This is a genomic window from Dorea phocaeensis (genome assembly GCF_900240315.1).
GTDB lineage: Bacteria > Bacillota > Clostridia > Lachnospirales > Lachnospiraceae > Dorea_B > Dorea_B phocaeensis.
Map to the genome: position 1 here is coordinate 1 of NZ_OEPZ01000002.1, position 115,343 is coordinate 115,343.

Annotated in this window: 97 protein-coding genes, 3 tRNA genes, 1 pseudogene and 1 riboswitch (1 of these 102 running past the window's edge); of the genes and pseudogenes, 18 read left to right on the forward strand and 83 right to left on the reverse strand. The window is 43.8% G+C overall.

The window, feature by feature from the left end:
- Positions 1–719: 719 nt before the first annotated feature.
- The 4 genes from ppdK to tdh form a co-directional block, all read right to left on the reverse strand.
- Positions 720–3,344, reverse strand: a complete 2,625-nt coding sequence (gene ppdK, locus C0979_RS03935; protein WP_101694795.1) for a pyruvate, phosphate dikinase — start codon at positions 3,342–3,344, stop codon at positions 720–722.
- A 141-nt stretch (positions 3,345–3,485) separates the two neighbouring features.
- On the reverse strand, positions 3,486–4,883 hold the full coding sequence (locus C0979_RS03940; protein WP_101694796.1) for an aminopeptidase: 1,398 nt from the start codon (positions 4,881–4,883) through the stop codon (positions 3,486–3,488).
- 117 nt (positions 4,884–5,000) lie between these two features.
- Positions 5,001–6,194: a glycine C-acetyltransferase gene (locus tag C0979_RS03945; protein ID WP_101694797.1), complete on the reverse strand. Its 1,194-nt coding sequence runs from the start codon at positions 6,192–6,194 to the stop codon at positions 5,001–5,003.
- A 59-nt stretch (positions 6,195–6,253) separates the two neighbouring features.
- Positions 6,254–7,294: an L-threonine 3-dehydrogenase gene (tdh, locus tag C0979_RS03950; RefSeq protein ID WP_173814661.1), complete on the reverse strand. Its 1,041-nt coding sequence runs from the start codon at positions 7,292–7,294 to the stop codon at positions 6,254–6,256.
- 370 nt (positions 7,295–7,664) lie between these two features.
- Here tdh and sstT point away from each other — a divergent pair, with 370 nt between their 5' ends.
- Positions 7,665–8,909: a serine/threonine transporter SstT gene (gene sstT, locus C0979_RS03955; RefSeq protein ID WP_101694799.1), complete on the forward strand. Its 1,245-nt coding sequence runs from the start codon at positions 7,665–7,667 to the stop codon at positions 8,907–8,909.
- A 99-nt stretch (positions 8,910–9,008) separates the two neighbouring features.
- Here sstT and C0979_RS03960 read toward each other — a convergent pair whose 3' ends face one another.
- The 10 genes from C0979_RS03960 to nifJ form a co-directional block, all read right to left on the reverse strand.
- A complete protein-coding gene (locus C0979_RS03960; RefSeq protein ID WP_101694800.1) occupies positions 9,009–10,400 on the reverse strand; it encodes a glycine--tRNA ligase in 1,392 nt (463 codons plus the stop codon).
- An 85-nt stretch (positions 10,401–10,485) separates the two neighbouring features.
- Positions 10,486–11,235, reverse strand: a complete 750-nt coding sequence (gene recO / locus C0979_RS03965) for a DNA repair protein RecO (RefSeq protein WP_101695302.1) — start codon at positions 11,233–11,235, stop codon at positions 10,486–10,488.
- Positions 11,177–11,350, reverse strand: a complete 174-nt coding sequence (locus C0979_RS11840) for a hypothetical protein (RefSeq protein ID WP_159459850.1) — start codon at positions 11,348–11,350, stop codon at positions 11,177–11,179. Before C0979_RS11840 ends, recO begins: the two co-directional genes overlap by 59 nt.
- 52 nt (positions 11,351–11,402) lie before the next feature.
- Positions 11,403–12,299 carry a GTPase Era gene (gene era / locus C0979_RS03970; RefSeq protein ID WP_101695303.1) on the reverse strand — a complete coding sequence of 299 codons (897 nt, stop codon included), beginning with the start codon at positions 12,297–12,299 and terminating at the stop codon, positions 11,403–11,405.
- Between the two features lie 69 nt (positions 12,300–12,368).
- A complete protein-coding gene (locus C0979_RS03975) occupies positions 12,369–15,290 on the reverse strand; it encodes an insulinase family protein (protein ID WP_101694801.1) in 2,922 nt (973 codons plus the stop codon).
- 102 nt (positions 15,291–15,392) lie between these two features.
- Positions 15,393–15,938, reverse strand: a complete 546-nt coding sequence (locus C0979_RS03980; RefSeq protein ID WP_242962642.1) for a GNAT family N-acetyltransferase — start codon at positions 15,936–15,938, stop codon at positions 15,393–15,395.
- Positions 15,939–16,137: 199 nt separating this feature from the next.
- Positions 16,138–17,751: a Na+/H+ antiporter NhaC family protein gene (locus C0979_RS03985; RefSeq protein ID WP_101694802.1), complete on the reverse strand. Its 1,614-nt coding sequence runs from the start codon at positions 17,749–17,751 to the stop codon at positions 16,138–16,140.
- Between the two features lie 175 nt (positions 17,752–17,926).
- Positions 17,927–18,097, reverse strand: a riboswitch (Lysine riboswitch).
- 70 nt (positions 18,098–18,167) lie between these two features.
- Complete coding sequence (locus tag C0979_RS03990) at positions 18,168–18,698, reverse strand: uridine kinase family protein (RefSeq protein WP_101694803.1); 531 nt, start codon at positions 18,696–18,698, stop codon at positions 18,168–18,170.
- On the reverse strand, positions 18,695–19,246 hold the full coding sequence (locus tag C0979_RS03995) for an ECF transporter S component (RefSeq protein WP_101695305.1): 552 nt from the start codon (positions 19,244–19,246) through the stop codon (positions 18,695–18,697). Before C0979_RS03995 ends, C0979_RS03990 begins: the two co-directional genes overlap by 4 nt.
- A 163-nt stretch (positions 19,247–19,409) precedes the next feature.
- Positions 19,410–22,946 (reverse strand): pyruvate:ferredoxin (flavodoxin) oxidoreductase, encoded by a 3,537-nt coding sequence (gene nifJ, locus C0979_RS04000; RefSeq protein WP_101694804.1) that lies wholly within the window; start codon positions 22,944–22,946, stop codon positions 19,410–19,412.
- Between the two features lie 307 nt (positions 22,947–23,253).
- On the opposite strand from nifJ, the gene C0979_RS04005 reads away from it, so the two are divergent.
- Complete coding sequence (locus C0979_RS04005; protein WP_101694805.1) at positions 23,254–24,552, forward strand: sodium-dependent transporter; 1,299 nt, start codon at positions 23,254–23,256, stop codon at positions 24,550–24,552.
- Between the two features lie 33 nt (positions 24,553–24,585).
- On the opposite strand, the gene C0979_RS04010 is transcribed toward C0979_RS04005, so the two are convergent.
- The 17 genes from C0979_RS04010 to C0979_RS04090 all read right to left on the reverse strand — a co-directional run bounded on the left by C0979_RS04010 (position 24,586) and on the right by C0979_RS04090 (position 44,306).
- Entirely contained in the window at positions 24,586–25,527 is a 942-nt protein-coding gene (locus C0979_RS04010) for a TIGR03943 family putative permease subunit (protein WP_101694806.1), read from the reverse strand.
- Positions 25,528–25,566: 39 nt separating this feature from the next.
- The gene (locus tag C0979_RS04015) at positions 25,567–26,682 is read right to left on the reverse strand and encodes a CobW family GTP-binding protein (protein WP_101694807.1); all 1,116 of its coding nucleotides are present in this window, start codon (positions 26,680–26,682) and stop codon (positions 25,567–25,569) included.
- A gap of 132 nt (positions 26,683–26,814) precedes the next feature.
- Entirely contained in the window at positions 26,815–28,797 is a 1,983-nt protein-coding gene (locus tag C0979_RS04020; RefSeq protein ID WP_101694808.1) for a sodium-translocating pyrophosphatase, read from the reverse strand.
- Between the two features lie 243 nt (positions 28,798–29,040).
- Positions 29,041–29,802, reverse strand: coding sequence for an acyl-CoA dehydratase activase (locus C0979_RS04025; protein WP_101694809.1), 762 nt, complete (start codon positions 29,800–29,802; stop codon positions 29,041–29,043).
- 16 nt (positions 29,803–29,818) lie between these two features.
- Entirely contained in the window at positions 29,819–30,079 is a 261-nt protein-coding gene (locus tag C0979_RS04030) for a putative Se/S carrier protein (protein ID WP_101694810.1), read from the reverse strand.
- 61 nt (positions 30,080–30,140) lie between these two features.
- Positions 30,141–31,415, reverse strand: coding sequence for a double-cubane-cluster-containing anaerobic reductase (locus C0979_RS04035; protein WP_101694811.1), 1,275 nt, complete (start codon positions 31,413–31,415; stop codon positions 30,141–30,143).
- A gap of 155 nt (positions 31,416–31,570) precedes the next feature.
- Complete coding sequence (locus C0979_RS04040) at positions 31,571–32,725, reverse strand: aminotransferase class V-fold PLP-dependent enzyme (RefSeq protein ID WP_101694812.1); 1,155 nt, start codon at positions 32,723–32,725, stop codon at positions 31,571–31,573.
- Positions 32,715–33,458, reverse strand: coding sequence for a tRNA pseudouridine(38-40) synthase TruA (truA, locus tag C0979_RS04045; protein WP_101694813.1), 744 nt, complete (start codon positions 33,456–33,458; stop codon positions 32,715–32,717). Before truA (C0979_RS04045) ends, C0979_RS04040 begins: the two co-directional genes overlap by 11 nt.
- Positions 33,459–33,533: 75 nt before the next feature.
- Positions 33,534–34,358 (reverse strand): energy-coupling factor transporter transmembrane component T family protein, encoded by an 825-nt coding sequence (locus C0979_RS04050; RefSeq protein WP_101694814.1) that lies wholly within the window; start codon positions 34,356–34,358, stop codon positions 33,534–33,536.
- The gene (locus C0979_RS04055; protein WP_101694815.1) at positions 34,355–35,209 is read right to left on the reverse strand and encodes an energy-coupling factor transporter ATPase; all 855 of its coding nucleotides are present in this window, start codon (positions 35,207–35,209) and stop codon (positions 34,355–34,357) included. Before C0979_RS04055 ends, C0979_RS04050 begins: the two co-directional genes overlap by 4 nt.
- A complete protein-coding gene (locus C0979_RS04060; RefSeq protein ID WP_101695306.1) occupies positions 35,194–36,045 on the reverse strand; it encodes an energy-coupling factor transporter ATPase in 852 nt (283 codons plus the stop codon). Before C0979_RS04060 ends, C0979_RS04055 begins: the two co-directional genes overlap by 16 nt.
- A gap of 203 nt (positions 36,046–36,248) precedes the next feature.
- Positions 36,249–36,767 (reverse strand): peptidylprolyl isomerase, encoded by a 519-nt coding sequence (locus C0979_RS04065; RefSeq protein ID WP_101694816.1) that lies wholly within the window; start codon positions 36,765–36,767, stop codon positions 36,249–36,251.
- Positions 36,768–36,820: 53 nt separating this feature from the next.
- On the reverse strand, positions 36,821–38,422 hold the full coding sequence (locus C0979_RS04070; RefSeq protein ID WP_101694817.1) for an aryl-sulfate sulfotransferase: 1,602 nt from the start codon (positions 38,420–38,422) through the stop codon (positions 36,821–36,823).
- Positions 38,423–38,508: 86 nt separating this feature from the next.
- Positions 38,509–38,778 carry an acylphosphatase gene (locus tag C0979_RS04075; RefSeq protein WP_101694818.1) on the reverse strand — a complete coding sequence of 90 codons (270 nt, stop codon included), beginning with the start codon at positions 38,776–38,778 and terminating at the stop codon, positions 38,509–38,511.
- 106 nt (positions 38,779–38,884) lie between these two features.
- The gene (locus C0979_RS04080) at positions 38,885–39,826 is read right to left on the reverse strand and encodes a DUF1848 domain-containing protein (protein WP_101694819.1); all 942 of its coding nucleotides are present in this window, start codon (positions 39,824–39,826) and stop codon (positions 38,885–38,887) included.
- Positions 39,827–39,957: 131 nt separating this feature from the next.
- Entirely contained in the window at positions 39,958–40,497 is a 540-nt protein-coding gene (locus tag C0979_RS04085) for an HD domain-containing protein (RefSeq protein WP_101694820.1), read from the reverse strand.
- The gene (locus C0979_RS04090; protein ID WP_101694821.1) at positions 40,494–44,306 is read right to left on the reverse strand and encodes an efflux RND transporter permease subunit; all 3,813 of its coding nucleotides are present in this window, start codon (positions 44,304–44,306) and stop codon (positions 40,494–40,496) included. The genes C0979_RS04085 and C0979_RS04090 overlap by 4 nt, the downstream gene beginning before the upstream one ends.
- Positions 44,307–44,410: 104 nt before the next feature.
- Between C0979_RS04090 and fabG the strand changes: the two genes are divergently transcribed.
- The gene (gene fabG / locus C0979_RS04095) at positions 44,411–45,145 is read left to right on the forward strand and encodes a 3-oxoacyl-ACP reductase FabG (RefSeq protein WP_101694822.1); all 735 of its coding nucleotides are present in this window, start codon (positions 44,411–44,413) and stop codon (positions 45,143–45,145) included.
- A gap of 97 nt (positions 45,146–45,242) precedes the next feature.
- On the opposite strand, the gene xth is transcribed toward fabG, so the two are convergent.
- The 9 genes from xth to dapB form a co-directional block, all read right to left on the reverse strand.
- Complete coding sequence (xth, locus tag C0979_RS04100; RefSeq protein WP_101694823.1) at positions 45,243–45,995, reverse strand: exodeoxyribonuclease III; 753 nt, start codon at positions 45,993–45,995, stop codon at positions 45,243–45,245.
- Between the two features lie 60 nt (positions 45,996–46,055).
- Positions 46,056–46,790 (reverse strand): tRNA pseudouridine(38-40) synthase TruA, encoded by a 735-nt coding sequence (truA, locus tag C0979_RS04105; RefSeq protein ID WP_101695307.1) that lies wholly within the window; start codon positions 46,788–46,790, stop codon positions 46,056–46,058.
- Positions 46,791–46,987: 197 nt separating this feature from the next.
- Complete coding sequence (nrdR, locus tag C0979_RS04110; protein WP_101694824.1) at positions 46,988–47,437, reverse strand: transcriptional regulator NrdR; 450 nt, start codon at positions 47,435–47,437, stop codon at positions 46,988–46,990.
- A gap of 58 nt (positions 47,438–47,495) precedes the next feature.
- A complete protein-coding gene (locus C0979_RS04115; RefSeq protein ID WP_101695308.1) occupies positions 47,496–47,747 on the reverse strand; it encodes a YlmC/YmxH family sporulation protein in 252 nt (83 codons plus the stop codon).
- 90 nt (positions 47,748–47,837) lie between these two features.
- Positions 47,838–49,046: an ABC transporter permease gene (locus C0979_RS04120; protein ID WP_101694825.1), complete on the reverse strand. Its 1,209-nt coding sequence runs from the start codon at positions 49,044–49,046 to the stop codon at positions 47,838–47,840.
- Between the two features lie 3 nt (positions 49,047–49,049).
- The gene (locus C0979_RS04125; protein WP_101694826.1) at positions 49,050–49,820 is read right to left on the reverse strand and encodes an ABC transporter ATP-binding protein; all 771 of its coding nucleotides are present in this window, start codon (positions 49,818–49,820) and stop codon (positions 49,050–49,052) included.
- Positions 49,821–49,993: 173 nt separating this feature from the next.
- The gene (locus tag C0979_RS04130; protein WP_101694827.1) at positions 49,994–50,179 is read right to left on the reverse strand and encodes a ferredoxin; all 186 of its coding nucleotides are present in this window, start codon (positions 50,177–50,179) and stop codon (positions 49,994–49,996) included.
- 68 nt (positions 50,180–50,247) lie between these two features.
- A complete protein-coding gene (locus C0979_RS04135; protein WP_101694828.1) occupies positions 50,248–50,589 on the reverse strand; it encodes a YbjQ family protein in 342 nt (113 codons plus the stop codon).
- A gap of 34 nt (positions 50,590–50,623) precedes the next feature.
- Positions 50,624–51,424 carry a 4-hydroxy-tetrahydrodipicolinate reductase gene (gene dapB / locus C0979_RS04140; protein WP_101694829.1) on the reverse strand — a complete coding sequence of 267 codons (801 nt, stop codon included), beginning with the start codon at positions 51,422–51,424 and terminating at the stop codon, positions 50,624–50,626.
- Positions 51,425–51,557: 133 nt separating this feature from the next.
- On the opposite strand from dapB, the gene C0979_RS04145 reads away from it, so the two are divergent.
- Positions 51,558–51,632: transfer RNA gene (locus tag C0979_RS04145), tRNA-Pro, on the forward strand.
- An 8-nt stretch (positions 51,633–51,640) separates the two neighbouring features.
- Here the strand turns inward: C0979_RS04145 and C0979_RS04150 are convergent.
- Together C0979_RS04150 and C0979_RS04155 are read right to left on the reverse strand one after the other, a co-directional pair.
- Positions 51,641–52,234, reverse strand: a complete 594-nt coding sequence (locus C0979_RS04150; protein WP_101694830.1) for a nucleotidyl transferase family protein — start codon at positions 52,232–52,234, stop codon at positions 51,641–51,643.
- 15 nt (positions 52,235–52,249) lie between these two features.
- A complete protein-coding gene (locus C0979_RS04155) occupies positions 52,250–53,830 on the reverse strand; it encodes a DEAD/DEAH box helicase (protein WP_101694831.1) in 1,581 nt (526 codons plus the stop codon).
- Between the two features lie 184 nt (positions 53,831–54,014).
- Between C0979_RS04155 and C0979_RS04160 the strand changes: the two genes are divergently transcribed.
- On the forward strand, positions 54,015–54,689 hold the full coding sequence (locus C0979_RS04160; protein WP_101694832.1) for a Crp/Fnr family transcriptional regulator: 675 nt from the start codon (positions 54,015–54,017) through the stop codon (positions 54,687–54,689).
- Positions 54,690–54,718: 29 nt separating this feature from the next.
- Here the strand turns inward: C0979_RS04160 and trxA are convergent, their stop codons facing one another.
- Positions 54,719–55,027 carry a thioredoxin gene (trxA, locus tag C0979_RS04165; protein ID WP_101695309.1) on the reverse strand — a complete coding sequence of 103 codons (309 nt, stop codon included), beginning with the start codon at positions 55,025–55,027 and terminating at the stop codon, positions 54,719–54,721.
- A 225-nt stretch (positions 55,028–55,252) separates the two neighbouring features.
- Here trxA and C0979_RS04170 point away from each other — a divergent pair, with 225 nt between their 5' ends.
- From C0979_RS04170 to C0979_RS04190, 5 genes are all read left to right on the forward strand, one after another.
- A complete protein-coding gene (locus tag C0979_RS04170; protein WP_101694833.1) occupies positions 55,253–56,986 on the forward strand; it encodes an ABC transporter ATP-binding protein in 1,734 nt (577 codons plus the stop codon).
- Between the two features lie 152 nt (positions 56,987–57,138).
- Positions 57,139–58,011 carry a C39 family peptidase gene (locus C0979_RS04175; protein WP_101694834.1) on the forward strand — a complete coding sequence of 291 codons (873 nt, stop codon included), beginning with the start codon at positions 57,139–57,141 and terminating at the stop codon, positions 58,009–58,011.
- Positions 58,012–58,128: 117 nt separating this feature from the next.
- Positions 58,129–58,203: transfer RNA gene (locus tag C0979_RS04180), tRNA-Pro, on the forward strand.
- Between the two features lie 7 nt (positions 58,204–58,210).
- Positions 58,211–58,281: transfer RNA gene (locus C0979_RS04185), tRNA-Gly, on the forward strand.
- A gap of 35 nt (positions 58,282–58,316) precedes the next feature.
- Complete coding sequence (locus tag C0979_RS04190) at positions 58,317–59,258, forward strand: D-2-hydroxyacid dehydrogenase (RefSeq protein WP_101694835.1); 942 nt, start codon at positions 58,317–58,319, stop codon at positions 59,256–59,258.
- Here C0979_RS04190 and C0979_RS04195 read toward each other — a convergent pair.
- From C0979_RS04195 to C0979_RS04245, 11 genes are all read right to left on the reverse strand, one after another.
- On the reverse strand, positions 59,206–59,751 hold the full coding sequence (locus C0979_RS04195) for a signal peptidase II (protein WP_101694836.1): 546 nt from the start codon (positions 59,749–59,751) through the stop codon (positions 59,206–59,208). The two genes, C0979_RS04190 and C0979_RS04195, sit on opposite strands and share 53 nt — an antisense overlap.
- A 41-nt stretch (positions 59,752–59,792) precedes the next feature.
- A complete protein-coding gene (locus C0979_RS04200) occupies positions 59,793–60,083 on the reverse strand; it encodes a hypothetical protein (RefSeq protein ID WP_101694837.1) in 291 nt (96 codons plus the stop codon).
- A gap of 13 nt (positions 60,084–60,096) precedes the next feature.
- Entirely contained in the window at positions 60,097–61,800 is a 1,704-nt protein-coding gene (locus tag C0979_RS04205; protein ID WP_101695310.1) for a S8 family peptidase, read from the reverse strand.
- 102 nt (positions 61,801–61,902) lie between these two features.
- Positions 61,903–63,153: a cation:proton antiporter gene (locus tag C0979_RS04210; protein WP_101694838.1), complete on the reverse strand. Its 1,251-nt coding sequence runs from the start codon at positions 63,151–63,153 to the stop codon at positions 61,903–61,905.
- Positions 63,154–63,256: 103 nt separating this feature from the next.
- Complete coding sequence (clpX, locus tag C0979_RS04215; RefSeq protein ID WP_242962643.1) at positions 63,257–64,798, reverse strand: ATP-dependent Clp protease ATP-binding subunit ClpX; 1,542 nt, start codon at positions 64,796–64,798, stop codon at positions 63,257–63,259.
- A gap of 15 nt (positions 64,799–64,813) precedes the next feature.
- Positions 64,814–66,787, reverse strand: coding sequence for an NAD-dependent DNA ligase LigA (gene ligA, locus C0979_RS04220; RefSeq protein WP_101694839.1), 1,974 nt, complete (start codon positions 66,785–66,787; stop codon positions 64,814–64,816).
- Positions 66,735–67,481, reverse strand: coding sequence for a pseudouridine synthase (locus C0979_RS04225; protein WP_101694840.1), 747 nt, complete (start codon positions 67,479–67,481; stop codon positions 66,735–66,737). The genes ligA and C0979_RS04225 overlap by 53 nt, the downstream gene beginning before the upstream one ends.
- Complete coding sequence (locus C0979_RS04230; protein ID WP_173814542.1) at positions 67,465–68,646, reverse strand: DHHW family protein; 1,182 nt, start codon at positions 68,644–68,646, stop codon at positions 67,465–67,467. Before C0979_RS04230 ends, C0979_RS04225 begins: the two co-directional genes overlap by 17 nt.
- Before the next feature lie 8 nt (positions 68,647–68,654).
- Positions 68,655–70,055, reverse strand: coding sequence for an MBOAT family O-acyltransferase (locus tag C0979_RS04235; RefSeq protein WP_101694841.1), 1,401 nt, complete (start codon positions 70,053–70,055; stop codon positions 68,655–68,657).
- Between the two features lie 16 nt (positions 70,056–70,071).
- Positions 70,072–70,557 carry a DUF4358 domain-containing protein gene (locus C0979_RS04240; RefSeq protein ID WP_101694842.1) on the reverse strand — a complete coding sequence of 162 codons (486 nt, stop codon included), beginning with the start codon at positions 70,555–70,557 and terminating at the stop codon, positions 70,072–70,074.
- Complete coding sequence (locus C0979_RS04245; protein WP_101694843.1) at positions 70,557–71,354, reverse strand: GDSL-type esterase/lipase family protein; 798 nt, start codon at positions 71,352–71,354, stop codon at positions 70,557–70,559. The genes C0979_RS04240 and C0979_RS04245 overlap by 1 nt, the downstream gene beginning before the upstream one ends.
- Before the next feature lie 121 nt (positions 71,355–71,475).
- Here C0979_RS04245 and C0979_RS04250 point away from each other — a divergent pair, with 121 nt between their 5' ends.
- Positions 71,476–71,949, forward strand: a complete 474-nt coding sequence (locus C0979_RS04250; protein ID WP_101694844.1) for a DUF5721 family protein — start codon at positions 71,476–71,478, stop codon at positions 71,947–71,949.
- Here the strand turns inward: C0979_RS04250 and C0979_RS04255 are convergent.
- The 8 genes from C0979_RS04255 to C0979_RS04290 all read right to left on the reverse strand — a co-directional run bounded on the left by C0979_RS04255 (position 71,942) and on the right by C0979_RS04290 (position 84,965).
- Positions 71,942–73,450 (reverse strand): WD40/YVTN/BNR-like repeat-containing protein, encoded by a 1,509-nt coding sequence (locus C0979_RS04255; protein WP_101694845.1) that lies wholly within the window; start codon positions 73,448–73,450, stop codon positions 71,942–71,944. The genes C0979_RS04250 and C0979_RS04255 overlap by 8 nt on opposite strands.
- Positions 73,451–73,699: 249 nt before the next feature.
- On the reverse strand, positions 73,700–76,192 hold the full coding sequence (locus C0979_RS04260; protein WP_101694846.1) for an ABC transporter permease: 2,493 nt from the start codon (positions 76,190–76,192) through the stop codon (positions 73,700–73,702).
- The gene (locus tag C0979_RS04265; protein ID WP_101694847.1) at positions 76,185–76,874 is read right to left on the reverse strand and encodes an ABC transporter ATP-binding protein; all 690 of its coding nucleotides are present in this window, start codon (positions 76,872–76,874) and stop codon (positions 76,185–76,187) included. Before C0979_RS04265 ends, C0979_RS04260 begins: the two co-directional genes overlap by 8 nt.
- A gap of 117 nt (positions 76,875–76,991) precedes the next feature.
- Entirely contained in the window at positions 76,992–77,915 is a 924-nt protein-coding gene (locus C0979_RS04270; RefSeq protein WP_101694848.1) for a sensor histidine kinase, read from the reverse strand.
- Positions 77,897–78,571 carry a response regulator transcription factor gene (locus tag C0979_RS04275; RefSeq protein WP_101694849.1) on the reverse strand — a complete coding sequence of 225 codons (675 nt, stop codon included), beginning with the start codon at positions 78,569–78,571 and terminating at the stop codon, positions 77,897–77,899. The genes C0979_RS04270 and C0979_RS04275 overlap by 19 nt, the downstream gene beginning before the upstream one ends.
- A 162-nt stretch (positions 78,572–78,733) precedes the next feature.
- Complete coding sequence (htpG, locus tag C0979_RS04280) at positions 78,734–80,791, reverse strand: molecular chaperone HtpG (protein WP_101694850.1); 2,058 nt, start codon at positions 80,789–80,791, stop codon at positions 78,734–78,736.
- A gap of 155 nt (positions 80,792–80,946) precedes the next feature.
- A complete protein-coding gene (locus C0979_RS04285) occupies positions 80,947–84,255 on the reverse strand; it encodes an ABC transporter permease (RefSeq protein WP_101695313.1) in 3,309 nt (1,102 codons plus the stop codon).
- A gap of 5 nt (positions 84,256–84,260) precedes the next feature.
- Positions 84,261–84,965: an ABC transporter ATP-binding protein gene (locus C0979_RS04290; protein ID WP_101694851.1), complete on the reverse strand. Its 705-nt coding sequence runs from the start codon at positions 84,963–84,965 to the stop codon at positions 84,261–84,263.
- 125 nt (positions 84,966–85,090) lie between these two features.
- Between C0979_RS04290 and C0979_RS04295 the strand changes: the two genes are divergently transcribed.
- Entirely contained in the window at positions 85,091–85,591 is a 501-nt protein-coding gene (locus C0979_RS04295; RefSeq protein WP_101694852.1) for a GNAT family N-acetyltransferase, read from the forward strand.
- 97 nt (positions 85,592–85,688) lie between these two features.
- On the opposite strand, the gene C0979_RS04300 is transcribed toward C0979_RS04295, so the two are convergent.
- The 4 genes from C0979_RS04300 to C0979_RS04315 all read right to left on the reverse strand — a co-directional run bounded on the left by C0979_RS04300 (position 85,689) and on the right by C0979_RS04315 (position 91,549).
- Positions 85,689–87,101, reverse strand: a complete 1,413-nt coding sequence (locus tag C0979_RS04300; protein ID WP_101694853.1) for an amidophosphoribosyltransferase — start codon at positions 87,099–87,101, stop codon at positions 85,689–85,691.
- Positions 87,102–87,280: 179 nt separating this feature from the next.
- The gene (locus C0979_RS04305) at positions 87,281–88,843 is read right to left on the reverse strand and encodes a chloride channel protein (protein ID WP_101695314.1); all 1,563 of its coding nucleotides are present in this window, start codon (positions 88,841–88,843) and stop codon (positions 87,281–87,283) included.
- Between the two features lie 19 nt (positions 88,844–88,862).
- Positions 88,863–90,353 carry a UDP-glucose--hexose-1-phosphate uridylyltransferase gene (gene galT, locus C0979_RS04310; RefSeq protein WP_101694854.1) on the reverse strand — a complete coding sequence of 497 codons (1,491 nt, stop codon included), beginning with the start codon at positions 90,351–90,353 and terminating at the stop codon, positions 88,863–88,865.
- 26 nt (positions 90,354–90,379) lie between these two features.
- A complete protein-coding gene (locus tag C0979_RS04315; RefSeq protein WP_101694855.1) occupies positions 90,380–91,549 on the reverse strand; it encodes a galactokinase in 1,170 nt (389 codons plus the stop codon).
- A gap of 129 nt (positions 91,550–91,678) precedes the next feature.
- On the opposite strand from C0979_RS04315, the gene C0979_RS04320 reads away from it, so the two are divergent.
- Complete coding sequence (locus tag C0979_RS04320) at positions 91,679–92,563, forward strand: AraC family transcriptional regulator (protein WP_101694856.1); 885 nt, start codon at positions 91,679–91,681, stop codon at positions 92,561–92,563.
- Here the strand turns inward: C0979_RS04320 and C0979_RS04325 are convergent.
- The 5 genes from C0979_RS04325 to C0979_RS04345 form a co-directional block, all read right to left on the reverse strand.
- Complete coding sequence (locus tag C0979_RS04325) at positions 92,532–92,777, reverse strand: TM1266 family iron-only hydrogenase system putative regulator (RefSeq protein WP_101694857.1); 246 nt, start codon at positions 92,775–92,777, stop codon at positions 92,532–92,534. The two genes, C0979_RS04320 and C0979_RS04325, sit on opposite strands and share 32 nt — an antisense overlap.
- Before the next feature lie 44 nt (positions 92,778–92,821).
- Complete coding sequence (locus C0979_RS04330) at positions 92,822–94,021, reverse strand: FprA family A-type flavoprotein (RefSeq protein ID WP_101694858.1); 1,200 nt, start codon at positions 94,019–94,021, stop codon at positions 92,822–92,824.
- A 110-nt stretch (positions 94,022–94,131) separates the two neighbouring features.
- Positions 94,132–95,034, reverse strand: coding sequence for a DMT family transporter (locus C0979_RS04335; protein WP_101694859.1), 903 nt, complete (start codon positions 95,032–95,034; stop codon positions 94,132–94,134).
- A 21-nt stretch (positions 95,035–95,055) separates the two neighbouring features.
- The gene (locus tag C0979_RS04340; RefSeq protein WP_101694860.1) at positions 95,056–95,928 is read right to left on the reverse strand and encodes a YitT family protein; all 873 of its coding nucleotides are present in this window, start codon (positions 95,926–95,928) and stop codon (positions 95,056–95,058) included.
- A 37-nt stretch (positions 95,929–95,965) separates the two neighbouring features.
- Positions 95,966–98,122 carry a Tex family protein gene (locus tag C0979_RS04345; RefSeq protein ID WP_101694861.1) on the reverse strand — a complete coding sequence of 719 codons (2,157 nt, stop codon included), beginning with the start codon at positions 98,120–98,122 and terminating at the stop codon, positions 95,966–95,968.
- Positions 98,123–98,338: 216 nt separating this feature from the next.
- Between C0979_RS04345 and C0979_RS04350 the strand changes: the two genes are divergently transcribed.
- The 4 genes from C0979_RS04350 to C0979_RS04365 all read left to right on the forward strand — a co-directional run bounded on the left by C0979_RS04350 (position 98,339) and on the right by C0979_RS04365 (position 101,302).
- On the forward strand, positions 98,339–98,941 hold the full coding sequence (locus C0979_RS04350) for a TetR/AcrR family transcriptional regulator (protein WP_101694862.1): 603 nt from the start codon (positions 98,339–98,341) through the stop codon (positions 98,939–98,941).
- Between the two features lie 196 nt (positions 98,942–99,137).
- Entirely contained in the window at positions 99,138–100,070 is a 933-nt protein-coding gene (locus tag C0979_RS04355) for a diacylglycerol/lipid kinase family protein (RefSeq protein ID WP_101694863.1), read from the forward strand.
- Positions 100,071–100,179: 109 nt separating this feature from the next.
- Positions 100,180–100,848 (forward strand): phosphatase PAP2 family protein, encoded by a 669-nt coding sequence (locus C0979_RS04360; protein ID WP_242962644.1) that lies wholly within the window; start codon positions 100,180–100,182, stop codon positions 100,846–100,848.
- Between the two features lie 31 nt (positions 100,849–100,879).
- The gene (locus C0979_RS04365) at positions 100,880–101,302 is read left to right on the forward strand and encodes a bacteriohemerythrin (protein WP_101694865.1); all 423 of its coding nucleotides are present in this window, start codon (positions 100,880–100,882) and stop codon (positions 101,300–101,302) included.
- A 106-nt stretch (positions 101,303–101,408) separates the two neighbouring features.
- On the opposite strand, the gene C0979_RS04370 is transcribed toward C0979_RS04365, so the two are convergent.
- The 5 genes from C0979_RS04370 to pdxA form a co-directional block, all read right to left on the reverse strand.
- A complete protein-coding gene (locus tag C0979_RS04370) occupies positions 101,409–102,173 on the reverse strand; it encodes a DeoR/GlpR family DNA-binding transcription regulator (RefSeq protein WP_101694866.1) in 765 nt (254 codons plus the stop codon).
- A gap of 18 nt (positions 102,174–102,191) precedes the next feature.
- Positions 102,192–102,692, reverse strand: coding sequence for a YcxB family protein (locus C0979_RS04375; RefSeq protein ID WP_101694867.1), 501 nt, complete (start codon positions 102,690–102,692; stop codon positions 102,192–102,194).
- Between the two features lie 111 nt (positions 102,693–102,803).
- Positions 102,804–103,835 carry a 2-keto-3-deoxygluconate permease gene (locus C0979_RS04380; RefSeq protein ID WP_101694868.1) on the reverse strand — a complete coding sequence of 344 codons (1,032 nt, stop codon included), beginning with the start codon at positions 103,833–103,835 and terminating at the stop codon, positions 102,804–102,806.
- Positions 103,836–103,850: 15 nt separating this feature from the next.
- Positions 103,851–105,194 carry a four-carbon acid sugar kinase family protein gene (locus C0979_RS04385; protein WP_101694869.1) on the reverse strand — a complete coding sequence of 448 codons (1,344 nt, stop codon included), beginning with the start codon at positions 105,192–105,194 and terminating at the stop codon, positions 103,851–103,853.
- Positions 105,195–105,229: 35 nt separating this feature from the next.
- Positions 105,230–106,252, reverse strand: a complete 1,023-nt coding sequence (gene pdxA / locus C0979_RS04390) for a 4-hydroxythreonine-4-phosphate dehydrogenase PdxA (RefSeq protein WP_101694870.1) — start codon at positions 106,250–106,252, stop codon at positions 105,230–105,232.
- Between the two features lie 314 nt (positions 106,253–106,566).
- Here pdxA and C0979_RS04395 point away from each other — a divergent pair, with 314 nt between their 5' ends.
- Positions 106,567–107,349, forward strand: coding sequence for a triose-phosphate isomerase (locus tag C0979_RS04395; RefSeq protein ID WP_101694871.1), 783 nt, complete (start codon positions 106,567–106,569; stop codon positions 107,347–107,349).
- A 76-nt stretch (positions 107,350–107,425) separates the two neighbouring features.
- Here the strand turns inward: C0979_RS04395 and C0979_RS04400 are convergent, their stop codons facing one another.
- From C0979_RS04400 to C0979_RS04430, 7 genes and pseudogenes are all read right to left on the reverse strand, one after another.
- On the reverse strand, positions 107,426–108,577 hold the full coding sequence (locus C0979_RS04400; RefSeq protein WP_101694872.1) for a double-cubane-cluster-containing anaerobic reductase: 1,152 nt from the start codon (positions 108,575–108,577) through the stop codon (positions 107,426–107,428).
- A 108-nt stretch (positions 108,578–108,685) separates the two neighbouring features.
- On the reverse strand, positions 108,686–110,431 hold the full coding sequence (gene mutY, locus C0979_RS04405; RefSeq protein WP_101694873.1) for an A/G-specific adenine glycosylase: 1,746 nt from the start codon (positions 110,429–110,431) through the stop codon (positions 108,686–108,688).
- A gap of 120 nt (positions 110,432–110,551) precedes the next feature.
- Positions 110,552–111,670 (reverse strand): annotated as a pseudogene (locus tag C0979_RS04410) (uroporphyrinogen decarboxylase family protein).
- A 19-nt stretch (positions 111,671–111,689) separates the two neighbouring features.
- Positions 111,690–113,225, reverse strand: a complete 1,536-nt coding sequence (locus C0979_RS04415) for an ASKHA domain-containing protein (RefSeq protein WP_101694874.1) — start codon at positions 113,223–113,225, stop codon at positions 111,690–111,692.
- A gap of 3 nt (positions 113,226–113,228) precedes the next feature.
- Positions 113,229–114,245 carry a methylcobamide:CoM methyltransferase MtbA gene (locus tag C0979_RS04420; RefSeq protein WP_101694875.1) on the reverse strand — a complete coding sequence of 339 codons (1,017 nt, stop codon included), beginning with the start codon at positions 114,243–114,245 and terminating at the stop codon, positions 113,229–113,231.
- A gap of 9 nt (positions 114,246–114,254) precedes the next feature.
- Complete coding sequence (locus C0979_RS04425; protein WP_101694876.1) at positions 114,255–114,908, reverse strand: cobalamin B12-binding domain-containing protein; 654 nt, start codon at positions 114,906–114,908, stop codon at positions 114,255–114,257.
- 44 nt (positions 114,909–114,952) lie between these two features.
- Positions 114,953–115,343, reverse strand: the end of a protein-coding gene (locus C0979_RS04430) for a uroporphyrinogen decarboxylase family protein (RefSeq protein ID WP_101694877.1). The gene runs 680 nt beyond the window's last position; the window shows 391 of its 1,071 coding nt (coding positions 681–1,071); the start codon falls outside the window, past its right edge; it ends in the stop codon at positions 114,953–114,955.

A 115,343-nucleotide genomic window follows, 5' to 3' on the forward strand; every position in this document is an offset into this window, starting at 1 on the left:
TCCAAGAAAACTACTAGCTTTCTTATCCCTTTTACTGTTTTAAGGTTGACATTTTAAAATGTCTGTTCTGAATAATTCTCTGAAAGAATTTTCAGGGTTGTTGTCTATTGTTTAATTATCAAGGTTCGTTTTTGTTGTTTGCTCTCTTGCGACAGCCATATTAGATTATCACATTTCATCGAGCTTGTCAACAACTTTTTTAACTTTTTTTGTCGCTCTTGCGTTTCTCAGAAGCGCTCTCTCGCGACAGCTATATTAGATTACCACGGATGTTTTGAATTGTCAATGTTATTTTTATTTTTTCTTCATTTTAGACAATTGATACAATTCAACTCTTCTGAATACTTATTCATTGTATATTTTTTTCCAACTAAAATTCCCTTATCTTTCATTTTAAAGCAATCCCTCAAGCTATTTCGACATATTCTTTTCCACTTTCCTTTTAAAGTTTTTTACGAATATCGCTTATATGCATCTTTAGTGAACTATCTGTACAGTCTAGTATATCTTCACTAATACGGTCAAAAATTTATGATTTGGAACAACTTGCGACGGATTTTGTATTAAAAATTTCAGAATTGTATACACTGTTCACTTCACCTTGATACACAAGAAGCGATCAGCTACTCAACGTATAATATGAGTAAAAAAAATAAGCGTATCACTATTTTTAATGATACGCTTATCGTATTTTTCAAACAAAGTCTCTATGAGAACTCTTACTTGCTTGCGATAGCTGCCTGTGCTGCTGCAAGACGAGCGATCGGTACACGGAATGGTGAGCAAGATACGTAGTCTAAGCCAATCTTATGGCAGAATTCTACGGAGCTTGGATCTCCACCGTGCTCTCCACAGATACCAATGTGAAGGTTTGGATTAACTGGTTTGCCTAATGCGATAGACATTTCCATTAACTTACCAACACCTGTCTGGTCAAGCTTAGCAAATGGATCATTCTCGAAGATCTTAGCATCATAGTAAGCATCTAAGAACTTACCAGCATCGTCACGAGAGAATCCGAATGCCATCTGTGTTAAGTCGTTTGTACCGAAGCAGAAGAAATCAGCTTCTTTAGCGATCTCGTCAGCTGTCAGAGCTGCTCTTGGGATCTCGATCATTGTACCAACTTCGTACTTCAGATCAGAACCTGCTGCAGCGATTTCAGCGTCAGCTGTCTCTACAACGATCTTCTTAACATATTTTAACTCTTTCACATCTCCAACAAGTGGAATCATGATCTCTGGGCATACATTCCAGTCAGCGTGTGCTTTCTGTACATTGATAGCTGCACGGATAACAGCTCTTGTCTGCATCTTAGCAATCTCTGGATAAGTAACTGCAAGACGGCATCCACGGTGTCCCATCATTGGGTTGAACTCATGTAAGCTGTCGATGATTGCTTTGATCTGCTCAACAGTCTTGCCCTGAGAATCAGCCAGTTTCTTAATGTCTTCTTCCTCTGTAGGAACGAACTCATGAAGCGGTGGATCAAGGAAACGGATTGTAACCGGGTTACCTTCCAGTGCCTCGTATAATGCTTCAAAGTCTCCCTGCTGCTCTGGAAGGATCTTCTCAAGTGCAGCTTCTCTTTCTTCTACAGTCTCAGAACAGATCATCTCACGGAATGCATCAATTCTGTTTCCTTCGAAGAACATGTGCTCTGTACGGCAAAGTCCGATACCTTCTGCACCAAGCTCACGAGCTTTTTTAGCGTCTGCAGGTGTATCTGCATTTGTACGAACTTTCATTGTTCTGTATTTGTCAGCCCATCCCATGATTCTTCCGAACTCACCAGCGATTGTAGCATCAACTGTTGGGATGATTCCGTCATAGATAGCTCCTGTAGATCCGTCAAGAGAAATAGAATCTCCTTCGTGGAACTCTTTACCAGCTAATGTAAATTTCTTGTTTTCTTCGTCCATAACGATGTCGCCACATCCAGATACACAGCATGTACCCATTCCACGTGCAACTACGGCAGCGTGAGATGTCATACCACCACGAACTGTCAGGATACCCTGAGCAGACTTCATACCTGTGATATCTTCTGGAGATGTCTCAAGACGAACAAGGATAACCTTCTCTCCTCTTGCAGCCCAAGCTACAGCGTCATCTGCTGTAAATACAACTTTACCACAAGCTGCTCCTGGAGATGCTCCAAGTGCTTTGCCCATTGGTGTTGCAGCCTTTAATGCAGCAGCATCGAACTGTGGGTGAAGCAGAGTATCAAGGTTTCTTGGATCGATCATAGCTACAGCTTCTTCTTCTGTTCTCATTCCCTCGTCAACAAGGTCACAAGCGATCTTCAGAGCAGCCTGTGCTGTTCTCTTACCATTACGTGTCTGAAGCATATACAGTTTACCATGCTCTACAGTAAACTCCATATCCTGCATATCTCTGTAGTGTTTTTCAAGTGTATTACATACTTCTTTGAACTGAGCAAATGCCTCTGGGAATTTCTGCTCCATCTCGGAAATGTGCATTGGTGTACGAACACCAGCAACTACGTCCTCACCCTGTGCATTTGTAAGGAACTCTCCGAACAGACCATTTTCTCCTGTAGCTGGGTCACGTGTAAACGCAACACCTGTACCACAGTCATCACCCATGTTACCAAATGCCATCATCTGTACGTTAACAGCTGTTCCCCAAGAATATGGGATATCATTATCACGACGATATACATTTGCACGAGGGTTGTCCCAAGAACGGAATACTGCTTTTACAGCTCCCATTAACTGCTCTTTAGCATCAGATGGGAAGTCTTCACCAATTTTAGCTTTGTACTCAGCTTTGAACTGTCCAGCAAGTGTCTTAAGGTCTTCTGCTGTAAGGTCAACGTCCTGAGTTACACCTTTTTCTTCTTTCATCTTGTCGATAAGCTCTTCAAAATATTTCTTACCAACTTCCATAACTACGTCAGAGTACATCTGGATAAATCTTCTGTAGCAATCCCATGCCCAACGTGGATTACCAGAAGCTTCTGCCAATGCCTCTACTACATCTTCATTCAAACCAAGGTTCAGGATTGTATCCATCATACCTGGCATAGAAGCTCTTGCTCCAGAACGAACGGATACAAGAAGCGGATTCTCTTTATCGCCAAATTTCTTTCCTGCAACTGCTTCAAGTTTTACGATAGCATCCATAATCTGATCCATGATCTCATCATTGATCTTTCTGCCATCTTCATAGTACTGTGTACAAGCCTCTGTTGTTACAGTGAATCCCTGTGGTACCGGGAGTCCAAGGCTTGTCATCTCAGCAAGGTTAGCGCCTTTTCCACCAAGAAGGTTTCTCATTGTAGCGTTACCTTCGGTAAACATATAAACCCATTTTGCCATGTTACATGACCTCCTACACTATTTTTTTCTAAGTCGCACATCTATTTTACTGGTTTTGCCAGTTTTCGTCAAGAGGTTTCAGCATAAGAATCACAGGGGATGCAGGCTTTTTCCAAAGTCCTGCATCCCCTGCCGTCATTTCTACATATTTTTCAGAAATGCCTTATATCCTCTGTAGGCTTCATATATATCCGCCTTACTTGTCACTTCCCACGGTGCATGCATATTCAAAACCGCCACACCACTGTCGATCACTTCCATTCCATAGTTCGCCATAATGTATGCAATGGTTCCGCCGCCGCCTTCATCTACTTTTCCAAGCTCTGCAAACTGGTAAGCGACATCCTCCTGATCCATTGCATTTCTAAGCTGCGCAAGATATTCTGCATTTGCATCGTTGGATCCGCTTTTTCCTCTGCTTCCTGTAAACTTATTAAATACCAGTCCTTTCGCGAAAAACGCAGCGCTTCTCTTTTCAAATGCTTCTGCATACATCGGATCATATGCTGCACTGACATCGGAAGAAAGCATTTTAGAATTCTGAAGAGCTCTTCTAACCTTCAATTCAGACTCCTCTCCAGATAAAGCAACCAATTCTGCCACTACGTTCTCAAAGAATCGAGAATGCATTCCGGTAGCACCTACGCTTCCGATTTCCTCTTTATCTACCAGAATACAGCACGCTGTCCGGTCTACCGCTTCTACATCCAACATTGCAAACAAGGATGTAAATGCACAAACACGGTCATCCTGTCCATAAGCGATCACCATGCTTCGATCAATTCCGCAGTCCCTTGCGCGCCCTGCCGGTACAATTTCCAATTCCGCAGACACAAAATCTTCTTCTTCCATGTTATAATATTCTTTTAGAATATTCATAACATTCGCTTTTACTGCTTCTTTTTCTTCTTTTTCCAGGCTCTCACTTTGGTCAATCGGGCAGCTGCCAAACAAAAGATCCAGCTTCTCTCCTTCAATCACAGCATTGGCCTTCTTTTCCATCTGTTTTGCAGCCAGGTGTACCAACAAGTCTGTAATAACAAACACCGGATCATTTTCCTGTTCTCCAATGTTAATCTCCACTACCGTCCCATCTTTTTTGGCAACTACTCCATGGATTGCAAGAGGAAGTGTCACCCACTGATATTTTTTAATTCCTCCGTAATAATGAGTATCCAGATAAGCCAGTTCTTCATTTTCATACAATGGATTCTGCTTTACATCAATACGCGGAGAATCAATGTGTGCGCCTAGAATATTCATACCATTTTCCAAGGGCTGTTTCCCAATATGAAACATGGCAATACTTTTCTTCATGCAAACTGCGTAAACCTTATCTCCTGACTTTAATGCCTCTCCTGATTTCCAAAACGACTCCAGACTTCTGTATCCTTGCGCTTCAATTTCTTTTACCGTATATTGAATACATTCTCTCTCAGTCTTACCTATATCCAGACCTTTTTTATATTTTTCCGCGATCTTTTGCAGTTCCTGATGCTCTGCCTCACCATACACGCTCCATCTGTTTTTTCTTTCCATAAAATTGCAACTCCTTTCTGCCTTTCCATTTAGTATAACACAAAATCAGAGACATGGCAGTTCTTAGTTTTGCCACGTCCCTGACTTATTATTTCTTACATCCAGCATTTTGGATTTTTATTTCATCTCATCTCTGACTTCTTTGAAGCATTTTACAATGAAATCAATATCTTCCTTGGTATGACTTGCACACACCTGCGTACGGATTCTTGCTTTTCCTTTCGGCACAACCGGATAAGAAAATGCAACCACATACACACCCTTTTCCATCATCCTTCTTGCAAATTCTGCTGCCGTCTTCTCATCGTACAACATAACCGGAACACAAGGATGGGTTCCCGGAATAATATCAAATCCATTATCTACCAGTTCTTTTCGATAGTATGCTGTAACTTCTTCCAAATGATCCCGAAGTTCCGTACTCTCATCCAGCATATCAAACAATTCTATACTTGCTCCTGCAATTGCCGGTGCAAGAGAATTAGAGAACAGATAGGGACGGCTTCTCTGACGCAGCAGATCAATAATCTCTTTTCGTCCAGATGTATAGCCGCCGGATGCTCCTCCAAGAGCTTTTCCAAGGGTTCCCGTAATAACATCTACACGCCCCTGAACTCCACAGTATTCCGGTGTTCCGCGTCCGGTTTTTCCAACGAATCCAACCGCATGACTGTCATCTACCATCACCAGCGCGTGGTACTTATCCGCCAGATCGCAGACCCCTTTCAGGTTACAGATAATTCCGTCCATAGAGAAGACTCCATCCGTCGCAATCAGTTTAATTCTTGCTCCCGCTTCATCTGCCTCTTTCAGTTTTGCTTCCAGATCTTCCATGTCGTTATTTTTGTAGCGGAACCGTTTTGCTTTGCAAAGACGTACTCCGTCAATAATAGAAGCATGGTTTAATTCATCACTGATCACCGCATCATCCGCAGTCAAAATCGTTTCAAACAAGCCTCCATTTGCATCAAAACAGGAAGAATAAAGAATCGTATCATCCATTCCCAGGAAATCAGAAATCTTCTTCTCCAGTTTTTTATGAATGTCCTGCGTTCCGCAGATAAAACGTACAGACGCTACTCCATATCCTTTTTCATCGTAGGTTCGTTTTGCCGCTTCAATCAAACGCGGATGATCCCCTAATCCCAGATAATTATTCGCACACATGCACAGAAGCTCTCTTCCGTCTTCCATTTTCACACGCGCTCCCTGCGGAGAAACAAATGGAGCTTCCCCTTTAAAAAGACCGGCTTCTTTGATGCTCTCTACCTCTTTGGTATAAATCTCTAAAATGTCGTTTTTTCTTTCCATCTTTCTTGATTCTTCCTTTCTTTTATATTCTGCTACACTGTTCTGCCGCCAATCATCTTCTAGTCGTTCACATGCGCCCAGTCCAGAATCACCTTTCCTGAATTGCCCGAAATCATTGCTTCAAATCCCTTTTCATAGTCTTTGATATCAAAATGATGGGTAATAATGCCAGAAATATCAAGTCCTGCCTGAAGCATCGTAGACATCTTGTACCAGGTGTCCCAAACCTTTCTTCCATAGATACCGCGCAGATTCAATCCATTAAAAATTACCGTTTCAAGATCTACCTTTGCATCGGTTCTCTGAAGCCCCAGAAGTGCAATCTTACCGCCATGCTTCATACTGTGGATCATATCATGAAGACCCGCCTGAGAACCAGACATTTCAAGTCCCACATCGAAACCTTCTGTCATACCGATTTCTTTCATTACATCGAAAATATTTTCCTGCGCCAGATTCACAGCTTTAGTCGCCCCAAGCTTCATCGCCAGATCCAGACGGTACTGATTAAAATCGGTTATAACGACATGGCGCGCGCCGGAAAACTTCGCAATTGCCGCCGCCATAATTCCAATCGGTCCTGCTCCTGCAATCAGCACATCCTCTCCCAACATATCATAAGAGAGTGCTGTATGCGTTGCATTTCCAAACGGATCAAAAATTGCATACATCTCTTCCGGAATATTGGGATTACACGGCCACACATTGGAGGAAGGAATGACTAAATACTCGGCAAATGCACCATTTCTGTTGACGCCCACTCCCTTTGCATCCTTGCAGTTCTCTTTGTGACCTTCCAAACAGTTCCGGCACTTTCCACAAGTAATGTGACCTTCTCCGGATACCAGATCACCGATCTTAAATCCCTTTACACCTGCGCCGACTTCACACACTTCCCCAACATACTCGTGTCCGGCAGTCAGACCGATTGGTATTGTATGCTGTGCCCAGTCATTCCACTGATAAATGTGCACATCCGTTCCACAGATTGCGGTCTTATGAATTTTGATCTTTACATCATTGGGTCCGACTTCCGGAATCGGCACACGCTTCATCCAAAGTCCTTCTTCTGGTTTTTCCTTTACAAGCGCCCACATCATTCCATCTCTTTTTTCACTCACCGTATTTTCCTCCTGTTTTTTCATGAATCATCCTATCGCCGATGTCCTTTTTTAGTATTATAACATCCCTTCTTCTGTCAGACAACGAATTTTTGCCCCACTTTTTTGTGCATTTTGATATTTATTTCACATATAACGCCTTATTTTTTTGACACTATTTACAACTTTCTATTTACAAAATTTTATTTTTTCTTTATAATTTGGAGTGTTAACATTGATATATTCACATGAAGTTCTGATGGCTTACCCACCTCTTAATCTTGCAATATATCAATAATGTCTCGGGAATAAAGTAGAAAGTGAGGGAAGCAGCTGATGGAATATCTTTCCATAAGCTGCGAAAAGCAACATGAAAAAAGCATTTGAAAAATGGAATAGTATCAGCCTTGTACTGAGAATCCTATGCGGTCTTATCATAGGTATCATTCTCGGGCTGACCATCCCTAAGGCAACCGCAATCATTCTTTTTGGAGACCTTTTTGTCGGCGCATTAAAAGCAATTGCACCACTTCTTGTATTCTTCCTGGTTATGAGTGCTCTTGCCCACATGGGAGAAGGTCAGAAAACAAACATGGGATTTATCGTAATGCTCTACATGCTGGGCAACTTATTCTCAGCATTGGTATCCGTTATCGCATGTAGGTTGTTCCCAATCACGCTAACACTGGCAGAAGCAGCCGGCGGAGATATGGCACCTCCAAGCGGAGTCGGAGAGGTCTTAAAGAACCTGTTACTGAATGTAGTAGCAAACCCTGTCGGTTCTATCGTAAACGGAAACTATATCGGAATTCTGGCATGGGCCTGCATCTTTGGTATTGCATTAAAAGGATCATCCAGTGCAACCAAGAAGATACTGGACGACTTCTCAGAGGCAATTTCCACTGGTGTTAAGTGGGTTATCAGCTTCGCACCCTTTGGTATTATGGGACTGATCTTCAACGTAATCTCTACTTCCGGATTAAAGGCTCTTCTGTCCTACGGTCGTCTGATCCTGGTACTGGTTGGAAGCATGGCATTCGTTGCTCTTGTTATGAATCCAATTATCGTATTTTTGTGCACCAGAAAAAATCCATACCCACTGGTATTCAAGTGTCTGGCAAAAAGCTTTATTACCGCCTTCTTCACACGCAGTTCCGCTGCAAATATCCCTGTTAATATGGAACTCTGTGAAGAAATGGGACTGGACGAAGAACAATATTCTATCTCCATCCCACTTGGCGCAACGATTAACATGGCCGGTGCAGCCATTACCATCTCTGTAATGGCACTGTCTGCAGCACACACCATGGGCATCAGCGTAGACTTCGGAACTGCCCTTGTACTGTGCGTTCTTGCAGCTCTTAGTGCAGCCGGAGCTTCCGGTGTAGCCGGTGGTTCTCTGCTTCTGATCCCAATGGCCTGCGGACTGTTCGGAATTCCATCTGAAATTGCAATGCAGGTTGTCGGCGTCGGCTTCATTATCGGAGTAATTCAGGACTCCTGCGAGACAGGATTAAACTCCTCCACAGACGTTCTGTTTACTGCCGCTGCAGAACTCAGAGACAGAAGATTGCACCCGGAATATTACAAAGACAAACCAGAAGTAAAATGCTAAACAAATCATTTTATGAAAAGACCTGGGATCCGACAAACTGTCGGACCCCAGGTCTTTTCTCATATATGCTCTTCTGTCTTTTCAAACTTTCCGCATCAATTACCACTCAAATTTTTTCTCAAAATATGCTTCCAAATCTTCAATCTTGATTCTCTCCTGCTCCATGGTATCGCGGTCACGAACGGTTACCGCTCCATCTTCTTCAGAATCGAAATCATAGGTAATACAGAATGGAGTTCCGATCTCGTCCTGACGGCGGTAACGTTTTCCAATGTTACCCCTCTCGTCAAACTCGCAGTTATATTTCTTAGCAAGTCGTGCATAGATCTTCTCCGCTCCTTCACTCAGCTTCTTAGAAAGTGGAAGAATACCAATCTTCACTGGAGCCAATGCAGGATGGAAACGAAGCACCGTTCTTATATCTCCGCCTTCCAGTTCTTCCTCATCGTACGCACTGCACAGGAATGCCAGAACCATACGGTCTGCTCCCAAAGACGGTTCAATTACGTATGGAATATATTTGATCTTCTTCTCATCGTCAAAATAGGTCAAATCCTGCTTGGATACATTCTGATGCTGTGTCAGGTCGAAATCTGTTCTATCTGCAATTCCCCAAAGTTCACCCCATCCAAACGGGAACAGGAATTCAATGTCCGTGGTTGCTTTACTGTAATGGCTCAGCTCTTCCGGTGAATGATCACGGTAACGCATCTCATCTTCCTTGATTCCAAGTGTCTCCAGCCAATCCAAACAGAACTTCTTCCAATATGCATGCCATTCCAGATCTGTATCCGGCTCACAGAAGAATTCCATCTCCATCTGCTCAAATTCTCTGGTACGGAAGGTGAAGTTACCCGGTGTAATCTCGTTTCGGAAAGATTTTCCAATCTGGCAGATACCAAATGGAAGTTTCTTTCTGGATGTACGCTGTACGTTCTTAAAGTTTACAAAAATACCCTGCGCTGTCTCAGGACGAAGATATACTACGCTCTTAGCATCCTCTGTAACTCCCTGAAACGTCTTGAACATCAGATTGAATTCCCGGATCTCTGTAAAATTATGTTTTCCGCAGGTCGGACATGGAATATTATTCTCTTTGATATATGCTTCCATCTGCTCATGGCTCCAGCCATCAATACTGTCTCCAATATCCAGTCCATGTTCATGGGCATAATCTTCAATCATCTTATCCGCGCGGAAACGCTCGTGACATTCTTTACAATCCATCAGAGGATCACTGAATCCTCCCAAATGTCCGCTAGCAACCCATGTCTGTGGATTCATCAGAATTGCACAATCCACACCTACATTATATGGAGACTCCTGTACAAACTTCTGCCACCATGCTCTCTTTACATTGTTCTTCAACTCAACTCCAAGATTACCGTAATCCCATGTGTTCGCAAGTCCGCCATAGATCTCAGACCCCGGATATACGAATCCTCTTGACTTTGCCAAAGCTACAATCTTATCCATCGTCTTTTCTACCATATTCCTCATCCTCACCTTCTAATTGTTTCATAGTGCTAATCATTATACCAGTTACCACAACCTGTTTTCAAGTCTTATTATACAATTACATTTCCGATGTAATCGTCTTTAAAATTTCCAATGATTTAAAGTGACGATCCACATAACCTGCCAGATACCTTTCCGCCACTACTTCCAACTCTTTCAACACTTCATCCTTTACAACGAAATTATATAATTTCTCAACTGAAGAACCGACAATATACTGCATCGTATACAATGTAGAAGGCAAAAGCGAAATTCCATCCGCAACCTGATTTCTGCACTTTTCACAGACCAAACCTCCGCGTTTTACACTAAACAGAAGATTACCTTCCGTCTTTCCACAAGCCACACATCCAAATACCTGAGGTCCTTCTCCGTTAATGCTTACCGCTTTCAGTTCGTATATACACCGAATCAAACGGTTCGGAATATGTGGATTCAAAAGCGCCCGAAGCGTCTGGTATAAGAGTTTCAAAAGTGTGGTCTCATCATTCGCCTCCCGCGCATAATACCCCGCAAGATCCATAAAATAGAAACCATAATAAGCCCCTTCCACATCTGTGCGCAGCTCGGAAAAGTAATTGGAAATAGAGGCCGACACCAGCGTGTATGATGTCCGCCCCTCATATACCGTAAATTTCCCGAAGGAAAATGGGCTTGTCACTCCCACAAGCCCGCTATGAGGGCGCCTTGCCCCACGGGCAAAGGCTGAAATCTTCCCTCTTTCCTTCGTCAGAATCACCACCCGTCTGTCATATTCCCCGACAGGCGCTGCCTGCAGCACCATTCCTGTCACTGTTATCTGATTCACCACTTGCTGCACCTTCAAAGCGATCTGTTATTAAACCGCTTTCCATACCTTTGTAATCTAAATAATCTGTAATTTTCCCTGTTTTCATAAATTGGTTCCAGTATTCCTCTTCCATGATCTCACCTCATCCTGCGTTATAGGATTAGGTTCCCCCATGGCTTACGGACTTATTCTTCTTCCCGATATCCAAAATTTTTCATCAGGAATTCACTGTCTCTCCAGTCCTTCTTCACTTTTACCCAAAGCTTTAAATTCACTTGAGTATCTAGCATTTTTTCAATCTCATACCGCGCTGTGCTTCCAATCTTTTTCAGCATAGATCCCTGTTTCCCGATAATGATTCCTTTGTGAGAATCTCGTTCACAGATGATGGTAGCGTCGATATGCATCACCTTATTTTTCTTCTTCATCTGATCAATCGCCACTGCAATCCCATGCGGAATCTCTTCCTGCAGGCAGTGAAGCGCCTTTTCCCGGATTAACTCTGCTACGATTTGACGCTCCGGCTGATCTGTAATCGTATCCTCACTGTAAAACTGCGGTCCATACGGAAGATATTTCATAATCACCTTTAACAGTTCTTCTGTATTCTCGCCGCTTCTTGCAGATACCGGTACGATTTCCGCAAAGTCATAAATATCTTTGTATGCAGAAATCGCTGTCAGAATCTCTTCTTTTTTCACGCTGTCGATTTTATTAATCACTAGAATTACCGGCGTATTGACCCGACCAAGCTGTTTTGCAATATGCTGTTCCCCCGCTCCGATAAATGTAGTCGGCTCCACCAGCCACAGCACCACATCTACATCATTTAATGTCTGCTGAGCCACATTTACCATGTATTCTCCCAACTTGTTCTTCGCCTTGTGAATTCCAGGCGTATCAACAAACACAATCTGCCCTTCCTCCATCGTAAGAACCGTCTGAATCCGGTTTCTTGTTGTCTGTGGTTTATTAGACGTAATCGCAATCTTCTGTCCAATCAGATGATTCATAAGCGTTGACTTTCCTACGTTTGGACGCCCAATCAGCGTCACAAATCCTGATTTAAAATCACTTCTCATATCTTCCCGCATAATCTCCTCTATCTTTTTCTCGTCTGTACTTTGCCTCTTACCGCATTTTTAAAACCGCTAAAAATTTGTAATATTCTGGAATAATTCCCGATCTTCTTCGATCTTCTCTTCCCCGCCGATCACGCAGATTTGGTCCGCTCTTAGCACAGCCTCCACTACGGGCGCAAGCTTTCTGATATCCTCCTGCTGCGCCTCCAGAATCTGGCAGCGTTCTGTTTGAATCATTTCCTCAGATACCCGGTTCATATACAAATTCATAGAACGCTCTCCTTTAATGGCCGGAGTCATCGGCTGATCAATATTACTCATCGTTCCGATAATATATTTTGTCATATCACGATCTGTCACTGTAAAGTTCTCAAGGTAATCTACTACCCCTTCATAAACATCCATCGTACGCTTTAAATTCGGATCACGATAGGAAACAAAATATCCTTCTCCAATCCGGTTAAAATTAGTCATACAGCCATAAGCTCCACCGATCACTCGCACATTCTGCCATAGATAATCATAACTTAAAATCACTTTCAGAATCTGCAAAGCGCCATGATATGGTACCCCTTGATCAATAAAATTACCAGCCCTTGCCACATATTGTACCTTTGACGCTGTTTTAAAGCCTTCATTCTTCTTCTCGCAATGGAGGATACAAGGCGTCTCTTTTGTTTCTTCCTCAAAGAGCCTTTTCTTCAGCCCTTCGATCATCGTCTCCATTCCAGAAAGCCCCGCCTTCGATGCGGTAAAACTGATCATCATCCGGTCCGAACGGAAAAGCTTTTTAGTAAGATTTGTAAGAATTTCTGTCAAACGGGCTTTTTCTTCCTCGAAATGTTCTTCCAGATAAGCGACCTTTTCATAAAATTCAATTCCACTCGTCATATCTTTCAGTTTTGCTGAAGGAGATGCATAAGACATCGCTCGAAGAGCTGCTGTTGTATGCCCGGATGACTGGAACTTCATCAACAATCTTGACTTCAGCATTGCCAGAATTTCTTTCATCCGCTTCGTATCTTCAAGCTTCGACTCCGCTAATATTTCCCCGATCATTTCAAACGCCATCGGAAGTTTCTGATACAGCGCTTTTGCCTTGACTTCAAAAGTCGAACGGAATACTTTCTCTTTTACATTTGTCACATCGTTATAAAGTTCCAGAGAAGTTCCAATTCCACCTGTATGCACATTAATTTCATTGAATAATTCACCATACTCATAGTGAGTTGTATCAATAATCCCCAGTACAGACTGCAAAATTCCCAAATATGGAAGCTCTTCTTCTGCAACATCAGACGCATCGAACATAACATCCATATATCCGATTCCATTGGTCTCAATTTCATGGAATACCACCGGAACGCCTGCAATCGTCAGTTCTTCATTGATAATTGGTGCAATTTCCCCGGAAATATCTTCCCGTTTCAGAATCGGAATTCGTTCCAGATCCTCCTCTGCATCCGGTTCAGACTGATAAGCCTCCAAAGCTTTGGTTCGTTCCACCAGACGCTCCTGTTCTTCCTTACTCAAACTCATCTTGTATGCCTGAAGCGCTTCTTCCAGCTCTTTCTCCATTCTGGCTGTGCGTCCACGCTCCGGCTTCACAACCACAATCGCCCCATGGGTGTTATCAAGCAAATACCTCTGAATCAGCTGCTCATAGTAATCTGTCTGTACTTGTTTTTTCAAAAATTCAAACGTATCCAGCGCTTCTATATGAATAAACGGTTTTTCATCATCATACAGCCAGCTATCCATCATCTGAAGTCCGTACATCAAGCCCTTTGGATAATTTCCAAAATCCGCCTCCCGATAACGGAATTCATGGTAATTAATCCCAGCTTCCAATGCTTTCTTATCAATCCCGTCTGTTACTAGTGTCCGCAGAACATCTTCCACCGTCTCGACAAATATATCCTTCTGAGACTTCTCAGCATTCTTTGCAATCACAGAAAAAATCGGCTGGTAGATTCCATTATCATAAGATCCCATAATATCCTTACCGATTCCCGCATCTGTAAGCGCCTTCTTAAGCGGCGCTCCAGGAGCAGACAACAGCGCATAATCCAGAATTTGAAATGCAAGATACAATTCGCGGTCAAGGCTTGTACCGATCACTTTATTATAAGAAAGGTACGTATTTTCGCTTTCAGATTCATCGCTTGCTATGGAATATGCTATTTCTTTTTCTACGACTTCTGTAAAGGGATCCTGATATTTGATCTTTGAATCCACCTGTATTTCCTCATAGTCGCTTAAGTATTCAAGATCCAGCCACTTCAGTTTTTCCTCCATATCCATATCGCCATACAGATAAATATAACTGTTGGATGGATGATAATATTTCTGATGGAAATCTAAGAACTGCTCATACGTAAGTTCCGGAATTACTTCCGGATCTCCGCCAGATTCGTTCGCATAGGAGGTATCCGGGAACAACGTATTCAATACCACACGATCCAGCACGCCTTCCGGAGATGAAAATGCTCCCTTCATCTCATTGTAGACAACACCATTGTATTCCAGCTTGTCATCCAGTGAATCCAGTTTATAACTCCACCCTTCCTGCCGGAAAATTTCTTCATGCTGATAAATATTCGGATGCAGCACCGCATCCATATACACGTGCATCAAATTCTGAAAGTCTTTGTCATTGCAGCTCGCCACCGGGTATACCGTCTTATCCGGATAGGTCATTGCATTTAAAAAGGTGTTCAACGAACCTTTAACCAGCTCCACAAACGGGTCTTTTGCAGGAAAATTTTTAGAACCGCACAGAACCGAATGTTCCATAATATGCGGTACACCGGTACTATCGGACGGCGGTGTCCGAAATCCGATACTGAACACCTTATTCTCGTCGTCATTTTCCACCAGCAGCACACGCGCCCCACTCTTTTTGTGCCGCAGCAAATAACCTTTCGCCTGAATCCCCGGCAAATTCTCTTCTTTCTGAAGTTCGTATGCCTGTAAATGATTTATATTCATATCGTTTATGCCTCTCCTTTCAAGAAAATAAATTCCATAACTACTATTCTATCCTTTTTTTCTGCTTTTCTCAAGTTCTTCCTTTTTTCCATTCTCGAAAAATCATTTTCTTAATTCTTTTTCCAGCAATATCAAATTCACATTTGGGATTCCGTTAAATACACAGGGAACTGCTCCAGCCTCTCGATACCCTAATTTTCGATACAACGACCGGGCGGCCGCGTTCTTTTCATTCGTGTCCATACGCAGCACGCGGCATCCCCTCGCTTCAGCATATGTTTCATAAAAATCCACGAACTTACTTCCAATCCCTTTTCTTCCCTCGTCCGGACTAACCACTAATGTATGCAGTACCATCACTTCTTCCGCCTTTGCAGGATACTGCCAAATTCCGTCTGCATAGACATCCACCTGACTTTGATTGATAATTGCCGATGCCGTAATCTTCCCTTCTTCCTCAAACACAAATAATTCTTGCCGTTCAAAAGCGGCCCTTGCCGTATTTTCCACCGGATACACGTCTGGAAGCCATCCTATTTTTAACTTTCCCTTCCGTTCTTCTTCGTGAATTTTTTGATAAATCGACACAACAGAAGCGATATCTTCCGAGGAAGCCTTTCGAAATCCTGTCATCTTCTTTTCCAACACACCCTTATCCTTTCTCCTGTACTTATTTCAACTCATAACCCTCTGCTACAATCTTCCTTTTATGATAAGTATAACCGATTCTTCTATTCATTCCTAGCCTTTCTAATATGAATCCTAGCTTCTTCCTACACAAAAAAACTGGTGCAGCCTTTCGACCACACCAGTTTCAATCCCACTTTATAAGATTTTCCAGTTTCTTCTATGCCTTCTGATCCGTCACTTTTTTGATTACCAAAATAGTACCTATCATCAGGACAATTCCTATCGGCAGACAGATAAATGCATTCTGAACAAAGCCCGTAATAATATAGTTAACAAATGTTACTGCTGCAACCGTAATTGCGTATGGAAGCTGTGTCGTAACATGGTTTACATGGTTACACTGCGCTCCTGCCGATGCCATAATCGTCGTATCTGAAATCGGCGAACAGTGATCTCCACAAACCGCACCTGCCATACATGCAGAAATAGAAATGATCATCATCGTCTCATTCGTTCCCTGGAATACTGCTACTACAATCGGAATCAGAATTCCGAAAGTTCCCCAGGACGTTCCTGTTGCAAATGCTAAGAAACATCCCACCAGGAAGATAATTGCCGGAAGCAGATTTAAAAGTCCTCCTGCTGCGGAGTTCATAATTCCTGCTACATATTCTGCTGCTCCAAGACTATCCGTCATCGCTTTCAGCGTCCAGGCAAAGGTCAAAATCAAAATCGCCGGCACCATCGCCTTGAACCCTTCCGGAACACAAGCCATAGATTCGCTAAATTTCAATACCTTTCGCACTGCATAGAAAATTACGGTAATCACAAACGCAAAGAAACTTCCAAACATCAGACCCACGGATGCATCACTATTAGAAAACGCTTCCACAAATCCAGTTCCGCTAAAGAATCCACCCGTATAAATCATTCCAATCACACAGGCAATAATCAGTACTGCAATCGGAAATACCAAATCGATAACCTTTCCCTTACTCTCATCAACTTCCTCTTCCGCATTTGCATATGGACGATCCGGTGTCGTATAAAGGTCTCCTTTAACAGCGTTGCTCTCATGCAGCTTCATCGGGCCATAGTCAACTTTCAGCCATACAATCGTCAGCATCATCACAATTGTCAGAAGCGCATAAAAGTTGTAAGGAATCGCTCTGATAAACATAGCAAATCCATCTTCCCCTTCTACAAAACCAGTAACGGCTGCAGCCCAGGAAGAAATCGGCGCGATAATACAAACAGGAGCCGCTGTTGCATCAATCAAATAAGCCAGTTTTGCACGGGATACATTATGTTTATCCGTTACCGGACGCATAACGCTTCCAACTGTTAAACAGTTAAAATAATCATCAATAAAAATCAGCACTCCCAAAGCGATTGTTGCCAGCTGTGCACCGACTCTACTCTTAATATGCTCGCTTGCCCAACGCCCAAACGCAGCTGATCCTCCAGCTTTATTCATCATACACACCATAATTCCAAGAATTACCAGGAATACCAGAATTCCCACATTATAGCTGTCAGACAGGACTCCTACAATTCCATCCTGAAAAACATGGGTAATCGTCTTCTCAAACTGAAATCCGGACCAAAATACTCCTCCGATCAGAATTCCAACAAACAAAGAACTATAAACTTCTTTTGTAATCAATGCCAACACAATTGCCACTACAGGTGGAACCAGCGCCCAAAATGACGCATACATGTCCGGCACATATTCCGCTGCTTCTTCCGCCGCAAACACAGTCATCGAGCTGCAAAGAAGAATACACAGAACTGTCAAGGTACCCCAAAGGGCTTTTTTCTTTCCTCTCATTTTCTCATTTCCTTTCTTTGGTATCTTAAACTTTACGAATAACTAACTCGGAGACCCCTATTTACAGGAAATCCTGCAAAATAAAAAAACGCCATGAAAACGCAGTTTTTCGCTTTCATGGCAGAACCATCTAACATCCGTACATCCGCAGATTGATTATTTTCGATAGATTGTTTATTCTGATAGCGCTCCACTGCTGTGACAGTCCGTGACATCTTCTGCCCACGTCCCAGAGATCAAACTTGGAATCATTTCATCTCTTCGGCAAATTCCCCTTTCTTCAGAAAACAGTCTTCCAAACTCTCGCTCCCTGAATACTGATGAAATTCGCACCTCTATCAAGTCCTAATTATTCATATAGTACTATATATACCACTTTCCAGTATAAAAGTCAATACTTTAAAGTGCTAAGCCCGCTATAACAATACACTCGGCAATACAATATCGCTGTTTTCCTTTATATAAAAGGCAGAAAAATATGCCTCCTCCAACGGAATCCATCGCTTTATAAACATCGAAAGCTTCTCTTCCCCATTTCGCTTTCGGATCCTCCTAATCTGCTCTTTTGGATCAACGTCTAAAAATATTTTCAAATTCCAGTGCTTCTGGAATGCCGGATGACAACTGTATGCCCCCTCAACGATTACCACCGAAGCAGACTCCACCTTAACCCACTCTCCAAACTCCATTTTTTGACAATCAAATATACGATACGAAAAACTTTCTCCCGAAACTAAAGGGTTTATTACCTCATCCCGGAAGCGTTCTCGATCTACATTTCCGCCCGGTTCGGCAAGCCTCTCTTCTGTTCTTTGATGACGCTGCAAAAAGAAATGATCCATCTGAATCACCGGGCAATGCATATGAATACCCATTTCTCTTGCAAACGTCGTCTTTCCCGCTGCACATCTCCCATCAACTGCAATAATATAGGGGCTTTTCATCATACTTCTCCTTCCTGTTTTTCCTCTAGTTCCCATCCTGCCCGTCTCACCGCCGACATAATTGCCGGGATCAGAATTAACTGCAGAAGAATCCCCGGAATCGCATTCAGAAACGCACCTGATACGAACATCTTCCATCCAAATGCACTGCCGTTAACGCCAAGTAATACAACCTCTGCCATCCCCCACACAATTCTACCACAAATCATCGCCGCCACCAGCGCACGGTATACAGACACCGTTGTCTTCTTTTCTAAACGTGTATACAGGATCCCCACTATTGCACCATATGTAGCGAGCTCAAACACCATCGCTATCGCCATCGGATATAACATCGGCATTCCAAAAATGAACGAACGCAGAATCGGAAGGATCATTCCCGTCGCCAGTCCATAGAACCATCCACAAATAAGCCCACACAAAAGCACTGGAATGTGCATTGGAAGCAGCATATTTCCAATTTTAGGAATCTGTCCGGTAAAAAACGGGAGCACCATACCAATTGCGAGAAACATTGCTGACAACGTTAGTTTTTGTGTTCTTTTTTTCATACCAATTCCTCCAAATCCTTCTTCTAATATCGCTTCTTTTATCATACAGGACGCTTCCATTTTCATCAATAATAAAAAACAGAAAGAACACAAAAAATACGGTGAAGCTTTCGCTTCACCGTATTCAATCCCATCGGGAAAATTTCTGTAACCTTCTCAGATCTTATTCCTCTCCGTAAAGAGTAACAAGTTTCTTAAGATAAGCATATCTTTCCATAGCTTCTTTCTCATTCAATGCGAAGAGTCTTTCAGCCTTTTCTGGATCTGCTCTCTTAAGAGCGTTGTAACGAACTTCTCCATCAAGGAATGCCTGATATTCTTCCTGCTTAGGCTCTTTGCTGTCTAATGTAAACTTAGCGCCTTCTGCTGCAGGATTGAATCTGAAGTTGTTCCAGTATCCACACTCTACTGCTAACTGTTCCTCAGTCTGAGCTTTGCTCATACCCTTCTTAATACCATGGTTGATACATGGAGCGTAAGCAATGATAAGTGATGGTCCTGGATATGCCTCAGCCTCTGCAATTGCTTTTACAGTTTGGTTGAAGTCTGCACCCATAGCGATCTGTGCTACGTATACATAACCATAACTCATAGCGATTCCTGCAAGGTCTTTCTTCTTCGTCTCTTTTCCGCCTGCAGCGAACTGTGCTGTAGCACCAGTCTTTGTAGCCTTAGAAGACTGTCCACCTGTGTTAGAGTAAACTTCTGTATCGAATACCATGACATTGATGTCTTCTCCACTTGCTAATACATGGTCAACACCACCAAATCCGATATCATAAGCCCATCCGTCACCACCGAAGATCCACTGAGATTTCTTAGCGAGGAAGTCTTTATTCTTAACGATATCCTTACATGTATCACAGTCACATCCATCTAAAGCTGCAACTAATTTATCTGTTGCATCTCCGTTAGATACGCCGCAGTTAAATGTATCAAGATATTCCTGACAAGCTGCTTTTACATCAGCAGATGCTGCATCAGATGCTGCAACAGCCTCAACTTCTTCTTTTAATCTCTTTCTGATTGCCTTCTGAGCAAGTAACATACCATAACCAAACTCAGCATTGTCCTCAAACAGTGAGTTGCCCCATGCAGGACCCTGTCCCTTAGAGTTTACTGTGTATGGTGTAGACGGTGAAGAGTTACCCCAGATAGAAGAACATCCTGTTGCGTTTGCAATGTACATTCTGTCACCGAATAACTGTGTGATCAGTTTTGCATAAGGTGTCTCACCACAACCTGCACATGCTCCTGAGAACTCAAGGAGTGGCTGTTTGAACTGGCTTCCCTTAACTGTCTCTGGTTTGAATTTAGCAACAACTTCTGGTTTTACTTCAATCTCTCTTCCGAAATCAAATACTTCCTGAGAAGCTACATTTTCTTCCAGACTCTTCATAACAAGAGCTTTTTCACCCTTCTTACCTGGACATACGTTAGCACAAGAGCCACATCCTGTACAGTCAAGAGCTGATACTGTCATTGTAAATTTCATTCCCGGCATACCGATCATATCGATTGCTTTTGTTCCTTCTGGAGCTTTTGCAAGTTCTTCTTCTGTAAGAGCTACCGGACGGATAACAGCGTGTGGACATACATATGCACAACGGTTACACTGAATACAGTTTTCTTCCTGCCATACCGGAATATCTACTGCGATACCACGTTTCTCGTACGCAGAAGATCCAGATGGTGTAGATCCATCTACATAATCATTGAATGCAGATACTGGAAGTGAGTTACCTTCCTGAGCATTAACCTTAGCCTGAATATTTTTAACGAAATCAACAACGTCTTCTTTTCCACCCTTAACTTCTGGTGTGAATAAGCCTTCGTCTTCACAAGATTTCCAAGACTCTGGTACTTCTACTTCAACAACCTGTTTTGCACCTGCATCGATTGCATCGTAGTTCATCTGTACGATCTTGTCACCTTTTCTTCCGTAAGTAGCCTTAGCAGCTTTCTTCATAAGATCAATTGCTTCTTCCTCTGGAATGATAGAAGCCAGTTTGAAGAATGCAGACTGAAGAACTGTATTGATACGTCCGCCAAGTCCGATTTCTTTACCGATCTTGATACCATCAATTGTGTAGAATTTGATGTTGTGGTCAGCAATATAAGCCTTTACCTGTCCTGGTAAGTGTTTCTCAAGTCCTTCCATATCCCATGGGCAGTTCAGAAGGAATGTACCGCCATCAACAAGTTCCTGAACCATGTTGTACTTATTTACATAAGATGGATTATGACAAGCTACAAAGTTTGCCTGTTTGATCAGGTATGTTGATTTGATCGGGCTCTTACCAAAACGTAAGTGAGACATTGTTACACCACCAGACTTCTTAGAGTCATAGTCAAAGTAAGCCTGTGCATACATGTCAGTGTTATCACCAATGATCTTAATGGAGTTCTTGTTTGCTCCAACCGTTCCGTCTGCTCCAAGTCCCCAGAACTTACAGTTAATAGTTCCTTCTGGAGTCGTAACGATCTCTTTTCCTGTCTCAAGGGAAAGATTTGTAACATCATCCACAATACCAATTGTGAATCTTGCTTTTTCTGTATTGTTAAATGCTGCAACGATCTGTGCAGGTGTTGTATCTTTGGAACCTAATCCATAACGTCCGCAGTTTACTGGAACTGCTTCGAATTTCGTTCCCTTTAATGCAGATACTACATCAAGGTATAATGGCTCACCCTGTGCTCCTGGCTCTTTTGTTCTGTCAAGAACATTGATCACCTTAACTGTCTCAGGGATAGCATCAACTAATGCCTGTGCGCAGAATGGTCTGTAAAGACGAACTTTCACAACACCAACCTTTTCGCCTGCTGCCAGCATGTAATCGATTGTCTCTTCAATGGTGTCACATACAGAACCCATAGCAACGATTACTTTCTCTGCGTCTGGTGCTCCATAGTAGTTGAATAATTTGTAGTTTGTTCCGATCTTCTCATTAACCTTGTCCATGTATTCCTGAACGATTGCCGGCATAGCATCGTAGTATGGGTTACATGCTTCTCTTGCCTGGAAGAAGATATCCGGGTTCTGAGCGGAACCTCTCTGACATGGGTGATTTGGATTAAGCGCATGATTTCTGAACTCATCGATTGCATCCATATCTACCATGTCCTTCAGATCTTCGTAATCCCATGTCTCAATCTTCTGAATCTCATGAGAAGTACGGAATCCATCAAAGAAGTTGATAAATGGAAGTTTTCCTTTCAGTGCTGCGCAGTGTGCAACCGGTGTCAGGTCCATAACTTCCTGAACGCTGGATTCACAAAGCATAGCTGCTCCTGTCTGACGACATGCATACACGTCAGAATGATCTCCGAAAATAGATAAAGCGTGGCTTGCAAGGGCACGTGCAGACACGTTAAATACACCCGGAAGCTGCTCACCGGCTACTTTATATAAGTTAGGAATCATCAACAGTAAGCCTTGAGAAGCTGTAAAGGTTGTTGTAAGAGCTCCTGCTGCCAGAGAACCATGTACAGCTCCTGCTGCTCCTGCCTCTGACTGCATCTCTGTTACCTGTACAGTCTGTCCAAAAATATTTTTTCTACCCTCGGTAGCCCACTCATCTACATGCTCTGGCATAACAGATGATGGTGTAATCGGGTAAATAGCCGCAACTTCGGTATACGCATAGGAAGCGTGAGCTGCTGCCTGATTACCATCCATGGTCTTCATTTTTCTTGCCATTTTTGTTGTTCCTCCTTAAAATTTAATACAAATTTTTATAATTTGACGTGTATAATTATTATAGCCCTTGCCCTTTTAAAAGTCTAGTCATTCTTAGTTTTATTTTGTTCATTTTCCTGTACAACTCCCCCCTTTTCTCAAAGAATCTTCTGTTATTTTCTCTAACTACTCAGCTCTCCAATTATTTGAATATTGTTATGTTTTTTTTAAATTTTCTGCAAAATCATCTTTTCAAATCCTTTTCCGTCTGCTATAACAGGTAAAAATTATACCAATCCACCGTCCACCATGGATTGGAGTGATCTTTATGAAGAAATCAGAAACAACTTATGCCCCCGAAACAAACGGACACGACCTTTGGAACTCTCGCTTCGGCTATGTCATGGTGGCTGCCGGCGCCGCTATCGGTCTTGGCAATATCTGGCGTTTTCCTTATCTTGCCTATCAGGGTGGCGGCGGTACCTTCATCCTAATTTACATTATTGTCGTATTCCTTATGGGATATCCAATGATTCAGGCTGAAAGTGCGATCGGACGTTACGCACGCGCAAATGTTGCCGATTCTTTTGGGAAAATCCGCAAACGCTATCGATTTATCGGCTGGATTGCCATTCTCTGTACTGCCATCATTGACATGTATTACGTCATCATCGGCGGGTGGGTGGTAAAATACTTTACAACTTACATAACAGGCACTGATTTTGGTTCAGATACAACGATTTATTTCAACGAATTCACCTCCTCCACGGCAGAGCCACTGATCTATGCCGCCATTTTGGTTACATTTACTGCTATTATGCTGTTCTTTGGCATCACCAATCTGGTAGAAAAAGTCACTAAAGTGATTATGCCTTTCCTATTTATTCTGCTTGTTGTCTGTGGTATTTGGGCGATTTTTTCATCTCCCGGCGCAGTAGATGGTCTCAAATGGTACCTTACGCCTGATTTCAGCAAGCTCAGCATCAAAGTATTTGCAGATGCTGCTACACAGGTGCTGTTTTCTATCGGAATCGGCTGGGGTATCTTTGTCACCTTGGGAGCCAGCCTCCCTCATAAAAGCAACATAAAAAAAGACGCACTATGGATTGGCGTCTGTGATACTACCGTTGCGCTTTTATCCGGATTTGTTATTATCCCATCCGCATTTGGCGCCAACGTAGATATGGCCAGTGGTCCTTCCCTGATCTTTATCGTAATGACTCAGATCTTCGGGAGACTTCCGGGAGGCCACATTATCGGCATACTATTTTTCATGGCTTTGATTTTTGCGGTTCTTTCAACATTGTTTACTGTATTTGAAATTCCGATCAAATGGATTGAGGAAACACTGCATATCTCCCGCCGTAAAGCAACAGTTCTGGTTTCTTCTGTTATTTTCGCCGGCGGAATCATTGTATCACTTGGCTTTGGTATTCTAAGCGAAGTACAGCTTCCGTGGTTCGATATCCATGGCATTTCCTACTACAATATTTACAGCTGGCTAGACACCTTCACAGCCTACGTACTACTGCCGCTTGGTTGTCTTCTAACCTGCTTCTATGTATCAAAAATATTCAAGCAGCTAATAAAAAGGAAAGTTCACCATGAACTTTCCCTTTTATCTTGACCCTCTTATTTCATAAACCAACCGCGGTCGACCTTATCCAATATAAACAACTTCTTCTTTGGGCTGTTCTGCCGGCTCCATGGAGACTAAATACAACACCGGCTGTTTATTTCCAAATGACGTCACCGACTCATACTCAAACCGTGCACGCAGACGAACCCATTCTTTCTTCTTACAGTCCACTTTTTCCTTGGTTTTACACGGGTATCCATAGAACCTGGTATCTGCCGCACAACAAGTCATAATCTTGCGCACCGGAACAAACATGTCATCTTCCATTCCCCTTGGCCGAAATGTCTGTGCAAGAAATTCTATTTCTTTATGAAGGTATAATTCCGGGTGATCATAAGCATCCACATACCAGATTCCAAAATCCATATCCTCTACCACAATTCGATCTCCCTTTACATCATACGGAAGATCTTCTTCAGAAGGTTCTATAATCTTCCCGTCTGTCCCCTCAAAGATCAGCTGCGCCATAGGATTTTGTACTTTCAGCGCTCTTCTAAACCCTGATCGATCTACTCCTTCCGCGCATCGGTTAACTACAATCAATTCTGATTCTGTCAACTGCTCCATCAAAATGTTCCGCATATTCTTAAGATACATATCGAGCGTCTCGCCATTTACGGTAGAATACACTCCCTGCAGCTCCCAGTTTCTCGGATAACGAATCATCAGAAGCTCCTCCAGCTTCCACATTCCGTTAAACTCAATCACTACCTGAACTGGACGATAATTCTTTTCACAATTTTTAAAGAAAGCTGCATTTAGCTGATCGAACTCGTCTATTTTCAAAAGGATCATATCTTTTTCCTTCAGATATTCCTCTGAGTATTCTACCTCTCCTTCTTCACACACAATCAAAAGCGTCCGCCCTGGCTCAATCCACTCCTGTTCCATCAACACATCTTTCACCATTGTTGTCTTTCCGCTGTCCAGAGTTCCTGTACACACAAATACCGGTGTCACCATGATATCTTCTCCTTTATTTTTTCTTTAAAATTTATGTGTCTATAAAACATGAAACAATGTCTGCAATTTTGTTTCTTTCAAATCTGTACCAATCACACAAATTCGCCCGGTATAATCCGCTTGGCCTTCACGCACTTCTATCTCGCCCGGCACAAGATCAAATTGTTTCCATTCTCCAGTTTCCAGTTCAACAATTCCCTTCGCCCTAAGAATTGTACCGTAATTGCTCGTATCAGCCAATTCTTTCACAATCTGCTCCAACTCTCCTTCTGTATAACGATGCGCCGTCTCCTTTCCCCAGCTTGTAAAAACTTCATCTGCATGGTGGTGTCCATGATGATCATGTGAATGATTTTCCATGTTATGGCTGTGACTTTCCGGGTGGTGGGTATGGCTTTCCGAACCATCGTGGTGATCACAACAACCGCTGTGGTGCGTATGCTCTCCATGATCATGATGAGCATGATGATCATGGTGGTCACAACACTCATGGATATGGTCATCCTGATGGTTGTGATGACTGCCGCATCCACAAGTAACATAAAGATCCAAAATTCTCCGATCCTTCTCAAACGCATGTAAAACCGCCTCTTGCCCAAGCTTGTCCCATGGCGTAGAGATAATTGCCGCATCCTGATTTTCACCACGCAGCATTCGTACACATTCCTCCACTTGCGCATCCGTCATCAACTGTGTGCGGCTGATAACAATCGTAGATGCGTGCGCAATCTGATCTCGATAAAATTCACCAAAATTTTTCAGATAGGCTTTTGCTTTTTTCCCATCCACAACTGCAATTCGTCCTTCAATCGCAATTTCTGCATTTGCATTTACCGATTCAACTGCTCGGATAACATCCGACAATTTCCCTACACCTGACGGTTCGATAATTACGCGATCCGGATGATAATCTTCCAACACCTTCTGAAGTGCTTTACTGAAATCTCCTACCAACGTGCAGCAAATGCAGCCGGAGTTCATTTCCGTAATCTCTACACCCGCATCTTTCAAAAAGCCGCCGTCAATTCCAATCTCACCAAATTCATTTTCAATCAGCACAAGCTTTTCTCCGGCAAAAACCTGGTTGATCAACTTCTTAATAAAAGTTGTCTTTCCTGCACCGAGAAACCCTGAAATAATATCCACCTTTGTCATTATCAATGCCTCTTTTCTTATCCAAAATTCATTCCATATCTTATCACAATTTTCCCCCATCTTCAATTAGGGACAGGGGAAAACGCATTTGGGACGGAGTTTTTTGAAAAAAACTCCGTCCCAAATGTAATGTTAAATCAAACCACCAATTGACAAAAACAATGGGGCAAATACCAACGATACGATTGTCATCAACTTAATCAAAATATTGATAGACGGTCCGGAAGTATCTTTAAATGGATCTCCCACCGTATCTCCTACCACAGCGGCCTTATGCGCTTCACTTCCCTTCCCTCCATAATTTCCATCTTCTATGTATTTTTTTGCGTTATCCCACGCGCCTCCTGCATTTGACATAAATATCGCCATCATCACTCCTGTCACCAATGCTCCGGCCAATAATCCCCCAAGTGCTCCAGGTCCAAGAACAATTCCAACTACCAGGGGAGCCGCTACCGCCATCACTCCCGGAACCAGCATTTCTTTTAATGCCGCCGTCGTAGAAATGGCAACACAGGATTTGTAATCTGGCTTTACGGTTCCTTCCATAATCTCAGGATTCGCCCGAAACTGACGACGTACTTCCTCTATCATCTGATATGCCGCTTTTGATACAGACTGCATTGTCATAGCTGAAAACAGAAACGGAAGCATTCCTCCAATCATAAGGCCGATAATAACACGGCTATCCAAAATATCAATAGATTTTAACTGCACCGCCTCCGCATATGACACGAACAACGCCAACGCTGTAAGAGCCGCAGATCCAATTGCGAAGCCTTTCCCCATTGCTGCCGTTGTATTTCCTACCGCATCCAACCGATCTGTAATTTTACGAACATCTGACGGCAGACCTGACATTTCCGCAATTCCCCCTGCATTATCTGCAATTGGTCCATAAGCATCCACCGCAACTGTAATCGCCGTTGTAGATAACATACCTACCGCTGCCAGGGCAATTCCATACAAACCGCAGAACTGATACGCCACCAAAATACCTACACAAATCAAAAGAATCGGAATAGCCGTTGACTTCATTCCCACTGCAAGCCCACTAATAATCGTAGTTGCCGATCCCGTTTCTGACTGTTCCGCAATCTCTTTTACAGATTTATAATCGCCGGAAGTATACACTTCCGTAATAATTCCAATCAAAAGTCCTACTACCAAACCAGATACAATAGCAATCGCTGCGTGGAAATTTCCAAAGAAATATTGACTAAATACAAATGCCGCTACAAGTACCAATACACTAGATACGTAGGATCCCATTTTCAATGCCTTATGAGGATTGGATTTTTCGTCCCCTTTTACAAAAAATGTTCCTAAAATGGAAGCCAAAAGTCCCAAGCCTGCGATCATCAACGGGTAAACTGCTCCCGCTATCTCATAATATACAATGCCAAGCGTCAATGCAGAAATCAGTGCACCAACATAAGATTCAAATAAGTCCGCCCCCATTCCTGCCACATCTCCAACATTATCTCCCACATTATCCGCAATAACTGCAGGGTTTCTCGGATCATCTTCTGGAATTCCTGCTTCTACTTTTCCAACCAAATCGGCTCCCACGTCCGCCGCCTTCGTATAAATACCGCCGCCCACACGTGCAAATAATGCAATCGATGATGCCCCCAAGCTAAAGCCTGATAGAACCTCAACATTTCCAGTCACTAGATAAATAACACTGACACCAAGCACGCCCAAACCTGCAACACACATTCCCATCACTGCCCCACCGGAAAATGCAATAGACAATGCCTGGTTCATCCCTTTTTCCTTCGCAGCATTTGCCGTTCGTACATTGGCTCTGGTAGCCACCGTCATCCCAAAATATCCGGCCAACGTAGAAAACAATGCCCCAACAACAAAGCAAATAGCTGTAATCCAGCTTCCCACGCCCACTCCAATCAACACAAACAAAATTGCCATAAAGAAAATAAGGATCTTGTACTCTGCAGCCAGAAACGCCTGCGCGCCCTCACTGATTGCAGATGCAATTTCTTTCATTTTCTTCGTTCCTGCACTTTGCCGATTCACTCGTGCTGCCAACACACATGCAAATAAAAGAGCTGCCACTGCAAAAACCGGAACAATGTTCAAAAACATTTCCATAATACAAAACCTCCCTTACATTTTCTGTGATTTCATATTATCACAAAATTTTGTTTTGTATATATATATATTTCTGTTTTTTTATCGATTTTGTTCTTTATTTTAGAACCAAGGGTTTATATACCGCAATTAAGCACATAACTTATTCTCCGTCCTTTCGTTTGGGACGTGTACATTTTCAAAAAAACTCCGTCCCCAATGAAATTCACCCTGTCCCAAACATCAAAAAAAGAGAAGTCAGAATTATCTTGACTTCTCTTCTGCTAAAAACGCCGCTCCCAAAGCGCCCGCATATCTTCCATGTTTGGTTGGATCTACATTCTGTCCAATTTTTTCAGACAAAATTTTTGTGAAATATTCGCTGCTGCTAAGCCCGCCCGTCAAAATTACTTTCTCCGGAAGATTCTTCCTCTGGCTCAATTGTGCAACCTTAGCCGCCACAGAATCGACCACCCCTGCTGCAATATCCTCTCGTTTTCGTCCTTCTCCGATATAATTAATTACTTCTGACTCCGCAAACACCGTACACAGAGAACTGATCGGAAGCACAGTTCCTTCTGCCGCCATATCAAACAATTCCTGAAGCGTCACGCCAAGTCGGTTTGCCATAATCTCCAAAAACTTTCCTGTTCCCGCAGAACATTTATCATTCATAAGGAAATCCTGTACCATTCCATGTTCTACCAGTATCACCTTCGTATCCTGTCCACCAACGTCAATGATTGCACAATTCTCACCTGCCATCTCTCTTCCGCCCCGTGCATGACAAGTAATCTCTGTAATTACATAATCAGCAAAATCAACAGCTACACGTCCGTATCCAGTTGCCACAACCTTGGTATCATCCGACAGAACATCAATTCCATCTTCTTTCAGCCTTTCTTTAATTGTCTGGCAGGTCTCCTTACTGCTCCATCCTGTAGGCAATACAAACGCCGATTCTTTTTCTCCTCTGGTCACAACTTTGGAAGCTGTAGAACCAATATCAATTCCTACATAATTCAATATTCTCTACCTCTATCTAACAATATTTATCCCGATGGGGATTAACATCCCTCTCAATAGCCGCAATCTTCAGAATCTCTATCTCATGTTCTGCAATGCAGTCTTCAATTGCCGGAATATCCTCTTCTCTTACCAAAAGAGAAATTCCACAGCACTTACTCGCAGCCCTTGGGGTCGGAGCAATTGTCGCTCTGACCCCAAGCTTTTTTAATTCCTGATATAAGCGCATGCCATTATCATGATTGGGAAATAAAACATAATGCTGAATCGTCTGCATTTTTTACTTCCTCTCTATCTGCCCATCTTCAAAATGGACTTTTATCTTCTCTTTCTGACAATCAGTGATTCAGCATTTCAATAAATGCACTGACTCTGGTCCGAAGCTGCTGTGCATCACTGTCTGTATAATCTGTCTCAATACTCAGCACAGGAATACCAGCTTCCTTCAACGCCCGCTCTACAAAGTAGCCTTCTGTATCGTACAGATTACAGAATTTCAGATTTACATCCACAATTCCGTCCACCTTATATTCCTTCGCCAACCGAAGAATATCATCAATTCGGCCTTCATTTGGTGTAAAACATGCACAATTGATCTTCATATACCGCTCTGCCAATGCTTGAATCTGATCATCAACCGTTTCCTTTGTCTCATCTACCAGATTTTCAAAATAACGTGTTCCGGTACACATTTCTTCACAGACAACCACACCGCCACTGGTCTCTATAATATTATGCAACTTCCAGTTCGGAATTGCAAGTGGTGTTCCAGTCAGCATAATCCGTTTCGTTCCAGCCGGTACCACGCTGACTCCATTTTCCACTCTCTGTTCCAATTCATCACAAAGTGCATTTGTCATCTGCGTAAATCTTGCCGGATCGTCATAGAATGCGATCTGGGAAATAAGAAGCGCATCTCTTCCACTGATCGGAACCACATCCTGCTTCCTTGTATGATACAGTCTCTCCAGCGCTTTTCGCTTACTGTTAATAAGCTTTATACTCTTTGCTAGTTTCTCTGCTGTCACCTGATTTCCTGTAAATTCCTCTACCTTATTCTTAAAATCAGCAATTTCTTCTGCCCATGTCTGTACATCTTTGGCCCGTTTCATCTGAGGAAGGTTCATCACATAAACCGGAACGTCCTCTCCTAAAATTTCCCATGCCTTTTTCTTACCGTCACAGGTAGTTTCACCTACATACATATCGGCAATTCTGAAAAACGGACACGTCCGATCCAACCTTGCTCCAACAGAGGCTTTAATTAACGGACAGGTATTCGTTGGAAGTACCTTTTCTCCACCCGGTACCCAGAACTGGGATCCGCCACACAGCCCGGTAGCAATTGCATCCGCTGCAAACACAATTTCATCCGGAACATAAACACAAAATGTTCCAAATACTTTACCGCCCTTTTCCTGATGCTCAATTAGTTCTGCCGGACGGATTCCATGAATATCTGCAACTACCATATTATAGTAATCCATTCCCTCCGGACGGTTTTCCTGCGACAGGTAAACATCTCCAAATGCCTGTGGAAGCACAGCACATAATTGATCATGCATTTCCACATCCATACCAAGATCTTCCCACATCTTACGATAATCAGCCATTTTCTTTCCTCCTTGCATCTTTGCTTCGCTATTCTCCTGTGATTCTTCCGAATCCTATTACCAATACCGTATCATGTTTCCAGCATACGAGCAATGGGAGCAAGATGCCCGGGCGATCGTTTTTTTTGATATATTCACAAATATATTTGCATTTTCTATACTGAGAGCAATTCTCGAATTCCATCTGTGCAGTGCTCAACCTCTTCCTGCGTATTTGCCGCGCTAAACGCAAACCGCACGGTTCCCTGGGGATAGGTTCTAAGTGTCTGATGCGCAAGCGGCGCACAGTGAAGTCCAACCCTTGTCATCACTCCGTACTGCTGTTCCAGTTCAAATGCCATAACCGCATTATCTTTTTCTAAAAAATCCAACGACACGACTGCTACACGATCTTTTATGTTCTGTTTTCCTACAATTCTTACTCCCGGAATACTTCTAACCCGATCAAGGAACTGCCTGGTAAGTTCCATTTTCTTTTCATGGAGAGTCGAAAGACCCGTTCGCTCCAGATAAGAAAGCGCTGCATTTAACCCTATAATCCCCGGAAGATTCATCGTACCACTTTCATATTTATCCGGAAGTGTTCCTGGCATTTCAAGAGAATCCGACTGACTTCCTGTACCACCCGAAATATAAGGAATCATTTCTTTATCTAGTTCTTCTGTCAACAAAAAACCGCCTATTCCCTGCGGGCCAAGCAGTCCTTTATGCCCGGTAAAAGCAAGAAAATCAATTCCACACTCCTCCATATTTACCGGAATCGTACCTGCACTCTGAGCCGAGTCCACTACGAACCAAAGATGATGACGCTTACAAACCTCTCCTATTTCCCGAACCGGAAGCACCGTTCCACACACATTGGATGCATGCAACACAATAACTGCCCGAGTATGAGGCTTTATCGCCCGCTCTACCGCCTCCGGCGCCACACTTCCATCCAATTCTGTGTGCACCACATCATACGTAATCCCCCGCGACTTCATCTGTGTAAGCGGACGCATCACCGCATTGTGTTCCAATCCCGAAACCAATACATGATCTCCCTCTTTTAAGAAACCTTTGATAAAATAATTCAAAGAATACGTAATTCCGGGGGTAAAGATCACACGCCTGGAATCCGATGCATGAAACAGCTTTGCCAACTGATCACGGGTCTGAAGCACCAATCCTTCTACCTCATATGCCCCTTCGTAATTTCCACGGTTAATGTTAAACGCTCCCGTCATCAGAAGTTCTGACATTGCCTCTGCTACCTCTGGTGCTTTCGGCCAGGAAGTACTTCCATTGTCAAAATAAATCTTATTCTCCATAATCAATCCTCACTAACACCAAACCTTGCGGAGGCGCTGTTACCCCCGCCTCCGTCCGTTCCTTTGCCTCCAGTATTTCCTTTACTTTCTCCGGTTTATAGAACCCCCTTCCGACACGAATCAACGTCCCCGCAATAATCCGAACCATATTATAAAGAAAGCCATTTCCCGTGACCCGAATCACGATTTCTCGTCCTTCCCTATCAATTTCAATTCGATCCACCGTCCGCACCGTGCTTTCCACATTGGTCCGCACATTACAGAAGCTTGCGAAATCATGCTCTCCCACCAAATATGCTGCCGCTTCCCGCATCTTCTCAATGTCCATAGGAAAAGAGACAAACGCCGTGTACTGGCGCCGTAGCGGGTTTTTCGTCTGATCATTGTAAATTCGATATTCATATGTCTTTGTCACCTTACTCTGATACCTCGGATGCCAATCGCAGGGGACTTCCTCTGATTTCACAACCACAATATCTTCCGGAAGGCGCTGATTCAATGCATAAGCTATTCGTTCTGCCGGTATCGAAGATTCCGTATCAAATACCGCTACATTTCCAAGAGCATGTACCCCTGAATCGGTTCGGCTTGCGCCGATAATACGTATCTCCTCTCCCGTTAATTTGCATAATGCTTTATTCAAAACTTCTTCAATTGTAATTCCATTGGGCTGGATCTGCCAGCCACAGTAATTTGTGCCGTCATATGCAACAACAATTCTGACTCTTTTCATGCTAAACCTCCAGGGACAGGGTAATTCTTAATCGGGGACGGAGTTTTTTGCAAAAAACTCCGTCCCCGACGACAATTAAAACACCCACACATGCAGTGGTACGTACCTTCCTATTACGAACACCGCTATTACATATACAATTACAACAACATAAGCAATTCTATCCCGTTTCTCATAATGAAGTGGCTTCATCTTAGTGCGACCGTCACCGCCCCGATAACATCTTGCCTCCATTGCCATTGCCAGATCATTTGCCCGCCTAAATGCCGATACAAACAATGGCACGAGAATTGGAATCATGTTTTTGGCACGCTGAATGATATTTCCATTTTCCAGATCTGCTCCACGAGCGATTTGTGCCTTCATAATTTTATCCGTCTCTTCCAAAAGAATTGGAATGAAGCGAAGCGCGATAGACATAATCATCGCCACTTCATGTACCGGTACGTGAATTTTATTCAACGGATGAAGTAATTTTTCAATTCCGTCCGTCAGCTCATTCGGCGTTGTTGTAAACGTCATAAGCGATGAGCCAATGATCAAATAGATCAAACGTACCGCCATATAAACCGCCGTCTGAAGACCACCTTCTGTGATGGTAAAAATCCATGCATGAAATAATACTTCCCCATCTCTCGTCAGAAACAGATTGAAAATCACTGTAATCATCAACAGCATAATAACCGGTTTTAATCCCTTTACAATATAGGAAAACGGAACCTTCGACAAACGAATTACAACCGCCAAAAATAATGTTGCCACAATATATCCTGGAATACTCTTAAATAAAAACAAAGAAACCAGATATAAAAGTGTAGAAACAAGTTTCACTCTGGGATCCAACCGATGCAAAATGCTCTTCGCCGGATAATATTGTCCTATTGTTATATCTCTTATCATTTCCTCTTCTCCAAGGCATGCATAATTTCTTCTGCCGCTTCTTCTATCGTCGTAATATTCGTTTTTACATCCAACCCCTGCTCTTTCAAATCATGCATAATGTATGTGACTTGAGGCGCTGCAAGACCGATTTTTTCTAACTCTTTATAGTGCGCAAAAACCTCCACCGGTTTTCCATTATACTGAACCTGTCCTTTATTCATCACGATAATGCGATCTGCATATCGTGCGATATCTTCCATACTATGGGAAACCAAAATAACCGTCAGATCAGATTGCTTATGAAGATAAGCAATCTGATCCAAAATATCATCCCGCCCCTTAGGATCCAGACCAGCTGTCGGTTCATCCAACACCAATACTTTCGGACGCATTGCCAATACCCCGGCAATTGCCACCCGTCGCTTTTGCCCTCCAGACAATTCAAATGGAGAAGCTTTATAATATTTTTCTTTTAGTCCCACTAACTTCAGTGCCTCTAATGCCCGCGCCTTGCACTCTTCTGGTGACAACCCTTGATTTTTCGGTCCAAAACACACATCCGTCATCACGTCCACTTCAAACAACTGATGCTCCGGATATTGAAATACCAGGCCCACTTGATTGCGAAGCTCCCGCATCGGATATCCCTCTTCGTAAATATTTCTTCCTTCATAATACAATGCGCCACTGGTAGCTTTTACCAAGCCATTCAGGTGCTGAATCAAAGTGGATTTTCCGGAGCCCGTATGGCCAATAAGCCCGACAAATTCTCCATGTGGTATCTCCAGACAAATATCCTTAAGGGCATGCTTTTCATAAGCTGTCCCCTGGCTGTATACATAATTTAAATGTTCTAATTTAATCGACATATCGCATCCACCAATTCTTCTTTTTTCAAGATTCCCGCCGGTATTTCAAGACCTTTCTTTCGCAAGAGATCCGAAAGCACCGTCACCTGCGGAACATCCAAACGATATTCCTTTAACTTGTCCACCTGAGCAAATACTTCCCGCGGCGAGCCTTTCATCACAACGTGTCCATGATCCATTACATAAACCTGATCTGCATCCACTACTTCTTCCATATAATGGGTAATTAGAATCACCGTTACATGCTTTTTTTCACGCAGTTTCTGTACTGTCTTTAGAACTTCTTTTCTTCCCACAGGATCCAACATTGCTGTTGGTTCATCTAATACAATACATTTTGGTTCCATCGCAACGACTCCAGCAATTGCCACTCGCTGCTTTTGTCCTCCGGATAACTTATTTGGCGAATGATGGCGATATTCTATCATTCCAACCGCCTTCAAGCTTTCCTCCACTCGGCTCCAGATTTCATCTGTTGGTACTCCCAGGTTTTCCGGACCAAATCCCACATCTTCCTCTACAACAGTTCCGATAATCTGATTATCCGGATTTTGGAAAACCATCCCCGCCGACTGACGAACCTCCCACAGATTTTCGGGATCTTTGGTATCCTTTCCATCCACCCACATGGTCCCTTCTGTCGGAACCAAAATCGCATTCATATGCTTGGCCAGCGTAGATTTTCCCGATCCATTATGACCTAGAATCGCAATAAACTGCCCTTCCTTTACGTCAATGTCTACGCCGTCGATGGCACGCGACATTCCGATTACATTGCCTTCTTCATCTCGTTTTTCATATTCATATACCAGTCGCTCCGTCTGAACCATACCCATAAACAGCCGCCTCCACCCTGCTTTTACGTTAACTCTTTTCCTATTGTACGTTATCATTTCCTTTTTTGCAAGCGCAATCCCCATCTTGGCAGCAATGGTTTCTTCTAAAAATCCGCTCAAAGAGATGCTCTGCCGATCCTTTAGATAAAAGAAATGTGCGATACCATTCTGATAGATACCGCACATTTTTATTCCTTTGTCTTTTACATCTTTTCCGGTTCCGGATAATCCACACCCATGGTGTCAACCGTCACTTTTTTCATTCTCTGCACATTTAACGGTCTGTCACTGTAATCTGTATCCGTCTCAGCAATCTTATTAACAACATCCATTCCCTCAATAACCTTTCCAAATGCTGCATAAGCACCGTCAAGATGCGGTGAATTCTTGTGCATAATGAAGAACTGAGATCCTGCTGAATCTGGATGCATTGCTCTTGCCATTGACAGAACACCTTCTGTATGTGCTAATGCATTTGGGAATCCATTCTGTGCAAACTCTCCTTTAATCTGATATCCCGGTCCCCCCATTCCGGTTCCATCCGGGCATCCGCCCTGAATCATAAAACCACGGATAACACGGTGAAAACTCAGACCGTCATAGTACCCCTTCTTTACCAATGAAATAAAATTATTTACTGTATTAGCAGCAATCTCCGGATAAAGCTCCGCTTTCATAATATCTCCATTTTCCATTTCAATTGTAACAACTGGATTTGCCATTATTTGTTCCCTCTCTTTATCATAAATTTCAAATTTCTTTTTATTGTAACGGATTATTTATCATCCGTAAAGTAAAAACCTTCAAAGTCATATTTATACACCCGATAAATACATGTCTCTGAATCCATCTGATATCCGCCAATCAACTGATGATCCTTGTCATATTCTCCAAAGCTTCCGGAATCTCCCGATGCATATACCACATTTTCTCCTGTTTTCTGTACGCTTCCGCCATACTCTGAAACAGGCAGTTCAAAAGATTCTTTCAGACAGAAAGTTCCGCTATTCTCATCTACTAAATATTTATAATAATAAGATTTTGCTTCTTTCTTCTGCTCTTCTAAAATTCCTATCTGTCCCCAATCAAGATCCGGTCGGGATTTACTTATTCCTGTATCATTATTAAACAGATAGAGATAATACTGCCCTTCTTCTAACTCTTTGTCCTTAGCATAGAACACCGAACTTTGTCCGCCCTGAATCGTAAACTCTCCATCCTTTTTCAGGACCAAATTCTCATATGGCGTTCCATTCCAGATCTGTGGTTCCCCAATGATATAAGCCACCGTCGGATTATCATAAATGCTGACGAGTTTAATTATCGATGAGGTTTCTCTAGAACTTAAAATCAATGCCCCATCGCCTGCCCACTGAATCGAATTTATCTGCATCCAGTCAAGCTTTCCTTCTTCATTTCTCTGACACATAGCTTTATATTCTGGAAAAATCTTTCCCAAGTCCAAAACTTCTGTAACCGCTCCAGACTTTACATCCAATTTCAATACGATATCCTCCAAGCTATCTTTGGAAGAATCTGTCGCAAGAATCAAAAGATTTCCATTTTCATCAAATACATAATCGTGATGCAGACGATAAGTTCCCAGGTCATAGATATTGGTAATCTGACCCAGGCGGTTCATCTGTACCATCTTCGTGTCTGAAATACTGTAATACATGAAACCATCTTCAAAAATCAGCCGTTGGCTTCTTCCACCAAGAAGGGGAATTTCCCCTCTTAACACACCTTCATTATCATAATAATACATAAAATCCGGCGCGCTCTTCTCATTTCCAAACACCACGTACAGCCCATTCTCCGGCTTACTTTCAGTCTCTTCGGTCTCCTTTTCCAGCAGGACATCCTCATCTCCTAGAACCGATCCCATTTCCATGACAATCTCTTTTTTGTCTGTCGAGCCATCTTCTCTCGTCATAAAAAACGTAATTTTGTTCTCCATCTCCGGCACCAAACCGACCACCTGAAATTCATGTTCCGTTTGATATTCTTCTTCCTGCCAGACATTTGCTGAAAATTCACCAATCTTCTTATCTTCTGCATCAACCTTATAAGAAACACTGACCGGATCCTTGGTGCAGAAATATACATACAATGACTGAGCATTCGTCCCAAAGGGGTTCTTCTCAATCAGCATATTTTTGACGGTATAGCCGCCAGCCTCCTTTTTCTTCTCCAGCTCTTTTTCAATCTTCTGCTGGCTTTCCACCTGATACGTATCCTTAATTTCCTGAATCGTCTGCTTCTGCACATCCGTTAGATTTACCGATTGCTGCATAACCTCGTCCTGCTCTGCTGCATTTACCTGCATATTGCCTGATGCAAGAAAACACACAGCCAAAAGACCTATTATCCACATCTTCCTTCTCAATATAATTACCTGCCTTTTATTGGGGACGTGTACTTTTCAAAAAAACTCCGTCCCAAATGAAATTTTCCCTGTCCCTATTTTACATAAAAGGACTGTTCCACCTCTGTGGGGATAACTTCCGAATCTATCCACTCAATGTTAATAAAACTGTTCCTGTTGAGCCCCTCCAACAATTTATCGATCATTGGCTCTCTTCCCTGAACCTCCATCTTAACCGTTCCATCATATTCGTTTTTCACCCATCCTGTCAAGCCCAATGACTGTGCCAGGTATTTTGCCGTATACCGAAATCCAACGCCCTGTACACGACCGTAAAACTTATATTTCTTCCTTATCTCTGTCATAAATCCAATCCTTCTTTTCCACTTCTTTCTTATTCTAATCCCAAATATGTGGAAAATCAATTTGCAATTTGGGACACGCTGAAAGTTAATCGGGGACGTGTACTTTTTAAAAAAACTCCGTCCCCAATGGATCAAACAACGACAACTGATAATCCCGATTACTCTTTGCCGCTTTCTCCCGAATCACCTCATCCCCCCGTAGATTTCCAATCATAAGGGAAGACTTCGGATCATGCATAGCGTGTTTACGCTCCGTGCTCTCTTTCCTCCCATTAGCATAACAATACTTACAACCATGGATGCAGGTATCATAGATGCCAATGTCAACGCTTTCTGCGCATCCGCACTCCCTGCGCTGTCCGCTATCTTTTTTCAAATCCAGTTTATAACCGATCAATTTCCGAATTCTTTCCTTGTCGATACACGCGCCATGTAAAATTCCATATTCGCTCAGATCAATTTTTTCTGCGCAAGTATACAACGGAAGACCATACTTCTTCGCAATCTTTGCAAAGCCTTTTCCTAGTTCCCGCATGTCTTCCTCTTCCAGTTCCAAAAACGGACTTTCTTTATAATTGTCAACAAAACTGATCATACACCTTGTTGTTGCCTGGTGGAGCCATTCGCACATCTGTTCAAACTTTTCAAAATGATAATTTATTGTATATTTATCCGTCAGTAAAACAGGATCATATCTCCAGTCTATCCGTTCTTTTCCAATTTCTTCACTCAAAAGCAAAAAAGTGGCCATCGATTCTTCTGTTCTGGGAATGTTGCTTTCTAGATCCTCTTCATATCCTGTGATCGTCATCTGAAAATAGTAATTATATCCCATGCTATCTATTTCTTTCAGATATGGCAGGAGTGGTTGAGGATTCTTAGTCCAAAAAGCAATACAATCAACCGTATCCGGTGATAGGGAAATACGGCTGACTTTTTTTCTATTATAGGGATTTGGAACCAATACTTCCCCCGCTCTCAAACGATTTACAAACCATTCTGGATACAGAGCCGGAATATCTGTTCTTCTGCTGACACTGATAATCATTCCTGCCTCCAAAAATTGTTCAGATTATTCTTGATATTGTATTCATCATATACCGAAACTCCCCAATCGTCAATTATCCTCTTTTTCTTTTGGATACTATATCCTTTCTATTTGCCGATTCCTCTGCGCCTTTATCGTCCAAAATATTTCTCCACCAATCCGCAATACTCCTGATACAGCTTCTCGTCTTTGAAAGCATCTGCAAGTGCATCCCGCACACCTTTATAATACCAGCCAATCACAGTCTTATCCTTCATCCGGAAACGCTCCCACAGTCGCTCGCCTGCGACAGGATAATCCCGGTCAATGTCCCGCATATTGGAAAGCTTATCTGCAAGTCCGACCATCTGCACCTCCCATGGTGCCGTCCGCAAATGTTCGATCGTAAACGTCTTTCGTTCCATCCAGCTTTTCGATTTATCTTCACTTTCCTGCGCCACAATATATGCAACCTTCTCAGAAAACTCCTGCGCCAACAGACGCTGAGAAACCCCTTCACAATCTTCAATCGTGTCATGAAGAACAGCGGCACAAATCACGTCCTCATCATCTGTCATTTCCGCTACAATTTCACTAACCTCAACCGGATGTACAATATACGGCCTTTGCGTCCCTTTCCGAAACTGTCCCTCGTGTGCTCTCGTTGCAAATTTCATTGCCTTTTCAATCATAACTGCACCTCTTCTCCTTCTATTTCATCCCGAAGTCCTGCCTTTTCCCGTCTGTGGAACAGATCAAAAATACAAGGCACCACAAACAAGGTCAACAGTGTTCCATAAACCAATCCTCCGATTGTCACTACCGCCATTGGCTGAATCATATCGGCTCCCATTCCTACTCCAAGCGCCAATGTAAAGAGCCCCAAAATCGTAGTCAGCGCCGTCATAATAATCGGACGAAGTCTCGTCTTCCCCGCTGTTACCAGCGCGTCTTTTCGCTCCATCCCACTTCGCATCAACTGATTGGTATAGTCAATAAACACAATTCCATTATTTACAATGATTCCAGACAGCATAACAAAGCCAATCATCGCAATCACACTCAGCGACATCTGAGACATCCAAAGGGCCAGAAGTCCTCCGGTAAATGCCAGCGGAACAGTAAACATTACAATAAACGGAGAACGAAGGGACTGGAACTGCGCCACCATGATCAAATACATAAAGACCAGTGCAAGCCCAAGCATTTTAAACAGCTCTGTCATCGCTTCATTGATCGTCGCATCTTCTCCGTCCATCTCTACTTCATACCCAGCGGGCACATCGTAAGATTCCAACGCCTTTTTCACCCGGTTACTGACTAAGCCAATGTTATCTCCTTCTTTGATTTCCGCCGTCACCGACATATAACGACTCTGATCTTTCCGACTTATTGCCAAAAGTCCGGTTGCATCTTCAAAGGATGCGATATCAGAAAGTTTTACTTCCTCCGATGTTCCATCCTGCTTCTTTGCCGTCACCGCCATATTGCGGATCTCTTCCCTGGTCATGCTTTCTTTCGCATCCTCTCTTACATAAACGCCGTAATCCTGCACGTCTGTAGAAAGTGTCGTCGCCTCCTTTGATTCTGCAAGTTCCTGATATAACTCCTGATAGACCTGTGCTACCGTCAATCCATGCGCCACCGCCTTTGCCTTATCCACGACAATTCTCATCTCTGGCTTATGATCTTCGGTTCCATCCAGCACGTTCTGTGTTCCCTTTGTATTCGCCACTATTTTTTTGATGTCACCCGCTATTTTTTGAAGCTGATCCACTTCCTTCCCTTTGATCTGAATACTGATTCCGGCATTTCCAAGCGCGCTCATATCCATATTTGACATAACTACCGTTAATTCTCCGTCAAGATCTTTGGTCACCTCTTCAATTTTTTTCTTAAGACTTTGATTATCCATGGATGGGCGTTCCTTCGTAATTGCATAGAAAGAAACTTTATTTTCCTCCCCCCGAGTTCCCATCATGTCTGATGCTGCAACCATTGCTCCTACATCTTCAATATCAGGAATTTTTCCCACTCTTTCCATTACTTGATCTGCAACTTTTGCTGTATCTTCCAGACTGGTTCCTTTCTCCATTTCAAGATTCATACTAACTTGGCTACTCTCCATCTGAGGCATAAATTCCGTTCCACGCGTCGATTCCAAAAGAATACTTCCCAGAAACAGAATGAATGCTCCTGCAAGTACCAGTTTCTTATGTCGAAGCGCCGCTGCAAGAAGCATTCCATAGGCATCCTTTATCTTCCGGAAGAAGTTTGACTCCTTCTCTTCCGTTCGCTTCAAAAGCCCAGCTGAAATCATCGGAACCAATGTCAATGCTACCACAAGACTTGCCAGAAGCGAATACGCAATAGTCAAGCCCATGTCTACAAACAGCTGTCTGGTAATTCCTTTCGTAAATACAATCGGAAGAAATACGCATACCGTAGTTAAAGTAGACGCCATAATTGCTCCGCCCACCTGCCTTGCTCCCTCAATTGCCGCTTCTTTTGCCGATGCGCCTTCTTCATTTCTCATTCTGTAAATATTTTCAATCACCACAATGGAGTTATCTACCAGCATTCCCACACCGAGCGCAAGCCCTGACAGCGAAATAATATTAAGCGTCACTCCTGAGAAATACATGGCAACCAGCGCCGTCATAATACTGATCGGAATCGAACATGCAATAACAAATGTCGGCCGGATACTTTTTAAAAATACCAGCAAAATCAGAATCGCCAACGCCGCGCCATACAATAAATTCTGAAGTACCGAATTGACAACCATCTCAATATAGATTCCCTGATCCATCAAGATAACCATTCCTATATCCGAATGTTCCTTTTGGATCTGTCGGAACTTTTCCTGTACACGCCTGCTGACATCCCCGGTAGAATACCCGGTTTGTTTCTGAATGCTCAGCATCAGTCCCGGTTCCCCATTAATCTTCGCATAAGTCTCATCTGCATTATTGACCAATTCCACACTTGCAATATCTGACAAGCAGATCGGATCAAAGCCTTCCGTATCAAGAAGTACCAAATTCTTAATATCTTCAATACTTCGGAATTTATCACCCACACGGATTAGATAATCAATCCCATCCTCTCTCACATACCCTGCCGGCATCCGAAAATTCTGGGCATTCAGCAAGGTTTCCACTGTTTCTGCCGAAAGAAGATCTCCCATCCCCGCAGCTGCTAGATCTGCTTCGCTACCTGCTGCCTGCGCCTGTGCTTCCTGCATCTGAATCGCCATCTCTCCAGCTGACAGACTTGCCTGTGCCTGTCCTAATCCTGTGGCTGTTTCCAGCTGAGCTGAGGCAAGTTCTCCCCTTGCCTGGGCTAATGTCATTGCCCCGCTGTTGACCTGCGTCTTAAGATTTTCTAACTGACTTTTCCCCTGTGTAATCTGGGACATATTTTCTGTCAGTGTCTGCACCGTCGCATCTGCCTGAGAAAGAGCTGCCTGCGCCGTCGCATACAACGAGTCGTAATTGTCCATTACCGGCTGAAGCTTCGCTTTCTGAGCCTCTAAGTTCGCACGTTCTTCTTCCGTAAGATCTGGATTTTGAAGCGCTGCCACAATTTGTTCATAGCTTTCCTTTGCCGTGGCAAGCTCTGTAATCTGAGCCTCTGCCGCAGCCTTTGCTGCCTGTGCCATCGCAAGCGACTGGGAAAGCTGTGTCTCTGCCACATTAAGTTCTGCCATTTTCTCGCTAATCTCAAGCTGTGCCTGTCGGATCTCCTCACTTTTTACAGCCACCTGTGCTTCCGCCTCTGAAAGTCCGGCCGCCGCCTGCTGCTGCCCAATCTCCAGCGCAGCTTTTCCACTTTCCACCTGAGACTTAGCTTCCTCCAGCGCACTTTTGGCTTCATTGATTTTTGCTTCCATCTCCGCCTTCATATCAGCATTTAATTGTGTAATCTGCTCTTCGTGAAGGGTTACCTCCACCATTTCTTCTACACTTCCTGATACTCCAACCGAAGCAACACCCTCGACGCTTTCTATCTCCGGTATTACTTCGTCCTGAATCAGCTGGCTGGCACTTCCGGCATCCTGCCCCTTTGCACTGACAGCGGTAATCAGTACCGGCATCATATCTGGATTTAATTTCATAATAATGGGATTCGATACTGCATCCGGCCAGAACCCCTGTATCTGATCGAGACTTTCTCTCATCTCGATAGTAACGGCGTCCATATTGGCAGTTTGATCGAATTCAAGAACCACTGTGGATGCATTTTCGCTGGATATTGACTGAACAGTCTTGATATTGCTGACGGTTGCCATCGTCTGCTCTACTGGTTTCGTTACCACTTCCTCTACTTCTTCCGGGCTTGCTCCCGCATAGGTCGTTGCAACGATAGCATACGGAAGATTCATGCTCGGAAGCAGATCTACCGTCATATTCTGAAATGATACAATTCCTAAGATAATAATTAGCACGACCCCTACCACAACCGTATAGGGTCTTTTCACACTCAATTTTGACAGCATAATTTTCCTCTCACTTTAGTCTTTCCTTGCTTCCTGTTCCGAGATATAATAGTTTGGTAACCAAAAATTCTTACACTTTCATATATAAGAACACAGGAGTTATTATGGAACAGAAAAATGTACTTATTACCGGTGCTTCCCGCGGAATTGGGAAAAGTGCCGCTCTTTTATTCGCTTCTCGTGGATACCATGTATTCTTAAACTGCAGAACCTCTGTCGACGAACTACAGAAACTAAAATACACGATCGAAACCTTATATGGCAGTACCTGCGATATTCTACCGGCTGATATCAGCCATTCAGATGAGGTCGATGCAATGTTTCAAAAAATTTACCATTCCTGGGATGCTTTGGATGTACTGATCAACAATGCTGGAATCTCTCACATCGGCCTGCTAAGTGACATGAGTAACGAAGAATGGGATCACGTCCTAAGGACCAACCTTTCTTCCGTCTTCTACTGCTGCCGAGCCGCTATTCCTGCAATGGTTGCCAGACAATCCGGACGAATCATCAACGTCTCTTCCATGTGGGGGACTTCCGGCGCTTCCTGCGAAGCTGCTTACTCCGCTTCCAAGGCCGGAGTCAACGGACTTACCCGCGCCCTTGCCAAAGAACTTGCCCCCAGCAATATTCAGGTCAATGCTGCCGCATTCGGCGTCATTGATACCGATATGAACAGCCAGCTGACCGAGGAAGAGCGGTCCGCTCTTTCCGAAGAGATTCCAATTGGGCGGTTTGCCACTCCGGACGAAGCTGCTTTAATGCTGTGGAATATTGCCACCGCCCCGGAATATATGACCGGACAAATCATCGGCATGGATGGCGGATTTCTCTAAATCCTATGATGATTTCTCTTGATTTTTCGGTTGAATTTTCAATAAGGATCCCTGCCTTTTTAGGGATCCTTATTTGTTATTCTCTCCTATATCAATCTTACTTCATTTCCAACACGACCGGACAATGATCTGATCCCATCACGTCCGTCATAATCTTCGCATCCTTAAGCCGCTCTTCCAGGCACTTAGATACACAGAAGTAATCAATTCTCCACCCTGCGTTCTTCGCTCTTGCGCTAAAGCGATAAGACCACCAAGAGTAGATCCCCTCCTGATCTGGATAAAAGTATCGGAAGGTATCTATAAAACCTGCTTCCAAAAGCTCTGTAAACTTTCCTCTTTCCTCGTCCGTAAATCCGGCATTTTTGCGATTCGTTTTTGGATTCTTTAAATCAATTTCCTTGTGGGCAACATTTAAATCTCCACAGAAAATCACCGGCTTCTTTTCTTCTAACTTCTTCAGATATGCAAGGAAATCCGTCTCCCATTGCATCCGATACGGAAGTCTTGCCAATTCATTCTGGGAATTCGGCGTATATACTGTAATAAAATAATAATCATCAAATTCCAGCGTAATGACACGTCCCTCTTGGTCATGCTCTTCTATTCCCAGCCCATAAGCCACTGATAATGGCTCTTTCTTTGTGAAAATTGCAGTACCGGAATACCCCTTCTTTTTTGCATAATTCCAATACTGGTAATATCCCGGGGTATCAAGATCAAGCTGTCCTTCCTGCATCTTTGATTCCTGTATGCAGAAAATATCTGCATCTACTTCCTGAAAAAAATCCAAAAATCCTTTCTGCACACAGGCACGGATTCCATTTACATTCCATGAAACAAATTTCATCTGTTCTCCTCCATCTCGTCGTCTCTAATCTGTCGTTGTTCCAATCCATAATTGCTTCTTCTAATAATATACCTTTCTAAGGAACAATCCTCTTGCAGGTGCAAGAAATCCCGCAAGGCTCCTGTCTTCTGCTGCAATTACGACCGGCAGCATGGATGCGTCCCGCTTCCCGGTTCCAATCTCTAGAAGCGTCCCGGTCAGAATACGAACCATATGGTAGAGAAATCCTGTTCCATAATAGGTAATTCTCACCTTATCGCCCGTGCTTACAATCTTGATATTCGTAATCCTGCGTACCGGATCCTTACACTCTTTATCATCGGTAAAGCTGGTAAAATTCTTCGGACCAATCAAATACTTCACTGCATCACGCATCGCCTCAATGTCCAGTTTCTCCGGATAATGATAGCAATATCTTCTGGAAAAGACATCCGGCTTTTCCCGGCAGTCGATATAATACTCGTACTTTTTGCCCTTTGCACTTTTTCGTGCATGGAATCCATTTTTCACAAGCTCTACTTTTACAATCCGGATATCTTCCGGAAGATAACGATTTAAAGACTCCTTAAACTCCTTCGTATCATAAAGCTTGGACAATTTCACACTTGCCACCTGTCCTCTTGCATGGACTCCGGCATCTGTCCGCCCGGATCCGTCTACCTGCACCCGGTATCCGACCAATTTGCCAATGCTGTATTCCAGTACAAACTGGATCGTATTATCAGTGGTCGCCTGACGCTGCCACCCCTGGTATCTGCTCCCATCATAGGATATTGTCAACTTGTATGTTCTCATCTCTGTCACCCAATCTTACGAATCTGATCTATGTTATCTACTTCCTTATCTACTTTATTATCTGCTTTCCATCGTTGTTATAGAAAAAGGAAGAAGCAAACCCATCTTCTTTGCTTCTTCCTCTATTCTATCACTGAACACCACTCTTCGTAAACAACTTCTTACTGGAAACTTCCCGGAAATCTGCCAAAATCCAACTATCCCAAAATCTTTTTCAATTCATCCATAAAGGTATTAACATCCTTGAACTCCCGGTAAACGGATGCGAATCTGACATAGGCAACTTCATCAAGATCTTTCAATTCTTCCATCACCAATTCACCCACCGTACTGCTTGGGATCTCCTTCTCCTCCAAATTAAAAATCTTCGTCTCGATCCGGTCGATCGCTTGCTGAATCTCCTCAGCAGAAACGGGTCTCTTATAACATGCCTGCAGAACCCCGTTCTCGATCTTACGACGGTTATACTGTTCCCGATTGTTATCTTTTTTAATAATAATAAGCGGAATTGTCTCCACCTTCTCATATGTGGTAAACCGTTTCCCACACACATCACAAGAACGGCGTCTACGAATCGAGCTTCCATCCTCTGCCGGTCTGGAATCGATCACTCTGGTATCCGGATGATTACAATATGGACACTTCATCTTGGTATCGTCCTTTCTCAATATAATACATATAGTATATCTGCTGCCCTAGAAGAAGTCAAACAACTTTTTTCTTTTCCTCATGCATTTCAACCAAAATAATATCCGGTCCAATCTTTTTAATGCAGCAAAAAGGAACGATATACTCCGATCCATCACAGAAGAAACCGCATACTTTTCCTCCCTTTGGAATAATCAAAGCTTCCACGCATCCACTGCACTCATTCAGAATCAGATCCGCAATATAACCTAGTTTTTTACAGTCACAGACATTGATTACTTCTTTATTCTCCAGCTCACACAGACGCATTCCCATTGCACTCACCAGTTTCTTATTTCTTCTTATATATAATATATGCAGCAAAGGCTTACCTGCCCCGCTGCATATATCTACTGCCCTTTAAGCAGACATTACTTTCTCGCTGTCAAAAGCTTTGACAATCACTCCCATCAGCACTGCTCCAATCGCCAGCGTCTCAATAAGCGTTACGCCAAACTGCATCATTGTAACTTCCTGACCCAAAATTCCCTGAAGCACAAGCGCCGTGTTGTAAATTGGAATGAAGAACATTTTCTGACTAGTCTCTCCAGACGTGAACATTGTCAAAAGTCCGGTTACCAATACCAGCATGTAAGCTGGCATCACATATGTATTCGCCTCCTTCACTGACCGCGCAAACACAGAAATCAGTGCAATCATCGTTGAATACAGGAATGCAATCGCTACCAAAAGTGTCCCCAGCATCAAAATCTGCTGCACACTCAACTGAATATCAAGATCGCCAAGTCCGCCCATCTTACTCATCATCAGCGGCGCACCGATTACCATAGCCGCCACATAAATCAGCGAAGACACTCCGGAAATCAACATCAATGCCAGCACCTTTCCAAGTGCAATATCTTTTCTCTTAATCGGTGATACCAAGAGGCTTGCCATCGTACCTCTTTCTTTTTCTCCTGCCACCATATCCGTTCCAATTCCCATCGCACCTGCAAAGAGCAGAATGGTAATAAAGTATGGAAGCATTGTTCCGATTGCTTTTCCTCCGGCTTTCCTCTCATCCTGAATATACATCTCATCATTGTCGCTGTTCACCTGAAAAATCGTAAGAGAACTCATATCTTCTACCCGCTGAGACAACAGCATCTGCCGGTATGTCTCCAAAGCCGCAGTCATGTTCCTTGATGCCTGCTGGGAATATTCCTCCGAAGGATTCTCATAGGTCTTAACCTGCGGCACAGGATCCCCCTCCTGGTATTTTGCGATATCCTCCTCAAAACCTTCCGGGAACTCCACAATCAGATCCGCTTCTCCTTCCAGAATCTCCTTTTTCGCCCCCTTCATCTCTTTTTCTGATGCCACCGTCTTTAACTGACATTTCATTTTGCTTACTTCCAGGACATCTCTAAATGAAGCCGGCTCATTCATCACATAAATCTCTGACTTATGACTTTCAATATCTTTTTCCATATTAGATGCCAAACCGTTGATAATAGAAAGAAGGACAACCATCATTAATACCGGAAGAAAGAATACAGAAAAGACCATTTTCTTATCTTTAAAAATTCTGTCCATCTCTTTTTTGAATATCTGTCTCATTCCACTCATGCTTTATTCTCCCTTCCGCGCGCTGTAAAATTCAAAAAAGGCATCCTCCAGATCGGAAGTATTGGTCTGTTCCAACAATTCCCGCAGGGTTCCTTCCGCCACCTTCTGTCCATCAATAATAATCCCAATCCTGTCGCAAAGCTTTTCTGCCTCCGACATAATGTGCGTAGATACAATCACAAGCTTCCCGTCATCTCGAAGTTTTCTCAAATAATCCGTCACACTTCTTGCTGTAATGATATCCAGTCCGTTGGTCGGCTCATCAAAAATCACAATATCCGGATCATGCACCAGACTTACCGCAATGGCCGCCTTCTGTTTCATACCAGTTGACAATTCTTTGATCTTCTTATGCGCAAACTCTTTGATTCCAAAATATGTAAACAACTCTTCTTTGCGTTTTTTCAACCGTTCTCCGGAAATGTTGTGAAGTTTTCCAAAAAAATCAAACATATAATCCACATCAAACTGTTCATCCAGCTTAATCTCACTGGTTAGAAATCCAATGGATTCCCGCACCTTCTCCGGCTCCTTTTGCACCTCATGCTGATCAACAAAGACCTCGCCTTTTGTCGGTTTGATCAATGTTGCAATACAGCGAAGTGTCGTCGTCTTCCCCGCGCCGTTCGGTCCTAAAAGTCCGTAGATTTCTCCTTTTTTTGCTGTCAGGCACAGATCGTCCACAGCCGTCTTATAAGGATTCTTCGTTTTGGATTCAGCCATCTGCTTTTTATTGAGTTTATAAATTTTAGTTAAATGCTTAATCTCAATCATCTTTTGCTCTCCTTATCCCTTATTGTATTAGTGTGTTGATACAATACTATTCTTTTTCTTTCTATTTGTCAATAGAAAACATTCAAGAATTATCCAGCCCTTTAGAAAACAATAAAAAACGTCAATACAGTTCTAATTTTTAGATTCTGTATCAACGTTTCTTTGTTTTCCCCTTATTCTCCCAGGTCTATCACAGATACCGGACAGCTGTCTCTGGCTTCCTCTGCCGCGCTTTCATATTCTGGCTCTATAGCCTCATATGCCTCCGCCAATCCATCGTCATTAAACCGGAACACCTCCGGACACACCGCTACGCAGGTTCCACAGGAAATGCATCCCTCTTCCACTCTTGCTTTCATGAATCTTTCCTCCTTGTGCTTTTTCACATGTCTCCAGTATCTCCACAAAAGCAGGAATTATACATTCATTAGCAAATAGTTCCTTGTTTTTCCTCATCTCCAACGATTTTCACTGCCGTTCCATAAGCAAGTACCTCTGCGGCTCCCTGCATCACAGAACTAGAGGTATAATGGATATCAATCACTGCGTCCGCCCCCATCGCTTCCGCATCCTCCGCCATTCTGCGCGTTGCGATCGCTCTGGCTTCATTCATCATCTCTGTGTAAGAAGTTAATTCTCCTCCCACCAAAGTCCGAAAACTATTCACAATATCTTTTCCTACGTGCACAGACTGAATCATCGTTCCGCGAACCATACCAATCATCTCCAGCTTCTTTCCGGTAATATACTGTGTTGTCACTAAAATCATTTCATTCTTCTCCTCATCTTGCTTGTATTTTCTTCTATTCTAAATGCAGTACATCCTGAATGGTATAAAATCCCGGCTCCTGATCTGCCAGGTACACCGCGCAGTCGCAGGCTCCTCTTGCAAAGCATTCCCAATTATAGGAGTGGTGAGTAATCTCCAAACGTTCTCCCATTCCGCCAAAGAATACCGTATGGCTGCTTGGAATATTTCCCGCTCTAAGAGAATGGTATCCAATCGTTCCCGGCTCTCTTGGGGAAACTCCTTCCCGTCCATAGACGGCCACTTCACTTAATTCTTTTCCCATTGCATGTGCCATAATCTCTCCCATTTCTTTGGAAGTTCCACTTGGCGCATCTTTTTTCCACTGATCATGCATTTCCAGAATCTCAATATCAATCTCATCTTTCAAAGTGGAAGCAACCATTTCCAACAGGCGATTCATCACATTCACAAGCTTCGACGTATTTGCCGCATAAAGCATCGGAATCTTCTGCGCCGCATCCTTAAATCGCTGCATCTCTTCTGCTGAAAAACCTGTAGTTCCGCACACCAGCGCTTTCTCATGCGCAACAGCAAGTTCCAATACCTTCATTCCCATTTCCTTTGTAGAGAAGTCAATGATCACATCGCAATCATCAATTACGCTTTCCAGATCATCTACAACCGAAACTCCCAGCATCCTTCCCACCATTGCAGCCTGTCCCAAGTCCTGACCAATATAATCTCTGCCCGCCGGAGCAACGCCTGCAACCAGTTCCATATCATCTCGTTCAGACGCAATCTGCGTAATCAATTTCCCCATCTTACCTCTTGGACCTACTACAATTACTTTCATATTCCAAACTCCTTCCTCATAGAATATACCATCTCCCGAGCTACAATATATGCAATAATTATATCATACCTTCACCAAAACTTTAACAATTAATACTTGCAATCTTCCATACAATTCGCTAGAATAGTCCTATCGGGGTATGGCTCAGTTTGGTTAGAGCGCACGGCTGGGGGCCGTGAGGTCGCAGGTTCGAATCCTGTTACCCCGATTTATTTTTTAATCTTTTATCCGGTTAATGTCCTTTTCATCTATCCGCATCTGTTCCAGACGCTTAATCCGCTCATCCAAATCATGCTCTGTAATATAACGATAGACACTTTTCGGAACCATCTTCGCCCATTCCTGATCGGTAGCAATAGCGCTTCGCACCAGGGACGCGGTAATTCCTTTCTCCTCCGGGGTCTTTCTAAAGAGTATTTCCACCGTAAGCCCCAGCCCTTTTAAAATCCGGTATTTCTCTTCATCCCATTCATCGCACATCCCCATATAATAGACGGCATCCTTTGGAACATACTGAAGGAGATAATCTGGACAATTAATCGGAAATGGAAGAATATCATATTCTTCTTCCGGCACACGAAATTCCTTCATCGCTCCCCGAATCAATTCATACCGCTCAAAATAAGTCAATGGATTCGCCGATTTCGCAGAACGATTGATATCGCCAACAGAGTCCTTGGTATGCATCGAATCCGGATTGGTAATCCCAATATATAATTTCTTGCAGCGCATCTTTGCCGCAAGAATGTATTCCATATGCTTCAAATGCAAAATCTGAAATCTTCCGTGTATTACCCCTGTCTCTGTCATAAGTATCCTCCCATTTTATTTCTGGTTTGCCGGTTCTACTGCTACAGCCTTCCCCTTTATCTTAACATGATTCATGGCATTTAGCACCTCTTTTGCGTATTCTCTTGGAACTTCTACAAATGTATACTTGTCATACATATCAATCGTTCCAACCACCTTGCCAGGTACTCCGCTTTCTCCGGTCAGCGCCCCCAGGATATCCCCTGGTTTTGCCCGGTGTTTCTTTCCGATATTAATAAACAAACGAACCATTCCCGGTTCCTCTGCACCGGTATCTTCAAAAAGATCTTCTTCCTTTTCTTCTCTTGCACCTGCACACATTTTCAACAGAGCAGCTGCAATATCCATACTCGTGTAATCAGAGTCATTAACCTCTGACTGCACCAGCTCTAGATAGGTCGTCAGATCCTCTTCTTCAATCATTCTTGCCACGCTGTCCATCAGAACTTCCATCTTCGTATTGGCGACGTCATTTAAGGAAGGAACCTTCTGCGCATAGATCTTGGTCTTACAATAACGCTGAATCTCTCTTAATTTGTAAACTTCCTTCCCTGACACAAAGGAAAAGGAACGCCCCACTCTTCCAGCACGGCCCGTTCTTCCAATCCGGTGTACATAATACTCGTCATCTTGCGGAAGATCATAGTTGAACACCGCTTCTACTTCATCCACATCGATTCCTCTGGCTGCCACATCGGTTGCCACCAGAATCTCTGTTTTCCCTTTCCGGAACCCTTCCATTACCCGGTCCCTCTGCGCCTGCTTCATGTCTCCGTGAAGTCCGGCTGCAAAATATCCACGTCCCAAAAGACCATTGACCAGCAGATCTACCTGCTTCTTTGTATTACAAAATACAACGGAAAGCTTCGGATTATAAATATCCAGAAGCCTCGACAACACTTCTTCTTTATTCTTCGGCTTCACTTCGTAATAGAACTGCTCAATATTCGGTACTGTCAGTTCCTTCTTCGTCACTTTAATCAGTTCTGCATCCTGCTGGAATCTTCTGGTGATATCTAGAATCGGCTTTGGCATGGTGGCAGAAAACAGCACGGTCTGACGCTCTTTTGGAACACCTTCCAAAATCGTCTCTATATCCTCTCTAAATCCCATATTCAGCATCTCGTCTGCTTCATCCAGCACTACGGTATGCACCTGTTCCATTCTCAGTGTTTTCCTTCTCATATGATCCATCACACGCCCCGGCGTTCCAATCACCAGCTGTACCCCGCCTTTTAATGAACGAATCTGCTTGACAATCTCCTGACCTCCATAAACCGGAAGCACTTTAATACCGTGCAGATATCTTGCCAGATTGCGGATTTCATCCGCCACCTGAATTGCAAGTTCTCTGGTCGGACAAAGTACAATCGCCTGTAATTTCTTCTTTTTCGGATCTATTTTTTCCAGCAGCGGAATTCCAAATGCCGCTGTTTTTCCGGTTCCTGTCTGCGCTTGTCCTATCACATCACGCCCGGTCATCATTGCCGGAATCGCCTTCGCCTGGATCGGTGACGCCTCTTCAAATCCCATGTATTTTACCGCTTTTAATATTTCCGGGCATAGTCCCAGATCTTCAAATTTCATCTCTTCCATTAATTTTCCTATTCCTTTCAAGTCTAAGGTTTTATGATAGCATACGCGCTTTTAGAATGTCCACTTCTTTTTAAAACTCACTGTCCCCACCCGTTATTTTTATTTCAGAAAATACATTGAAATGCACTTCCCATCTGCGTTATACTGATTTCACACGAATCTACAATGATACAAGGAGGCTATTATGCTATCATCTAAGAATTTATCCATCCTTCAAAACATGCTGCCATTTTGGGACGATCTTACTCCAAACCAGAAAGAAATTCTAACTGCCGGTTCCTCAGAGCTTCATTATGATAAGGATACCAATGTCCACAGCGCAGAATCCGAATGCATCGGGATGCTTCTGGTAACCTCCGGATCTCTCCGGGTATACATGCTTTCCGAAGAAGGTCGGGAAATCACATTGTACCGGATTCATGCCGGAGATTCCTGTGTGCTGTCTGCCGCCTGCGTTCTCAAATCCATTACTTTCGATGTTTTCATCGACACCGTAGAAGCTTCCGATGTAATTCAGATCAGTTCTGCTTCTATCGCCACTGTAATGAAACAGAACGTCCATGCCGAATGTCACGCTTATAAAATGGCAACCGAACGCTTCTCCGATGTCATGTGGGCGATGCAGCAGATTCTCTTTATGAGCTTCGACAAACGCCTTGCCATCTTCCTTTTGGATGAGGCTGCTTCCTCAGGTTCCACGGAAATCCGTATGACGCATGAACAGATCGCCAGACTGATGGGAAGCGCACGAGAAGTTGTAACTCGAATGCTCAAATATTTTTCCAGCGAAGGATATGTGGAATTATCCCGCGGAATTGTGCGAATTAAAGATAAAGACAGCCTGAAGAAATTAATTTAATTTCTTCAGGCTGTCTGCCTTTTCCATCCTTATTTCAGCATCTCTAAGATTTCTGCCTTTGACTTTGCTCCTACGTCTCTCTTCACATTCTTTCCTTCTTTGAATACCATCAAAGTCGGAATGGACATTACACGGAACTCTCTTGCAAGCTCTGGATTGGCATCCACATCTACCTTACAGATCTTAGCATCCGTCACCTCTTCGGCCACCTCTTCCAAGATCGGTCCAACCATCTGGCATGGTCCGCACCAGGTTGCCCAAAAGTCTACCAATACCGGTACCTCTGAATGCATGACTTCCTGTTCAAAATTTTCCTTGGTTAAATGAATTACTGACATATCTATCTTCCTCTCTTTCTCTGTTTTCATAGGTCCGGAACACTTCTCCGGTTTCCTGTTTCTTGTTCTTAGCTTATATACACAGTATAACCTTTTTTTACAAAAATTCCGTGATCCGGTCACACTTTTTTCTCTCTTCTTCCCGTTTTGCAACTTCTTTCTTCTTATGTTAAGATAAATATTACCAACCTAATTCTTAGATTTCATTTGTGAGGTAAGAAAAATATGCATACATTAAAAAAATTTATTCCCTATTATCGCCCCTATAAAATGGTTTTCTTTTTAGATCTGATCTGCGCTGCGCTCATCAGTGTCATTGATCTGATCTATCCACAAATCTTAAGAACTTTAACCAACACACTGTTCACCAAAGATGCATCTTCGATTCTGGCGGCACTATTTCCCATCGGTATCGGTCTTTTTCTGATGTATCTCATTCAAAGCCTATGCAAATATTACGTCAGCTATCAGGGACATATGATGGGGGCTAATATGGAACGGGACATGCGTCAGCAGTTATTCCATCACTACGAACAGCTTTCTTTTTCCTACTACGACCAAAATAATTCCGGTCAGATGATGAGCAAACTGGTATCTGACCTCTTTGATATTGCAGAATTTGCACACCACGGTCCGGAAAATCTTTTCATTTCTGTCATAAAGATTATCGGCTCCTTTCTCTTCCTGTTCTTGATCAACTGGAGACTTGCAATTCCGCTTGCCCTTCTTGTGGTATGTATGTTTCTGTTCTCCATGCACCAGAATCGGCGTATGCAGGAAACCTTTATGGAGAACCGACGAAAAATCGGAGACGTTAACGCAAGTCTTCAAGATACTCTAGCAGGGATCCGTGTCGTTCAGTCTTTTGCAAACGAAGAGATTGAAGAAGAAAAATTTCACAAGAGCAATCACGCTTTCCTGTTGTCCAAAAGAGACAATTATAAATGCATGGGAAGTTTTATGGCGTGGAATCTGTTCTTCCAGGGCATGATGTATCTAACCACGTTAGTCTTCGGTGGCTACCTCATTGCCAAAGGACAGATGCAGGTTGGCGATCTTGCCATGTATGCCCTCTATATCGGCATTTTTGTCAGCCCTATCCAAATTCTGATAGAACTGGTAGAAATGATACAAAAAGGACTCTCCGGCTTCCGCCGTTTTCTGGATGTAATGGAAACTGAACCGGAAATCCTGGATTCCCCGGATGCCACCGCTTTATCCTCTGTTCAAGGCTCCGTGTCTTACGAAGACGTATCCTTCCATTACAGCGATGACAACACCCCCGTCCTTTCCCATGTCTCTTTCCAGATTCCTGCCGGAAAATCAATTGCATTAGTTGGACCGTCCGGCAGCGGCAAGACAACCATCTGCTCCTTGCTTCCGCGCTTCTATGATGTGACAGGCGGGCGCATTACTATCGACGGAAAAGATGTCCGCACCCTGACACTTCAAAGCCTGCGAAGTCAGATCGGCCTGGTACAGCAGGATGTCTATCTGTTCTGTGGAACCATCCGGGAAAACATTGCCTACGGAAAACCGGACGCTTCTATGGAAGAAATTATAGATGCCGCCAAAAAGGCGAACATCCACACATTTATCAGTGAACTTCCTGATGGCTATGACACGTTTGTCGGCGAGCGCGGTACCCGACTGTCCGGAGGACAGAAACAACGGATTTCCATTGCCAGGGTATTTTTAAAGAATCCTCCGATCCTGATTCTTGATGAGGCCACCAGCGCCCTCGACAACGAAAGCGAACGCTGGATTCAGCAGAGCCTGGAGGAACTCTCCAAAAACCGTACTACGATTACAATTGCACACCGACTGTCTACCATCCGAAACGCTGATGAAATCCTTGTAGTATCCGACAACCAGATTTCTGAACGCGGTACACACAAAGATCTTCTGAACCTCGGCGGAATCTATGCCCATTATTATGAAATGCAGTTTACAGACTGACACAGCAGACGATTCCTTGAAAGTATAAATAGCATTAAGAGAATTTTAATATCTCTTAAGTTGTCCCTTTTTCCTGATTGTTGTATAATATTTCTCAGTACAACCCTCTTCTTCGGCTGTACTTGATTTGAATATGAAAGGATTTTATATAGATGAAACAGAAGAAAAAAGTGCGGCATTCCAACCGGCGACGCCAACAGGTTCGCCGTCAGCTTTTGCTGATCGGATGTGTGATCTTTATTGCCATCTGTGCAATTGGAAGCTATCAGGTACATAAAAAACATTCTGAAGCAAAAGAAGCGGCAAAAATCGAACAACAAAAGAAGGAAGAAAAAAAGAAAAAAAAGAAGACCGAAAAGAAAGAGACTCCCGAAGAGCACTTGGAGCGAGTAAGGGCAAAAGCCATCAGCGCAGGGTATCCGGATGGCGTCATTGAACTTCTCGATAAAAACCCCGAAACTGTTGACTTCGTAGAAAATTATCCAAAGAAAAAAGATTCCAAACCTGCTGAAACTATCGGTGACTCCTTGCAGCCAGGCTCCATCCCCCTTCTGCTACAATGGGATGAACGCTGGGGATATTCCACCTATGGTACCAGCATTATCGCCATCAGCGGCTGCGGACCTACCTGCATGGCAATGGTTGCATCCGGTCTTAATCAGGATCCTTCCATCACCCCTGCAAAGGTTGCATCCTTTGGGACTCAGCACAGCTACGTCGATGAAGAGAACAATACCTACTGGTCCTTTATGCGTGAAGCCGGAGCTTCCTGGAACCTTTCCTGCTATGAAGGTCTCCTCAACGAAATGCAGGTCAGTGCGGAATTATCTGCCGGACACCCGATTATCTGCAGCGTCGGTCCCGGCAACTTTACACAGATTGGCCACTTTATTGTACTAACCGGATACGAAAATGGAAATGTCACTGTGAATGATCCATTCAGCAAAGCAAACAGTGAAACGCTTTGGAACTTTTCGCAGATCAAAGATCAGATTCGGGCAATGTGGGTCTACTCTTTGAAGTAACTCCAAAAAAGAATTTCAAAAAAAATTAATTTTTTTCAAAAAAGGTATTGCTTTTTTTCTTATATGGTGATATTATATAACTCGTTCGTGAGACGAACACTTAACAAAATATCACCTCGGGGTGTGGCTCAGCTTGGCTAGAGCGCCTGGTTTGGGACCAGGAGGTCGCAGGTTCGAATCCTGTCACCCCGATACTCATGCGGGTGTAGTTCAATGGTAGAACACCAGCCTTCCAAGCTGGATACGTGGGTTCGATTCCCATCACCCGCTTTTTTTGTATCTAAAAATAAGTTTGAGGTATTCTTATGAAAATTGTTTTTTTAGATGCCGCTACTCTCGGCAAAGACTTGGATCTGACTATGTTTGACCAGATTGGCACCGTCACTCGGCACGACTTCTCTTCTCTGGAAGAAGTGCCGTCAAGAGCATTCGATGCAGATGTCATTCTCACCAACAAGATTCCCATTAATGCTTCCACAATCGGCAAAGCCTCTCATCTGAAGCTAGTCTGCACCACCGGAACCGGAACAAACCACTTGGATAAATCTTATCTTGAAGAGCATAACATTGCCTGGCGCAACGTCAGCGGCTACTCTACCGACTCCGTTGCCCAGCATACTTTCGCTATGCTTTTTTACCTATTGGAAAAATTGAGATTCTATGATGATTATGTGAAAGAAGAGCATTATATCAACGATACTGGCTTCTCACATTTTACAGAACAATTTCACGAAATAAATGGAAAGACCTGGGGAATTATCGGTCTTGGAAATATTGGACGCAAGGTGGCAGAAATCGCCAAAGCATTCGGCGCAAATGTCATCTACTATTCTCCTTCCGGAAGCCCCCAGCAGCCAGGCTATCGGCAGGTAGATTTTCAGGCGCTGCTTTCCGAATCTGACATCCTGTCCGTTCATGCGCCGCTCACTCCCTCTACCCGCCATCTGATTACCAAGTCTGCGTTTGACCAGATGAAAAACTCCTGCATCTTCTTAAACCTCGGCCGCGGCGCCATCGTGTCAGAACAGGATCTGGCAGATGCACTTATCGAACACAAAATCGCTGCTGCCGGGCTTGATGTACTCTGTGAGGAACCCATGCAGGAAGACTCGCCGCTCCTGTCCATCAAAGACAGCAGGCGCCTTTTCATCACTCCCCACATTGCCTGGGCAAGCATAGAATCCAGAACCCGCCTTATGACGACGATCTGCGAACAGATCCGCGCTTTCTTTTCTGAGACACCATGACTATAACCGCTCCGATAAAAAGATAAAGATCCCCTAAATTCGCTGTCAGGCGTGACAAAAAGGACGAACGGCTTTTCACTCCAATATAGTCCACCACTCGTCCTCGAAACAGCCGGTCTGCAAGGTTACTGGCTCCCCCTGCGCCTGCCAGAATCAACCCCAGCTTCTCCAGTCGATTTCCTTTCCGGGTAAAAAGATATCCGTCATATAGAAGGAACCCCGCTCCCGCCGCAAGGGAAACTGCCTTCACGATGTCCGGATGCTCTTCCAGGGTATTCAAAAGAAATCCCCGATTATATACTTTCCGAAGGATTAGTTTCTTTCCCGGTATCTCTCGTTCCTCTCCCTCCAGCATCGTTTCTTCCACATACTGCTTTGCCAGAAGATCTATCCCCAAAAGAACGAGAAACCACTCCCCCGCACTCCAAAACTCTCTTTTCTTTTTCCTACTCTTTCCGATGACCTTCTTCTCTTTTCTTACCGTTCCTCTCATAACGCTCCACGCTGCCTCTCTTCACATAAAACCACTGATTCCTAGCGCATCTCCTGGATCTTCGCGATCTCTTCCTCCAAGCGTTCCATCTCCTGCTCCCTCTTTTCCGTCTCTTCACATAAGGAAATGTAATCCGTATCGTCAACTTCTCCTTTTTGGAATTTATCGTAAACCATCCTTCCAAGATGCAGCATATCCCGGTCGTTGGCTCGCTTCATAGAACGAATATCACTCTTTAATTTCTGGATTTCCAGCGCATCCTCTGCCGTTTTTCCAATCTCGCTCGCCGCATCTGAAATCTTCTTTCCGAGTTCTTCAAAAAAATCTGCCATTTTCCTTCTCCTTTCATAGCCCACGCAGGATATCTAACGACTGATACAGATTCAGAGTTCCATATCCCCATTCTCGGTTCGGATATTCCATTCCCTCCCGCTGATTCGCTCCCAGGACAATCATATTCCGAATTTCGATGGAATTCATCCCGTGTATACCGGGCTGCCTTGCAACCCACTCCATTAACAGCGCCGATGCTCCTGCCGCAATCCCCGTAGCCACACTGGAACCACTTCGTGTCACGAACCTTCCATCTAAGCCCGCTCCCAGCACCTGTACCCCCGGAGCCGCGTAATCCGGCTTGGTTCTTCCATTCCTAGTATATCCCCTTCCCGAATGAATATCAACTCCATTGTCCGTCCCATTGTAATAAGCCGCCGTCATGGCAAGCTGACCTGTTCCCGGTTCCGTCAGCGTCACATTAGGATCTGCTTCCAGAAAATAGACTTCACCAGACAAAAACTCCTGAATCGGAAGCCAGATATGAATCTCACCATCCGACAACTGGATGGGCTCCACGTCAATCCTCCAAATTCCTGCCGCCGGTTCATGGAAACGAAGAAAAATCAACTGGGAATCATTATTTTCCAACAGCAGACGATACTCCAGCGTCACCTCCGTACGGTCAAAAGAAAACATCAGATGATAGCGATCCCCCTGGCGCAGAGAAATCTTTCTGCTTTGTTCTCCGGATGGTGACGTAATAGAAACAGTAACCACATTAGGAATCCCCGTCCAAACCTCCGCTGCGAATCCTCCGACTCCTTCTCCCACTCGAATTTCAGCCCGCGCCACATCCGATTTATCCGTCAGCACATATCGATAATGATGGCGTTCTGCCGCCTCATTCCCCGTCCCCATCACCACCGTACGATTCGGCATTGCCGCATAACGATCCAACATAATCGACAAAAGTGTCGTCCCATTATGCCCACCAAAATTTGTCCCCAGCGCCAAACAGATCACCAGCGGCATCCTCTTATCCTTCGCCACTTGATTTAGATAACGAAGCCCCAGCATAATATCATTTTCCTGATAACAGACAGCGTCTTCCCGAATCCCATAAAACTGCTTCAGATAACGCTTTGCAGGTTTTAACTTTACCACTGCCAAAGACGCCTCCGGCGCAGCTCCTGAAAATCCATTTTCTACATCCGCACCTCCCGCTGCCACACTGGCAAGATAGGTTCCATGACCATTCTCATCCCTCTGCGGCACAACTGTAAATGGATCTGATTCCCGAAGCGCTTCATCAATCTGTTCCTTTGTATAACTGCTCCCATAATCAAGCCCCTCCGGTGGATTGCCCGTCTGATCTGTCTGATCCCAAATTCCAACAATTCTGGTAGAGCCATCGATATTTCTAAAAACCGGATGTCGATAATCAATTCCGGTATCCAAAAATCCAATCATAATATTTTCTCCTGAAAGCTGCAGAGACGGATAAGTCTGCACCGTGCGGATTCCTGCTGCATTTAACGCCTCCATATCAAGAAGTGCATAACAGTTAGGAATGGAATTATACCAATATTCTCCCATAGAAAGCTCTCCTAGCGGCTTACTGTCCACATAAAGCGTTCGATATCCAAAATCCATCCCCTGAAAACATCCCCGTTCCCCCGGAAGCAGGATCTCTTCTTCCGATCGGTATCCGGGAATCAAGAAATCCCAATAGTCCTCCGACAAAATCTTTTCTCTGCACATTTCACCATTCATAATAAAAAAACACCTCATATACTTCTTTGATTAAGTATATGAGGTATCTTCCTTCCTATGTATCAGACCAAATCTGATCTTACAGATTCTTCCCGTAACGGATTACTCTCCACGCACAGCCGCTGCTTCCTCGTAGAAGCTTGAAACTTCTTCTTCCTTCGGAACCGGCGGTTCTGGTCCCTGCTTGAATACAATCTTCAAAAGAATCGGCGTAATAATCGTCGTTACCACAACCATGATGATCACTGGCGCTAAAAATGACGTTCCCAAAAGGCCAATACTTTCACCTTTGCTCGCTACAATCAACGCAACTTCGCCTCGAGAAATCATTCCCACACCAATTCGCTTACACTGGTACGGCTTGTATTTACAAATTTTTGCACCAAGCCCGCATCCGACAATCTTCGTCAGCACTGCCACAACAATCAGCAGTACGGAAAACAATACAATCGTACCGGACATTTTCGGCAGTTCTACTTTCAGTCCAATACTTGCAAAGAATACCGGAGAAAGCAGAAGATACGACAGTGTATCGAATTTGGTCTCCACGAACATGGAACGCTGTGTATTGGAGATAATGAGTCCGGCAATGAATGCTCCCGTAATATCAGCCACTCCAAACACTTCTTCTGCAATGTATGCCATCAGAAGACAGAATACAAACGCAATAATCACGTGGCGATGCAGATTTTTCGGCGCTGCTTCCGTCCACTTCTTATATGCCATATAGAACAGGAATCCAACCACTCCGGCAAATACGAAGAATCCCACAATCTTCAAAAGAACAGCCACAATACTTACCGAAGAATCCGCAAGGCTTGTCACGATCGTCAGTGCGATAATACCAAGAATATCATCGATGATCGCCGCACCCAAAATCGCATTTCCGGATCGCGTCTTTAACTTTCCAAGTTCCTTCAATGTCTCAACGGTAATACTTACAGACGTCGCAGTCAGCACAATTCCGATAAAAATATTCTGTAAGAATATCGTCCCATTTGCATCTGATGCAATCATACCCGGCTTATTAAAGAAATGAGCCAGCGCAAATCCTCCCGCTAATGGAACCAGCACACCGCACAGCGCAATCACAAAAGATGCTTTCCCGCTTGCTTTCAGTTCCTTAATGTCCGTCTCCAGTCCGGCACAGAACATCAAGACAATGACGCCAAGTTCTGCCACTGCCGTAATAAACGGAGTTTCTGTCAGAACACCTCCTACAGCAGGTCCTAATAAGAGTCCCGCCAGAAGCGCTCCAACTACCTGCGGCATCTGTACTTTTCTAGTCGCCAGGCCAAGCACCTTGGTACACAGCAGAATAATTGCCAAGTCCAGTAAATATTTGTAGTCCATCTCTTATTCCTTCTTCCTTTTTTGAATTCTAAAAAAACCTTTACTAGAATACATCAATTATCTGCTTTTTTCAATATAACTTTTAACATTTATCGTTGCTTTTTTAACCGTTTTTCTGTTCAATCTGCTGTACTTCCTGCCCTCGCAGACTGATAATCGGCCCGCCCGTTCCTTCTATGTATGCTCTCGTAATGGTCACCTGACCGATATTGTCATCCTTTGGAATTTCGTACATGATATCCAGCATAAATTCCTCAATAATGGCGCGAAGCGCTCTGGCTCCAGTGTCTTTTTTAATTGCTTTCTCAGCAATTGCAGACAATGCTCCGTCATCAAACTCCAACTTCACTTCATCCAACGCCAACAACTTCTGATACTGCTTTAAGATCGCATTCTTTGGCTCTTTTAAGATCTGGATCAGCATTTCTTCGTTCATTCCCTGTAAGGTAAAGATAATCGGCAGACGCCCTAAGAACTCCGGAATCATTCCAAAGTTACGAAGATCTTCCACAGTCACTTTACTAAGGATTGTCTTATCATGATCGTATTTATCTTTTAAGTCTGCTCCAAATCCAATGGATGCCTGTTTCGTCAGACGCTCCTTAATAATTCCCTCCAAATCCGGAAATGCTCCGCCACAGATGAAAAGAATGTTCTTGGTATTTACCGTTGTCAGAGGTACCATGGCATTCTTACTATTCGCTCCCACCGGCACTTCCACGTCGCTTCCCTCCAGAAGCTTTAACATTCCTTGCTGTACCGATTCACCGCTGACATCCCGCTGGCTGGAATTCTTCTTCTTTGCAATCTTATCAATCTCGTCAATGAAAATAATTCCCTGCTCTGCTTTCTCCACATCATTATCTGCTGCCGCCAAAAGTTTAGACACGACACTTTCAATATCGTCCCCAATATATCCGGCCTCTGTCAATGATGTTGCATCTGTAATTGCCAAAGGCACATCCAGAATTCTGGCTAATGTCTTTACCAGGTACGTTTTTCCAGAACCTGTCGGTCCGATCATCAGCATATTGGACTTCTCAATCTCAATATCATCCATGGAATCTGTCGCCACACGTTTATAATGGTTATAAACAGCAACTGACATTGCCTTCTTGGCATACTCTTGACCCACTACATATTCATCCAGGCTTGCTTTAATCTTATGCGGCGCCGGAATCTTACGAATATCAATCAGAGGCGTCTTCTCTTCGCCTTCTTTTTTCTTCTTCACTTTCTGCTGCTTCGGAATTGCCTGTTCCATATCTGACATATTGAAAATCTGTACTCCCGGCATATTCATTAACCGGCTGTAATCAATCTGTCCGCTGGACATGGCATCAAAGCTCTTTTGCATACAATCACTGCACACACTGATATTGTTAGGAAGCTCGATCATCTTTCCCGCCACACTCTCCGGACGTCTGCAGATAAAACAGAACTTCTCATATCCATCATCCGTTCCTTCATTCTTTCCGGTATCTTTCTTCGTCGGTTCTACTTCTCCCTGCGCTTTTTCTACTTCCTCTTTTACTTTTGACGCTTCCTTTTGCTCTTCTTTTTCCAGTTTATGGGAAGCAACCTCCTGCTTCATTGCATCCAGCTCTTCCCCGTCAATTTCGTTAAAATTAATTTCCTCTGACATGTCTATTCCTTCTTTCTACTCCGTTTCTTCCGTCTTTGTCATTTGCAAAAATGCCTCTTCTGACAAAATCGGAATCCCCAGTTCATTTGCCTTTTTATTTTTAGAAGATGTAGAAGTTACATCATTATTGATCAGATAATTCGTCTTGGACGTAACCGATCCGGTCACCTTTCCTCCAAGACTTTCAATCAACGCCTTGATCTCCCCCCGATTTGCAAAGTGTTCTACACTACCTGTAATTACAAAATTCATTCCTGCAAAGATTTGTTCTTTTTCCTCGCCTTCCTCCTTCGGAATCATAAGTTCCTCAAGCAGATCCTTGAATCTCTTCACATGGATTTCCGAAGAAAAGTAATCTACATAAGCTTTCGCAATCACTTCTCCTACACCCGGAATCGCATTCAACGCCTCCATATCTGCCTGAAGCATCTTCTCTACATCATTTTGAAATTCTTTGCAGATCATCTTCGCATTGGCCAGTCCGATATTCGCAATTCCCAGCGCATAGATGACTCTTGGAAGCGTCGTCACCCTGGCCTTTTCAATGCTGTCTATCAGATTTTGATAAGACTTCTCCCCAAATCCTTCCATTGACTGAATCTCTTCCCGGTAACGATCCAAATGGAAAATATCCGCATATTCTTTAATATACCCCATCGCAATGAATTTTTCCAGTGTTGCCTCAGATAATCCTTCGATATTTAACGCATCCCGACTGACAAACAGCGCAAATGATTTCACGTGCTTTGCCTGGCATTCTTCATTGGTACAATAGAGGGCTTTCGCATTACTTACCTGCCTTATTTCTGTTGGTCCTGCACAGACAGGACAGGCTTTCGGAATCTCTTTTACACCGCTCCTGGTCAGATTTTCTGCAATCTGGGGAATAATCATATTTGCCTTATAAACTTCAATCTCGTCTCCTATTCCCAACTCCAATTCTTCCATAATGCTAATATTATGGACACTGGCACGGCTGACCGTTGTTCCTTCCAGTTCCACCGGTTCAAAGATCGCAACCGGGTTAATCAGCCCTGTGCGTGATGGCCTCCATTCGATCTCCAGAAGCCTGGTTCGTTTAATTTCATCGCTCCACTTAAACGCATAAGAATCCCTCGGAAATTTAGACGTGCGTCCAAGAGACTGTCCATAAGCGATATCGTCATACACCAGTACCAGTCCGTCGGTCGGGAAGTCATTTCCTTCAATCTTTTGTTCAAAGGCTTTTACCACAGATTCTACCGTATCCCGCTCCACCATCTCATATTCCACCACATCGAAGCCCTGCCCTTTCAGCCACTCCATCTGACAGGCTCTGGAATTATGAAAATCCACCTCCGGCGCCTGCACCAACGTAAATGCATAGAAACAGACATTTCGCTTCGCTGTAATTTCATTATTCAGCTGCCGCACAGATCCACTGCAGAGATTCCGCGGATTCTTATATTTTGCCGCTACATCTTCAATCTCAGCATTAATTTTTTCAAAATCCCGATACCCAATTACCGCTTCGCCTCTTAAAATCAGTTCACCCTGATAGGCAATCTGAAGCGGAATATTCTTGAACATTTTGGCATTGTTGGTGATTACCTCACCCACTTCGCCATTTCCTCTGGTAACCGCCTTCTGAAGCATGCCTCCCTGATAGGTAAGCACAATCGTCAGCCCGTCCAATTTCCAGGACAAAAGGGCCTTCTGATCTCCCACAAAATCCTTTAACGCCCCAATATCCTTTGTCTTGTCCAGAGATAACATCGGCTTTTCGTGGCGTTCTTTTGGAAGTTCACTTAATACTTCGTATCCCACATGAACCGTCGGGCTTGCCGACAGCGTAATCCCCAGTTCCTTCTCCAGTGCCAGAAGCTCATCGTAAAGCTTATCATACTCATAATTACTCATAATCTCCTGCGCATCCTGATAATATGCCTTTCCGGCTCTATTTAGCAGCTCTACCAGTTCCTGCATCCTGATTTTCTTTGATTTGTTCATACAATCCCTCTAATTCTGTTTTTGTCAATTGCCGTACCTGCCCCGGCTTTAAGCTTCCCAGTTCAACGTTCATAATTCGCGTCCTTACCAGACGTTCCACCTGATAACCAAGTGCGCTGCACATCCTTCTGATTTGTCGATTCAATCCCTGCGTCAAGATAATGGTAAACGTATATTTCCCTACTTGTTCCACCTTGCATGGCCGGGTAACGACGTCCATCCCTTTCTCCGAATCCACCAGGCGGACGCCCTCTTCCATCTCTTTGACAAAGGCATCCGTAATCGGACGGTCTACCCGCACGCGGTATTCCTTCTCATGGCCGTATCTGGCACGCATCATCCCATTGATCAGATCTCCGTCATTGGTCATAATCAAAAGTCCTTCCGACTCTTTATCCAAACGCCCTGCATAGGTCACCCTTACTGGATAATTCAAATATCGGATAATATTTTTCTTCTCTCGTTTATCCTCAGTACAAACAATCCCGGCGGGCTTATGGACCGCCAGGACTATCTTCTCCTGCCCATGTGCAATTCGTTTCTTTCCAAGCCGGACTTCCTGCCCCGGCTCTACTTTCATTCCGGGAACTGCCCGTTTTCCATCCACGGTCACCCGCCCGCTCTCAATCAGGCGATCCGCTTCCCGTCTGGAACAGACCCCGGCTTCACTTAAATATTTATTCAGTCTCACCATTTTGCAATACTCCACTGATACTGTTATCTTCTACAAATGTGTTGCCGTTATACAGGAATAAAATGTCTGTAATTTTATGATTCTGCATCACTTCTGTAATATCTCCATAATAATATCGGGGATCAATCACAATGATTTCCCGATAATACGGTGTCAAAAACGGAATCACTGCATTGGCATAAGAATCTTTAAAGAGCAAGAGTCTTGCCGTCGTATCCGCTGTCGTTCGGATATCAAGCATCGAATAATTTCCTCCCAGAAACATGCCATACTTGTCCTTCCCCTTCAATTTGGAACGGTCATAAAGCGTCGCAGTCTTTTTCTGCTCGTCCACATAGTTGACCACTACTTCCACTGCGTCCTTGTCTTTTTTAGGCGCATAAATATAAATTGATTCCTCGTATCCAGCCTCATATCCGCTGGTCGAAGACAAGGTTCCGTTAAAATCGTTCGCCACTGCGTAAGGTTTAAACGCCGGCACCTTACTCGGATCCAATTTCATGTTCTTTACCAGTGTCTCGTAAGCATAGGAGGCACCAAGCGTCGTCCAGTGATGATCCGTGTGATAGTAAATCTCTTCATTCTTATGCTTCTTCATCGCCTTGCTGACATCAATCCAATGAACCGAATCGCCCAGGTCTTTTTGAATCTTCGCAAACTGTGCATCCTGATCTTCTGTCACTGCAAAAGGCGGAAGCTTATCTTGCAGTACATTCGCCGCGTTTGGCACCAGCATCATATACACGGGAAGCTCCGGATACTCCTCTGCAAATGCACGGATCGCATCCGTATTCTTCTTCACCTGTTCTTCATTCATCACAGAAATATCTTCCAGCAGATAATTATCGCTTCCTTTGAATACACCGTTCGCCTTACGCTTTCCGGCAATCAGATCAACTCTGGTCTTTAAAGATACCCAGAAATCTCTCCCGGCAAACTGGTCGGATTTATAAGATTCATACTGCTTCATAAATCTTCCACTTTCCACTGCCCCTAAGGTAAGCTTTGGCTTTTGCTCCAGCACTCTGTTCTCCTTCTCTGAGAACTCCTTATCCTGGGAAACCAGGTTGACCAGACAAATCAGCCCTGTCGTTGCCAGAAATACGATTGCCGCCGCTTTCATTCTCTGCAATTTTCTTCTATTTCCACCATCCGATTGTCCCATACTTACTCCTAAAATCTAAAATACAAAAATGGATTATATGTCTCTGTTACCAAATATGCAATACACAACAGAAACATTGCCGCATATACCACACAATTTGCCAGAATCTTGCCTCTTCCTGCCATAACTCGTTCATAGGCTCTGTGTACTATCGGCGTAGAACCGATCACCAACAAAATCAATAAGAGCAGATTCGTCGTCAAAAGATAAAGTCCCTCGCTGTCAACCAGCCCATTTGCACCAACGCCAAACATCAGCTGAATATAATCTACCGCACCGCCAAGGGTCGGGCTAAAGAAGAATACCCAGCCAATCAGCACAAGTACAAGGCTATAGATATGTCGAATCACTGCCGGGAGCCGCTCCAGTACTCTGCTAAGGAAATATTTTTCAAGAATCAAAATAAGTCCATAATAGAGTCCCCAGGCTACGAAATTCCATGCAGCGCCATGCCAAAGTCCCGTCAAAAACCATACAATCAGAAGGTTACGAAGATGCTTGATAACCGGAACACGGTTCCCGCCAAGAGGGATGTATACATACTCTCGAAACCAACTTCCCAAAGAAATATGCCATCTCCTCCAGAACTCCGTAATACTCTGAGAAATATACGGATAATCAAAGTTCTTTAAGAATTCAAATCCAAACATCTTGCCCAGACCGATTGCCATATCAGAATAACCGCTGAAGTCAAAATAAATCTGGAAAGCATAGGAAATACATCCAATCCAGGCGCTTAAGACAGACACCTTTCCAGGAGCAAGCGCCGCCACCTCTGTATATACCATACCGATAGTGTTAGCTAGCAGCACTTTCTTTGCCAGTCCTCGAATAAAGAACATACTTCCCTCGCCAAATTTTCCCCAGGACTCTTTCCTTACATGAAGCTGACGATCCACATCTGCATACTGCACGATCGGTCCTGCAATCAACTGCGGGAACATGGTTACATAAAGCGCAAAATCCAAAAGATTGGTCTGCACCTTTACATGCCCCCGATAAACATCAATAATATACGATAAGATCTGGAATGTATAGAAGGAAATTCCGATTGGAAGCGCCATTGCCCGGTAAGAAATGTCTACCGGTAGCACGGCACTTAGGCTGTCTAGCACAAATCCTTCATATTTAAAAAAGCCAAGAATACATAGGTTTACTGCCACCGTAAAGATCAGACTTCTCCTTGCTGCCGCCTGATCTCCCAAATTTCTCGCAATATCCAATCCGCAAATATAATTAAACAGAATGGAAAAGATCATTAAGAAAATGTAAACCGGTTCTCCCCACGCATAGAACAAAAGACTTCCAAAGAGAAGAATCACGTTCTTCATAGGTCTTGGTACCAAGTAATATAAAATCAATATAATAGGTAAAAACGTAAATAAAAATACGATACTGCTAAATAACATCTGTTATGGTTCCTCTCTATATGCTCTTCTGAAATGCTTCATAGATTTGATCTGCATCTTTGGAAATAGTCAGAATTACATAGTATCCTTTGTTCTCCAGCACCGCAGAGTTAATAAGCTTCGTCTGCTTTGCTCCATACCCTTCAAAACTTTCCTTCTGGGTACTAAGTCTCTTTGCCGCTGCCGCCTCTACCGACTCTGCCTGCGACTTATCTTTCAGCTTCACAACCAGTATTTCATTGACGCTCATCACATCATCCGGAATGTAGAGCATCACTCCATCATAATCATCGGCATTAAGCCCATAGTATTTTTTCAAATCCTGCGTTGTGCCTTTGGTCATTCCGTCTTCTTTTGTCACCGCCATAATTGCCTTGCGTATCGTCTTCACCGGTGTGCTGTTTCCACCTTCACGAATATTCAAAAAAACAATGTAAGCAATAAATACCAGCACCATCGCATATTTCAACAAATTCAATATATCAAACTTTTGCTTCTTCATTATAATTTTGCGACCTCCGCCATGTGTTCCACCCACTCCGTATAATAGTCCGGCGACATATGAATGCCATCCTCTTCGTAAAATGCTTCTTCTACCAGTCCGGTATTATCAATATAGGTCAATCCCTCTTTCTCACACATCTGTTGAAGCTGGGCATTAAACTCCGGAACCATCCCATAAACCGGCTCTGCCTCCACAACAGACGCCTTCACAGGAAGGATACTGTTCACATAAATCTTCGTCTCCGGAAGTCCTGCTTTCAACTCCTTGATCACCGCATCGTATTTCTCACGAAAAACCGCCGGATCCCCATTGCAGCCCTTGATATCATTCATTCCATATGCGAGAAATAATTTCTGAGGCTTTATCTCCAATGCTTTCGCGATATGTGTTTCTATAATTCCATCCTTACCGCCTGCAACTCCCGCTCCGCGCTCGGCCTGCACCAGCGACTGATCCAGGATCGAATATGCATATAATCCCTGTGTTACAGAATCTCCCATAAGAAGGCAATTCACAAACTTCTCTGCCGCTGGGCGATTCATCCATTCTTCATCAGCAAGACGCTCTTCTTCCTCCAATGCCTGAATCTTCTGATCAACTTCTGACACGTCTTTTTCTTCCATAATCACAAGCTTTTTTACACCTTTTTCCGTGTCCTCTTTCGGATTCATCAGCCGGATCACCACAATAATGACCCCTATCACCAGGAGCGCCGCAGCCACCATCAATGCAATCCGAAGCACATGATCCTTATCTTCTATTCTATTTCTCTGTCGTCTATTATTTGTTCCCACTTTTCTCTCCCCTGTCACATATGCTGATTCACGTACATACTGATTTTATTGTACTGTTTTCTATCCCAAAAGTCAAACTTATGCTATACTGTTTTCATATCATTACAAAAGGAGCTTTTACATGAATATTCTAACTTTATCCGCTAAAAATTGTATGTCCCATCTGCTTCTCAAGGACACTTTCGATCACTTTTCATTTATTGAGGGTGAAATCACAACCTTTAACACGTTCACTATCGATGGCTTCCTCAAAAAAGATTTTTTTGACGAGGCACCAGAAGACGTACACTCTCACTGGAAAGATGTGCGGGAATTCTGTTTTCAGATCATTCGAGGAAAACGGACACCGCTTAGCTTCAAGATTATCCTCTCTCTTGCTCCGGAAAACTTTGCAGACTTCCTCCTTAAATACGAAGTCAGCGGATTCCGTCCGGAGGATATTCAGGGAATGTATTTAAACCTCAACTATGACGGTACCCGCTTAACTTGTACTACCGGTATCTCTCTGAAATTGTTCACTATGGATAAGACACTGGAAAAAGCATGGGATGATGCAGCACAGAAGAAACTGTTGGAACTGGAATTGGTTATATGATACCCTCATACTCCCATGTAATTCCATGATCTGCTGAGCGAAATACAATTCCAGTGCTTTCACTCGCCTCTGTTGTAACCATTACCTTCAATATATCTCCATCTTTCTGCGGCATATGGAAATAATCGTAATCTTCCACCGTATATCCGTATTCTTCTGCAACTGCCGGCATTTCTATTACTGCACTCATAGGAAATTCTATTTTTTCAAAAGACAGTCCCCCATCTCTAGTCGCATATAACGCCGAACCCGACTGTGATGCTCCTGTAAGTCCAATCACTCCAAACTGCTCGTCAAAAAATACCAGACCTTCCGTCACTCCGATTTGCCCGCCGAATGGATCTTCATTGATTCTCTCCCACGTTTTTCCCGCATCCACACTCTTTTCCATCACGTAGTATCTGCTTCCTGCAGCAGCATCAGCAACCACCAAGCGCCATCCTTTCTGCTCATTCAAGAAAAAATACATCGTTCCATCACTTTGATCGATGGTCCAAAGCTTGGTATCTTTTGCCGATTCTACTTGCTGCTGTGTATTTTTTTGTTTTATTTCCTTTTGACTAATATATTCCGGCTCCATCATATAGCGTACCGGCGTCACGCTCTCCACTTCCGGTATATGAAGTGATACTTCAAACCCGATGATCTCACCGCCATTTCTAAGCTGTTTAAAATATTCGTTTCCCCTCAATACTCCATATCCTTCTTGTCCTTTGGAACTTCCTTCGATATATTGCAGACCTTCTTCTGTCTGAAATGCCCTGCGCCCCATATAAAGGATCTCATATGTCTGTGATTGTCCGCTATACTCTGCCCATTCCTTTACCTGATTTTTCCAGTCTGCCTTTTCCAAAATCTCGCTCATTGGAGACAAGCGCATATCTTCCTCATATTCTCCGCCTGCATTGCCGTCTGTCCAGACTGTCATAGTATCACTTTTTTGGGAATTGTACTCAATGAGATACGTATTTTTCTTCCCTTTCTCATCCTGCCCGTACAACAAGGTGTCAATGCTCTGAATTCCCCCGGTTTCATCAAAGGACACCTGAAATCTTCCCGATACATAGAGCGTTTCCGGCAGTTTTAATCCCTGCTCTAAGTCCGATAAGATTCCTTCGACTCCGCTTTCATATAAATTATTATGTTCTAACGCAATCTCTTTTTTGTGCGTCCATTCATACACCTTCCAGGACAACGCACCATTGTACGGAATTGCAGAATAAATGATGCGCCCTCCAAAGAACAATGTCACAGCAAGCATCACTACAAGTTCTATAGAAAAAATTTTCTTTTTCATTCCATTTTCAGAGTCTTCTTTTTTCTGATGTTTTCTTCCAATCAGCCACATAACCAAAGTGCACACGAGCCCCAATAGCACAACCAGCAATTTGAGCATATGACTTCGCAGTCCTCCATATTGACATAAATGCCATAATTGATACAGCATTACAATGTAAAATACCAGGCTTAATTTTCCACCAATCCTATATACGTGCAACATAATTCTCCCTCCAAAATCATAGAAACCACACCGTTTTCATGTCATTGTCAGTTATTCGTAAAAATATCTTTCTAATGTTTATGATATTTACATAAATATTACATATGTAGGAATTAAAAGTCAAGTAAATTTGCAAATACCTTTTAGGTGTTTTCATTGCATTCAACATATGCCTGTGCTAAAATAAGAAAAAGGAAGACTGAGGCTCCATCGCCCCAGTCTTCCTTTTTATATCCTTCTCCTTATTTGTTACTCCACCGCGCGGATTCTTTCTACCACTGACTTTTTCCTGCCAATCAACCGCTCAACAATAAGTGGCACTGCCACACATACGACTACTACAATAACCGCCATAATAAAGACAGGAAAGACCGGAATCATAAAAGGTACTCCCCGATAATTCATGGACTGGTACAGATAATAAGTTACCGCGGTTCCTATCGTTGCTGTCAAAAACAAAGAGGTTCCCGCAAATAGCAAGCCTTCTATTATTAGCATCCGGCGCATCTGTTTCTCCGTCATTCCCACACTTTCCAAAATTGCTAATTCCGTCTGGCGGCTCTGTATATTTCCGGTCATTGTATTGACATAATTCAAAATTCCAATCAACGCCAAAATCAACACAACTCCTATGCCTACACCCATCATATTTCCCTGTGCCTTCTCTACATCTTCTGCTTCTTCTATCTTAGAATCAAAGGAGAAATCTTTGTAATACGAACTGTCATTCATTAATTGCATAAGCGCATTTTCCGTTTCTTTTTGGTATTCTTCTTCGTACTTAATTCCCACTTTGGATACATAAGTATTGTCTGCAAACTCTTCTATCGCCCGATCACTGACGATCATAGTTGGCGGCATACCAAGGAGAGCCCCCGTATAATAGTTCTCATCTGTCAAACCTGCAATTTTAAATGTTCTTGTATGCTCTCCATTTCCATATTCTGCACAAGTAATCTCTTTTCCTGTAAGATCACTATTCTTAAATTCCAGACTGTTCCGATAGATTAAGCAAGTCTCTCCGGAAAGGAAACTTTCTTTATCTATCGGATGTTCCAGTAATTGATTCAGATAATCAAAGTCCATTTCATCAATGCCAATCATAAATGAGCCAAAATTCTCCGGATGTTCCTGATGTTCTTTCCGGTCTTCTTCATATGGATAATACATCCACATATCATAACTTTCTTCCATCCATTTATCGATCACTTCCGATTCCCATGGAAACATAATTTCTGCACTCTTAATAGGATGAACGCCTTTGACACCTTCTGTTTTTTTCATTTGCTCCAGCATGGTTTCATCGATAATCTGCGTCCAATCATTATGGTTTTCCTCCTTGAGCGTGTCATTTTCCACGACCAGATCAAGATTCATATAATTTCCTACGATTGTCCGTGGTCCTTCGCTTTTAAGAAGTGTAACCAGACACAGAAATACACACAGGCTAACCGTCAAGGACAACACCACCACAACCGTTTTTTTCTTATCTTTTGCAAGTTGTTCCTTCGCCATTCGTAAGATCAGATTTCCATTTCCGGTTTTCCGCATACTCTTCTTTCCTGTCTGTGCGCGGTAGCCAAGGGCTTCCACCGGAGATATAGAAACTGCCAGCTTCGCCGGCTTCCTGCTTCCCATATAAATGGTAACGCCTGTAAGTAAAATAGTAAGCAAAAACACAAGTGGATGAAAGCGTACTTCAATGACTGCCTCCCGTATTCCCAATGCCTTCACCACTTCTGGAATCAGGAAAAATGCCACAAGACTTCCGACTGCAAGTCCAACTGTCATCCCAATCGATGCAATAAAAATCATTTGTCTGTGCATAAAGCGGTAAATTTGCCTTCCGGTCATCCCCACCGTCTGCAAAAGTCCATAATAGCGGACGTTCCCAGATACCGAGAGATATAAAATATTGTAAATCAACAAATACGCACTGAAACAAGTAATCAGTACCAAACCGATCATTCCCATAAGAATCTCTAACGCATTGCTGTAATCAGACAGAAAAAATAAGTTCTGCTGTTTTTCCAGCTCCATACTTGCAAGAAACACATCCTGTTCTTTCTTCGGCATATATTTCTTCTCAAAGTCAAGATAATACCTCGTACTCCTCACATCATAAAGTTCATAACCGGACTGTTCAAAATACGCTTTTGACATATAAAAAGTATCTGTATCACCATAGCCTTCCCACATACCGGAAATGCGAAATTCTTTTGTATAGCTTCCGTTTTTGTCCGCGTATTTCATCTGAAAGGAATCTCCGATTTCAAAATTTTCCAGACCGCATTCCTTCAGCGCGTCCACCGACACCATCACTTCATTTTCCTTGGTTGGATATTTTCCCTTCACCCATTTGACCGCAGGTCTCTTAATCTGATTCCAATAAGAATCATCTGCCCATATCAAGCCGACATTCGGTGTTTTATCTTTTTCTGTCTCCTCCACATAACCACAGACTACCACCGCTCCGGTTTCTTTTATGTCCGGATTCTTTTCACACACCGCCTCCTGCTCTTTGGTAAGCCCATATAAAATGGCATCATATTCCCCTCCATTGAGGCGGATATTCTGGGTTTTCTGCATTTTAAAATATGTAATGCCCACCGTAAATACACTGAACAGCATAAAGGTCGCAAGCGCCACCGCCATAATCATAATCAGGCTTCGTCTCCGGTTGTTGTTAAGAGAACGCCCCGCCATACGACTGATCACCTTCTGATTATTATTCTTAATCATCAAGCTCACCCGCCTTTACTACATGACCGTCCTCAATTCTCACAATACGGTCCGCCATCTGGGCAATATCCTGATCGTGGGTGATTAAAATCACCGTCTGCTTAAACTGGCGCGCCACCATTTTCAGAAGTCCCATAACATCATGGCTAGTTGCTGTATCAAGATTTCCAGTGGGTTCATCGGCTAAAATGATGCTCGGCTTTGATGCAATTGCCCTTGCGATTGCTACCCTCTGCTGCTGTCCGCCGGATAGGGTATTCGGAAGCGCTTCCCGCTTTTCATCCAATTGAAGAAGCTCTAAGATCTCGTCTACAAATTCTCTGTCAATGTGTTTTCCATCTAATTCAATGGGAAGAACTACATTTTCATATACATTGAGATCCGGCACCAAATTATAACTCTGGAATACGAAGCCCACCTTCCTTCTGCGGAAGATTGCAAGCTGTTCTTTACTAAGCTTTCCAAGCGCCTTATCCCCTACATATACTTCCCCCGAAGTCGGCGTATCCAATCCGCCGATCATATGTAAAAGCGTACTTTTCCCGCTTCCCGATTTTCCGATGATCGCCACAAACTCCTGCTCTCTCACTGCAAAATTCACATCATCCAATGCTTTCACCGTATGAGTTCCCAAACGATAATATTTTTTTAGATTTTTCGTCTTCACAATCCATGATTCCATATTTTAGTCTCCTTTTCTCGTAATCCAGAAAGCTTTTTCTTTCTAAGGAAATCATACGAATGAAAAATCACAAACCAGTTACGATTTGTGATTTTTTCCATCTTTTTTCTGTCCTTTTTATCCTTCATTCGGAAAATACAGCCTGAACTCTGCCCCTCGCCCTACCTCTGAGCGCACTTCAATATATCCGTTCTGCAATTCCATAATCTGTCTTGCAAGGTAAAGTCCGATTCCGATACCTTCCTGTTCATGTACCTCCGGTTCCCGATAGAAGCGTGTGAAAATCTGTGCCTGCCGCTCTGTGGCAATCCCTTTTCCTGTATCTTGAATGCTAAGCCTTGTAAAAATCTCCTGAAGCTTGATCTCAATATGAATCTTTCCTCCTGCCTCTGTATATTTTACTGCATTATCCAAAAGATTGAAAATCGCTTCTTCCGTCCACTTTCTGTCATGGAAGATTGGGAATTTTCCTTCTGCATCCACCGATATTTCAATCTGCTTCTTTGCTGCCAGCGGTACAATCTGAGCCACCGCATGTGAAAGTGTCTGCACCAGATCTTCCTTTTCTTTTTTAATAAGAATAACTCCCGTCTCAAGTCTCGACATCTTGACCATATTCTGAAACAAGAAATCAAGCTTATCAATCTGTTTCTCCATTTTCACAAGATATTCCTGCCCTCGCTTGGAAGTCAGTTCCTTAGACAAAATTTCAAGATAAAGTTTCTGATTGGCAATCGGTGTCTTCGTCTGATGGGAAATATCAGAAATCAACTCTTTGATGGTCTCCTTTTGCTTTCGGTTGGCATCCTGCCTTACTTTCCATACCTTCGAAAGTCTGCCTAACTTCTCATTGATTTTTCCATATAAAGTGTCTTCCATCTCTTCTGCGTCTTCCATCTCTTTGTCAGAAAGCAGATCATCCAGATGTCTTTCAAGACGGTCGGCGAAATCATAAACATCCTTCTTTTGCTTATAAAGTTTATATAACAATAAAATAATTAACAATAATAAACATATAATCACTATGATAAATCCAACCATTGATATCCCATCCCATATACATTTGAAATATATTTGTGCTGCGTATCTTCAATCTTTCCCCGCAGACGGTTCACATTTACAACCAGCGTATGTTTATCTACAAACTGGCCGTCACAATCCCACAAACGCTCCAACAAAACATTGTAAGTGAGAAGCTGGCGCCTATGCTCCAGAAAGACTTGCAAAAGCTTAAATTCTGTAGGCGTCAGCGAACAAGGCTTCCCGTTTACTTCCACCTTAGCTTTCGACAAATCTGCCCTGAGATATCCGTCATCAAATACGTTGTCTTCCTCCTCGGACACAAGCTTTAGCATGACGCGAATCTTTTTCAACAGAATTTTCATGGAAAATGGTTTGGTCACATAATCTTCTGCGCCAAGCTCATACCCCAAGAGCGCGTCTTCCTCCAAATCTCTGGCTGTCAAAAACAAAACAGGAACGTCCTTCTTTTCCTTCACCCATTTACAAAACGTGAAGCCTTCCCCATCAGGAAGATTTACGTCCAACAAGATAAGATCCGGCTCCTGCTCGTGATATCTGTCCCTCGCCTCTTTTATGGAGTATGCAGAAGACACCTCGTATCGTTCCTGCCGAAGCATATACGTAATACTTTCATTTAATTCATAATCATCTTCTACTAGTAATATGGTCTGCATGAAAATCTACCTCTTAACGTTCTGATATGTTTCTTACTTTTCTTTCTCCACTTTACAACTTTCTCATGGCATTTTCAATTCAAAAAAAACGAGAGCAACAAGAAATCCTTTTCTTGCTACTCTCGTTTGCTATATTTTTATATGTTATAAAATTTACGGAACTTATTTTGTAAGCAGCATCATAATCTCATTGCTTCTCTTTACAAAAGCGGTCATCTCGTCCGGATTCAGCGGTTTGTGCGCAAGCATTGCCAAATCATAAAGCTGTTTACAGATCACACCTGCATGCTCATCCTCCTGATGCTCTGCCACATACTGTACCAGTGGATGATTTGCATTCAGAATCAGCGCTGTCTCCATTCCCATATCCATTCCTGCCATGCCATACATCTTCATCATTTCCTGCATACGGCGGCTCTGCTCAGACAGGGTAATCATGGATGCCACGCTGTCATCTTTCAGCTTCTCAATCTTTACATCCAGCTTGTCATTGCCAAGCTCTTTGCGGAAGATCTCAATCAGGCTGTCAGATGTCTTCTTGAATGCTTCCTTTTCTTCCTCACTGATCTCTTCCTTAACATCTCCCGTTACATCGGCATCAATTCTCTGGAAACGAACCGTTGGATTTCTCTGCTCTAACTGGGTAATAAATGCAGAATCAATGTTATGATTCAAGATCACTGCGTCCTTGCTCTGGTTACGGAACAGGTTAATATACTGGCTCTGCTGAACCTCATCCGTCACATAATAGATCGTAGTCTTGATCTCTTCCACCTTATTATCATCTGGATTCTCGGCATTTTCACCCTGATGATCATTTGGCTCTACGGTTTCTCCGCCATTTTCCTCGATACAGTCTTTCAGCGTCAGATACTTAGAATCCAAATTCTTGAACAGGATTGCATCTTTCATCTTATCGCAAAACTTTTCATCTTTTAAGCAGCCGAATTTGATGAATGGACTGATATTATCCCAATATTTCTCATATTCTTCCCGTTTGGTCTTACACATACCAGACAATTTATCGGAAACTTTCTTTGCAATATAATCTGCAATCTTTGTCACAAATCCATCGTTCTGAAGCGCACTTCTTGATACGTTCAATGGAAGATCCGGACAGTCAATGACACCCTTTAATACCATCAGGAACTCAGGAATCACTTCCTTAATATTGTCTGCGATAAATACTTGATTGTTATATAATTTGATCGTTCCCTCAATGGAATCATATTCTGTGTTGATTCTTGGGAAGTACAGGATTCCCTTCAGGTTAAATGGATAATCCATATTCAGATGAATCCAGAATAATGGCTCCTTGTAGTCTAAGAATACCTTGCGGTAGAATTCCTGATAATCTTCATCACTGCACTCATTCGGGTGTTTTGCCCACAGTGGATGAACGTCGCTGATAGATACCGGGCGCTTCTTAATCTTCACCTTTTCCTTGGCAGGAGAAACTTCTACCATCTCTTTTTCGCCATTTTCATTTTCTTTTTCTTCCATCTTGGCATCTTCGTGGATGTGCTCGATCACCTCGTCATCCTCTTTTAAATCTGCCTCGTCGATGGTCTCGTACTCTGGCTCTGCATTCGCATTACTTAAGAAAATCTCTACAGGCATGAAGGAACAATATTTCTCCAATACCTCTCGAACACGGTATTCATTCGCAAATTCAATGCTGTCCTCATTCAGATACAGGGTAATCTCCGTACCTACCCCTTCTTTGGTTCCATCCTCCATCTCATACTCGGTACCCCCGTTGCTGACCCAGTGTACCGCTGTCGCTCCATCTTTATAAGACAGGGTGTCAATATGAACCTCATCTGCTACCATAAATGCAGAGTAGAATCCCAGTCCAAAGTGACCGATCATATCGTCTTCTGTTGTTTTATCTTTATATTTCTCCAAAAACTGTGTTGCGCCAGAAAATGCAATCTGTGTAATATATTCTTCAACCTCATCCGCAGTCATTCCCAATCCGGTATCGATAAATTTCAATGTCTTTTCTTCCGGATTTACTACAACCTGAATGGATGCTTTATAATCGTCCGGAATCTGATACTCTCCCATCATATCCAGTTTCTTCAACTTGGTAATCGCATCACATCCATTGGAAATCATCTCACGAATAAAGATGTCATGATCGGAATATACCCATTTCTTAATAATTGGAAATATATTCTCGCTACTGATTGATAAACTACCCTTTTTTGCTGCCATATTTATCACTCCTATTTTTATATTAAGGCGAACCTTCCGCCTTTTTTATCTAATGGATATGATAATACGCGTCCGCCTAAAAGTCAACACAAAATTAGCACTCTTTATCAAAGAGTGCTAATAATTGAATGAAAACTATAAAATTTTTATAAACTCTATTCGATGCTCTTTAAGGACTCTACCATATCAATCTTCTTCAGCTTAAAGTACATGACTCCATTTACAATCAACGAAAATGCAATGGTAAACAACAAACTGTACAGATAACTCGGCGGATTGATATTTCTTCCAAACATTGCTGCATCTACCTCTACCGTCTGAATAATGAAAAGATGCAGAATCCTTCCAAGTCCAGCTCCTACCAGCGCACCGATGAAAGTCAGCAGAATATTCTCCCGGTATACATATGCACCAACTTCCTTATCATAAAAGCCCAAAACCTTCAGTGTCGCCAGTTCTCTCTGCCGCTCTGCTATATTAATATTGTTCAGATTATAGAGCACCACGAAGGCCAGCATTCCCGCTGAAATAATGAGCACCACAATCACCAGATTCAAGCTCTTTAACATCTCATTTAACTGCTTCTCAATCTCATGCATATAGCTGACACTAAGTACCTCATCCCTTGCTAAGATATCCTCGCCCGCCTTCTCAAGCTCCTCTTTTGTACAGGAATCCTTTGCCGCGAACAACAGGCAGTTATACTCAGGGATTCTTCCATAGACCTTCTCATAGCATGCAGGCGTAAAGTAAATATAATGTCCCATATAGTTTTCACAGATGGCCGTTACCTTCACTTTGGGATTTCCTGCCGCCTCATCCTTAATCTCGATCTTTTGACCCGCTTCCACGTTAAGAAGCTTCGCCGTTTTTTCACTTAAAATTACGCCTTCGTCCGTCAATTCATAAGCTTTCTTCGTTCTCCGATCTCGGAAATTCACGTATTTCTCTACCTCTCCCGGATCCGCAAATACACACTGGTACGCATCTCGTTCTTTCTCACCATGCTTCAGTGTTACATTCATCATTGTTGCGTTCATAAAACGACTGACATCCGGGTCTTTGGAAAGGGACTTCTCCAGTTCGGCTTCTTCTGCTTCTGTCAAATCTTCTTCCGGGAAAATACTTCCGTCATAGGTCTGAATCTGTGCATACTGAAGGTCTGCAATCTCAAAAATGGAATCTCGAAGTCCAAATCCAACCAGCATCAGCGCCATACAGCCGCCAATTCCAAAAATCGTCATAAAGAACCGCTTTTTATATCGCATCAAGTTTCGTACTGTTGATTTCCAGATGAAGCTTAAATGTTTCCAGATAAATCCAACTCTCTCTAACAGCACCCTTTTCCCGTTCTTAGGCGCCGGCGGACGCATCAGCACTGCTGGCTGCGCTCCCATTTCCCGATAACAAGACAACATTGTCGCTCCTAACGTACACGCAATTGCCACAAAGGAGGCCGCCAACGCATATCCCACATGATACGGTACTAATATTTCCGGAATATGGTGATACATAATTCCATAGGCATAGATAATGATATAAGGAAGAACCTTCTCTCCTACGAGAACACCGATCACACTTCCTCCTGCTGATGCCAGCAGAGCATAACCCAAATACTTAGACGCAATCGTAAATTTCCCATATCCCAGTGCCTTCATGGTTCCGATCTGCGTTCTCTGTTCTTCCACCATACGAGTCATACTAGTCAAGCTTATCAGCGCTGCCACCAAAAAGAAGATCACCGGAAACACCTTTCCGATCGCCCGCATTCTGTCTGCATTCTCCCCATATCCTGCGAATTCCGGAAGGGAACTGCGATCGGTAAGATACCATTTAGGAAGTTCAATCTTCTGAACTTCCGCCTCTGAATCAGCAATCTTTTGTTCCCCTTCTGCAAGCTCTTCCTCTGCCTTTATGCGCCCTTCCTCCGCTTTTCTCTTCGCTTCCGAAAGCTCTTCCTGAGACGCCAAAAGCTCTGTCTCCCCAGATGCCAGTTCCTTTTCCTTACTTCCAAGCTCTGCATATCCCGCCTGAATCTGACTCTGGCCGGATTGAATCTGACTGTACGCCGTCGCAAGCTGAGCCTGCGATGCATCCAATGCCGCTTTCACTCCTGCAAGCTGCGCCGACGCCGCGTCTAATTCCTGCTGCCCAGCTGTCACTTTTGTATTTAACGTGTTATATCCGTTCTGGGCTTCAGTAATCGCTCCCTCTAACGTACTTTCCTGCATCCGCAAGCCTTCCAGAAGCTTTTCTTCATCTGAAGTAAGAGTCCCGGAAGCTTCTTTTTCCTCCAGAGGCCTTATTGCTTCCTGTACACCGGACAACTGTCCCTGCAGCGTCTGAATCCGTCCCTCCAGCTCCGTCACCTGTGCTCTTGCCGCCTCCAAAAGCGGCTCCGTCTCCGCTTTCTTTTGCAAAAAAGCGGCCTCTGCCTGATCATACGCGGTCTTTCCATTACTCCATTCCAGTATACCCGCGTCATACTGCGCCTTTGCTTCTTTTATCTCCTGCTGCTTTGCCTCCAGCGTCGATCGGGCAGCGGTAATCTGACTCTTTCCGCTTTGAATCTCCGCTCCCGCCACTGCAATCTGGCTTTCCCCGCTTGCAATCTGCGCCTCGGCATCTGCAAGAGTTGTCTCTGCTTCTGTTCTTCCGGCCTCCAGTTCCTCCTTCGCCTCCGTGATGGCCTCATTGACTTCATCCACCAATTCCTGCCTGCGAATCTGTCCCCGCTCTTTCGTAATGGCTTCTACTTTCTCCATTACCTCCTCTACCCGCTCATCATAAGCATCGGTGTAAGCAGTCAGTTCTCTGGCTTCCTCTACTTGAAGATAGGCTTCTGTATAAACCTCTAGTACAAACGTACTATCCGGCACCACCAAAAAGCCATCTATGCTTCCAGTTCCAATCGTGGTACTGCCTCTGCCAAAAGAAATATAGCAGGGACTGTTCCCAAGTCCCACTACCGTTAACTCTTCCTCTTTCAGTGTATCAGACACCGGTGCATCCGTTCCTGATTCCAGCTTAATGATATCCCCAATCTCATATCCCATTTCATCATCAGCCAGACACTCCCCCGCTTTCTTCGGAAGTCTTCCCTCACTGACGGTCACCTGATTCATCTTCTCCTGCAAGGACATGACATGAAGAACCTGCTGATTCTCTCCTGTTGTGCTCAAAAAATCCGCACTATAAGCTCCCTCTGCCGCTGCAACGCCATTCACTTTCTGAAACGCCTTTAAGTCATCCTCTGTGATTCCATAAGTTGAAACTGTTTTCAGATCCATCAATTTTTCCTGATCATAATAAGAATCACCCGTCAGACGCATGGAAGGCTCCGAGGCACGGATCCCTGAAAAGAACGCTACTCCCAGCGCCACAATAAATAAAATGGACAAAAATCGCCCCGGGCTTTTCCGTATTTCCATATAAAAATCTTTTCGTGTCGCTTTTGTTCCCATACGCATTACCACTCTATCGTCTCCACCGGTACCGGATGTTCATTTTCCACAATTTTGGAAACTTTTCCATTCTTAATCTTAATGACTCTGTCTGCCATTGGCGCAATTGCTGAGTTGTGAGTAATCAAAATTACCGTCATCCCCTTCTTCCTGCAGGTGTCCTGCAGAAGCTTCAAGATGGATTTCCCTGTATTGTAATCCAGCGCTCCCGTCGGCTCGTCACACAAAAGAAGCTTCGGATTCTTAGCCAGCGCTCTGGCAATAGAGACTCTCTGCTGTTCCCCTCCGGACAGCTGTGCCGGAAAGTTATAGAGGCGATCTCCAAGACCTACTTCTTCCAGCACTTCTCTTGCATCCATCGGATCTTTGCAGATTTGAAGAGCCAATTCCACATTCTCAAGCGCCGTCAAATTCGGAATCAGATTATAGAACTGAAACACAAATCCGATATCATCCCGCCGATATCCGGTCAGCTTTTTCTGGGAATATCCGGCAATATCAGCTCCATCCACCAGAACTTTCCCTTCCGTAGCAGTATCCATTCCTCCAAGAATATTCAGCACGGTAGTTTTCCCTGCGCCACTGGGACCTACCACCACTGCAAATTCTCCTTTTTTTATAGAAAAATCGATGCCGTCCGCCGCCATAATCTCGACTTCTCCCATCTGATAACGCTTCTTCACATTTTCCAATTTTACAAAATCTTTCATGACTCCCCTCCGAACCAAAAAACCTTTCTTGTATCTTTTTATTATACCACGTATAATAAAGAAAAAGGGATAGACAAATTATAAAACTATTATAAAAATCATTTTTGGAACAAGGAGGAACTCTTATGTTTGTAACAAGAATCATTGCAGTGGAAACAGACGAACAAATTAGAGAAACTGCCGCTCTGGCCTCTCAGATCTGGCGCCAGCACTTCACCCCCATCATCGGTAAAGACCAGGTGGAATACATGCTTACAAAATTCCAGTCCTATTCTGCTATCAAAGCACAGATCGAGCAAGACGGCTATGAATATTTCCAGTGTCTGGCAAACGGTGTACTTGCTGGGTATGCCGGCATTCACGAAAAGGACCACGCCCTGTTCTTAAGTAAACTATACATCTATGAACAATTCCGCGGATACCATCTTGCAACAGAAGCATTGAAATTCCTCGTTGCTCTTTGCAAGACCCGTGGTCTTAACTGCATCTGGCTGACCTGCAATAAACACAATGATACTACACTTGCAATCTATGATCATCTGGGCTTTCGAATCGTAGATGAACAGGTTGCAGATATCGGAAATGGATTCGTTATGGATGATTATATCCTGATGTATGAAATTTAGATCTATAACAGGAAAGTGAACAGCAAAAAACCAGTGAATGAGCACAAATGCTCATTCACTGGTTTTTTAGTCATTACAAGACTCAATGCCTTCGTGGCTATTCTTTTCCATTAAAGCAATACGTACATATTTTACAAGGCTCCAATCCAATGGAAGCGATCAGATCATCCAATCTATGATAACGAAGTGTCGTAAAGTTCTGACGTTTTCTGATCTCTTCTACCATCTGCTCATATTTGCAGCTGCACGGATCCGCATACTCTTCCAGCACTTCCCTGGAGCATTCTCCGCCTTCCAGTTCCCGGATCACCTGTCTGGTGATCAGATCCATCTCCGATTTAGACCGTGAGAAGTTCAAATATTTACAACCGAACAGCAGCGGCGGACATGCCGGTCTTACGTGCACTTCCTTGGCCCCGCTCTGATACAGGAACTCTGTCGTCTCTCGAAGCTGTGTTCCGCGAACGATAGAATCGTCGATCAAAAGCAGCTTCTTATTCTCAATCAACGCTTTTACCGGGATCAACTTCATTTTAGCAATCAGATTTCTCTGACTCTGATTGGTTGGCATAAAGGATCTTGGCCAGGTTGGCGTATACTTGATAAACGGTCTTGCATACGGGATTCCCGCCTCATTAGAGTAGCCGATCGCATGGGCAATTCCTGAATCCGGCACTCCTGCTACGATATCCGGCTGCACGCTGTCACCATCCCGTTTCGCCAGCATACTTCCGCATTTATACCGCATCTCTTCTACATTAAGTCCTTCATATGCAGAGGTCGGATACCCATAGTATACCCATAAAAAGGAACAGATCTTCATCTCTTCTCTTGGTTCACTGACTGTTTCCACTTTTTCCGGAGTGATAAAGGCGATCTCTGCCGGTCCCAACTCTTTATAATCCTGGTATCCAAGATTAATATAGGCAAAGCTTTCAAAGGATACACAATAAGCATCTTCCTTACAGCCGATGACTACCGGTGTCCTTCCATATCGGTCTCTTGCTGCATAAAGACCTTCTTCCGTCATCAACAGAATGGACATGGATCCATCTACGCTCTCCTGTACATATCGGATTCCTTCTACAATAGAACTCTTTTTACAAATCAAAGATGCCACCAGCTCCGTCGCATTGATCTGCCCAGTGCTCATCTCTTGGAAATGAGAGTGTCCATCCCGGTAAATCTGTTCCAAAAGCTCTTCAGTATTGTTGATCTTTCCAACTGTCGTAATGGCAAAGCTTCCCAAATGCGACTGAATCAAAAGCGGCTGTGGTTCAAAGTCTGAGATACAGCCGATTCCGAGATTTCCATGCATCTCCCCTACATCCCTGTCAAACTTGGTTCTAAACGGTGAATTCTCGATATTATGAATTGCACGGTTAAATCCTTCCTCGCCATAAGTTGCCATTCCTCCACGTCTGGTTCCCAGATGAGAGTGATAATCGACTCCGTAAAACAGCTCCAGTACACAATCATTTTTTGATGCTACTCCAAAAAAACCACCCATTATGATTCTCCTTTTCTTTGCTCCTGTTTTTTGCTTTTGTTTTATTAATTTTAATTATCTTTCTCTGCGATATATATATACCACTAATAAATTGTACCACACGACCGGTCTCATGTCTAATTCTTTTCACACCGTATCTCATAAAATACAATACATATTTCTCCCGGTGCTAAAATCCGCTAAAACATCTCCCGACACAATTTCTCCATCTGCTCCTGCACCATAACGCCGTCCCGGTCATCTGTCATGGTAACGATTACATCCCCAGTCTGAAGTTTTGTTCTGCCCCTTGGAATCAATTCCTCCGATCCTCTTTGAATTACTACTAACAGGCAATTATCCGGCCATTCAATTTCGCTGATCCGCTGTTCTTCCACCCGTGATCCTTGATGCACGACATAATTCGTCAGAATCTTTTCTCCCTTTCCTTCCGGTTCCACTTCTCCTTGACGCCCCAAAATCCGTTCCAGAAGACTTTCGTAGATTGGCTTGGATTTCAAAAGGGTTGCCACTACATACGCGACAATCGATACAATAGCCAGCGATAACATCTGACTCAATGATCCTGTCATTTCAAAAATCAGAATAATCCCAGTCAGTGGAGCGCGTACAATGGCCGAGAAATATCCTGCCATGGCAAGCAGCACAAAGTTATTGACATATCCTGGATCCAGCCCAAAGAACTGAACTCCCGCCGTCGCAAATGCTCCGCCAATGAATCCGCCAATAACCAAAAGTGGGAAGAAAATCCCGCCCGGCGCACCGGAGCCAAAGCTCACCGCTGAGAAAAGAAAACGTCCGATTAAGATAAAGATGACGGTAGACAATAACATTTCCGTATGGGTAAGCTCCTCAATCAGCGCATGACCACTTCCCAAAAGCTTTGGAACTGTAAGTCCTAAAACCCCGGCACACCCAAAAGGAATCATCATCTTTACCACCATAGGTACTTTCTCCATCTTCCGATAAACACTCTGCGCCTTCAATGTAAACCAGTTGTAAAAAGCTCCTGTAATTCCAAGCACCACACCAAGCAGAAGAATCATCCAGTAGTATTCCTGAGGAAGAGCCTTAAGAATATCAAATTGGAATACCGAATCCACGCCAAGCACTGTCGAACTTAAGAAATCCGCCGTCAAAGACGACGCCATCACCGATACCAGCACCGACACGGAAAAATTCTTATGCACTTCTTCCAGGGAAAACATAACTCCCGCAAGCGGCGCATGAAAGGCCGCCGACAGCCCGGCGCTGGCCCCGCAAGTCAACAGGAACCTCTCTTCTGTCTTTCCTCTGTCAAGTCCCTGAGATACCGCTTTTCCGGCCATTGCCCCAAGCTGAATAGAGGGGCCTTCCCTTCCCAGTGCAAGACCTCCCAACAGGCACAGAAAACCACCAAAGAATTTGGCCGGAATCACCCGCTGCCACCTCTGATTCAGTTTCCCTACCATCTCTCCTTCCAGCTGAGGAATCCCACTTCCCGATATCATCGGCTCATACCTCACCAGACGGCTTACTATCCACGCCATTACAAAAAGGACCGCAAACCATCCTGCGATCCTTAGTGGGTCCCGTCCGATAAAATCAAGAATCTGATTCAGCCCTTTGGATGCCCCCTCCAGACACAACCGATAGAGAAGCACCAGCAGACCGCCGATGCCTCCTACCAGGATTCCTTCTCCTATTAATATTACCTGAAACCTCTGTGCACGCTTAATGGTGCTGGATGTATCCTTCTTCACATCCATTCCTCCACATCTCCTATAATATGCCGATAAAACGCAAGAACGCTTCTCTGCCTTCCGGTGTACATTTATATACGCCGGCGTCTTCCAGCACATGAGTAAATGTAATGCCGACTTCTTCTTTCAAGATATCCATTACATTCTCTTCTGTTATCTTATCATATTTTGGAAGGAATTTCTCTACCCATTCTGCATGCTTTTCAATTTTCTCATTGCTTCTGATTTCTTTGCCATTTACCAGATAATCCGAAAGAATCTCCAGCTCTTCTTTCAGACGCGCCGGAAGTACTGCCAGTCCCATTACCTCAATCAAACCAATATTTTCTTTCTTGATATTGTGATACTCTGCATGCGGATGATATACGCCAAGCGGATGCTCATCCGTTGTAATGTTATTCCGAAGTGTCAGATCCAGTTCGAATACGTCTCCCACTTTTCTGGCAATTGGTGTAATCGTATTGTGCGGTTCTCCATCTGTCTCTGCATAGATAAATGCAGCCTCATCCGTATAACCTCTCCATGCCCCCAGCACATGATCTGCCAGGTCGATTAGTCTCTTCTCGTCTTTACTTCTGATACGAAGCACAGATAACGGCCATTTCACGATACCGGCTTCCACATCCTCATATCCCGGAATTACCACTTCCTTTTCGATCGGAGCCTTTGCCATCGCAAATGTATAATGTCCTCCCTGGAAATGGTCATGGCTTAAAATGGAGCCTCCAACGATCGGAAGATCGGCATTAGAGCCAAGGAAATAATGTGGGAACAGCTTGATAAAGTCAAATAATTTTGCAAATGTAGCACGTTCTATCTTCATCGGCTCATGTTTTCCGTTAAATACGATACAGTGCTCATTATAGTACACATATGGAGAATACTGGAATCCCCAGCAGCTTTCATTCACTGTAATCGGAATAATCCGGTGATTCTCTCTTGCCGGATGGTTCAGTCTTCCTGCATATCCTTCATTCTCCACACACAGAAGACACTTTGGATAACTGCTTGCCTTGGCATTCTTTGCCGCTGCAATGGCCTTCGGATCCTTCTCCGGCTTAGACAGATTAATCGTAATATCGATCTCGCCGTATGGAGAGTCTACCTTCCACTTCATATCCTTCTTCACACGATAACGGCGAATATAGTCACTGTCCTGGCTCAGTTTATAATAATAGCTGGTTGCCTCTTCCGGGGAAACCTCATACTTCTTTGCAAACGTTTCCTGTACCTGTGCCGGTCTTGGAACCAGACAATTCATAAGCTTTGTATCAAACAGATCACGGTATCCGATACTGTCCTCAATAATACCGCGGCTTGCAGCTTCATCTAACAGGTTCTTCAGCACATCTTCCAGTTCGATCTCTTCCTCAGAAATTTCTACATCCTCATAATCGTCTTCATGGAAGAGTTCCAGCAGAAGATTGGTGGTATAGATTCTCTCACACTCTGGTGTCAGACCCGTGCGAATTCCGTACTCTACCAGCTTTTTAATATTTTCACTTAACATCGTCTCTTCTCCTTTCTTCTCTTCGTCTATAATGTCTTTGCTCCATCTCCGATATCTACCACATAGAACTCAGCTTTGTGTCCGACCTTTTCTTCATAGATCTTTCCAATCTCATCAACGAAATGATCCACTGCATCATTTTTCACGATGCTGACTGTACATCCGCCGAATCCGCCTCCTGTAATACGGGATCCTAATACGCCCGGCATTGCCTGCGCCAGATCTACCAGAATATCAATCTCTTCACAGGAAACTTCATAATCATAGCGCAAAGATTCATGGGATGCATTCATCAGTTTTCCAAACAATTCCACATCGTTATCTTTCAACGCTGCTACTGCACGGATTGCTCTCTGATTCTCGTAAACCGCATGTTTTGCACGTTTCTGTCTGATTGGATCCTTAATAGCGTCCTTATGCGCCTCGTATTCCTCTTCTGTCAGATCTCCTAACGTCTTGATATCCATTACTTCCTGCAGTTCTTTCAGCGCCGTCTCGCATTCCTGTCTTCTGTCATTGTAAGCAGAATCCACCAGGCTGTGCTTTACTTTACTATTGGTAATCACGATCTTCGCATCCTCAAGAACCACCGGTGCATACTCGTAGTTCAGCGTGTTGGTATCCAGGAAGATCGCGTGATCCTTCTTACCCATTGCACTTGCAAACTGATCCATAATACCGCAGTTACATCCATTGAAGTTATTCTCAGAATCCTGTCCGATCAGCGCGATATCAATCATGGATACACCGTCGAATCCAAAGGTATCTTTTAAGATCAGCCCTGTCAGCACTTCCAAAGATGCAGAAGAAGACAGTCCGGAACCATTCGGGATATTTCCGTAAATCAGGATATCCAGTCCATGTGGAAGCTTGTACCCTCTCTTCTCAAACGCCCACATTACTCCCTTCGGATAATTGGTCCAATTCGCCTTCTCATCCGGAACCAACTCGTCAAGACTCGTCTCGATCACACCTAATTTTCCAAAATTAGCGGAGTAAAAACGAAGCTTGCGATCCTCTCTGTTTTTTACGATTCCATACGTACCAAGTGTCAGCGCACACGGAAATACATGTCCCCCGTTGTAATCCGTATGTTCTCCGATCAGGTTCACGCGTCCCGGTGCAAAATATGCGCGTACTTCCCCATCTGCGCCATAGAGTTCTTTAAATTTTGCGATCAGCTGTTCTTTGGTCATTTCAAAATCCTCCATTGATATTATTTTCCATCTAATTTATAATTATAATGCGACATGTGTATTATCACAATAAGGATATTGTATCAAATTATAAGAATATTGAGGAAAAACAAGAAAAAAGGAGAAGGCATGCAGATCCACACCGAAAAAAACCAAAAAGAAATCAAAAGCCACGGAAGCTTTGCCTTCCCTGTTCATATCAGTCCCGAATCCATTCAGTCTTATGAACAGGGCAATTTCCTGTGGCACTGGCATCCGGAAATCGAACTGACGCTGATTACTTCCGGTCAAATGGAATACTATGTCAACGACAAAAAATATACCCTTTCCGAAGGAGAAGGACTTTTCGGCAACAGCAACGCACTGCACTCAGGCCATATGAAAGACGGACAGAACTGTGATTATCTGACCGTCACCTTTCACCCCCGTTTTATCTACGGCTACGAAAACAGTCTGCTGCAGACGCGATATGTTGACTTTATCACCTCCAGCGAGGTCTGGCATTCCTTAAAGCTTACACCAGATACCAAGTGGCAGCAGGAAATCCTCGTTCTCATTCAGGAGATCACAATGCTTGCCCAGGATCCGCCTTACGACTACGAACTGGAAGTTCATCTTCTCCTGACCCAGATTTGGCAGAAGCTCTACCGGTATTTTAAGAGTCTTCCGGAAGAAGAAGCAAGACCCCAGAAACACCTGGAACGTCTGAAGCAGATTCTTACCTATCTGCAGGCTCACTATCAGGAAGACCTTTCTCTTGACGATGTGGCCGACCACATCAGCATCTGCAAAAGCGAGTGCTGCCGCTTCTTTAAGAAATATATGAAGATGACGATCTTCGACTACCTTTTGTTCCTTCGGATTCAGAACAGCCTGCCTCTTCTTCGCGCCGGAGAAAGTATTACAAAAACGGCCGGCATGGTTGGATTCTCCACGCCGGCCTATTACGGTCAGATTTTCAAACGTTATATGGGTTGTTCTCCTACAGCTTGGCGGTCAATGTCTTCGCACTGACACCTTCCTGCATCCCAAGCTTCCCGGACAGAGCACTGGTAACATCTCCCGGTGCATCCAATACCACACTGATAATGGATACACCCCGGTCTCTGTACGGGATTCCCATACGTCCCACAATATATTGGCGAAACTCGTGCAGCAGTTCATTAACCGCTGTCGCCGCCTCTTCATTTTTCAAAATAATACTGATGACAGACACCCGACTCTCCATCACAGTTCATCCTTTCCGATATCTCTTAACACCAAAACAAGTTCTTACAGAGCGTCTGCGATCTGCTTAGCGAATGCATCCAGTTCTTCCGCCCGCTCCTGCTTTAATGCAGACTTGATGGACAGTTTCAGATCCAGAACATTCATCTCCTTCATCTCTTCCAAGCACTTCACAATCTGCTTTCCAGCCGTCGGCGCCCAAGTTCCGTTATCCATCACAGCCACAGTACGTTTCTGTACAGCCAGTGCCTTCATGTCCGTCAGAAGATTTTCCATCGGCGGATAGATTCCTCCGTTATAGGTTGGACTTGCCAACACAATATGGCTGCACCGGAAACACTCTGCAATCAGTTCCGATACATGCGTTGTAGACACATCGTAAGCTTTTATTCTCTTTACACCTTTTTCTGCCAACGCGCAAGCCAGAGCATTCACCGCCTGTTCCGTATGTCCGTAAATGGAACCATAGAAAATTGCCACTGCGCGATCTTCCGGCTCATAGCGACTCCAAAGATCATACTTTTCTACCACCCAGGCAATCTTCTCTCTCCAAACCGGACCATGAAGGGAACAGATCATCTGAATATCAAAGGCTGCTGCTTTCTTAAGAAGAGCCTGTACTTGCATTCCATATTTTCCGACAATATTGGAATAATATCTTCTGGCATCCTTCACCCATTCTGCATCCAGATCTACTTCATCGTCAAAGAGACCTCCATTTAATGCTCCGAAGGTTCCAAATGCATCTGCCGCAAACAAGATCTTTGTCGTCTCCTCATAACTCACCATAACCTCCGGCCAGTGTACCATCGGTGCCATCACAAAGTGAAGCGTATGTTTTCCGGTAGAAAGGGTATCGCCTTCTTTTACCAGCACCACTCGGTTATCCGTATCAATCGCAAAAAACTGCTGGATCATCTGAATCGTCTTTGCGTTTCCTACCACCTTCATCTGCGGATAACGCTTCATCAGCTCTTCGATATTCGCACAATGATCCGGTTCCATATGCTGAATCACAAGATAATCCACACTTCTTCCAGCAAGTGCATAAGTAAGGTTATCCAGATACTGTGCAGTCACAGATGCATCCACTGTATCCATTACCGTCACCTTCTCATCCAAAATCAGATAAGAATTATAAGACACTCCCCTTGGAATTGGGAATAAATTTTCAAACAACGCAGTTCTTCTGTCATCGCAGCCTACCCAAATGATATCTTCTGTTACTTTTCTCGTACTCTGCATATTTTAAGACTCCTCCTATCAGGTATCGTTTCTATTATTAACAAGCACACCTATTATAGCACAGTTCCTCCAGATTGGACAAAATATTTTCAGCCTATGCCTGTTCTTTATTATGTGGATTTGTAATTTAAAATAAACATGGTTGACAATACCAGCGCAAATCCAGCCAGGTCAATGGGCTGAAACTTTGTTCCTAAAAACAGGAACGCAAACGCTGTCGCTGCCACAGGCTCCATACTGGACAAAAGTCCAGCATACACCGATCCCACCTTTGCCACTGCTGCCAGATAAAAGCAAAACGGCAAAATAGTACCCAGAATCACAATTACCAAAAATGCAATCACAACGCCCAGATCGATAGACGCTGCAATCCGCCACGGCCTGGTTGCCAGTGTCAAAACCACACCGCCTAGTATCATGGCCCATGCACACACCATTTCTGCCGGATACTTTTTCAAAAGAGGCGCTGGAAGCACCCCGTAAAAGCAGGTTGTCAGTACCACCAACGCTCCGATAAAAAGCCCTTTGCCCGACACACTCATGGCGTGGATATTGCCATGGGTTGCCACCAGAAAGATTCCTGATACCGAGCAAAAAACTGCCAGAATTTCCTTTGCCTTCGGCGGCACCCTGTACAGAAGCGCATAATACAGAATCAGCACTGCCGGATTCAGATATTGAAAAATGGTTGCCGTCCCCGCGTTCGTCTCCTGTACCATGGCAAAAAAAGTATACTGCATCCCCATCATTCCCAAAATGGAAAAAAGCACCTGCCGGATGCCGTCTCTTTTCTCCTTCCAAATCCCCCATGGTTCCTGCCGTTTCCAGACTACTGCATAAACAAACAGCAGGATTCCTGCACACAAAAGCCGGTAGGGAACCAGCCACTCCGACACAATGTCTTTTTGCTCAAAGAGATACTGAGCCACAGGGCTTGAAGCCCCCCACAAAAGCCCTGCCAAAAAGGCCAGCATGAACCCGCGCTTTCTCTGTGTCCCTCCTTGTTCCTTCATAACTATTTTCCTCTAGCTTCTCTAACTTTCCTCTCCATAACGTCTCTCCAGCGTAAATCCTCTTCCCCGAACTTCGTTGATCTGCGTAATGGTAATAAACGCCTTTGGATCGACCATCTGCACCAGTTCCTTCACAGAATAAAGCTTCCGCTTTGGAATCACACAAAGTACGCCTTGCTGCTGTTTCTTTCCATAACCGGTTTCAATATGAACCATGGTTACTCCGGCATCGATTTCCTTTAGCATCTTCTCCTTCACTTCCTCATAAAGCTCCGTGATAATAAATAGCTGAATCTGAGACTGTCCCATCAGCATCACGCAGTTCAGCACAATTGTCGTTAGAATCAGCGCAAGAATACCATACAGAATCTGTTCGGAATTGGAAAAGAACACCTGCATTCCCAGCACTGTAAAATCCACAACATACAAAAGTGCTGCCACTGGAATATGAAACCATTTGTTGAATACCAATGCCAGAATATCCGTTCCTCCTGTGGACGCTCCTACCCGGACAATCAGACCGATTCCAAGCCCCAAAAGCGCTCCTCCGTAAATCGTTGCCAGCATAATATTATCCGTCATATCCGCCACGCCCGGAATCTGTCTTACGACCGATAAAAATGTCGGGTATACAAAGGTACTGATAATGGTCGTCAGCGCAAACTTCTTACCAAGCACCACAGCCCCCAGCACAAATAAAATCGCATTGACGATAAAGATAATCAGGGACAGATCAATCGGGAAATAGTGGCTGATCGTCAGACCCATACCCGTCGCGCCTCCCATAATAATTCCGTGAGGCACCATAAATGCCGACACCGTAAACGCAAGGATCAGGTTCCCTGCCAAAACCCCAATAATTGTCCACAGGTTCTTTTTCCATTTCTTTTCCATTTTAACTCAACCTCTTTTCACCAATTTCATCTGCCCGTTAAGAAATCCCCTTCATGGTCAGCTGAATCCGTTTCCGCTTCGGATCCACACTCAACACCTTGACATCCACAATATCCCCAACACTGACCGCTTCCAGCGGATGTTTGATAAATTTCTTATCGGTAATTTCTGAAATATGAACCAACCCGTCCTGATGTACGCCAATATCCACAAACACACCAAAGTCAATCACGTTTCTGACGGTTCCTTTTAAGACCATTCCTTCTGTGAGATCCTTCATCTCCAGCACATCCGTGCGAAGAATCGGCTTTGGCATCTCATCACGCGGATCTCTGGCCGGCTTTTCCAACTCCCGCACAATATCCCGAAGCGTAATTTCTCCAATCCCAAGTTCCTGTGCCAAACGTCCATAATCCTTGATGGTAAGAGACAATCCCGTCAGTTTCCCTCCATTGATATCCGATGTCTGGAAGCCTTGTTTTTCCAAAAGCTTCTCTGCTGCCTCATAGGATTCCGGATGAACACTGGTTCCATCCAGCGGATTTTTAGCATCCTGAATCCGCATAAATCCGGCGCACTGCTCATAAGCCTTAGGTCCCAACTTCGCAACCTTCAGAAGGTCCTTCCTGCTTTGAAATCTTCCGTTTTCTTCCCGGTACGCCACAATATTCTTGGCGATAGCACTTGAAATGCCTGAAATATAAGAAAGAAGCGGTGCGGATGCCGTATTTAAGTCTACCCCTACCTTATTGACACAGTCTTCTACCACGCCAGACAGGGCTTCACTTAACTTCTTCTGATTCATATCATGCTGATACTGGCCAACCCCAATGGATTTCGGATCAATCTTCACAAGCTCTGCCAGCGGATCCTGAAGTCTCCTTGCAATAGAAGCCGCACTTCTCTGCCCCACATCAAACTTCGGAAATTCCTCTGTTGCCAGCTTGCTTGCCGAATACACCGAAGCTCCTGCCTCACTAACGATGACATACTGCACCTTTTCTGGAATTTCCTTTAATAATTCTACGATAAACATCTCCGATTCCCGGGATGCCGTTCCATTTCCAAGTGAAATCAACGTGATCTGGTATTTTTTAATAATTTTCTTCAATAAATCTTTTGACGCTTTTATCTTCTGCGGTGTCGTCGGCGCCGTTGGATAAATCACTGTTGTCCCGATGACCTTTCCCGTCGGATCCACCACTGCCAGCTTGCATCCGGTACGAAATGCGGGATCCCAGCCAAGCACCGTCTGCCCCACAATCGGAGGCTGCATCAAGAGCTGCCCCAGATTCTTCTTAAACACCTCGATCGCCCCGTCTTCCGCCTTCTCCGTCAGATCGCTTCGGATCTCCCGTTCAATAGCCGGTCCAATTAAACGCTTGTAACTATCCGCAGCTGCCTCCTTCAAGACCGGCATCGTATATGGATTTTCCCGGTGGATCGTTTTCTTCTCCAGATATCTAAGAATGTCTTCTTCTGGAGCTTCCACTTTTACCATCAGAAATTTCTCTTTCTCTCCGCGATTCAACGCCAGAATCCGATGTCCTGCCAATTTCTGAATCGGCTCCTCAAATTCATAATACATCTCATAGACAGACTCTGCCTTTTCATCCTTTGCCGCAGAGACCACGCGTCCCTTCTGCATGGTTATTTTACGGATATAGCTTCGGTAATCCGCCTCATCGGAAATACCTTCCGCAATAATATCTCTTGCCCCGGCAATGGCTTCCTCTGCACTATGTACCTCTTTTTGAGGATCTACATAAGCCTGTGCAGTCTGTTCCAACGGAACGTCCGTCTTCTGCAGCAGGATCAAGGCTGCCAAAGGCTCTAATCCCTTCTCCTTCGCAATCGTCGCGCGTGTCCTTCTCTTTGGACGATACGGACGATACAAATCTTCTACAACGACCAGTGTCTCCGCCTTCTCAATCTGCGCCCGAAGCTCATCCGTAATCTTTCCCTGCTCTTCAATACTGGATAAGACCTGCGCCTTCTTCTCTTCCAGATTTCTAAGGTACACCAGACGCTCGTGAAGCTTCCGAAGCTGTTCATCGTTCAGTGTTCCCGTCGCCTCTTTTCTATATCTCGCAATAAATGGAATGGTATTGCCTTCGTCAATCAGTTTGACCGCTGCATCCACCTGCCATCTCTTTACGCCAAGCTCTTCTGTTATTTTCTGATTAATGTCCATATTTGCATACCTCTCTTCCGGCTCTTAGGCGCCGCTTTCTCGCAGATTTCCATTCGCCCTTTTCAAGCCACTGCTGTCCATTATAACGGAATTTTTCTTGCATCGCAATGGCATAACCCACACCGAGTTCACTCTGTTTTCTTGAAAAAACCAACCAGACATGCTATACTGTGTCTACCATAAAAATAACTTCAAATTAAAGGGGAGTCATAACACATGCATGAAGAAACACAAGAGCTATCCAAGCAGCAATTAAAGTCAAAAGAAACGAAAGCCAAAATCTTCCGCGCCGCAAAACAGATTTTAAGAAAACAGGGCTACGAACGCCTGTCAATCAAAAATATCTGCGAGGAAGCCGGAGTCTCCAACGGAAGTTTTTATCACCATTTCAAGACCAAGGACGACCTTTTATCCTATTATATAGAAGAACAGCCAAGCATCAATCCGGATCTTCTGGATCTTCCGAAGAATGTGGAAGATGCCAAAAACACGATTGTAGAAGTCTACCGGAACTATGTTCACTACTGTCAGGAGCTGGGGGTAGAATTCATGGCAAACTATTACACCCCAAAAAATCAATCTTTAAACCCACTGATCCGTACCGCTCGTCCATATCCAATCCTGACGGTGCAAAACTATCTGCAAAAAGCAATTGACGCCGAAATTCTCACAATTGAGCAGGATCTGGAATCCATCACCACAGACATCCGGATGATCGTAATCGGAAATGTATTTGAATGGTGTCTAAAAAATGGAGAAGCTGATTTTGAAGGAAATATGAAACGTTCTCTGACCACTTATCTGAACGGGTTATTCTAACAGAATCCCGATAACATGAAAAAATCCCTCAGGCAAGCGACCTGAGAGGATTTTCCAGAAGGGAATATGGCAGTTGTTACTACCAAAACAATAATATCTTTATGGTTGTATCATACCATCATTTTTCACAGAAATCCAATCAGTTATCATAATATAACTCCCTCAGTTATAGATAACTTCTATAAGGAGAACATGAATGTATACGTTTATTACAAACCCAAATGCCCGTTCCGGCCTGGGGCTTACCAGATGGCATCAGGTAGAAGCGGTGCTGAAAGAACAAAAGATTCCTTATCAGGTATATTTTACCAAATACCAGAATCACGCCACAAAGCTGGTGCAGGAACTGACTTCCGACCTGGAGCGGCACACCATTATCGTGCTTGGCGGCGATGGAACCATCAACGAAGTAATCAATGGCATCACTTCCCTTGACAAGGTAACGCTAGGATACATCCCCATCGGTTCCAGCAATGATTTTGCACGGGGAACCGGACTTCCCACCGATCCTGTCAAGGCGCTTCAGAACATTCTAACGCCGTCAAACTACGAACACCTCAACATCGGCGTACTGGAATATGAGCAAAAGCGCAGGCGATTTGCCGTCAGTTCCGGCATCGGATTTGACGCCGGTGTCTGCCACGAAGTAATGGTATCCCGCCTGAAGATTCTTCTGAACCGGTTTCGGCTTGGAAAGCTTTCTTACGCCGCAGTCGCGCTCCACCGCTTGTTCACGCTAAAGCCTTCGTCTATGACCGTTGTACTGGATGGACAAACCCACCATTTTGAACAAGTATTCTTTGCAACCGGAATGAATCTTCGCTATGAAGGAGGGGGATTTAAGTTCTGCCCTCATGCAGACTACCAGGATGACCGACTCAACATTATTGTAATCAGCAAAATTTCCAAATGGAAAGTGCTCGCCCTTCTCCCAACCGCTTTCTTCGGCCTTCATACACGTTTCAAGGGCGTCAATCTCTTTACCTGCCGGGAAGCTCAGTTCATCAGCCCTGTTCCCCTTCCGGTGCACGCAGACGGCGAACCCGTGTTCTTGAAAAGAACGCTCCGTCTCTTTTGCGAACCGGACAAACTGCGTCTTATCGGAGCGCCGACTCCTAAAAGACTGTGAAATTTATTAACAAAAAATGAATATGGTTGTTGATTCCCCTGTTTCATGGTATAATCCGTGGTGTAATCGAAATACGTTTAAACAGAACAACATACAAAGGGGAATCTGTATGAATACTGTGAACACAGTCAAAAAAACGCTAAAAAAATATAGCCATGCATGGGTGTTCCTATATGCGTTCATTTATCTGCCGTGGTTTTTCTATTTGGAGAGACGGACAAATGTCCGACACTATATTATCCACTCTCCACTTGATGACTATATTCCATTTGTAGAATATTTCATCGTTCCGTACCTGTTGTGGTTTTTATTTATTGCCGTGACCGTAGGCTACTTTTTCTTTACAGATAAGAAAGGATTCTATAAATTGACCACATTTTTATTTTCAGGCATGACCATCTTCCTGATTATATGTACGGTTTTCCCAAATGGACTGAATCTTCGCCCAGACACCTTTGTCCGCGACAATATCTTTGTAGATATGGTGCGGCAGCTATACCAAACGGATACTTCAACCAACGTGCTTCCGAGCATCCATGTATTCAATTCCATCGGCGCTGTGATTGCAATTTCACACAGCAATGCACTGAAAAAACACAAAGCTGTGCAGTATAGTTCCTACCTTTTGGCCGGACTTATCATTCTGTCCACCATGTTCTTAAAACAGCACTCGGTGACAGATGTGATTGCAGCCATCGTAATATCCTGTATTATCTATCCCTTCGTATACGTAATGCAGGAACGTAAGGAACCTAAACTTTCACATCAGCTAATATAAAAAATAAGATCTGACAAGGAGGATACAAATTATGTATGCAGAATTTAGTGACAACCTGGTTACCGGAAATGAGATGATTGATTCCCAGCACAAGGAGCTGATCGGAAGAATGAACAAGCTGCTGGAAAGCTGTGAGCTTGGCAACGAGAAGACAATTGCCGTAAACACACTGGATTATTTGTCCGAATACACAGACTTCCATTTTTCTGCTGAAGAAAAGTTACAGCAGGAAATTAACTATCCTGGATTTGAAAAGCACAAAGCTCAGCACGAGATCTTCAAACAGACCATCAAAGAGCTGGAAGAGATGCTGACCGAAGAAGAAGGCCCATCCAATGCATTCGTTCAGAAGGTACAGGAAAACATCGTAAAATGGTTCTACACTCACATCGAGACATTTGATCGTTCTGTTGCTGAATACAAATTCATGCGCGAAAACAACGAACGACTTTAATCACCAACGACGTTGGAAATTTTAAAACCCTGCACCAGAGATTCACTAGAATTCCTGGTACAGGGTTTTTCATTTTCTTGTATGCAATCCTTTTATACAATTCTTTTTACGCAATCACCAGCGGCACACTTTCCCGTTCCGCTCGAACAACATTCTCGCGTGATACTTTCTTATCCGTAATAATCTTATAGACAGACTTGATCGGGCAGATCACTGACAGATATCCGCCTCCGAACTTCGTACTGTCCGCCAATACGAATACTTTCTCTGTCGTCTTCATAATCGCCTGTTTCACCTGCATCTGCGGTGTCGCAATAGAGGTAAGCCCCACATCAAAGTTGATGCTGTGAACCCCGATAAACGCCTTATCTACATGGAACTTCTCCATACTCTCCTGCGCTGCCTCTCCCATGGTCGCAGCCAGATGGCCCCCCACATGACCGCCTACCATGAAAAGCTCCACATGGGAACATCCCGCAAGCTCATTCGCCGCCAACAGCGAATTGGTTACAATCGCCAGATGCTTTTCCGGATGCTGCCGAATATAAACAGCCAGATAAAAGCTGGTAGACGCATCATCAATAATGATGGTGTCCCGATCTTCGATAAACGCATAGGCACAGGCCGCAATCTGCTTTTTCAGTTCCGTATTCCGATAAAGGCTCTCTGCCCGGTAGTGATGCACTTCCTCGTCTGCAGTCTTGCCCACCGCTCCCCCGTGGGTGCGTGTCAGCTTTCCCTCCTGCTCCATCGCGCGGATATCTGCACGGATCGTCACTTCCGAGCATCCCAGTTCCCGGCTCAGATCGTTCACCTTCACACTTCCACATTCTTCTAATTTTCGTAAAATAGCCCGCCTGCGCTCCTGCATTTCTCCTCCTACCTTTGCTTACCGCATCCGGATTCTAGATGTCCCAAGATGCATTGCAATCATCTGAAAAATACTTACAAATTCTTCTCCAAAATCTTCTTTGGGAATAATCATCGCCTTCTCATCTTCGTAGTAGACACCGATGGTCTTAGGTGTCACGACTGCTTTCTTAATCTCTTCCCATGAATGAGATACACTTCTTTCTTCCTGAACCACCTTGATTCCATCCTCCGAAAATTCGTAGTCTACCGGCTTTGCATACTCCGGATTTATTTTGATCTGCTTTGCAGCTCTTCGTTTCAACTGAATCGGCGTATAGCCAAGGAACAGAAATGCTGCCGCCAGATAAAAGACCAGATTCGCGGTTCCCGTCCGGTCTGTCACATATAGAATAATTCCCATAAATGCCACCGCAAGCCCCAGAATATTTACCAAAAATCCGGTAAATTTGGAATATGCGTGGAACAGTAAGAAATCAAACAATGCCTCTTTCGTCATATGTACTGTTATCTTTTTCATCGTACCGATCTACCCCTTTCCCCATATTGGGGTTATTTTTTAAAAAGTCCTTTTATATTTTAACATATAAAAGGACTTTATACCAACTAATTCATTATTTTTGCTGCCGCTTTATTTCTGTGCTGCAAGCGCTTTATCGTGAGCCCATCCTTCTGGACTGTAAATACCTTTCTGTTTCTTCTGCATATATTTATCAAATGCTGCTGTAATAAATGGGCAGAGGAACAGTGTAATAATGGATGCTGTTGCACATTGTGCAGTTGCCATACTTGTATACTGTGCCATGCTTGGGTCTGCTTCTGCAACTGCTGCCGGTGTCATAGCAGAGTTAAGAGCTGTTGTTCCGATTGCTGCTCCCATCGCATTTCTCTCTTTCTTCGGAAGAAGAAGATTAATTACGAAGAAGAAGATTACTGCTGTTGCTGCTGAAATCAGTCCAAGTACAATACCGGAAGCTCCTGCTGTCAGGATCGTCTTCACGTCTGTCTTTGCACCAATAGAAATCGTCATAAAGAAGGTTACGATTGGCTGTGCTGTCTTACATGCATCTCTGAATCCCTTGTCAAGATTTCCCCAGATGAAACCAATTAACAGAGGAACTAATACTGCGATCAGAGACTTAACTGGAATATTTGCAAGTCCTGTTGCTCCAAGTGCAATCAGTGTAAAGAATGGTCCATCGTTCAAAGACAGAATGGAGATCGCTCCTGTATCTGTCGCATTACCGAACTGAGAGGACAGGGAAATGTACAGGGATCCGTTGGAGTTCGTAATAGTTGCAATCAGTACAAATGGTGCGATTCCTAAGAATCCTTCCGGTCCACAAAGCTTTCCTACCAAAAGTCCTATCACAACTCCGAGGAGGAATTTGGTTCCTGTCATAATCACACCTTTGTAAAGAGGCATACCTACCTGCTTGATGTTGATCATAGATCCACATACAATCAGGAAAAATCCCATCATACATGCATTTCCTTCATAGAATAACGCCGTTACATAACCACCAATCTGGAATACCTGTGGTACAAATGTTGCTAAAACTACTGCAATAACCAGTGGGATAATAACCAATCCACCAGGCAGGTTCTTCATCTTATTCAGAATATCAAAATCTTTTTGTTCTTTCACTTTATTCTCTTCCATTTTCTCCGCTCCTTTTTACTTTCTTCCTGCTTCTTTAAACAGACGATCTACGATATCACAAGCAGTATGATCATTTCCTGTCAGTCCGCCTTTTCCTACAACCGGAAGCCCATCATAGCTTCCTACCAGACGTCCCACATCTGCCTGTGGAATCACGTAATCCATCACCTGGATACACTCCACGCCAAGCTGATAGCAGACATTTACCATGGTGTCTCCGCCTGTCGTGTACAATCCTGCAATTCTGTCTCGTCCAACTCTTTCCATCAGCTTTGTAATGATGGTTCCAAGTCCTGCATTGATCCGATTTGCACTCATTCCGGATGCATATCCACGCTTCTTATCTTCCTCATCCAGATTCAAAAGCTCTCCGTGCAGCGCCGTCTCAAACAGAATTGCCCTTGGCTGGGATCCCTCTTGGAACATCTCTTTTGCCAATTCTACTGCTCGTTCAGCCTCGGCTACGGCCTCATCTCCGCCGTTAATCAGCAGAATCGGCTCCACACTGATACGCACGTGCCGCTCATCCTCACAGAGCACTTCCATCTGCTTTTTGGTAACCGGAGTTGCGCTTCCTGCTGCAATCAGAACCGTTTTTTCTTCTTCATTCGCTGTTTCCGGAATATTCGGTTCTTCTACTCCAATCAACCCGCGCTCATAAGCAAGCTTCGCAGTAAACGGACCCGGATCCACTGCCACAACATTCCACTTCAAAGCAATACATGCCTTCGCAATGGTCTCTACATCTTCCAGTGTAATTCCGTCCACCACAATCACTTCACAGCCTTCGCCCCGCTTTTCCTCCAGCGCTTTTTCTACTGCCTCTTTGCCTGCCAGGACTTTGTCAAGTGTCACCAGTCCCACCTGGCGTCTGGTCTGTCCTGCCAGCAGTCGTGGAATATAATTTTCTTTTACGGGTGTGCGCACATCCTTTGCAACCGGCGTGTTAATTAGCGCCACACCGTCAATCACGGAATATCCGCCAACCAAAATTCTTCTGGACTGCGGCATTGCCGGAACAACAACCGCAACTGCATCTTCCCCGATCTGATCGAGCATTGCATCGATCTCCACGCCGACGCCACCTCGAAGTGTCGTATCAATCCGCTTGGAGAAATACTTTACTCCCATCCGCTTCAACGCAAGCGTAGCCGATTTTACTTTCTCGTACGCCTCGTCTGCCGGAAGCGGGCGTGAATTGCTGCTTACCAGAATTGCATCCAACTCATCTGCACCTTTGGCTTTTTCTGCCGCTTCTTCATTAAAAAATACTGCTGTCTGTGCCTTGGATCTGGCAAGGAGTACCCCTGTCGTTGTTGCTCCAGTCAGATCATCTGCAACTGCACCTATGATCGGCATAGTCCTCTTCCCTTCCTTTCTCTTTTGTATTCTTCTTATTTCATTGCATTTCCTTCGTGTTTACGAACGGCGTATTCTACGCACACTTTTGTGGATTCAATCAAACTTACGCAGTCTGCGATTCCCTTTCCTGCAATGTCAAATGCCGTTCCGTGATCAACAGAACCTCTGATAAACGGAAGTCCCCATGTAATCGTAACAGACTTCTGGAAATCAAGCGTCTTACATGCGATATGACCCTGATCATGGTACATAGAGAGGATCGCATCGAATTTTCCGCTCTTTCCGATATGGAATACGGAATCTGCCGGACATGGTCCCACTGCATTGATGCCCTTTTCCTGCGCCATCTTAACAGCCGGCTCTAACTCATCGATCTCTTCTCTTCCGAACAGCCCGTTATCGCCGTTGTGTGGATTAATACCTGCAACTGCGATGCAAGGATTCTCGATTCCGACGCCTCTTAATTCTTTGTCAATGTTCTCAATAAACTCCAGAACAACGTCCTTGGTTGCATAGTGTACTGCGTCTACCAGTGACATGTGACGGCTTACGAAGAAGACTCTCAGCTTATGGCAGGAGAACATGGTCAGTGCATATGGAGATCCTGTCTCATTCTGATAAATCTCGGTATGTCCTGGTTCCTTGACACCGATCAGCTTAATTGCCTGCTTGTGAATCGGAGCCGTGGATACTGCATCCACACGGCCTTCCATTCCAAGTGCGATGGATTTCATAATCCAGTCAATTGCCATCTGGCCAGCCAGCGCCTGAACCTCCCCCCACTGAATAGAATCTGTATCATAGTCGCCCGTCTCCAGTACGTCCACAACACCAAATTCATATTTTGCTTCTTCTGGCTCGGAAATCTTATTGTATTTCAATTCCTTTCCAAGTACCTTTGCTGCTCTATCCAAAATCGCAATGCTTCCGATCACGAATGGCTTACAAGAATCATGAAGTTCCTTATCCAGCATAGTTCCTACTACAATCTCCGGTCCGATTCCTGCTGGATCTCCCATTGTAATTGCTGTTACAGGCTTGAATGTATTTTTCATTTACCTTCCCTTTCCTTTCGTTTTGTTTTCGTTTTGTATCTTTTTTCTGTTTCGTTTGTGCTTTCATTTTATATTCATTTCTTTTCAAAATCAATAGTTTTTTAGAATTTCAGCATATTATAAAGCTTGCTTTTTCTCTTTTTATGCAATATATACATATTTTTTATATTTTAACTTTCGTTTGCTTTCGTTTTTCGTTTGTCATTATTTTAACGTTTTAATTATCACTTTTTGCACGATTGATTTTCATTTTTACAAGGTATATAATAGGGACATCAAAGACTTATTTATTTCATTATACAGGAGGCAATACCATGAAAAAAAAGTTATATTTCGGCAGCAACTTAAAAATGTATAAAAATGTCCAGGACACCGTTGCTTATTTAAAAAAGCTGTCCGATAACACTGCTGATTTAAGCCGTGACGAGATCCAATTATTCATCATTCCATCTTTCACTTCACTGGACCGCGCGACCGCTTCTATCGATCAGAATTCTATTCTTCTGGGCGCACAAAACATGTGCTGGGAAGATCAGGGACAGTTTACCGGAGAAATCTCTCCACTGATGTTAAAAGAACTGGGAATTAAACTGGTAATGATCGGCCATTCTGAGAGAAGACACGTCTTTGGCGAGACGGACTACGAAGAAAACAAGAAAGTAAAAGCTTCTCTAAACCACGGATTCCAGACACTTCTTTGCATTGGCGAAACGGGAGAACAAAAAGAATACGGTGTCAGCGCCGAAATTCTGCGCACACAGCTAAAGATCGGATTCCACGGAGTATCCAAAGATCAGATCGGAAAGATCTGGGTAGCCTATGAACCAGTCTGGTCCATCGGTGTCAACGGAACCCCGGCTTCCCCGGACTATGCCGAAAAAATGCATAAGGTAATCAAAGAAACACTCCACGAATTGTTCGGCGACGCCAGCGAAGAGATTCCGGTTCTCTACGGCGGAAGCGTAAATCCTGACAATGCCTGCGACCTGATTGTGCAGCCTTCCATCGACGGGCTCTTCACCGGACGCTCCGCATGGGATGCCGATAAATTCAACGCGCTGATCCGTGATGCTATAAAAGCATACGAGGAAGCATAATATCCATACAAAAAAACATCAACATCAAAAAATAATGGAAGGATACCATCTCTGATATCCTTCCATTATTTTATCTCTACAACATCTCAATAAATGCTGCAATTCTTGTTCCCAGCTGTCCAATATCAGCCTGAGAGTAATCTGTCTCTACATTAATGTATGGAATCTTCTTCTGCTCATTCACAAATTTGCGAATTCCAAATGCTTCCACATTATAAGTATGGCATGCCTGCAGCGTCATCTCAACCACGCCGTCTACCTTGTATTCATCAATCAGACGTCCCAAAAGTTCCAAACGATTCGGGTTTGGCGTCATAACGGAACAGCCAATATTCAGATACCGTCTTGCAAGCGCATCGTATACGTCCGGATTCGTCTCGTCTACTTCTTTGTCAATCGCCTTCGCGCCGCTGCAGTTTTCATAAGTAACAACGATTCCTCCGTTTTCCTCTACGGCCTTGATCACCTTCTCGGTCGCTCCTCCAAGGGGACATCCCGTAATCAGAATTCTAGGCTTCTTTGGCTGCATCTTTCCTTCTGCATATTCCTTTTCAATCTTATCAACCAACGCATTGACTTCCCCTGGAATCTGACTTCTGTCAAACTTGAACGTACTTCCGTACAATACCTTGAACAGATCATAACCGGTAATCGGTGTTGGCTCGTTCTTCATCACTTCGTAGAGTCTCTTCAGCGCGCGCCGTCCCTCATTATTAATCTTAATGGCTCTGCGGATATCATCCTCTGTGATCGTCACGTCAAACTTCTTCTCCAGATACTCTTTGAAACGAATGATCTCGTTTTTCCAAAGCGCTAACGCTTCTTCTCTCTGGGTATTTGGCAGTTCCATAATAAAAACGTCTTTAAATTCTGCCATATACTCGTACATCTTCTTCTTTCCATCGCAAGTCGTCTCTCCGACAACCACGTCAGAAAAATAGAAGAATGGACATTTATCCGTTTTGGCAAATCCATAGCTGGACTTGATCAACGGACATAAGTTCTTCGGAAGCTCTTTCTCCGCATCCGCAATGGTCTCATCCGATGTAGAACACAGGCTGACGCTTGCTGCTCCCATTGCCATTGCGATCTCCTGTGGAAAATAAGTACAGTAGGATCCGATAACCGGAACCCCTTTATCTTTTAATTCTTTTACCGCCAAAAATGAATTTTTGCGCTGTTCCGCAAACTCTTCAAACACTTCCGGTAATTCTTTGATGACTTCCATGTAAATTCCTCCTTTGATTTCCCTGTATGTTATATCATAACACTCTCAAAGTATTTTATATAATCGAAAATGTTAATAATATTCTTCTTATATAGATTTTATCTATGTCTAAATATCCCTTTGAATTCCTGCATAGCGGATATATGTTTCAAAAGCCGATGGAAGAGGGTACCTCTGCCCGATCTCTTCCGGATGAATGAACAGAAACTCCTTTTTATTCGTCTTTTCCAGTTCATCCACGATCACCTCATACCCGGTCATATGCCATTCCACATGACTGAAAATATGCTTTGCACTCTCCAGCTTTTTGACACGAACCGGCATCAGACCAATCTCTTTGCTGTACGCTGTCACTTCTTTTTGCGTCAGTCTTCCCTCTTCATTCGGGAATTCATACAGTCCTGCCAGCAATCCTTTCCCAGGCCGCTTCCTAATGGCAAGTTTCTCGCCATCTTTAAAAATAAGTACCGTTCGCTTCTCGATCCGTCTTGCCTTCGCTTTCTTTTTTACCGGTATCTCCGCCGTAAGTCCCTGCTTTCTCGCCACGCACGCGAACGCTGCCGGGCATTCTGCGCATTTGGGTTCTCCATTAGGGACACAGACGATAGCACCAAGTTCAATCAATCCCTGACCGAAATCACTGGCTGCATCTTCTGGAATCACCTGCTCCAGTGCCCGCTCCATCGCTTTTCGCACACTCTGCTTCATAATGTCTTCCCGGCTTCCCGTAATCCTCGACACCACACGAAGCACATTGCCATCCACCGCCGGCTTCGGAAGCCCAAATGCAAACGCACTAATTGCTCCGGCCGTGTAGTTTCCAATGCCTTTCAAGGAGAGAATTCCCTCATAAGTATTTGGAAATTCCCCATAAAAATCTACCATAATCTGCTGTGCCGCCTTCTGCATATTCCTTACACGGTTATAATATCCAAGCCCTTCCCACAACTTCAAAAGAGTATCTTCTTTCGCCTCCGCCAGATCTTTCACCCGCGGCAGTTCCTTCAAAAATCGCTCATAATAAGGCTTCACCGCCTCTACCCGCGTCTGCTGAAGCATAATCTCCGACACCCACACGTGATACGGATCTTGATCCTTCCGCCAAGGAAGATCCCGCTTGTTCTGACGAAACCATCCCACTACAGGTTCCGCAATCTCATAAAGTTCGGGCTCTTCCAACACCACTTTCACTTCATCCGCCAGTGTAATGTGATCACAGTCTACCCGGCAGTCATAGGCAATTACATGTACTCCAGCCAAAGCCGCCTCACGAAGCGCCTCTCCAAATGCCGGATGGGTGTCCATGTTCGGCGTAAAATAACGTACATCTTTCATCTGAATCACAAAAAAGATATACGCCTCATATCCTTCTCCTACTGCACGCTTCAACTCTTCTACGTGTTTCACTGCCCTTTCACTTGGCGCATCCGGGAATCGTACCCGGCCTTCCTCTTCCAGCGTAACGCCCTTGACTTCGATCAGAATCTTCTTCCCATCCGCCTCTACATAGAGATCCACTCTGGAGTCTCCATACGTATATTCCGGCTGAATCTTCGTCACCTTCCGGAAAAGTCCTCCAGATTCCAGCCATTCCTTTACTACCTTGTTGGGAATCTGAGAATCCATGTTAATGATGCGGCCCTTCTTTTCCACCGCAATCAAATCCCACTTCGTTTTCCGAGCTGAAGGATCGAATTCCTGCAAGTATACAACAGCACCCGGGCGCAGTAACTCTTTACAGCGCCCGGTATTTTTCACATGAACGGTCTCTTTTTGACCGTCGATATCCACATATGCAATGAAACGGTTTGGCCGTTCCAGAAATTTTCCTTTGACAATCCTCTCGTATTTCATCTATTTCCCCGCGTCTTCTTAAATTTGCTTTCTGATATTTATCGCATGTTACTCTTTCTCATCCGACTTCTATTCTAGCACTTTTCTTTCCAATGCGCGAGTGAAACCTTTTATTTCCATCTAGCCTTCCGTGATTCCTCTTGGCATTCTTCCAAGTCTTGCACCTCTTCCATATTTTCTCACCGCATAGATAAACGCTTCCACATTCGCCTTCGGTGTTCCAATCGGAAGCTGACACCCAGTATTTAAAATAAAACCTGCCGGATTATCCGCACATTTTTCTAGACACTCTTTGCAGGATGCAATAACTTCATCAATGGTTCCGTTTTTCATCACATCAACCGGAGGGACGTTTCCTGCAATCCGCATCCGGTCTCCCACTGCCGCTTTTGCAACGGCAAGATCTTCGCAGTTGTCGATACTGAAAGAAAACAGTCCTGCGTCCGCAAGGTCGTTCCAGATTGGACTTGTCTTTCCACAGATATGCGCTCCCGGCGCAGTTCCCATAATCTTCTTCGTGCCATCAATCAGCTTTTTCAAATAAGGCAGAGAATATTCATCAAACTACTTCTTACTGATAACATCCATACAGGTTACGGGATCTGAAAAGTTCGTTCCAACCGGACCAAATTCCTTTTCAAATGCCTCAAACCATTTCAGAGAGCACTCTACAGTAAGATCGAGAAGTTTATGTAACATTTCCGGATTCTTTCTTGTATCCTTAAGCACCTTCTCCACCGGACGCACCGCAATGGCCGTTGACAAAGGTCCCGCCACGCTGGTTGTCATACTGACATCCGGAAAACGATCTTTCAGCTTTTTGGCACTTTCTAAAATCGGGGCAAGCTTTGGATTTTTGTAGGGATCCGTTACTTCCAGCTGATCAAAATCAGCATAATCCTGAAGGATATGTCTCTCTACATAATCAATCCCGTGCTCCGGCGCATTTAACACAGAGCCAAGCGCCCCGCCAATCGTCTTAAGCCCCAGTCCCACATTGAAGCTGTCAAGCCCAAACTCATCTCTTCGCCTTCGGATCACTTCACTTTTCACTTCAAAATCCTTCGCAAACTGTGTCGTCGTAAATCCAAAAATATCCGCCATAGCCGGATCCGGCGCCTGCAGCGTATAGGGATTATAATCCACCTCTTCTCCTGCATTATAAGCTTTCAAACGTTCTGCTGCCGTCATCTCATCTTTCTGCTCACTCATCAGCTTCTTCAACTGTTCATAATCCATAATCCTTACCCCCTCTTGCTTAAAATGCAGGAAAAATCATACTTTCCGTAAAAACCCGCTCATAATTGTCTGTTTCCGCCAGTTCCATGTAATCCATCTTCGCAGCCAACTCTTCCACTTCACGTTTCACCTTTTTCGACATCAGTGTCATATAAGCTCCTGTTTTAGAAGAATTTCCTACATAAACAAGCTTATCCTTTACCGCCTCCGGTAAAATCCCGGTTCCCACCAAGGAATCCGCCGGAAGATGAGCGCCGAACTGCCCTGCGATCATTACCTTATCCAGATCATCCATCGAAATTCCCGCCTTATTTAAAAGCGCCACAAATCCAGAAAGGATCGCACCTTTGGCAAGCTGTACCTGACGAACATCGCCTTGCGTCACGAAAAGATTCGCCTCTTTATGCAGGATAAACTCACGCTTCGTTCCATTTAACCGAATCATCGGATAACGGTAATCCTCTTCCTTTAGCTTTTCTTTCTTAATAAATGCTCCGTTCTTTTTCACAAGACCTGTGCGGAGAAGTTCTTTCACCACTGCCAGAATACCGCTTCCGCAGATTCCCACCGGATTTTGATCTCCAATTGTCACAACCTCCACACCATGTTCTGTAATTTTTACATCTTCAATGGCGCCTTCTGCCGCACGCATCCCCGCGCTGATATTCATCCCCTCAAGCGCTGGTCCTGCTGCGCACGAGCAGCACATAAGTCTGCCGTCGCTTGCCAATACGATCTCTCCATTGGTTCCAATGTCGATGAAGAGAACATTTCCCTTCTCTTTTTGCATTTCACAGACATATGCTCCCGCCACAATATCCGCTCCTATATAGGCCGATACTTGCGGAAGACAATACAACACCGTATCATCGCCTGCCTCAATACCAATTTCCTTTGCCTTAAGCATCTTTGCTTCCAAGAATTCAGGCTTGTACGGAGATCGTCCAATGGACCTTGCGTCCACTCCCAGCAGCATATGCATCATCGTACAGTTTGCCGCCACATCAATCTCACAGATCTCTTCTTTGGCAACTCCCGCTTCATCACACACTTCCCGCAGCATTCCATTAATGGAATTTACGATTGCTTCCTGAAGTTCCTGGATGCCGGTCTCCGGATGCTCATACTCATAAGTAATTCTGGTAAGTACATCTAAGCCAAAATGCTTCTGCGCATTTATCATAGACGCATTGGCAAGCTCTTTTCCGGTCTGAAGATCAATCAAGCCTGTCACTACAGTGGTAGTCCCGATATCAATTACAATCCCGTAACCGCCATCATATGCATCTTTTTCAAACTCCGGCAAATACCCCTTCGTCAGCACTTTGTGTTTTCGTTCTTTATGAAGGGTTTCTACTTCCATCCGTCCATGCACTTCCGTGAGACAGGAAAGAAGTGTTTCCCCCTCCACTTTTACTTTACATTTTCCACATTTTCCCTTGCCATTACACGGATTATCTACAAATATACCAGCGCCAAGAAGTGTCTCCAGTAAATTCGCTCCGTCTTCACAGACAATCCTTTGCCCTGTCTGGCGAATGATCACTTCTGCCATCTTCTATACTCCTTCCGTCAGACATTCAAGAATCGCCTGCACATTGGTAAGCGGCGACTTCATTCCCAGTCCGCATGCCGGGGAAATAATATCAGCCCCGCCTCTTCTACAGCTTGTCGTCAGCATTTTCACACGATCCGGATCCCCAAATTCGATAGCATAGGTACTTACATTTCCCATAAGTACGCGGTCTTTCAAATTCGCTCTGGCTTCTTTCATAGGCACAACAGAATCAAAACTTAACACATCACTGTGAACCTCATTGATTTCTTTATATACAGAATGCATCTGACCACAGATGTGTACAATCGTTCCTACATTCTCCTTCTTAAGTCCATCTAATAATTTATTAAGATAAGTCACTGCAAATTCTTTAAAGAATTTTGGTCCTAAAATTTCTCCCGTCCCACTTGGGTCTGAGATCGCAATGATATCTGCCCCTGCTTCAATCTGTGCTCTTCCGAATGCAATCAACTGATCTGTGATGAAGTCCATATAATCATGGGCCTGCTTATTTTTCTTTCTGAGCTCTTTGTAGAAATTAACCGGCTCCATCACAGAACTGGCTGTACTCATAGGGCCCGTTAAGTTTCCCACAATCGGCACACCGCTTGTCTCTTCTTTCAGGATACGAATGGCATCCGTCACTACCCCGGCTCTTCCCTTGGTTACATCTACCGGAGTCAGTTTCTCATAATCACTGACAGAATCCATCACGTATTCTACGACATGAGGTTCATAAACCTTTGTCCCCATATCCACTTTCGCGCCCATTTCCTCCGCTTCCACAGTCATACAGAATGGAACGCCATAGTTTTCAAAGCATCCCTGTTCATACACCGCCTTGGCAAGCTCGGCCATCTGTCTCGCATCATGATGCGCTTCCGGCAGAAACACCTGAATCTGATCCATCAGATCTGTGGTAATCATATTCATCATACCACCGGGGCAAATGCATACGGGACGGTCTACTTTTTGTCCCTCAAATATCGCTTTTAATCTTTCTTTTGGTGTCAGCATGTTTCTCTCCTATGCAATATTTAACATTTTCTTTGCACATTTCACAGCTTCTACTGCATTGGTTGTATAAGCATCTGCTCCAATTTTATCTGCAAATTTCTGAGAAATCGGGCCTCCGCCAATCATAACCTTCACTTGATCGCGGATGCCTGCTTCTTCCAGAAGATGAATCACTGTCTCCATACCGCCCATGGTTGTAGTCATCAATGTAGACATGCATACAAGGTCAACCTTTTCTTCCTTTGCCACATCTACGAATTTCTGAAGTTCTACATCTCTTCCAAGATCTATCATCTCAAATCCGGCAGTTTCCATCATAATCTTTACCAGATTCTTTCCGATGTCGTGTGTATCTCCTTCCACAACACCAATCACACCTTTCACTTTTGCATCACTTGATACTTCCGGAAGATGTGGACGTAAAACATCAAGTCCCACATACATTGCATCAGAGCAAAGAAGCACATCTGTCACAAAATATTCTTCCGCCTCATACAGTTCACTGGCACGGTTCATTCCGTCTACCAGACCTTCCATGATGCCATCAAACGCCGGATAGCCTGCTTCCAAATATTCCTTCGCAGCTTCTACTACATCGTCTTCCTCCATTTCTAATACTCCATCAGATAACCGTTTTAACAATTCCTCTTTTGATACTGCCATTTTTAAATTCCTCCTAATATTTTTCTATTCTAGTTTTGTGTTCTCTATCTGAAATTTTCAGGATTCAATGGGTATTTCCCATATTTCCTTCCCGCTTCCATAATCATATCAATATTTTCAAGCGGTGTGCTAATTGGTATGTCACAACTTACACTGATAATAAAGCCTTTTTCAGAATCATATCCTTTTCTTAATTGATTTTTCACTTCCGCCTCTACCTGCGCTACCGTTCCATGTAGTAAAGTATCTATAACATCTATATTTCCAAGAATCGGGACTCTGCTTCCAACTAATTTTTTAGCTGTTTCCACATCTACCTGTGTATCAAAACTAATTGTTCCACAACCTGTATCTACCATATCACACAAAATTCTATTTGCCTCTCCACATACATGGTAACCCATTCCAAGCCCAATACTTTTCGCATAATCCATA

What these genes read in the sequence shown, in the direction of transcription:
- C0979_RS04265 (WP_101694847.1), bottom strand. Translation starts at nt 76,874, where the DNA reads ATGGAATCATGGATTGTGAAGACGAAAAATCTAAAAAAATATTATCGT.
- C0979_RS04255 (WP_101694845.1), bottom strand. Translation starts at nt 73,450, where the DNA reads ATGTTGCACGTATATAGGATTGGTGGAAAATTAAGCCTGGTATTTTAC.
- C0979_RS04315 (WP_101694855.1), bottom strand. Translation starts at nt 91,549, where the DNA reads ATGACCAAAGAACAGCTGATCGCAAAATTTAAAGAACTCTATGGCGCA.
- fabG (WP_101694822.1), top strand. Translation starts at nt 44,411, where the DNA reads ATGGAACAGAAAAATGTACTTATTACCGGTGCTTCCCGCGGAATTGGG.
- C0979_RS04085 (WP_101694820.1), bottom strand. Translation starts at nt 40,497, where the DNA reads ATGATTGAAAAGGCAATGAAATTTGCAACGAGAGCACACGAGGGACAG.
- C0979_RS04400 (WP_101694872.1), bottom strand. Translation starts at nt 108,577, where the DNA reads ATGGAAGTCATCAAAGAATTACCGGAAGTGTTTGAAGAGTTTGCGGAA.
- C0979_RS04055 (WP_101694815.1), bottom strand. Translation starts at nt 35,209, where the DNA reads ATGTCGATTAAATTAGAACATTTAAATTATGTATACAGCCAGGGGACA.
- C0979_RS04250 (WP_101694844.1), top strand. Translation starts at nt 71,476, where the DNA reads ATGAATATTCTAACTTTATCCGCTAAAAATTGTATGTCCCATCTGCTT.
- C0979_RS04195 (WP_101694836.1), bottom strand. Translation starts at nt 59,751, where the DNA reads ATGAGAGGAACGGTAAGAAAAGAGAAGAAGGTCATCGGAAAGAGTAGG.
- xth (WP_101694823.1), bottom strand. Translation starts at nt 45,995, where the DNA reads ATGAAATTTGTTTCATGGAATGTAAATGGAATCCGTGCCTGTGTGCAG.
- C0979_RS04375 (WP_101694867.1), bottom strand. Translation starts at nt 102,692, where the DNA reads ATGAAAAAGATAACAGTACATATGACGAAAGAGGCATTGTTTGATTTC.
- C0979_RS04190 (WP_101694835.1), top strand. Translation starts at nt 58,317, where the DNA reads ATGAAAATTGTTTTTTTAGATGCCGCTACTCTCGGCAAAGACTTGGAT.
- C0979_RS03960 (WP_101694800.1), bottom strand. Translation starts at nt 10,400, where the DNA reads ATGGTAGAAAAGACGATGGATAAGATTGTAGCTTTGGCAAAGTCAAGA.
- C0979_RS04115 (WP_101695308.1), bottom strand. Translation starts at nt 47,747, where the DNA reads ATGCGTCTGTGTGAGCTGGAGAATAAAGAAGTAATCAATGTCTGTGAC.
- C0979_RS04135 (WP_101694828.1), bottom strand. Translation starts at nt 50,589, where the DNA reads ATGATTTTAGTGACAACACAGTATATTACCGGAAAGAAGCTGGAGATG.
- C0979_RS04240 (WP_101694842.1), bottom strand. Translation starts at nt 70,557, where the DNA reads ATGAAGAAGCAAAAGTTTGATATATTGAATTTGTTGAAATATGCGATG.
- C0979_RS04075 (WP_101694818.1), bottom strand. Translation starts at nt 38,778, where the DNA reads ATGACAGAGATAAGGAAGAAATATAAGTTTTACGGTCGTGTACAGGGC.
- C0979_RS04030 (WP_101694810.1), bottom strand. Translation starts at nt 30,079, where the DNA reads ATGCAGACGATTCAGCATTATGTTTTATTTCCCAATCATGATAATGGC.
- C0979_RS04040 (WP_101694812.1), bottom strand. Translation starts at nt 32,725, where the DNA reads ATGGAGAATAAGATTTATTTTGACAATGGAAGTACTTCCTGGCCGAAA.
- C0979_RS04200 (WP_101694837.1), bottom strand. Translation starts at nt 60,083, where the DNA reads ATGGCAGATTTTTTTGAAGAACTCGGAAAGAAGATTTCAGATGCGGCG.
- C0979_RS04225 (WP_101694840.1), bottom strand. Translation starts at nt 67,481, where the DNA reads ATGGTGAGACTGAATAAATATTTAAGTGAAGCCGGGGTCTGTTCCAGA.
- C0979_RS04330 (WP_101694858.1), bottom strand. Translation starts at nt 94,021, where the DNA reads ATGCAGAGTACGAGAAAAGTAACAGAAGATATCATTTGGGTAGGCTGC.
- ppdK (WP_101694795.1), bottom strand. Translation starts at nt 3,344, where the DNA reads ATGGCAAAATGGGTTTATATGTTTACCGAAGGTAACGCTACAATGAGA.
- C0979_RS04065 (WP_101694816.1), bottom strand. Translation starts at nt 36,767, where the DNA reads ATGGCAAATCCAGTTGTTACAATTGAAATGGAAAATGGAGATATTATG.
- C0979_RS04020 (WP_101694808.1), bottom strand. Translation starts at nt 28,797, where the DNA reads ATGGAAATGTTTTTGAACATTGTTCCGGTTTTTGCAGTGGCAGCTCTT.
- mutY (WP_101694873.1), bottom strand. Translation starts at nt 110,431, where the DNA reads ATGAAATACGAGAGGATTGTCAAAGGAAAATTTCTGGAACGGCCAAAC.
- C0979_RS04420 (WP_101694875.1), bottom strand. Translation starts at nt 114,245, where the DNA reads ATGCTGACACCAAAAGAAAGATTAAAAGCGATATTTGAGGGACAAAAA.
- C0979_RS04155 (WP_101694831.1), bottom strand. Translation starts at nt 53,830, where the DNA reads ATGGAAGAGATGAAATTTGAAGATCTGGGACTATGCCCGGAAATATTA.
- C0979_RS04125 (WP_101694826.1), bottom strand. Translation starts at nt 49,820, where the DNA reads ATGATTGAGATTAAGCATTTAACTAAAATTTATAAACTCAATAAAAAG.
- C0979_RS04070 (WP_101694817.1), bottom strand. Translation starts at nt 38,422, where the DNA reads ATGTGGATAATAGGTCTTTTGGCTGTGTGTTTTCTTGCATCAGGCAAT.
- C0979_RS04365 (WP_101694865.1), top strand. Translation starts at nt 100,880, where the DNA reads ATGTATGCAGAATTTAGTGACAACCTGGTTACCGGAAATGAGATGATT.
- C0979_RS04350 (WP_101694862.1), top strand. Translation starts at nt 98,339, where the DNA reads ATGCATGAAGAAACACAAGAGCTATCCAAGCAGCAATTAAAGTCAAAA.
- C0979_RS04010 (WP_101694806.1), bottom strand. Translation starts at nt 25,527, where the DNA reads ATGGTGACACCGGTATTTGTGTGTACAGGAACTCTGGACAGCGGAAAG.
- C0979_RS04210 (WP_101694838.1), bottom strand. Translation starts at nt 63,153, where the DNA reads ATGGACTACAAATATTTACTGGACTTGGCAATTATTCTGCTGTGTACC.
- galT (WP_101694854.1), bottom strand. Translation starts at nt 90,353, where the DNA reads ATGTTAAGTGAAAATATTAAAAAGCTGGTAGAGTACGGAATTCGCACG.
- sstT (WP_101694799.1), top strand. Translation starts at nt 7,665, where the DNA reads ATGAAAAAAGCATTTGAAAAATGGAATAGTATCAGCCTTGTACTGAGA.
- C0979_RS04340 (WP_101694860.1), bottom strand. Translation starts at nt 95,928, where the DNA reads ATGGAAAAGAAATGGAAAAAGAACCTGTGGACAATTATTGGGGTTTTG.
- ligA (WP_101694839.1), bottom strand. Translation starts at nt 66,787, where the DNA reads ATGAACAAATCAAAGAAAATCAGGATGCAGGAACTGGTAGAGCTGCTA.
- dapB (WP_101694829.1), bottom strand. Translation starts at nt 51,424, where the DNA reads ATGAAAGTAATTGTAGTAGGTCCAAGAGGTAAGATGGGGAAATTGATT.
- C0979_RS04130 (WP_101694827.1), bottom strand. Translation starts at nt 50,179, where the DNA reads ATGAAAGCAAGAGTGGAAGAGGGATGCATTTCCTGTGGAACCTGCGTA.
- C0979_RS04015 (WP_101694807.1), bottom strand. Translation starts at nt 26,682, where the DNA reads ATGACAAAGGTGGATATTATTTCAGGGTTTCTCGGTGCAGGAAAGACA.
- era (WP_101695303.1), bottom strand. Translation starts at nt 12,299, where the DNA reads ATGAGAAGTGATTTTAAATCAGGATTTGTGACGCTGATTGGGCGTCCA.
- C0979_RS04415 (WP_101694874.1), bottom strand. Translation starts at nt 113,225, where the DNA reads ATGGCAGAAGTGATCATTCGCCAGACAGGGCAAAGGATTGTCTGTGAA.
- C0979_RS03990 (WP_101694803.1), bottom strand. Translation starts at nt 18,698, where the DNA reads ATGATGAAAAGCCCCTATATTATTGCAGTTGATGGGAGATGTGCAGCG.
- C0979_RS04235 (WP_101694841.1), bottom strand. Translation starts at nt 70,055, where the DNA reads ATGTTATTTAGCAGTATCGTATTTTTATTTACGTTTTTACCTATTATA.
- tdh (WP_173814661.1), bottom strand. Translation starts at nt 7,294, where the DNA reads ATGATGTGGGCGCTTGTAAAGGAAAAACCAGAAGAAGGACTTTGGATG.
- C0979_RS04205 (WP_101695310.1), bottom strand. Translation starts at nt 61,800, where the DNA reads ATGAATGGTGAAATGTGCAGAGAAAAGATTTTGTCGGAGGACTATTGG.
- C0979_RS04120 (WP_101694825.1), bottom strand. Translation starts at nt 49,046, where the DNA reads ATGAGTGGAATGAGACAGATATTCAAAAAAGAGATGGACAGAATTTTT.
- C0979_RS04395 (WP_101694871.1), top strand. Translation starts at nt 106,567, where the DNA reads ATGAAAAAAAAGTTATATTTCGGCAGCAACTTAAAAATGTATAAAAAT.
- C0979_RS04320 (WP_101694856.1), top strand. Translation starts at nt 91,679, where the DNA reads ATGCAGATCCACACCGAAAAAAACCAAAAAGAAATCAAAAGCCACGGA.
- C0979_RS04060 (WP_101695306.1), bottom strand. Translation starts at nt 36,045, where the DNA reads ATGGGTATGGTTCAGACGGAGCGACTGGTATATGAATATGAAAAACGA.
- C0979_RS11840 (WP_159459850.1), bottom strand. Translation starts at nt 11,350, where the DNA reads ATGGAAGAGGAATACTGGAACCAATTTATGAAAACAGGGAAAATTACA.
- C0979_RS04290 (WP_101694851.1), bottom strand. Translation starts at nt 84,965, where the DNA reads ATGAAAGATTTTGTAAAATTGGAAAATGTGAAGAAGCGTTATCAGATG.
- C0979_RS04270 (WP_101694848.1), bottom strand. Translation starts at nt 77,915, where the DNA reads ATGGTTGGATTTATCATAGTGATTATATGTTTATTATTGTTAATTATT.
- C0979_RS04345 (WP_101694861.1), bottom strand. Translation starts at nt 98,122, where the DNA reads ATGGACATTAATCAGAAAATAACAGAAGAGCTTGGCGTAAAGAGATGG.
- clpX (WP_242962643.1), bottom strand. Translation starts at nt 64,798, where the DNA reads ATGTCAGAGGAAATTAATTTTAACGAAATTGACGGGGAAGAGCTGGAT.
- nifJ (WP_101694804.1), bottom strand. Translation starts at nt 22,946, where the DNA reads ATGGCAAGAAAAATGAAGACCATGGATGGTAATCAGGCAGCAGCTCAC.
- truA (WP_101695307.1), bottom strand. Translation starts at nt 46,790, where the DNA reads ATGAGAACATACAAGTTGACAATATCCTATGATGGGAGCAGATACCAG.
- C0979_RS04160 (WP_101694832.1), top strand. Translation starts at nt 54,015, where the DNA reads ATGCTATCATCTAAGAATTTATCCATCCTTCAAAACATGCTGCCATTT.
- nrdR (WP_101694824.1), bottom strand. Translation starts at nt 47,437, where the DNA reads ATGAAGTGTCCATATTGTAATCATCCGGATACCAGAGTGATCGATTCC.
- C0979_RS03995 (WP_101695305.1), bottom strand. Translation starts at nt 19,246, where the DNA reads ATGAAAAAAAGAACACAAAAACTAACGTTGTCAGCAATGTTTCTCGCA.
- trxA (WP_101695309.1), bottom strand. Translation starts at nt 55,027, where the DNA reads ATGTCAGTAATTCATTTAACCAAGGAAAATTTTGAACAGGAAGTCATG.
- C0979_RS04380 (WP_101694868.1), bottom strand. Translation starts at nt 103,835, where the DNA reads ATGGAAGAGAATAAAGTGAAAGAACAAAAAGATTTTGATATTCTGAAT.
- C0979_RS04285 (WP_101695313.1), bottom strand. Translation starts at nt 84,255, where the DNA reads ATGGGAACAAAAGCGACACGAAAAGATTTTTATATGGAAATACGGAAA.
- C0979_RS04295 (WP_101694852.1), top strand. Translation starts at nt 85,091, where the DNA reads ATGTTTGTAACAAGAATCATTGCAGTGGAAACAGACGAACAAATTAGA.
- C0979_RS04090 (WP_101694821.1), bottom strand. Translation starts at nt 44,306, where the DNA reads ATGCTGTCAAAATTGAGTGTGAAAAGACCCTATACGGTTGTGGTAGGG.
- C0979_RS03985 (WP_101694802.1), bottom strand. Translation starts at nt 17,751, where the DNA reads ATGAGAGGAAAGAAAAAAGCCCTTTGGGGTACCTTGACAGTTCTGTGT.
- C0979_RS04325 (WP_101694857.1), bottom strand. Translation starts at nt 92,777, where the DNA reads ATGGAGAGTCGGGTGTCTGTCATCAGTATTATTTTGAAAAATGAAGAG.
- truA (WP_101694813.1), bottom strand. Translation starts at nt 33,458, where the DNA reads ATGAAAAGAGTCAGAATTGTTGTTGCATATGACGGCACAAATTACTGT.
- C0979_RS04230 (WP_173814542.1), bottom strand. Translation starts at nt 68,646, where the DNA reads ATGGGACAATCGGATGGTGGAAATAGAAGAAAATTGCAGAGAATGAAA.
- C0979_RS03945 (WP_101694797.1), bottom strand. Translation starts at nt 6,194, where the DNA reads ATGGAAAGAAAAAACGACATTTTAGAGATTTATACCAAAGAGGTAGAG.
- C0979_RS04150 (WP_101694830.1), bottom strand. Translation starts at nt 52,234, where the DNA reads ATGACAGAGACAGGGGTAATACACGGAAGATTTCAGATTTTGCATTTG.
- C0979_RS04005 (WP_101694805.1), top strand. Translation starts at nt 23,254, where the DNA reads ATGAAGAAATCAGAAACAACTTATGCCCCCGAAACAAACGGACACGAC.
- pdxA (WP_101694870.1), bottom strand. Translation starts at nt 106,252, where the DNA reads ATGAAAAATACATTCAAGCCTGTAACAGCAATTACAATGGGAGATCCA.
- C0979_RS04080 (WP_101694819.1), bottom strand. Translation starts at nt 39,826, where the DNA reads ATGATTATCAGTGTCAGCAGAAGAACAGATATTCCGGCTCTGTATCCA.
- C0979_RS04035 (WP_101694811.1), bottom strand. Translation starts at nt 31,415, where the DNA reads ATGGCTGATTATCGTAAGATGTGGGAAGATCTTGGTATGGATGTGGAA.
- C0979_RS04335 (WP_101694859.1), bottom strand. Translation starts at nt 95,034, where the DNA reads ATGAAGGAACAAGGAGGGACACAGAGAAAGCGCGGGTTCATGCTGGCC.
- C0979_RS04170 (WP_101694833.1), top strand. Translation starts at nt 55,253, where the DNA reads ATGCATACATTAAAAAAATTTATTCCCTATTATCGCCCCTATAAAATG.
- C0979_RS04050 (WP_101694814.1), bottom strand. Translation starts at nt 34,358, where the DNA reads ATGATAAGAGATATAACAATAGGACAATATTATCCGGCGAAGAGCATT.
- C0979_RS04360 (WP_242962644.1), top strand. Translation starts at nt 100,180, where the DNA reads ATGAATACTGTGAACACAGTCAAAAAAACGCTAAAAAAATATAGCCAT.
- C0979_RS04355 (WP_101694863.1), top strand. Translation starts at nt 99,138, where the DNA reads ATGTATACGTTTATTACAAACCCAAATGCCCGTTCCGGCCTGGGGCTT.
- htpG (WP_101694850.1), bottom strand. Translation starts at nt 80,791, where the DNA reads ATGGCAGCAAAAAAGGGTAGTTTATCAATCAGTAGCGAGAATATATTT.
- C0979_RS04300 (WP_101694853.1), bottom strand. Translation starts at nt 87,101, where the DNA reads ATGGGTGGTTTTTTTGGAGTAGCATCAAAAAATGATTGTGTACTGGAG.
- C0979_RS04260 (WP_101694846.1), bottom strand. Translation starts at nt 76,192, where the DNA reads ATGATTAAGAATAATAATCAGAAGGTGATCAGTCGTATGGCGGGGCGT.
- C0979_RS04175 (WP_101694834.1), top strand. Translation starts at nt 57,139, where the DNA reads ATGAAACAGAAGAAAAAAGTGCGGCATTCCAACCGGCGACGCCAACAG.
- C0979_RS03975 (WP_101694801.1), bottom strand. Translation starts at nt 15,290, where the DNA reads ATGAATATAAATCATTTACAGGCATACGAACTTCAGAAAGAAGAGAAT.
- C0979_RS04425 (WP_101694876.1), bottom strand. Translation starts at nt 114,908, where the DNA reads ATGGCAGTATCAAAAGAGGAATTGTTAAAACGGTTATCTGATGGAGTA.
- C0979_RS04385 (WP_101694869.1), bottom strand. Translation starts at nt 105,194, where the DNA reads ATGCCGATCATAGGTGCAGTTGCAGATGATCTGACTGGAGCAACAACG.
- C0979_RS03940 (WP_101694796.1), bottom strand. Translation starts at nt 4,883, where the DNA reads ATGGAAAGAAAAAACAGATGGAGCGTGTATGGTGAGGCAGAGCATCAG.
- C0979_RS04275 (WP_101694849.1), bottom strand. Translation starts at nt 78,571, where the DNA reads ATGCAGACCATATTACTAGTAGAAGATGATTATGAATTAAATGAAAGT.
- C0979_RS04370 (WP_101694866.1), bottom strand. Translation starts at nt 102,173, where the DNA reads ATGCAGGAGCGCAGGCGGGCTATTTTACGAAAATTAGAAGAATGTGGA.